At 62.4% G+C, this 113,546-nt stretch carries 104 protein-coding genes, 1 tRNA gene, 2 pseudogenes and 1 riboswitch (2 of these 108 running past the window's edge); of the genes and pseudogenes, 64 read left to right on the forward strand and 43 right to left on the reverse strand.

Going from position 1 to position 113,546, the window contains the following annotated elements:
* Positions 1-525, forward strand: the 3' end of a protein-coding gene (locus tag K3557_RS00535; RefSeq protein WP_259996802.1) for a trimethylamine methyltransferase family protein. The gene continues 975 nt to the left of window position 1, outside the view; 525 of the gene's 1,500 nt are visible here — the last part of the coding sequence; its start codon lies off the left edge, out of view; the stop codon is at positions 523-525.
* Positions 526-678: 153 nt separating this feature from the next.
* A pseudogene (locus K3557_RS00540) lies at positions 679-1,188 on the forward strand (hypothetical protein); the annotation flags it as partial.
* 28 nt (positions 1,189-1,216) lie between these two features.
* On the opposite strand, the gene K3557_RS00545 reads toward K3557_RS00540, so the two are convergent.
* The 6 genes from K3557_RS00545 to K3557_RS00570 form a co-directional block, all read right to left on the reverse strand.
* A complete protein-coding gene (locus tag K3557_RS00545; RefSeq protein ID WP_259996804.1) occupies positions 1,217-2,416 on the reverse strand; it encodes an aromatic ring-hydroxylating dioxygenase subunit alpha in 1,200 nt (399 codons plus the stop codon).
* The gene (locus K3557_RS00550) at positions 2,416-4,491 is read right to left on the reverse strand and encodes an FAD-dependent oxidoreductase (protein ID WP_259996806.1); all 2,076 of its coding nucleotides are present in this window, start codon (positions 4,489-4,491) and stop codon (positions 2,416-2,418) included. Before K3557_RS00550 ends, K3557_RS00545 begins: the two co-directional genes overlap by 1 nt.
* A gap of 74 nt (positions 4,492-4,565) precedes the next feature.
* Complete coding sequence (locus tag K3557_RS00555; RefSeq protein ID WP_259996808.1) at positions 4,566-5,624, reverse strand: PotD/PotF family extracellular solute-binding protein; 1,059 nt, start codon at positions 5,622-5,624, stop codon at positions 4,566-4,568.
* Positions 5,625-5,644: 20 nt separating this feature from the next.
* Positions 5,645-6,745 carry an ABC transporter ATP-binding protein gene (locus K3557_RS00560; protein WP_259996810.1) on the reverse strand — a complete coding sequence of 367 codons (1,101 nt, stop codon included), beginning with the start codon at positions 6,743-6,745 and terminating at the stop codon, positions 5,645-5,647.
* Positions 6,746-6,761: 16 nt separating this feature from the next.
* Positions 6,762-7,553: an ABC transporter permease gene (locus tag K3557_RS00565; RefSeq protein WP_259987757.1), complete on the reverse strand. Its 792-nt coding sequence runs from the start codon at positions 7,551-7,553 to the stop codon at positions 6,762-6,764.
* Complete coding sequence (locus K3557_RS00570; protein ID WP_259996816.1) at positions 7,550-8,413, reverse strand: ABC transporter permease; 864 nt, start codon at positions 8,411-8,413, stop codon at positions 7,550-7,552. Before K3557_RS00570 ends, K3557_RS00565 begins: the two co-directional genes overlap by 4 nt.
* A gap of 232 nt (positions 8,414-8,645) precedes the next feature.
* On the opposite strand from K3557_RS00570, the gene K3557_RS00575 reads away from it, so the two are divergent.
* Positions 8,646-9,293, forward strand: a complete 648-nt coding sequence (locus tag K3557_RS00575) for a TetR family transcriptional regulator C-terminal domain-containing protein (protein ID WP_259996828.1) — start codon at positions 8,646-8,648, stop codon at positions 9,291-9,293.
* Between the two features lie 342 nt (positions 9,294-9,635).
* On the opposite strand, the gene K3557_RS00580 is transcribed toward K3557_RS00575, so the two are convergent.
* The 4 genes and pseudogenes from K3557_RS00580 to K3557_RS00595 all read right to left on the reverse strand — a co-directional run bounded on the left by K3557_RS00580 (position 9,636) and on the right by K3557_RS00595 (position 12,140).
* A complete protein-coding gene (locus tag K3557_RS00580) occupies positions 9,636-10,673 on the reverse strand; it encodes an IS110 family transposase (protein ID WP_259996830.1) in 1,038 nt (345 codons plus the stop codon).
* Between the two features lie 122 nt (positions 10,674-10,795).
* The gene (locus K3557_RS20510; protein WP_409201195.1) at positions 10,796-10,975 is read right to left on the reverse strand and encodes a hypothetical protein; all 180 of its coding nucleotides are present in this window, start codon (positions 10,973-10,975) and stop codon (positions 10,796-10,798) included.
* 104 nt (positions 10,976-11,079) lie between these two features.
* Positions 11,080-11,217, reverse strand: a pseudogene (locus tag K3557_RS00590) (integrase core domain-containing protein); the annotation flags it as partial.
* Positions 11,218-11,231: 14 nt separating this feature from the next.
* Positions 11,232-12,140, reverse strand: coding sequence for a LysR family transcriptional regulator (locus K3557_RS00595; protein WP_259996832.1), 909 nt, complete (start codon positions 12,138-12,140; stop codon positions 11,232-11,234).
* A 126-nt stretch (positions 12,141-12,266) separates the two neighbouring features.
* On the opposite strand from K3557_RS00595, the gene bla reads away from it, so the two are divergent.
* Entirely contained in the window at positions 12,267-13,148 is an 882-nt protein-coding gene (gene bla / locus K3557_RS00600) for a class A beta-lactamase (protein WP_259996835.1), read from the forward strand.
* 447 nt (positions 13,149-13,595) lie between these two features.
* Here the strand turns inward: bla and K3557_RS00605 are convergent, their stop codons facing one another.
* Together K3557_RS00605 and K3557_RS00610 are read right to left on the reverse strand one after the other, a co-directional pair.
* On the reverse strand, positions 13,596-14,615 hold the full coding sequence (locus tag K3557_RS00605; RefSeq protein ID WP_259996837.1) for an AraC family transcriptional regulator: 1,020 nt from the start codon (positions 14,613-14,615) through the stop codon (positions 13,596-13,598).
* 206 nt (positions 14,616-14,821) lie between these two features.
* Positions 14,822-15,706, reverse strand: coding sequence for a LysR family transcriptional regulator (locus tag K3557_RS00610; RefSeq protein ID WP_259996839.1), 885 nt, complete (start codon positions 15,704-15,706; stop codon positions 14,822-14,824).
* Between the two features lie 109 nt (positions 15,707-15,815).
* On the opposite strand from K3557_RS00610, the gene gstA reads away from it, so the two are divergent.
* The 4 genes from gstA to K3557_RS00630 are packed head-to-tail and all read left to right on the forward strand — an operon-like array spanning position 15,816 to position 17,997.
* Positions 15,816-16,427: a glutathione transferase GstA gene (gene gstA / locus K3557_RS00615; RefSeq protein ID WP_259987739.1), complete on the forward strand. Its 612-nt coding sequence runs from the start codon at positions 15,816-15,818 to the stop codon at positions 16,425-16,427.
* The gene (locus K3557_RS00620) at positions 16,424-16,804 is read left to right on the forward strand and encodes a nuclear transport factor 2 family protein (protein ID WP_259996841.1); all 381 of its coding nucleotides are present in this window, start codon (positions 16,424-16,426) and stop codon (positions 16,802-16,804) included. The genes gstA and K3557_RS00620 overlap by 4 nt, the downstream gene beginning before the upstream one ends.
* Positions 16,805-16,807: 3 nt before the next feature.
* Positions 16,808-17,029 (forward strand): 4-oxalocrotonate tautomerase family protein, encoded by a 222-nt coding sequence (locus tag K3557_RS00625; protein WP_259996843.1) that lies wholly within the window; start codon positions 16,808-16,810, stop codon positions 17,027-17,029.
* Positions 17,026-17,997: a nitronate monooxygenase family protein gene (locus K3557_RS00630; RefSeq protein WP_259996847.1), complete on the forward strand. Its 972-nt coding sequence runs from the start codon at positions 17,026-17,028 to the stop codon at positions 17,995-17,997. Before K3557_RS00625 ends, K3557_RS00630 begins: the two co-directional genes overlap by 4 nt.
* Before the next feature lie 55 nt (positions 17,998-18,052).
* On the opposite strand, the gene K3557_RS00635 is transcribed toward K3557_RS00630, so the two are convergent.
* Positions 18,053-18,916: an NADP-dependent oxidoreductase gene (locus K3557_RS00635; protein ID WP_259996849.1), complete on the reverse strand. Its 864-nt coding sequence runs from the start codon at positions 18,914-18,916 to the stop codon at positions 18,053-18,055.
* Between the two features lie 96 nt (positions 18,917-19,012).
* On the opposite strand from K3557_RS00635, the gene K3557_RS00640 reads away from it, so the two are divergent.
* The 9 genes from K3557_RS00640 (at position 19,013) to K3557_RS00680 (ending at position 29,409) form a co-directional block, all read left to right on the forward strand.
* Entirely contained in the window at positions 19,013-19,603 is a 591-nt protein-coding gene (locus K3557_RS00640) for a TetR/AcrR family transcriptional regulator (RefSeq protein WP_259996852.1), read from the forward strand.
* 599 nt (positions 19,604-20,202) lie between these two features.
* Positions 20,203-21,561: a serine/threonine-protein kinase gene (locus K3557_RS00645; RefSeq protein ID WP_259996854.1), complete on the forward strand. Its 1,359-nt coding sequence runs from the start codon at positions 20,203-20,205 to the stop codon at positions 21,559-21,561.
* A gap of 11 nt (positions 21,562-21,572) precedes the next feature.
* Positions 21,573-22,922 (forward strand): FHA domain-containing protein, encoded by a 1,350-nt coding sequence (locus K3557_RS00650; protein ID WP_259996857.1) that lies wholly within the window; start codon positions 21,573-21,575, stop codon positions 22,920-22,922.
* Positions 22,897-23,889, forward strand: coding sequence for a PP2C family serine/threonine-protein phosphatase (locus K3557_RS00655; RefSeq protein ID WP_259996859.1), 993 nt, complete (start codon positions 22,897-22,899; stop codon positions 23,887-23,889). The genes K3557_RS00650 and K3557_RS00655 overlap by 26 nt, the downstream gene beginning before the upstream one ends.
* On the forward strand, positions 23,886-25,079 hold the full coding sequence (locus K3557_RS00660; protein ID WP_259996862.1) for a hypothetical protein: 1,194 nt from the start codon (positions 23,886-23,888) through the stop codon (positions 25,077-25,079). The genes K3557_RS00655 and K3557_RS00660 overlap by 4 nt, the downstream gene beginning before the upstream one ends.
* An 88-nt stretch (positions 25,080-25,167) precedes the next feature.
* Positions 25,168-27,213, forward strand: coding sequence for a dynamin family protein (locus tag K3557_RS00665; protein ID WP_259996872.1), 2,046 nt, complete (start codon positions 25,168-25,170; stop codon positions 27,211-27,213).
* Entirely contained in the window at positions 27,210-28,169 is a 960-nt protein-coding gene (locus K3557_RS00670; protein ID WP_259996882.1) for a dynamin family protein, read from the forward strand. The genes K3557_RS00665 and K3557_RS00670 overlap by 4 nt, the downstream gene beginning before the upstream one ends.
* 65 nt (positions 28,170-28,234) lie before the next feature.
* Positions 28,235-28,615, forward strand: a complete 381-nt coding sequence (locus K3557_RS00675) for a hypothetical protein (RefSeq protein WP_259996883.1) — start codon at positions 28,235-28,237, stop codon at positions 28,613-28,615.
* Positions 28,612-29,409 (forward strand): hypothetical protein, encoded by a 798-nt coding sequence (locus K3557_RS00680; RefSeq protein WP_259996885.1) that lies wholly within the window; start codon positions 28,612-28,614, stop codon positions 29,407-29,409. Before K3557_RS00675 ends, K3557_RS00680 begins: the two co-directional genes overlap by 4 nt.
* Positions 29,410-29,435: 26 nt before the next feature.
* On the opposite strand, the gene K3557_RS00685 is transcribed toward K3557_RS00680, so the two are convergent.
* A complete protein-coding gene (locus K3557_RS00685; RefSeq protein ID WP_259996895.1) occupies positions 29,436-30,614 on the reverse strand; it encodes an MFS transporter in 1,179 nt (392 codons plus the stop codon).
* 90 nt (positions 30,615-30,704) lie between these two features.
* Here K3557_RS00685 and K3557_RS00690 point away from each other — a divergent pair, with 90 nt between their 5' ends.
* Positions 30,705-32,039, forward strand: a complete 1,335-nt coding sequence (locus tag K3557_RS00690) for a PLP-dependent aminotransferase family protein (protein ID WP_259996897.1) — start codon at positions 30,705-30,707, stop codon at positions 32,037-32,039.
* Between the two features lie 62 nt (positions 32,040-32,101).
* On the opposite strand, the gene K3557_RS00695 is transcribed toward K3557_RS00690, so the two are convergent.
* Positions 32,102-32,971, reverse strand: a complete 870-nt coding sequence (locus K3557_RS00695) for a glycosyltransferase family 2 protein (protein ID WP_259987706.1) — start codon at positions 32,969-32,971, stop codon at positions 32,102-32,104.
* Between the two features lie 128 nt (positions 32,972-33,099).
* Here K3557_RS00695 and miaB point away from each other — a divergent pair, with 128 nt between their 5' ends.
* From miaB to K3557_RS00755, 12 genes are all read left to right on the forward strand, one after another.
* The gene (gene miaB / locus K3557_RS00700; protein ID WP_259996909.1) at positions 33,100-34,422 is read left to right on the forward strand and encodes a tRNA (N6-isopentenyl adenosine(37)-C2)-methylthiotransferase MiaB; all 1,323 of its coding nucleotides are present in this window, start codon (positions 33,100-33,102) and stop codon (positions 34,420-34,422) included.
* 273 nt (positions 34,423-34,695) lie between these two features.
* On the forward strand, positions 34,696-35,277 hold the full coding sequence (locus K3557_RS00705; RefSeq protein WP_134828861.1) for an OmpA family protein: 582 nt from the start codon (positions 34,696-34,698) through the stop codon (positions 35,275-35,277).
* A gap of 13 nt (positions 35,278-35,290) precedes the next feature.
* Positions 35,291-35,596, forward strand: coding sequence for a hypothetical protein (locus K3557_RS00710; RefSeq protein ID WP_129369476.1), 306 nt, complete (start codon positions 35,291-35,293; stop codon positions 35,594-35,596).
* A gap of 142 nt (positions 35,597-35,738) precedes the next feature.
* Positions 35,739-36,749 (forward strand): PhoH family protein, encoded by a 1,011-nt coding sequence (locus tag K3557_RS00715; protein ID WP_134828862.1) that lies wholly within the window; start codon positions 35,739-35,741, stop codon positions 36,747-36,749.
* Between the two features lie 80 nt (positions 36,750-36,829).
* The gene (gene ybeY / locus K3557_RS00720; protein ID WP_259999502.1) at positions 36,830-37,342 is read left to right on the forward strand and encodes an rRNA maturation RNase YbeY; all 513 of its coding nucleotides are present in this window, start codon (positions 36,830-36,832) and stop codon (positions 37,340-37,342) included.
* A 22-nt stretch (positions 37,343-37,364) separates the two neighbouring features.
* Positions 37,365-38,264: a hemolysin family protein gene (locus K3557_RS00725; protein ID WP_259987698.1), complete on the forward strand. Its 900-nt coding sequence runs from the start codon at positions 37,365-37,367 to the stop codon at positions 38,262-38,264.
* Positions 38,261-39,760 carry an apolipoprotein N-acyltransferase gene (gene lnt, locus K3557_RS00730; protein ID WP_259996911.1) on the forward strand — a complete coding sequence of 500 codons (1,500 nt, stop codon included), beginning with the start codon at positions 38,261-38,263 and terminating at the stop codon, positions 39,758-39,760. The genes K3557_RS00725 and lnt overlap by 4 nt, the downstream gene beginning before the upstream one ends.
* Before the next feature lie 61 nt (positions 39,761-39,821).
* A riboswitch (SAM-SAH riboswitch) is annotated at positions 39,822-39,871 on the forward strand.
* 6 nt (positions 39,872-39,877) lie between these two features.
* A complete protein-coding gene (metK, locus tag K3557_RS00735) occupies positions 39,878-41,059 on the forward strand; it encodes a methionine adenosyltransferase (RefSeq protein WP_259987694.1) in 1,182 nt (393 codons plus the stop codon).
* Positions 41,060-41,327: 268 nt separating this feature from the next.
* Positions 41,328-41,984: a hypothetical protein gene (locus K3557_RS00740; RefSeq protein WP_259996913.1), complete on the forward strand. Its 657-nt coding sequence runs from the start codon at positions 41,328-41,330 to the stop codon at positions 41,982-41,984.
* Positions 41,985-42,074: 90 nt separating this feature from the next.
* Positions 42,075-42,851: a tRNA (guanosine(46)-N(7))-methyltransferase TrmB gene (locus K3557_RS00745; protein WP_259996914.1), complete on the forward strand. Its 777-nt coding sequence runs from the start codon at positions 42,075-42,077 to the stop codon at positions 42,849-42,851.
* Positions 42,852-42,951: 100 nt separating this feature from the next.
* Entirely contained in the window at positions 42,952-44,298 is a 1,347-nt protein-coding gene (gene aroA / locus K3557_RS00750; protein WP_259996916.1) for a 3-phosphoshikimate 1-carboxyvinyltransferase, read from the forward strand.
* Entirely contained in the window at positions 44,295-44,927 is a 633-nt protein-coding gene (locus K3557_RS00755) for a d(CMP) kinase (protein WP_129369485.1), read from the forward strand. Before aroA ends, K3557_RS00755 begins: the two co-directional genes overlap by 4 nt.
* Before the next feature lie 108 nt (positions 44,928-45,035).
* Here K3557_RS00755 and K3557_RS00760 read toward each other — a convergent pair whose 3' ends face one another.
* Entirely contained in the window at positions 45,036-45,515 is a 480-nt protein-coding gene (locus K3557_RS00760; protein WP_259987685.1) for a YHS domain-containing (seleno)protein, read from the reverse strand.
* Positions 45,516-45,749: 234 nt separating this feature from the next.
* Between K3557_RS00760 and K3557_RS00765 the strand changes: the two genes are divergently transcribed.
* The 6 genes from K3557_RS00765 to K3557_RS00790 all read left to right on the forward strand — a co-directional run bounded on the left by K3557_RS00765 (position 45,750) and on the right by K3557_RS00790 (position 52,439).
* Positions 45,750-46,292 (forward strand): hypothetical protein, encoded by a 543-nt coding sequence (locus tag K3557_RS00765; protein WP_259996918.1) that lies wholly within the window; start codon positions 45,750-45,752, stop codon positions 46,290-46,292.
* A gap of 166 nt (positions 46,293-46,458) precedes the next feature.
* On the forward strand, positions 46,459-47,604 hold the full coding sequence (locus K3557_RS00770; protein WP_259996920.1) for an amidohydrolase: 1,146 nt from the start codon (positions 46,459-46,461) through the stop codon (positions 47,602-47,604).
* A 2-nt stretch (positions 47,605-47,606) separates the two neighbouring features.
* Positions 47,607-48,797: a diaminopropionate ammonia-lyase gene (locus K3557_RS00775; RefSeq protein WP_259996922.1), complete on the forward strand. Its 1,191-nt coding sequence runs from the start codon at positions 47,607-47,609 to the stop codon at positions 48,795-48,797.
* On the forward strand, positions 48,790-49,956 hold the full coding sequence (locus K3557_RS00780; protein ID WP_259996923.1) for a Xaa-Pro peptidase family protein: 1,167 nt from the start codon (positions 48,790-48,792) through the stop codon (positions 49,954-49,956). Before K3557_RS00775 ends, K3557_RS00780 begins: the two co-directional genes overlap by 8 nt.
* 13 nt (positions 49,957-49,969) lie before the next feature.
* Entirely contained in the window at positions 49,970-50,725 is a 756-nt protein-coding gene (locus tag K3557_RS00785) for an aspartate/glutamate racemase family protein (protein WP_259996931.1), read from the forward strand.
* 142 nt (positions 50,726-50,867) lie between these two features.
* Positions 50,868-52,439, forward strand: a complete 1,572-nt coding sequence (locus K3557_RS00790; protein ID WP_259996932.1) for an alkaline phosphatase family protein — start codon at positions 50,868-50,870, stop codon at positions 52,437-52,439.
* An 83-nt stretch (positions 52,440-52,522) separates the two neighbouring features.
* Here the strand turns inward: K3557_RS00790 and K3557_RS20445 are convergent, their stop codons facing one another.
* Both K3557_RS20445 and K3557_RS00810 read right to left on the reverse strand, forming a co-directional pair.
* On the reverse strand, positions 52,523-55,561 hold the full coding sequence (locus tag K3557_RS20445) for a M10 family metallopeptidase (RefSeq protein WP_311198483.1): 3,039 nt from the start codon (positions 55,559-55,561) through the stop codon (positions 52,523-52,525).
* A 27-nt stretch (positions 55,562-55,588) separates the two neighbouring features.
* The gene (locus tag K3557_RS00810; RefSeq protein WP_259996933.1) at positions 55,589-55,993 is read right to left on the reverse strand and encodes a hypothetical protein; all 405 of its coding nucleotides are present in this window, start codon (positions 55,991-55,993) and stop codon (positions 55,589-55,591) included.
* A 279-nt stretch (positions 55,994-56,272) separates the two neighbouring features.
* Between K3557_RS00810 and K3557_RS00815 the strand changes: the two genes are divergently transcribed.
* From K3557_RS00815 to K3557_RS00830, 4 genes are all read left to right on the forward strand, one after another.
* Positions 56,273-57,175 (forward strand): metal ABC transporter substrate-binding protein, encoded by a 903-nt coding sequence (locus K3557_RS00815; protein ID WP_311198484.1) that lies wholly within the window; start codon positions 56,273-56,275, stop codon positions 57,173-57,175.
* 97 nt (positions 57,176-57,272) lie between these two features.
* Positions 57,273-58,190 (forward strand): manganese/iron ABC transporter ATP-binding protein, encoded by a 918-nt coding sequence (locus tag K3557_RS00820; protein WP_311198485.1) that lies wholly within the window; start codon positions 57,273-57,275, stop codon positions 58,188-58,190.
* Entirely contained in the window at positions 58,190-59,068 is an 879-nt protein-coding gene (locus K3557_RS00825; RefSeq protein WP_259999508.1) for a metal ABC transporter permease, read from the forward strand. The genes K3557_RS00820 and K3557_RS00825 overlap by 1 nt, the downstream gene beginning before the upstream one ends.
* Positions 59,068-59,928: a metal ABC transporter permease gene (locus K3557_RS00830; protein ID WP_129369496.1), complete on the forward strand. Its 861-nt coding sequence runs from the start codon at positions 59,068-59,070 to the stop codon at positions 59,926-59,928. Before K3557_RS00825 ends, K3557_RS00830 begins: the two co-directional genes overlap by 1 nt.
* 1 nt (position 59,929) lies before the next feature.
* Here K3557_RS00830 and K3557_RS00835 read toward each other — a convergent pair whose 3' ends face one another.
* Positions 59,930-60,844 (reverse strand): LysR substrate-binding domain-containing protein, encoded by a 915-nt coding sequence (locus K3557_RS00835; RefSeq protein WP_259996934.1) that lies wholly within the window; start codon positions 60,842-60,844, stop codon positions 59,930-59,932.
* Positions 60,845-60,938: 94 nt separating this feature from the next.
* Here K3557_RS00835 and K3557_RS00840 point away from each other — a divergent pair, with 94 nt between their 5' ends.
* The 3 genes from K3557_RS00840 (at position 60,939) to K3557_RS00850 (ending at position 66,015) form a co-directional block, all read left to right on the forward strand.
* A complete protein-coding gene (locus K3557_RS00840) occupies positions 60,939-62,459 on the forward strand; it encodes a trimethylamine methyltransferase family protein (protein WP_259996935.1) in 1,521 nt (506 codons plus the stop codon).
* Positions 62,460-62,534: 75 nt separating this feature from the next.
* Positions 62,535-65,009 (forward strand): FAD-dependent oxidoreductase, encoded by a 2,475-nt coding sequence (locus tag K3557_RS00845; protein ID WP_259996936.1) that lies wholly within the window; start codon positions 62,535-62,537, stop codon positions 65,007-65,009.
* A gap of 22 nt (positions 65,010-65,031) precedes the next feature.
* On the forward strand, positions 65,032-66,015 hold the full coding sequence (locus tag K3557_RS00850; protein ID WP_259996938.1) for a GlxA family transcriptional regulator: 984 nt from the start codon (positions 65,032-65,034) through the stop codon (positions 66,013-66,015).
* 70 nt (positions 66,016-66,085) lie between these two features.
* On the opposite strand, the gene K3557_RS00855 is transcribed toward K3557_RS00850, so the two are convergent.
* From K3557_RS00855 to paaZ, 4 genes are all read right to left on the reverse strand, one after another.
* Entirely contained in the window at positions 66,086-66,559 is a 474-nt protein-coding gene (locus tag K3557_RS00855) for a nuclear transport factor 2 family protein (RefSeq protein WP_259996939.1), read from the reverse strand.
* A gap of 381 nt (positions 66,560-66,940) precedes the next feature.
* Positions 66,941-67,017: transfer RNA gene (locus K3557_RS00860), tRNA-Met, on the reverse strand.
* Positions 67,018-67,217: 200 nt separating this feature from the next.
* Positions 67,218-68,018, reverse strand: coding sequence for a PaaX family transcriptional regulator C-terminal domain-containing protein (locus tag K3557_RS00865; RefSeq protein ID WP_259996943.1), 801 nt, complete (start codon positions 68,016-68,018; stop codon positions 67,218-67,220).
* An 84-nt stretch (positions 68,019-68,102) separates the two neighbouring features.
* Positions 68,103-70,133, reverse strand: coding sequence for a phenylacetic acid degradation bifunctional protein PaaZ (paaZ, locus tag K3557_RS00870; protein WP_259999510.1), 2,031 nt, complete (start codon positions 70,131-70,133; stop codon positions 68,103-68,105).
* A 126-nt stretch (positions 70,134-70,259) separates the two neighbouring features.
* Between paaZ and paaG the strand changes: the two genes are divergently transcribed.
* The 5 genes from paaG (at position 70,260) to K3557_RS00895 (ending at position 73,730) form a co-directional block, all read left to right on the forward strand.
* Positions 70,260-71,045, forward strand: coding sequence for a 2-(1,2-epoxy-1,2-dihydrophenyl)acetyl-CoA isomerase PaaG (paaG, locus tag K3557_RS00875; RefSeq protein ID WP_259996947.1), 786 nt, complete (start codon positions 70,260-70,262; stop codon positions 71,043-71,045).
* 2 nt (positions 71,046-71,047) lie between these two features.
* Positions 71,048-71,473 (forward strand): hydroxyphenylacetyl-CoA thioesterase PaaI, encoded by a 426-nt coding sequence (gene paaI / locus K3557_RS00880; protein ID WP_259999512.1) that lies wholly within the window; start codon positions 71,048-71,050, stop codon positions 71,471-71,473.
* A 15-nt stretch (positions 71,474-71,488) separates the two neighbouring features.
* Positions 71,489-72,799: a phenylacetate--CoA ligase PaaK gene (gene paaK / locus K3557_RS00885; RefSeq protein ID WP_259996955.1), complete on the forward strand. Its 1,311-nt coding sequence runs from the start codon at positions 71,489-71,491 to the stop codon at positions 72,797-72,799.
* Between the two features lie 15 nt (positions 72,800-72,814).
* Positions 72,815-73,411 (forward strand): TetR/AcrR family transcriptional regulator, encoded by a 597-nt coding sequence (locus K3557_RS00890; RefSeq protein ID WP_259996957.1) that lies wholly within the window; start codon positions 72,815-72,817, stop codon positions 73,409-73,411.
* Positions 73,412-73,514: 103 nt separating this feature from the next.
* Entirely contained in the window at positions 73,515-73,730 is a 216-nt protein-coding gene (locus K3557_RS00895) for a hypothetical protein (protein ID WP_259987649.1), read from the forward strand.
* Between the two features lie 67 nt (positions 73,731-73,797).
* On the opposite strand, the gene trpS is transcribed toward K3557_RS00895, so the two are convergent.
* The gene (trpS, locus tag K3557_RS00900) at positions 73,798-74,826 is read right to left on the reverse strand and encodes a tryptophan--tRNA ligase (protein ID WP_259996959.1); all 1,029 of its coding nucleotides are present in this window, start codon (positions 74,824-74,826) and stop codon (positions 73,798-73,800) included.
* Between the two features lie 101 nt (positions 74,827-74,927).
* Here trpS and K3557_RS00905 point away from each other — a divergent pair, with 101 nt between their 5' ends.
* Positions 74,928-75,614 (forward strand): rhomboid family intramembrane serine protease, encoded by a 687-nt coding sequence (locus K3557_RS00905; protein WP_259996962.1) that lies wholly within the window; start codon positions 74,928-74,930, stop codon positions 75,612-75,614.
* Positions 75,615-75,848: 234 nt separating this feature from the next.
* Here the strand turns inward: K3557_RS00905 and murJ are convergent, their stop codons facing one another.
* From murJ to K3557_RS00920, 3 genes are read right to left on the reverse strand one after another with little or no spacing between them, the layout of a single operon-like run.
* Positions 75,849-77,399: a murein biosynthesis integral membrane protein MurJ gene (gene murJ / locus K3557_RS00910; protein WP_259996970.1), complete on the reverse strand. Its 1,551-nt coding sequence runs from the start codon at positions 77,397-77,399 to the stop codon at positions 75,849-75,851.
* Positions 77,396-80,236, reverse strand: coding sequence for a [protein-PII] uridylyltransferase (locus K3557_RS00915; RefSeq protein WP_259996980.1), 2,841 nt, complete (start codon positions 80,234-80,236; stop codon positions 77,396-77,398). The genes murJ and K3557_RS00915 overlap by 4 nt, the downstream gene beginning before the upstream one ends.
* Positions 80,196-81,362 carry a penicillin-binding protein activator gene (locus K3557_RS00920; protein WP_259996983.1) on the reverse strand — a complete coding sequence of 389 codons (1,167 nt, stop codon included), beginning with the start codon at positions 81,360-81,362 and terminating at the stop codon, positions 80,196-80,198. Before K3557_RS00920 ends, K3557_RS00915 begins: the two co-directional genes overlap by 41 nt.
* Positions 81,363-81,449: 87 nt before the next feature.
* Here K3557_RS00920 and rsmI point away from each other — a divergent pair, with 87 nt between their 5' ends.
* From rsmI to K3557_RS00940, 4 genes are all read left to right on the forward strand, one after another.
* Positions 81,450-82,307 carry a 16S rRNA (cytidine(1402)-2'-O)-methyltransferase gene (gene rsmI / locus K3557_RS00925; RefSeq protein ID WP_259996991.1) on the forward strand — a complete coding sequence of 286 codons (858 nt, stop codon included), beginning with the start codon at positions 81,450-81,452 and terminating at the stop codon, positions 82,305-82,307.
* A gap of 3 nt (positions 82,308-82,310) precedes the next feature.
* Complete coding sequence (locus tag K3557_RS00930; protein ID WP_259996992.1) at positions 82,311-82,685, forward strand: YraN family protein; 375 nt, start codon at positions 82,311-82,313, stop codon at positions 82,683-82,685.
* Between the two features lie 71 nt (positions 82,686-82,756).
* Entirely contained in the window at positions 82,757-83,692 is a 936-nt protein-coding gene (gene gshB, locus K3557_RS00935; protein WP_259996993.1) for a glutathione synthase, read from the forward strand.
* Positions 83,692-84,600 (forward strand): alpha/beta hydrolase, encoded by a 909-nt coding sequence (locus K3557_RS00940; RefSeq protein ID WP_259996995.1) that lies wholly within the window; start codon positions 83,692-83,694, stop codon positions 84,598-84,600. Before gshB ends, K3557_RS00940 begins: the two co-directional genes overlap by 1 nt.
* Here K3557_RS00940 and K3557_RS00945 read toward each other — a convergent pair.
* The 4 genes from K3557_RS00945 to cobU form a co-directional block, all read right to left on the reverse strand.
* Entirely contained in the window at positions 84,589-86,097 is a 1,509-nt protein-coding gene (locus K3557_RS00945; protein WP_259997005.1) for a YifB family Mg chelatase-like AAA ATPase, read from the reverse strand. The two genes, K3557_RS00940 and K3557_RS00945, sit on opposite strands and share 12 nt — an antisense overlap.
* Before the next feature lie 114 nt (positions 86,098-86,211).
* Positions 86,212-86,895 (reverse strand): glutathione S-transferase, encoded by a 684-nt coding sequence (locus K3557_RS00950; RefSeq protein ID WP_259997012.1) that lies wholly within the window; start codon positions 86,893-86,895, stop codon positions 86,212-86,214.
* Positions 86,896-86,953: 58 nt separating this feature from the next.
* Complete coding sequence (locus K3557_RS00955) at positions 86,954-87,535, reverse strand: histidine phosphatase family protein (RefSeq protein ID WP_259997014.1); 582 nt, start codon at positions 87,533-87,535, stop codon at positions 86,954-86,956.
* Positions 87,532-88,050, reverse strand: a complete 519-nt coding sequence (gene cobU, locus K3557_RS00960) for a bifunctional adenosylcobinamide kinase/adenosylcobinamide-phosphate guanylyltransferase (protein WP_259997015.1) — start codon at positions 88,048-88,050, stop codon at positions 87,532-87,534. The genes K3557_RS00955 and cobU overlap by 4 nt, the downstream gene beginning before the upstream one ends.
* A 281-nt stretch (positions 88,051-88,331) precedes the next feature.
* Between cobU and K3557_RS00965 the strand changes: the two genes are divergently transcribed.
* From K3557_RS00965 to K3557_RS00990, 6 genes are all read left to right on the forward strand, one after another.
* On the forward strand, positions 88,332-89,210 hold the full coding sequence (locus K3557_RS00965; protein WP_129369519.1) for an RNA polymerase factor sigma-32: 879 nt from the start codon (positions 88,332-88,334) through the stop codon (positions 89,208-89,210).
* Positions 89,207-90,043, forward strand: a complete 837-nt coding sequence (locus K3557_RS00970) for a ChaN family lipoprotein (protein WP_259997017.1) — start codon at positions 89,207-89,209, stop codon at positions 90,041-90,043. The genes K3557_RS00965 and K3557_RS00970 overlap by 4 nt, the downstream gene beginning before the upstream one ends.
* Before the next feature lie 219 nt (positions 90,044-90,262).
* On the forward strand, positions 90,263-91,459 hold the full coding sequence (coaBC, locus tag K3557_RS00975; RefSeq protein ID WP_259997026.1) for a bifunctional phosphopantothenoylcysteine decarboxylase/phosphopantothenate--cysteine ligase CoaBC: 1,197 nt from the start codon (positions 90,263-90,265) through the stop codon (positions 91,457-91,459).
* A 38-nt stretch (positions 91,460-91,497) separates the two neighbouring features.
* Positions 91,498-91,953: a dUTP diphosphatase gene (dut, locus tag K3557_RS00980; protein ID WP_259987582.1), complete on the forward strand. Its 456-nt coding sequence runs from the start codon at positions 91,498-91,500 to the stop codon at positions 91,951-91,953.
* Positions 91,953-93,002 carry a HesA/MoeB/ThiF family protein gene (locus tag K3557_RS00985; protein WP_259997028.1) on the forward strand — a complete coding sequence of 350 codons (1,050 nt, stop codon included), beginning with the start codon at positions 91,953-91,955 and terminating at the stop codon, positions 93,000-93,002. Before dut ends, K3557_RS00985 begins: the two co-directional genes overlap by 1 nt.
* Positions 93,003-93,014: 12 nt before the next feature.
* The gene (locus K3557_RS00990) at positions 93,015-93,365 is read left to right on the forward strand and encodes a hypothetical protein (protein WP_259987578.1); all 351 of its coding nucleotides are present in this window, start codon (positions 93,015-93,017) and stop codon (positions 93,363-93,365) included.
* An 18-nt stretch (positions 93,366-93,383) separates the two neighbouring features.
* Here the strand turns inward: K3557_RS00990 and K3557_RS00995 are convergent, their stop codons facing one another.
* Complete coding sequence (locus K3557_RS00995) at positions 93,384-93,518, reverse strand: hypothetical protein (RefSeq protein ID WP_259997029.1); 135 nt, start codon at positions 93,516-93,518, stop codon at positions 93,384-93,386.
* 303 nt (positions 93,519-93,821) lie between these two features.
* On the opposite strand from K3557_RS00995, the gene K3557_RS01000 reads away from it, so the two are divergent.
* Complete coding sequence (locus K3557_RS01000) at positions 93,822-95,837, forward strand: M3 family metallopeptidase (protein WP_259997031.1); 2,016 nt, start codon at positions 93,822-93,824, stop codon at positions 95,835-95,837.
* Positions 95,838-95,969: 132 nt separating this feature from the next.
* Here K3557_RS01000 and K3557_RS01005 read toward each other — a convergent pair whose 3' ends face one another.
* The 7 genes from K3557_RS01005 to K3557_RS01035 all read right to left on the reverse strand — a co-directional run bounded on the left by K3557_RS01005 (position 95,970) and on the right by K3557_RS01035 (position 103,597).
* Positions 95,970-96,902, reverse strand: a complete 933-nt coding sequence (locus tag K3557_RS01005; RefSeq protein ID WP_259997032.1) for a glyoxylate/hydroxypyruvate reductase A — start codon at positions 96,900-96,902, stop codon at positions 95,970-95,972.
* A gap of 16 nt (positions 96,903-96,918) precedes the next feature.
* Positions 96,919-98,070: a rod shape-determining protein RodA gene (gene rodA / locus K3557_RS01010; RefSeq protein WP_259987570.1), complete on the reverse strand. Its 1,152-nt coding sequence runs from the start codon at positions 98,068-98,070 to the stop codon at positions 96,919-96,921.
* Positions 98,067-100,013 carry a penicillin-binding protein 2 gene (mrdA, locus tag K3557_RS01015; RefSeq protein WP_259997036.1) on the reverse strand — a complete coding sequence of 649 codons (1,947 nt, stop codon included), beginning with the start codon at positions 100,011-100,013 and terminating at the stop codon, positions 98,067-98,069. The genes rodA and mrdA overlap by 4 nt, the downstream gene beginning before the upstream one ends.
* Entirely contained in the window at positions 100,010-100,549 is a 540-nt protein-coding gene (locus K3557_RS01020; RefSeq protein ID WP_259997037.1) for a rod shape-determining protein MreD, read from the reverse strand. Before K3557_RS01020 ends, mrdA begins: the two co-directional genes overlap by 4 nt.
* A complete protein-coding gene (gene mreC, locus K3557_RS01025) occupies positions 100,542-101,483 on the reverse strand; it encodes a rod shape-determining protein MreC (RefSeq protein ID WP_259997040.1) in 942 nt (313 codons plus the stop codon). The genes K3557_RS01020 and mreC overlap by 8 nt, the downstream gene beginning before the upstream one ends.
* A 65-nt stretch (positions 101,484-101,548) precedes the next feature.
* Positions 101,549-102,595, reverse strand: coding sequence for a rod shape-determining protein (locus tag K3557_RS01030; protein ID WP_027257685.1), 1,047 nt, complete (start codon positions 102,593-102,595; stop codon positions 101,549-101,551).
* Positions 102,596-102,814: 219 nt separating this feature from the next.
* A complete protein-coding gene (locus K3557_RS01035) occupies positions 102,815-103,597 on the reverse strand; it encodes a hypothetical protein (protein ID WP_259997042.1) in 783 nt (260 codons plus the stop codon).
* A 120-nt stretch (positions 103,598-103,717) separates the two neighbouring features.
* On the opposite strand from K3557_RS01035, the gene K3557_RS01040 reads away from it, so the two are divergent.
* Positions 103,718-104,503, forward strand: a complete 786-nt coding sequence (locus K3557_RS01040; RefSeq protein WP_259997045.1) for a 23S rRNA (adenine(2030)-N(6))-methyltransferase RlmJ — start codon at positions 103,718-103,720, stop codon at positions 104,501-104,503.
* A 79-nt stretch (positions 104,504-104,582) separates the two neighbouring features.
* Here K3557_RS01040 and K3557_RS01045 read toward each other — a convergent pair whose 3' ends face one another.
* Positions 104,583-106,181: a 2-isopropylmalate synthase gene (locus K3557_RS01045; RefSeq protein ID WP_259997054.1), complete on the reverse strand. Its 1,599-nt coding sequence runs from the start codon at positions 106,179-106,181 to the stop codon at positions 104,583-104,585.
* Between the two features lie 241 nt (positions 106,182-106,422).
* Positions 106,423-107,796 (reverse strand): PLP-dependent aminotransferase family protein, encoded by a 1,374-nt coding sequence (locus tag K3557_RS01050; RefSeq protein ID WP_259997055.1) that lies wholly within the window; start codon positions 107,794-107,796, stop codon positions 106,423-106,425.
* A 96-nt stretch (positions 107,797-107,892) separates the two neighbouring features.
* Here K3557_RS01050 and K3557_RS01055 point away from each other — a divergent pair, with 96 nt between their 5' ends.
* Positions 107,893-108,558, forward strand: a complete 666-nt coding sequence (locus K3557_RS01055; RefSeq protein ID WP_259997056.1) for a pyridoxamine 5'-phosphate oxidase family protein — start codon at positions 107,893-107,895, stop codon at positions 108,556-108,558.
* Positions 108,559-108,617: 59 nt separating this feature from the next.
* On the opposite strand, the gene K3557_RS01060 is transcribed toward K3557_RS01055, so the two are convergent.
* Entirely contained in the window at positions 108,618-110,039 is a 1,422-nt protein-coding gene (locus K3557_RS01060; protein ID WP_259997057.1) for an MORN repeat-containing protein, read from the reverse strand.
* Between the two features lie 170 nt (positions 110,040-110,209).
* Between K3557_RS01060 and K3557_RS01065 the strand changes: the two genes are divergently transcribed.
* Both K3557_RS01065 and K3557_RS01070 read left to right on the forward strand, forming a co-directional pair.
* On the forward strand, positions 110,210-111,868 hold the full coding sequence (locus K3557_RS01065) for an NAD+ synthase (protein WP_259997058.1): 1,659 nt from the start codon (positions 110,210-110,212) through the stop codon (positions 111,866-111,868).
* A gap of 179 nt (positions 111,869-112,047) precedes the next feature.
* Complete coding sequence (locus K3557_RS01070; RefSeq protein ID WP_259997059.1) at positions 112,048-113,379, forward strand: FAD-binding oxidoreductase; 1,332 nt, start codon at positions 112,048-112,050, stop codon at positions 113,377-113,379.
* Between the two features lie 10 nt (positions 113,380-113,389).
* On the opposite strand, the gene K3557_RS01075 is transcribed toward K3557_RS01070, so the two are convergent.
* Positions 113,390-113,546, reverse strand: partial view of an MBL fold metallo-hydrolase gene (locus K3557_RS01075; RefSeq protein ID WP_259997060.1) — the 3' end only. Its footprint extends 776 nt past the window's final position; only the last 157 of its 933 coding nucleotides appear in the window; its start codon lies beyond the right edge, outside the window; its stop codon occupies positions 113,390-113,392.

The following is a 113,546-nucleotide window of genomic DNA, read 5'->3' on the forward strand; positions in this document are numbered from 1 at the left end:
CGGTCGCTGGGGTTCCCGTCGCTGACCGGCATCGGCGGCTGTTCGGTTGCCCGCCGCTTTAATCAGGATGCAGTCTGGGAAATCTCCTCGAACATGACGCAGATGTTCTACAACCGTCCCGCCACAATCGACTATATGGGATCCCTTGATCAGGGTTTGACATATTCGCTGCATGCGCTTTTACTCTGCGACGATCTGGCGGGGCTGCTGCGTAAGATGTGGCAAGGCCTGGAAGTTTCCGCCGATCAGATGGCTGCCGATCTGATCCGGGAAGTTGGCCCGTCGGGGAACTTCCTTGCGCGGCAGCACACGGTCGACAATTGCAGGACCCAGGTCTGGAACTCCCGCTATTTCGGGCCAAACATACCGCTCAGCAATGCAGGCGCGCCGGATCAGGATCTGCTGGAGCGTATCGGCGATGACCTCAAGATGATGCTGGCCGAGCTGGAACAACCGGTGTTGCCTTCGAAAACCAAGGCGGCAGTAACCGCGATCTTAAACAACTACCGCGATCTCGTGGTCTAGGCGTTAGATCCCAGGTATTGATGGTGTGATCCTTTCGTTGGAATGGAAGGAAGCACAATGGGACAAATTCGTCACGGGAGCGCCACGCGCTATCAGCCGGCAGGCGGTTGCGCAGCAATCTGCCGATAGGGCACGCACGCCGTCAGAGCAGCAATACAGAGATCGCATGCTTCGCCCGCGCAGCTGAGCAAGGAGCTGGGCATCAATCCCAAGACCGTCGCGAAGTGGCGCAAGCCTGCGACGGTGGAGGAATTGAAGACCGGGCCGAAGGAGCCGCGTTCGACCGTTCCCACCGAAGCGGAGGAGGCAATGATCGTCGCATTCCGGCGGCACACGCTACTGCCGCTGGATGATTGCCTCTATGCGCTTCAGCCATGGAGCTGCGAGGAAAGGCAAACAGTCCGGGGGACTGTTTGCCCGAGCGGCGGCCAGGTCGGGCGGATGAACCGAACGATTAAGGACGCGACGGTGAAACGATTCCCTTACAACAGCCATGATCAGCTGCGCACGCACCTCGCCGGCTTCATGGACGCATACAACTTCGCTCGCAGGCCCAAGATTCTCAGCGGCCTCACACCCTGCGAATACATCTGCAAGATCTGGATTTCAGAGCCAGATCGTTTCATCCCAAACCCGGTCCACCAGATGCCGGGACTGAAAGCCTGGACACAGTTGCTAGGGTGTAAGGCGTTCAGATCATGCCGAAATAGCTGCGGTAGAAGCCGGGCAGACTCCATTCCATTTCCGACAGCGGGCCGGGAACGAAACGGTGCGAATTCACTCCTTCCTGATTGTGGCGGATAATCTTCTCGTCATCGAGCGAGGTCACATGCCAGAGCCAGGTAAGCGCTTCCTTGTCGTAGTCGCGACCCTCTTCCGCACCGCCACGCACATACCAGGCGATCTGTATATCGGTTTCCTGCAGGGAGCGCGGCACAAAGCGGTAGCCGACAAAGTGGTCGGCGTAGATCAGGAAATAGTTGAGCGTGCCGACCGCAAGGTCGGTGGCACCGCCGTCATGGCCGCTGAGCTCGCCTAGCGGAGGCGCCAGCGGTGCGCCGTCTCTGCTGCCGGTCTGATAGCCGGGAAACAGCGGGTAGCGGCGCCAGTAGACATCCGCGCCCGAGGCCAGGGCATTGGGGCCGGTGAGGTCCAGTTCTTCGGTCGGCAGGCCGATGGCGGCAGAGCGTTCGCGCAGAGCTTCGCCATGTTTTTCAACATCCGCCGGGTCTTTCAGCGAATGGCTGCGCGAATACTCCTGATGCGAGGGCGCGCAATGGTAGCACTCCAGATAGTTCTCCAGCGCCAGCTTCCAGTTGGCGGGCACCGGATAAGAGGCCTCGTGTGCAAGCGTCAGGTTTTCCAGCTGCATCGGGGCGGACAGCGGTGCCAGCTTGTCCAGGCTGTCCTGCAGCGCCGGCGGGTTTTCGTCGGCGCAGACAAAGATCAGCCCCTGGAAGATCTGCACCTGCACCGGGAACAGCCCGTATTCGCCGGGGTCGAAATCCGGCCCCATGGCACGGCCGCCACGCAGTTTTCCGTCCAGTCCGAAAGTCCAGGCGTGATAGGGGCAGGAGAAAACCCGGGCTGAGCCCTGTTTCTCCAGGCACACGCGGGATCCGCGATGGCGGCAGACATTCAGATGGGCGCGGACATCGCCGCTGCGGTCGCGCACCACGATGATGGATTCCGGGCCGTAGTCGAACAGGAAATAGTCGCCCGGCTCTGCGATTTGGCTGACATGGCCGGCCCAGATCCAGTTGCGGTTCCAGAACATCTTGATGTCGTGGTCATAAACCGCCTGAGAGGTATAGAAATGCCGCTCAAGCGCAAATCCGAGCTGATGGGTTTCAATCAGGTCACGCATCACTTGCAGGTCATCTTTGGGCATTATGCGCCTCCCATATCGTTGAGTGAGATAAGTTCGCGGCGGAACCATTCAGCATCTGCTGCCGCCGGGTCGCGTTCAAAGTTGCGTGCCGCCAAATGGCCGGCAAAGACCGCATCGGCAATCAGGCCGGGCGACGCGGCGTCGCCGATCAGTTCCAGCGTGGTGAACCGGTCCCCGTAGTCAGCGCACAGGGCATCGAAAAGCGCCGTATCGCGCTGGCGTGACGTCACCATCAGAAGGCTGGCGCAGCTGATTTGCCGGATGCGGCCGGTGTAGGCACAGGCGAGTGCCGCGCCGGTGGCATCTGCCGAGTCGAGCAGATGCAGCGGCACGATCTCCACGCCTGCCTGCAACAGGCTGGTTTGCACCCGGGCCTGCTCCAGTGTCAGGTCGGTAAAAGCCGAAGCCACAGCGCCGGGCGTGGCTAGGATCACCTTGCGGCCCGCGGCGGCCAGGTGATCGGCCAGCACCCCGCCCAGATACCCCTGGTCGTCATCATAGAGCAGCACCGGCCCGCTGTCCGGCGGCAGTTCACCAGCCATGATGTCATCCGGTGTGAAACAGGGCATTTTCTGCACCGGCAGCGGGGCCAGTGAAGACCGCCCGCGGCCGTCACGGTGCCACTGGCTGCCGGTTGCAACGAAGACATTGGGAATGCCGAGATCCGCCACCTCTTCGGCGGTCATCGGGCTGTCTGTGAACATCTGGACATTGGCCCGCTGCTGCAGCTGCCACAGACGGTTGTCCGCGACCCGTTTCCAAGCTGCCAGCCCTTTGAGGCGGCTTTCGCGCAGCGCCCGCCCGCCAAACTCCTTCCCGGCTTCGGCAAGGGTCACGTCATAGCCGCGTTTGGCCAGCTGCATCGCGCATTCCAGCCCGGCGGGTCCGGAACCGACCACCAGCGCGTGCTCCTCATGGCCCTTTGATGCGATCACCTCAGGGTGCCATCCCCGCCGCCATTCCTCGCCCATGGTCGGGTTCTGGGTGCAGCGGATTGGCACCCCGAGCATATCAGCAGAGACGCAGATATTGCAGCCGATGCATTCGCGGATTTCCTCAATCCTGCCTTCTTCAATTTTCTTCGGCAGGAACGGATCTGCGATCGAGGGCCGGGCCGCACCAATGAGATCAAGCACCCCCTTTTTGACCAGCGAGGCCATCAGATCCGGCGAGGTGAAACGGCCGACACCGACGACGGGTTTGGAAGTCACCTGTTTGACGAATTCGATGTAAGGAACCTGAAACCCGTCCTGCGGCTGGAACCGGGTGGTCTGGCTGTCATTGCTCCAGTCTGAGATATTCACATCCCAAAGATCGGGCAGATCAGCCAGCAATTCCACCACGGCGCGGCCTTCCTCCTGCGCCTGCATCCCGTCCGGCCCGGCCATCTGATCCACGGCAAAGCGGAAGGCTACCGCGCAATGGCCGTCAAGCTCCTCGCGGGTTTCCTCCAGCAGTTCGCGGGTAAGGCGCAGCCGGTTTTCCAGGCTGCCGCCGTATTCATCGCTGCGGTTGTTGTACTGCGGCAGCAGAAAATGCTGCGGCAGAGTCATCTGGTGGCCGGCGTAGACATAGACAATATCGAAACCCGCCTCCTTGGCCCGCCGCGCGGCGGCCCGGTGCCAGCGGCGCAGGTCGCGGATGTCGGATTTGTCCATTGCACGAGCCTGCTTCGGGAATGGTGTGTCGATCGGCATGTCCGACGGGCCAAGCACCGGTGCGCGGGTCAAATGGTTGGTGGCATGATGGCCGTTATGGGCGAGCTGGATCGCCGCAAGCGCACCTTTATCATGCACACCTTCCGTCATCAGCCGGAGGGCGGGGATGTCATGCTCATCCCAAAGCCGGTTTTCCGCATAAGGCCCAAGGTCAGAGGTCGGATGAATTTCCGTCTCCTGGGTGGAAACGACGGCCCAGCCGCCTTCGGCCTTCATCGTGCGCATCGCGGCCTCTGCCTGGGGGCGCACATGGCCCATCCCGTTGCAATGGGGCACCTGGTAAAAGCGGTTCCGTGCGGTGACGGGGCCGATCTTCACCGGCTCGAACAGAATGGAATACCCATTTGCGCCTTGCATGCTGGCACATCCTTTGTGTCTTGGTTGTTTGGTCTTGGTGGTGCGGCGGGTTTCAGTGCCCGCCGCCGGCTGGATCAGAACCCGGCTTTGATGCGTTCGAATTCCTTCAGCATCCGGCCCTCAAGCTCGGGCTTTACAGCGTCAAAGAACAGGCTGTCCTCAAAGAAACTGTCCACATCGGCAAAGCCGTAGGTCTTGATCAGATCCTGATCGGCTGAGGCAAAGGCATCTGCATTGGCATGGGCGTAGCCCCAGTTTTCAATGATGTATTTGCCGCTGGCCTCGGCACTTAGCGCATTCAGCATGTCATAGACCTGTTCGTCGCTTTGGGTCGAGGAATTCAGATGCACATAGCCGCAGACCCAAGTGGCGATGCCCTTGTCCACGTCGCGCATCATCTTGGCCGGTGTTTCATTCCAGATCAGGTTCAGCTCCGACTGGTTCCAGCCCCAGCCCATGGTAACCTCGCCTGAAGCAATGGCCTGATCCAGCTGGCCCGCATCGGACCAGTAGAAGCGGACATTCGGGTGGATTGCGCGCAGGAAGTCCGAGGCTTTCTGGAACTCTTCATCCGACATATCGGTATAGCTGGAGGCCCCGGTGGCCAAAGCTGCCATTGCATAGGCCGAGGAGGCCGCATCGGGAATGGCGATCTTGCCCTGATGGGCGGGATCACCCAGCAATTGCAGCGAGACGTCCGCAGCATTGATCTGGTCGGTGCGGTAGATCAGCCCGGTGTTGCCCCATTCAAACGGCACCATATAGGTGTTGCCGTCGATGGTGACGCCGTCCACATCTTTGATCTGCGGCAGCAAATTCTCCCAGTTGCTGATCTTGGAAGTGTCAATGGGTTTCAGCAGACCCGCTGCGACCCATTTGCGCAAGCCGTCGGTGCAGGGATGGGCAAGATCAGCGGCAAAGCCCGACTGCAGCTTGGTAAAGGCCTCCTCGACGCTGCCGAAATAAGTATAGCTGGGGGCGCCGCCGTATTTGGCGACATAATCGCCGTAGAAGCCCTGATCCTCATAGCCTGACCAGTCAAAGACCGACAGGCTGGCGGCATCGGCGGACGCAATGCCGGCTGAGGCGGTCAAAGCCGTGGCAGCGGCCAGCACCGTGTTGAAATGTTTCATATTTCTTCCTCCCTTTATTCTCATGCCTCGCGGGCGCCGAGGTCGATGACCGAGGCGTTCTGCACCCCCAGCCAGACCGGATCGCCCTGCTGGTGATCAACCGTGTGAAAATAGTTCGGCACCGACACCGCAATGGGCTGCTGCAGCCCGTCAGCGGTGACGTGGTAGTGGACGTTTTCGCCATAAAACGCGGCGTTGGTGACAGTGCCCTGCAGATAGCCGTCATAGCCATCGGGCTTTTGGGCAGAAATCTCCAGCTGTTCGGGGCGGATGCCCGCCAGCAGCTGCGGCCCGCGCTGGGCCACATTGGGGTTCATATCAATGGCAAGCGGCCCGAAGCCCTGCACCTGGGCGTGCAGCTTGCCGTCCGCCTCACCTGTCACCGCCGCGTCAAGGAAGTTCATGCCGCCGATGAACGCCGCGACTTCCTGGCTGCAGGGACGGGCGTAGAGCACCTCCGGCTTATCGACCTGTTTGAGCTGGCCCTGGAACATCACGCCGATGCGGTCGGACATTGTCATCGCCTCGTACTGGTCGTGGGTGACCATGACAAAGGTGATGCCAAGCTTTTGCTGCAGGCGGCGCATCTCAAACTGCATCGCCTCGCGCAGGTTCTTGTCCAGCGCCGACAGCGGCTCATCCAGCAGCAGCACCTTGGGCCGCATCACCAGCGCACGGGCCAGGGCAACCCGCTGGCGCTGGCCGCCCGACAGCTCATCGGCCTTGCGCGCCTGCAGCCCGCCCAATTCCACCATCTCCAGCGCTTCGGCGACGCGGTCCTGCATCTCGGTCTTGCCAAGACGCAGCTTACGCAGGCCAAACGCCACGTTGTCGCCGACGTTCAGATGCGGAAAGATCGCGTAGGACTGGAACACCATGTTTGCCGGGCGCTTGTTGGCAGGAATGTGGGCCATGTCCTGGCCGCCGATGCGGATGGTGCCTTCGTCATGGTCCTGAAACCCCGCAATCATCCGCAGCGCCGTTGTCTTGCCGCAGCCCGAGGGGCCAAGGAGCGAGAAAAACTCGCCCTCCTTCAGTTCGAGGTTCAGGTCGCGCACCGCCACAAAGGTGCCAAAGCGCTTTTCCACCCCGGAGATTTCGATGATGTTCTGACTGGTCATCTGTTGGTCCTTACACTCAGGCGGATTTGGTGGAGCGGCGGCGGAAGTATTCGGCTGTCAGCAGCAACAGCACCGAGGCCAGCAGCAAAAGCGAGCCAAGCGCCAGCGTGTTCGGCAGCTTTGCCGGAAAGCGGATCTGGCTCCAGATATAGACAGGCAGGGTGGGCTGGTTGCCGGACAGAAAGAAGGCCAGCACAAATTCGTCGAACGACACGGTGAACGTGACCAGCAGGCTGGCAACAATCCCCGGAGCAACAATCGGCAGGGTCACCCGGCGGAAGGTGCCAATCACGCTTTCGCCCAGATCAAAAGCGGCTTCCTCCAGCGATTGATCAAAGTCGTCAAAGGCGGATTTCATGATTGATACGGCAAACGGCAGCGCGACAAAGACATGGCCGAGGATCACCGTGGTCAGCGACGGCCGCAGCCCCAGCGAGATGAACAGCACCAGCATCGACGACGCCACGATGATGCCGGGGATAACCAGCGGCAGCATCACCAGCCCTTCGGAGACCTCGCGCCCCGTGAAGCGGTAGCGCACATAGGCGCGGGCCGCAAACAGCCCCAGCGAGGTAGCCACCACTGCGGTGACCACGCCGACGATCAGCGAGTTCGCCATCGCCTGCAAGAGCGTGTCCTGCGCCCCCAGCTGGGCATACCATTTCAGGGTGAACCCCTTCATCGGGAAGGCGACGATGGTGCCGTCGTTGAAGGAGAACAGCGGCAGCAGCAGCACCGGCAGGTAGAGGAAGATCAGATAGGCCACCGCATAGGCCAGCAGCCAGGGGAAACGGAGTGACTTGCTCAACGGATTCTCCTCCCCAGGGCGGTGGCCAGGATAACGAACAGGATGGCGACAAAGCCGACCGAGGCCATCGCCACCAGCGACAGCGTCGCGCCCAACGGCCAGTTGTTGGCCGGGCCGAACTGCACCTGGATGAGGTTAGCCACCATCTTGCCCTGCGAGCCGCCGACCAGTGACGGGGTGACGTAGTCGCCGACAGTAGGGATAAAGATGATCAGGCTGGCGGCGATGATGCCGGGCACCGACAGCGGCAGGGTGACCCGGAAGAACCGTTCCAGCTTGGAGCACCCGAGATCGGTGGCGGCCTCCAGCAATGCCCGGTCGATCTTCTGCAGCGAGACATAGATCGGCAGGATCGCAAACGGCGCCCAGGCGTGGGCCAGGGTCAGCACCACCGCGAATTCATTGTAGAGAAGAAAGGTCAGCGGTTCGTTGATCAGCCCCATTGAGAGCAGAGCGGAATTCATCACCCCGTTGAACCCGAGGATCAGCTTCCAGCTGAACACCCGCAGCAGGTAGCTTGACCAGAACGGGATGGTGATCAGCAAGAGCCAGAGGGTTTTCTTGCGGGTGCGGTAGGCGATGAAATAGGCAATCGGATAGGCCAGCGCCACCGTCGCCATGGTCACCGCCCCGGCAATCAGGATCGAGCGCAGCATTAGATGCCGCACCAGCGGATCGGTGGCGGCCTCGGCGTAATTGGCCCAGGTCAGCGTCTTGTCGATGTCGACATAGGACTGGGTCCAGAAGCTGTAGGCCACCAGAATGCCCAGCGGCGCAGCTACCAGCAGCCCCACATATAGCGACGCAGGGGCGCTGAGCGCCAGACCTTTGCCTGCTTCGGTTTTTAGAATTCCGGCCATTGCTGGGTATCGCTTACCGTTTTTGTTTACGCGGGTGCCGCACTAAAAAATGGACAATCGTCCATAAAAGAGTGGCGGTCAGGGCATGCATCTGTCAACAGGTTTCTTAAGGAAATGGACAAGCGTCCATTTTGACTGGATATTCTGCGGGTGATATGCGACCAATGCTGGCATGGCACTGCCTGCTGCAGGGTGTCGAATTGTGAATGCCGTCAATAACCAACAGAGTCATATGCCGGGAAAACGGGAACAGAACCGCGAGCAGAACCGCCAGGCCCTGATCGGGGCGGTGCTGGATTCGGTGGCGGAGAAAGGTATTTCGGAAACATCCGTCAGCGAGATCATCCAGCGCGCCGGCCTGTCACGCGGCATGATCCACCTGCATTTCGGCGGCAAGGACAACCTGGTTCAGGCGGCGGCGCATCATTCGTCAGAGGAATATTACGACGGGCTGGAAGCGCTGCTGCAGACCGCAGGAGACAGCCCGCAGGAACGGGTCGAGATGATCGTGCGCGGCGACCTCAGCGCGCGGGTGCTGAACCGGCGCAATGTCAGCATCTGGTACGCCTTCCGCGGCGAGGCCAGGAACCGCAAGGCCGTGGCCGAGTATTCCGATACCCGCGACGGACGGCTGCGCGGCATGATCCACAACGCCTTTTCCCGGATCGTGCGCGAGGCCGGAACACCGGATGCCACCGGTGCGGCCCGGGATGCAACCCATGGCACACTGGCACTGCTTGAGGGCATGTGGACCGACTTCCTGCTGCACCCTGACCGCTTCGACCGGGAAGAGGCATCGCGGATCATCTTCCGCTTCCTGGCGGCCATGTTCCCGGAGCATTTTTCGCTGAAGGGTGCCGTGCGCCCGTTGAAAGTATAGACACCTCGGCGCGGCTTCAAAGTATAGCCGCGCCGCACACCAGGGCAAGCCCCACGTCAGCGGCCTCGATCTCACCCTAGATGTAGCGGCTTCCGTAATGGTCTGAGTTTAGTCAAGCTCCCAATTTCGTCCATCCACCGGTTTCATGCTTCCGTTCGTGGTCGACGTGGGCCGCCACATGATACCTGTTAGAAAGACCCCGAGCGCCAATCTTGAGAGCGGGCTTCACTTTTGCGAGCCACGAGCCGCTACACGGCGTCTTCGGGATCCGCGTCCCGGTGGGGGACGTCGGTGAGCTGGCTTTTCAGCTCAACCGGATCTGGTTTTTCTTTCGTTGTACAATTATGTGGTTGCCGCAGGCGCGGCGACCGTAGAGCGGAACTCGGCACCATCCGACCACATTCGATGCAACACTGTTCCAAGCTTACGTGCAACGGCGACAATGGCGCGTTTTAAACCGCGCCGCCGAGCTACTGCCAGCCCCCAGCTTTTCAAATCCGACGGCGCCTGCACACGGGTCAGCAAGACCTGCGCCGCCTCAAAGAGCATGGCACGGACTCCGGCGTCGCCCGCCCGAGTGATCGAACCGGTTATGTCGGTCTCACCGGATTGGTGTTTTCGCGGTGTCAGTCCAAAGTGCGCCCCGACGCGCTTTGATGACCGGAACCGGGCAGGATCATCCACCGCCGCTCTGAAGGTGAGGGCCGTCAGCGCTCCGACACCGGGGGCTGTCATCATCAATCGGCAAGGGCCGTCAGCGCGGGCCAGGCTTCGAGCGCGGCGATCAAGATCCGAAACCTCCGTCTGGAGCGCCGAGCGAGCTTGTAACATCGCCTGCGAGATCTCCTCAAGCATAGGGTTGCCTGCAACAAGCTCATTCACCCGCTCTAGAAAACGCCCCCTGCTGACTTTGCCCATTTTCAAACCAAAGCCGCGCAGAATACCTCTTAAGCCATGCTCGATTTCAATCAGCTTATTCAGCAGCAGCTTACGTCCTGAAAGCAAAGCTCGGATCTCCTGCGCCGAGATTGATTTGCAATGCACTGGCCGAAACCAACCAGTGCGCAAGAGTTGGGCAATCCCGTGTGCATCGCGCCGGTCGGTTTTGACTGGCATCGCCTGTAGCGCAGATTTGACTTGGCGGGTCTCCATCAAAACCGGCTTTTGTCCTGCTTCAGTCAACCCAGCGAACAACCATTGCGATAAAGGCCCCGCTTCCATGCCAATCAACACGATCTGTTGGCTCAATGAACAACAGAAATCGACTAACGCATCGGGTTCACTTGCAACCTTTGTCTCACGTATCACTTGGCCGGCGCGGTCGACCACGCAGACACTCGACAATTCCAGTGACACATCGACCCCGATATAGACTTCCATGATATCCTCCTGCTGACACGGAAGGTGGGCAATCCACTTCCCTTCACGAGGAGCTTGTAACCAAACGCGCGGCTTGAGCGGCCCATTACGGTATCTTGAGATTATCCATCGCCGGGCCGAGATTATCGGCGTATCCGGCTCAGATTATTTGAGCCTGTAAGTCGGGTCTGGCTTAAGACAGTTGCGCCGGGGCTCAGATCAGCCGCCCGCATACTCCGCCTGGATTGGGGGATTTCTTCCAATACGGCGCCTTCCTGATCGACGGCATGCCACAACCAGAATGACCTGCCCGCGATTTTCACGGCAACTTCGTCCAGGTTCCAGACTTCGCCAGGGCGAGCCTGCCAACAGCGCAAGGTCGGCGATCGGGTAGTCCCCCATTTTTAGTGGAACTCAGCCGTAGAATTCATGCGGCTATTTTCAGTTTCATTGCGGGTGTCATGTCGCCGATGCCCATGTTGGGTCGCTCGTTGTTGTAAGTCCAAAGCCATTCCGTTGCCTGGTTCTGCGCCTCCTCGACGGTTTCAAAGATGTATTGCCCCAGCTATGGCTGACGGATCATGCGTCTCCCGATCCAGCAAGGGGCATCAGCTTTGACTCTTCTGTGCGCTGCCCGGAGAGCCATCGGGAAAATGTGTTCATCGCCTGTGTTGCAGGGCGGTCTGAGGGCCAGGCAAGATAGTAGCGCCCGGCGGAAAAGGTGACGCAGAAGGGTTGTGCCAGCCGGCCTTGGGCAATGAATCTCTCGAACATGGCGACTGGCAGCAGCGCCGCGCCTGCTCCCGAGGCGGCAAGTTCCGCGAGCGCCACCGAGCTGTCAAAGACCGGGCCCGTGACCGGCGGACAGGGCGCGCCTGCAACTTCGAACCAACCCGGCCATTCGGCGCTGCGGTAGCTGCGCAGAAGCGTCACATGCCCGAGGTCCGATGGATGCTGCAGGCGCGCCGCCAGCCGCGGCGCGCAGAGCGGCACCAACGGCGCCTCTATCAGCGGGATTGCGTCATGGCCGGTCCAGCCGCCGGTGCCGAAACGGATGGCCATATCCAGTCCCTCGCGCAGGATTTCCACCTGGTTGTTGTTGGTCGAAATCCGCAGATCGATCTCCGGATGCGCCTGCCGGAAGGCATCGACCCGCGGCATCAGCCAGCCGAGCGCAAAGGTCGTGTTCACCCCGACCTTCAGAACCTCCACGTCGCGCTGCCCGCCAAGGCGGCCAAGAACCCTCGCCATCGCGTCGAACCCGTGTTCGAGCACCGGGAAAAGCCGTTGCCCCTCGTCGGTCGGCACCAGCCCCTGCGAAGTGCGCAGGAACAGGGTGACTCCCAGCAGATCTTCCAGCCGCGCGACCTGATGGCTGACCGCGGCCTGGGTCACCCGCAGTTCGACGGCGGCCTTGGTGAAACTGCCCTGGCGCATGGCAACCTCGAACACGCGCAGGGCGTTCAAAGGCAGGTCGGGGCGATCCATGGCAATACCTCAGCTAATGGCAGGCGATAAGATTTGTCGTTTGTAGCGCCGGATCAAGCTGAAATATACCAGACGCATGACATCACCTGATGTCGTCTTTGGCTCTTATCCCGAAAGGAACATCCCATGCGGTTCACCGCTTCCGTCCTGTCGCGCGCTGCGGCAGGGCTCGCTCTTGGCCTGTCTCTGGCCACCATGTCCGCAGCTGACATGCGCCTCGCGGCACTGGCCGAAACCGTGTCGCACGTTGAACAGAGGCTTGGCGGGCGCGTCGGTTTGTCGATCAAAGAGGTTGGCGGGCAGACGTCCTGGTCGCACCGGGAAGATGAACGTTTCCTGATGAACAGCACCGTGAAGGCGCCAATCTGCGGGGCCGTGCTCGCGCAGCGCGATGCGGGGGAACTGGCTCTTTCCGACGCGCTGCCGGTGCGCGAGGCGGATCTGCAGTCCTACGCGCCGGTTGCAAAAACACGGGTTGGCGAGGACATGACGATCGGCGCGCTGTGCTTTGCCGCTATCGACATGAGCGACAACACTGCAGCCAATATCCTGATCGACCGGCTTGGCGGGCCGCAGGCAGTTACGCAATTCTTCCGCAGAATTGGCGATCCGATCAGCCGTCTGGACCGGCGTGAGCCCGAACTGAACACTTTCGCCCCCGGCGATCCGCGCGACACAACGACCCCGGCGGCAATGGCCGCCACGCTGGAAAAGCTGCTGCTGGGCAGTGCTCTGTCCCAGGCATCGCGCGACCAGCTGGCAGACTGGATGAGCCCTGGCGGCGTGACAGGCAACCTGCTGCGCGCTGACGCGCCCGCGGACTGGCAAGTCCTCGACAAGTCCGGCAGCGGCAGCCACACCCGCAACATCATTGCAATGGTCACGCCCGATAAAGGGGCGCCGTGGATCATCACCATCTTTCTGTCGGACGCAGATGCGGATTTCGGCACGCGCAACGCGGCCCTGCAGGAGCTTGGAGGTGCAGCCATGGCGGTGATCCGGGACTGAAGGGGTTCGGGCCGGGGCGCGGAATTCCGGGACCGAAGAAATCTTGCGGCGCAGCGGAGTGCAGCATGAAACTGTGCCGGTTTAATGCCGGCACTCTGCCTGACAGCCGGCCGGCTTGGACCGCGGCGGTACAGCTAAAATCAATGCCGGATCTGGCGGCAGGGATGGATTTGCAAATGCCGCTCAACGATGCGCAGCTCTGGAACCTCGGTGATGGTTCATTCACTTTCCGGGTTCAGGCGGGAAATCCGCCTGTTTGTCCCGGGGACCTTACGTAGCACAGCCGGTTCCAGATCTGGCGTCCGTTATAGAGTTCATTGTGCAGAATGCCGGTGCCTCTCCGGCGGTTGCCATGGATGGTGAAATCCCCCAATGGCGGCCGGACGGGCCCGGCACGCCTTCCTTATTGAGCACCTCTGCGATCTTCTTTGGGGACAGGGCCAGTGTTCAGTTTTTCGATACTCTGTACGAACTTGGTGTTACACCCGTCCACCGCCGGAAAGCGCGGTGGAAATTCGCGGGAGAGGAGAACCCGACATCCTGAGAGATTTCTTCGATGCTCTTGCTCCCGGCTTGCAGGTCATGAATGGCTATGTCTCGGCGCAGCCCGTCCTTGATCGCCTGAAAGGAGGTGTCTTCCGCATCCAGCCGCCGCATCAAGGTTCTAGGTGTGACGTTCAATGCGCGGGCGGCATCTGCCAAGTGGCCGCCCTCCCAGCTTGTTTGATAAAGGAACTCCCGGACTCTCAGAGACTGCTTATGTTCCCTATATCCTGTGAACATCCAGTCGCGGGGGGCCCGGCTTAGAAACTCCTTCAGCTCCGCAGAGCTGCGTCTTTTTGTTGGCCCCAGTTTCGCGACCTCAAACGTAATTGCCGAACACGGTGCCATGAAGCTGATCTGAGCCGGAAATATCACCGCATAATCGTCTGAAAACCCAGGGCGCTCAAAGGCAAACTGAACCGCCTGGACAGGCACTTCATATCCTGCAAGCCAGGACAGCAGCCCATGCGCCAGTTTCAGGATCAGCATATGGCCGAACTGCTGACAGGGCTGCGCACCGCGCGGCACAAGCCGCAGGCTGATGCTGCCGTTTCCGGACGCGAGTTCAATCTGGTAATCGTCCAGCAGCAGGTTCCAGAACGTAGAGAACCGGTGCAAGGCTGAGGGAAGAGAGCTGGCTTCGCGGACCGTTGTCAGCAGGTGCTGCAGTGCTCTGGCCCGGATCGGCCGGCTCCATAGGCCCATCATTTCATCATTGGTTTCGATGGCAGCGATTTGGTAAAGCCGGACAATCTGATCCAAAGTGATGCGGTGGGCAATCCGACCCTGGACTGCATGCATCCCCGCGCGCTGCAGAAAGGAGGCCAATTGGGCATCCGTGCAACAGTGCCGCAAGGCCATAATCCAATGCCCGGCAAACTGCGACGAAACCGTGGCCAGGCTTGAAGGATCCGAAGCTGTCATTTTCTTAGGCTCCAGCGCCGATTGTCATTTTTGGAAAGCATACCGCCTTTTTCAAACGTGAATCTGGTCAACTTCTACACGCATCTGGCATGAAGTAACAGTACGCGCCCACGGCGGAAAGCAACAGCCGCGGGAGCGCTTCTGCGTGTCCTCAGGCGAAATTGCCGACGATTGCGGCGTGACCTGCTGCCGGGCATTTTCAGGGCCTAGGCCGGTTCGGCTGCCCCGATTCTGTTCCAAAGTTCACTGGCCACGACGCCGGGCGGGCGGTCTCTGCGTCTCATCTTGAAAATCATCGTTTGGCGTACAGGAAATCGTTCCAGGTTGAGGGGAAGCAAAGCACCGGACAGCCGCTCCTCCTCGGTCATATGGTCCGGCAGGCCGCCCCAGCCGAGACCGGCGAGGATCACCTTTTTCTTGGCAGCAAGATCGGAAACGGTCCACTTCAGCCCGCCCGGAAGAAGGTCGCGGCTTTGTTCATGCGCGGCGCCGCCTGTGCCCGCCGCGACCACCTGCACGTAGCTTTGCATTTCGGATGCTGAAAATGCACGGGAGCCGACGGGCAGGTTCAGCCCGGGGCTGGCCACTGGCCGGATTGTCACCTCCGTGACCGGCTCAGCTTCCACATCATCCAGCGGCACCCCTTCCAGCGAAGCAAGCGCGATGTCTGCCTTGCCCTCCATCAGCCGGGCGATCGGGCCGCCCATCATTTCCATCCGCAGCCGGAGATGGGTGGCCGGGTGACGCCGTCCGGTTTCGGCAAGCGCCGGCAGCAAAGGATCCAGATCCATTGTGGCGCTGACCGCAATGTTCAGCTCTGGCTCTTCGCGGGCGCGCAGCCGGGCGGCGGTGGTTTTCAAGCCTTGCATCTGCCGCAGCACACGGGAGGCCTCGCGGTAGAAAATTTCACCTGCCGGGGTAAGTGCCGGCCGGTAGGCCGCGCGGCTGAACAGCTCCAGCTCCAGCTCCTCTTCCAGCAGGCGGATTGTGTGGCTGATGGCGGACTGCGATTTGTTCAGACGCTCCGCCGCGCCGCGGAAGGTGCCGGTTGAGACAATCGCCTCAAGGGCAATGAGCTGATCGTGTTTCATGGGACCATTACATGATTATTTTTTTGGATCATATTCATGAGTACTCAATATTATCAATCAATCATATCAGCGGGTAGTCAGAGGACATCACCAAACACAGGAGACTGTCATGAAACTCTACTACAAACCCGGCGCCTGTCCGCTGGCCAGCCATATCGCCCTGCATGAAACCGGCCGTCCATTTGAAATCGAAGCTGTCGATACCGCGGCAGGCCGGACCGAAAGCGGCGCAGACTACCGCGCGATCAACCCCAAGGGTTATGTGCCGGCCCTGGGCCTGGACGACGGCAGCGTTCTGACCGAAGGGGCGGCGGTTCTGCAGTACATCGCGGACAGCAACCCGGAAGCGGATTTGGCGCCGGCAGCCGGTACCTTGGCCCGTGCCCGGATGCAGGAACAGCTCAACTGGATCGGAACCGAGCTGCACAAAGCCTTTAACCCGCTGTTCCGCGACGGCATATCCGAGGGCGGCAAAGACGACGCGCGCACCGCTGTAGCGGGCAAGTTCGATTTCATCGAGACGCAGCTGGAGGATGGCCGCGAGTGGCTGGTAGAGGACCGGTTCTCGGTCGCGGATGCCTATCTGTTCGCGGTCTCGAACTGGGCGAACTTCACCGGCATCGACCTGGCCCGCTGGCCCCGGCTGGCGGCGTTCGTGAGCCGCAGCGCCGCCCGCCCGTCCGCTCAGGCTGCGATGCGCGCAGAAGGGCTGATCCAATGACATCAGCCGATCACAAAGTGGTCGGCGCACTGATGGAGGCCTATTTCGAGGGTCTCCATCACGCCGACAGCACCAAGCTGCGCGACGTTTTTCATCCGCAGCTGGCCTATATCTGCGCCACCGAAGGTGATGAACTGTACCTGGATCTTGAAACCTACATGACCCGCGTCGACGGTCGCGAGCCGCCGGCCAAGCGTGGCGACCCGCGCGAGGAGGAAATCCTGGAGATTGCCTTTGCCAGCGACCGGCTGGCCCGCGTCAGCGCCCGGATGACCATGATGGGCCGGGATTTCCATGACCTGCTTACCCTTGTCCGCCACGGCGCTGAATGGCGCATTGTAGCAAAAGTGTTCTCATATGTACCGCGAAAGGGCTGACAGATGCCTTATGTGAATATCAAAATCACCCGTGAAGGCGGCCCTGACGGCACCGGCCCGAGTGCGGACCAAAAGGCGCAGCTGATCACCGGAGTTACGGACCTGCTGCAGGAGGTTCTGGGTAAGAACCCGGCGACCACATTTGTGGTAATCAACGAAGTCCCGCTGGAGGATTGGGGCGTTGGCGGCCTGCCGGTGCAGGAGTACCGGAAACAGGCGCAATGAAGACGCGGCTGACAGAGGCGCTGGGGATCACCTGTCCGGTGATCCAGGCGCCAATGGCCTTTGCCGCGGGCGGCGCGCTGGCCAGTGCCGTCTCCAATGCGGGCGGGCTGGGCATGATCGGCGGCGCTTACGGCGATGCCGCCTGGATCGACCAGCAGTTCGGCCTTGCGGCGCCCGCCCGCGTCGGCTGCGGCCTGATCACCTGGAAACTTGCGGAACAGCCGCAGCTGCTGGACCGGGTGCTGGCGCGTGATCCAGCGGCGCTGTTCTTGTCCTTTGGCGACCCTGCACCATTCGCGCTTGCGATCAAGGACGCGGGTGTGCCACTGATCTGCCAGGTGCAGACACTGCGCGATGCCCGGCAAGCACTGGATTGCGGTGCGGACATCATTGTTGCGCAAGGAGCGGACGCTGGCGGCCATGGCGAAGCGCGCGGCACCTTTGCCTTGGTGCCCGAGATCGCCGACGAGATCGCACGCCGGAACAGCAAAGCGCTGCTTTGTGCCGCAGGCGGTATTACGGATGGGCGCGGCCTTGCAGCGGCGCTGATGCTGGGCGCAGATGGGGCAGTTATCGGCACGCGGTTCTGGGCCTCGCACGAGGCGCTGGTGCACCCGCGCATTCTGGACCGCGCGCTGGCGGCAACGGGAGATGACACGATCCGCACCCGGGTGGTGGATGTGGTCCGCGGTTATGACTGGCCCGGCCGTTACAATGGCCGCGTTTTGCGCAACCGGTTCATTCAGAAATGGCACGGTTCCGAGAAGGCTTTGAAACTGGAAGCGGGCGCAGAGGCCGCAAAATGGTCGGCAGCCCAGGAGGCCGGCGATCCGGATGTTGCCACCGCTTTTGCCGGTGAAGGCATCGGCTTGATCGTTAAAGTGCAGGCCGCCAGCGATATTCTGGCCTGCATCACGGTGCAGGCGCAGCAGTGTCTGGCAGGGCAAAGCCAGTCCGGACTACAGTAGCTTATTGTACCGGAACAGGCGGAGACCCGCCCGCCTGTTCCCTTTCCAGCTGATATCAGAGGGTATGGTCCAGAATGAATTTGCCCGTATGCCCAGGCGTCCCCAGCCTGCGGTGCGCCTCTGCGATCTGATCAAGCGGCAGAATATCCTCGATCTCCGGCATCAGAACACCTTCGGCCAGCCAGCCCGCCAATGGCAGCAGAACCTCCTGATTGGCGGGGTTTTGAACCGTCACCGGGGTGATCCCCCGCGATTCCGTGAAAACCCCGCCTGGCTTCCACCACTCCGGGACAATCGTTGCATAGGCGCCGCCATCTTTCACGGCAGCAAATGCCTGCTGCGCGTGTTTGCGCCCGCGCACGTCAATGGCGCCGTCCACCTGCCGCGCGTCCGGGGCGGCGAGTTCGAACCCCAGCAGAGGGGCGATTGCTGCCGCCATTGCGCCAACCGCCCCCATTGGATTGTTGATCAGGACACGCGCGCCCGGCGGCAAAGCCAGGGCCTGAAGAGCCGCCAGCGCTGTGCTTCCGATCAGCGGCACTGCGGCGGCAGTGGTGAAGGGAACCGCATCGGCAATTTTCACAACCTGACTGGCTGGCAAGGCGGCAAATTCAGCGTGGGTACCGACCATTGACCCAGGCTGCGGCGACATTGCCATCACCCGGTCGCCGGGGGCAAACCCCTCTGTTTCCGGGCCAAGCGCCTCGACTGTCCCCGCTGCATCCCACCCCAGGATCATCGGGAAAAGGGCGGGATCATCGGGCAGGATGGTCCCGGACCGCACCCCCGCATCCACCGGGTTCACGCTGGACGCATGGGTGCGGAGCAGCACCTCTCCCGGCTTGGGTTCGGGACGCGGCAGGTCTGCCATCCGGAACACATCCGCGTCGCCAAAGGATTCTATGATTGCAGCTTTCATCCGTGCCTCCTTTATTTTGTAGTGATCGCTAAATAATGGGCAGCTTGCCGGGTCAAGCATTTTGTGTAATGATCGATAAGTAATTCGGAGGCGACCTTGGGGCGGCAAAGAGCTTTTGACACCGGCCATGTGATTGAACAGGCGATGCTTCTGTTTTGGGAGCGCGGATATGAAGCCGCATCCATGGCTGATCTCAGCGCGGCCATGGGGGTGAACCCCCCAAGCATCTACGCGGCCTTTGGCAACAAACAGGCGTTGTTTGAACGTTGTGCCAGCCATTACGCGCAGAACATTGCGGCCTATGCCCCCCGCGCACTGGACGAGGAAGCAACGGCTGCCAAAGCCCTGCACCGTTATGTGTTTGAGGCCATTGAGGCGTTTTCCGGCAAGGAGAGACCCAAAGGCTGCTTGCTGGTCAGCGCCGCAACCAATTGCGGCACCGCCAGCACCGGTGCGCAGAAATTGCTCGCCGGATACAGGCAGGCCAGCGAGGCAATGGTCGCCGCCCGGATCCGGCGTGGTATCGAAGACGGCGACATGCCCTCAGCAAGTGATCCGGATCTGTTGGCGAAGTACATTGCAGTTCTGATTCAGGGGCTTGCGGCGCAAGCCCGCGATGGTGCCACAGCGGATGCTTTGCACAGCGTGGCTGAACTGGCGCTGGGCCAGGTTGCGGTTCTGCCTTAGAAAACAAGGATGCCCGTCTGCTGGCCCTATCTTGAAAACCGCTGGGACAAGCTTAGCTGCTGCCGCATCCGAAAGATGTTCAAAGGTTCCAAAAACGTGTCTGCAGACCTGTTTTTAGGCCCGGATCTGTTCCTAAGCACATGTTTGCTGTCCGCAAGAATCTTGCATCACCTGGAAAACACCAAGTCCCAAAGCTGCCTCTGTCAGTCGAAGGGATGCGGCCTTGGCCGCTGGCTGGCAGGCTGGCGGCCAAGGCTGCGGCAAGCGAAAATGCTGCCGGGCCTTTGGTTGGAACGGGGCATTGGAATCCTTCCCGCAAATCACCTTGCCGCTGCGTTTACAGCCAAATCCACCGCTGTCCTGGCCAGGGTTACGGGCAATCATCACCTACACACGCAGTTTAACTAACTTCGACGCAAGTAGTTATGGGCCCGTTAACTCAGTCTTTCCAAGCGTCCCGCGTCAATTGCGGCGGAAATTGGACGCAACCGCCTTGATTGCCTGAATGGCGCCGCGATCTTTCCGCATTCTGCTTTCAGCGTTGGGGTTCATCCGCCCCGCTCCGGCTAAAGCCCAGGCTGCCACAAGGAATTGACGCTGTGCCTCACGACACATCTTCTGCTGACCCGGCTCTCGCCTGTGAACTGCCCTGCGGCTTCAAGCTGCTGCAAGGTCAGTACCAGATCGAGCAGCCGCTGCTCAGCGGTGGCTTTGGGATCACCTATCTGGCCCGCGACAGTCTGGAACGCCGCGTTGTCATCAAAGAGTGCTTTCCGGCAGGCATTTGCCGCCGCAGTGGCACGGACGTCGAACCCAACACGGAAGAGCACGCCAAATCCTGCCGTAATGTCTTGCGCAATTTTCTGCGCGAGGCGCAACTGCTGGCCCGCGCCCGGCATTCCGGCATCGTCGGCGTGCATCAGGTGTTCAAGGAAAATCAAACCGCCTATATCGCGATGGAATTCGTCGACGGTCTGGACTTGCTGACTGTGCGTGAGGACCAGCCTGAACGGCTGACCGGGCCGCTTCTGCGGCACATTCTCGGCCAGGCGCTGGAAGCGCTCGACTGCCTGCACGGGCAAGGTATTTTGCACCGCGACATCTCGCCGGACAACTTCATCCTTGGCAAGGATGGAAGCCTCACGCTGATCGATTTCGGGGCCGCCTGCGGCAGTCTTCCCAATGACGATACCGCGCTGCCGGTGCTGCTGGCGGTCAAGGATGGATACTCCGCGCACGAGCTGTACAAGCCCGAGCTGCCTCAGCGTCCGGCCTGTGATCTCTATGCGCTGGGCGCCACGCTGTACTACCTGATTACCGGCGACGTGCCCGCAAGCAGCCAGCAGCGGCTGAGCGCAGTGATGGCAGGTGACCCGGACCCGTGCAATCCGCTGCTGGGCAGACCGTGGACTGCGGATGCCGCGGTGCTGGCAACCGTGGATATGGCGATGTCCGTACTTCCGGCTGAACGGTTCCAATCGGCGCGTGACTGGGCGGGCGCGCTGGCCGAAAACGATTGCGAAACACAGAACGCTGCGGAAACAGACGCTCAACTGCCCGGCACGGTTGCGCCAGCGCCTGAAGACAATGCCAACCTGGATGCTGTCATCGCCGAGCTGGTCGCGACGGCCAATGGCGGCCTGACACCTGGGCAACCGCGTTCGGTCAGGCAAAAGCTGACCCAGCCTGCCAGCAAACCCTCCAAGCCGCTTCGCCAGCTGGTGAATATCTTCGGTGAGCCGGTCAGCGACGTGGAAGCCTGGCTGAAGGAACAGGACGCAATCCCCCGGCGGAAGAAAAACGCACCCGCCGTGGAACGGCTGCCCGCCGCCGGATCTGCCGCGGACCTCCCGGCAGATCCGGTTCTGGAACTGCGCCGGGAAAAGCCCGGTTTCGCGGGCCGGCTGCGTAAGATCTTCGGGCGCCAGCGCAGCAACCCGGAAACGGTTAAGAACTGAAGGGAATGAGTATGAAATTCATCAAGGATATCATCGGCGAAAAGCGGGAGAGGGTCCGCCTGGACGGTCATGCGGGGCCAGAAGCAGACCCGGCTCAGGCGCCTGTGCAGGGTGCGGTTGCTCCTGACGTCGCCAATACCGGGGCTGCCCGTCCGCCTCTCAGCCTCGACCGCGGTTTCCTGCTGGATGCGGTGCCGGAAACAGCTCAGGCGGAATCCCAGGCAGAGACTGCTGCTCCGCTGGCCGGCAAGCAGGCGGATGACGGCTGGACTTATGACGCAGGGCCTGAAGACGCGCTGGCAGAAGGCGAAGGCTTGCCTGGCTTTGCTGAAGGGCAGCCGCAGGACCCGGCCATCGCGGCCTTTTTCGCCCGCGAGCAAGAAACCGCGGCAGTGCCAGCGGCCGCTGCTGACCCTAGGGATGCCGGAACCCTTGCCAGCCTCGCAGGCGCCGCATCAGATGATCCCTTCGCACCTGGCGCCGAAGCGCCTGCGCGCGTTGGCATGGAGGATAGTTTCCGCAGCCCGGAACTGGCTGAACCAGCAGCCGAAAGCAGCGATTCCTACAGGGTCTTCAAACGAACCCAGGCCGGCGTGCAGGAGCAAGGCAGCGCGCCAGATGCTGAGGAGACTCTTTCTGCAGCCTTTGCCTCAGCAAATCAGCCTCAGCAACAGCAAGAAACCAGCCCGCACGCCGTCGAAGCACAGCCTGCCGGTATCCTGGCCGGCCCCACCCAGCCGGCTGCTCCTGCTCCGCAGGCGGCTGCTGTTTCCGCCCCGCAACCGGCGCCCGCAGCTTCGCAACCCGTGGTTTCCATGGACAGCCCGGCAGACGCGTCAATTGATGTGCCGGCACCGTCAATGGGGCGCGGCGCCAGCCGGGCGGGACGGGTCAAGACCCGCCTGCTGGGTTTCAGCGCCGCTCAAGCCGAAGACAGCGATCCCTTTGCCCGCAGCCAGAAAGACACTGCGCCCGGTTACACCCGTTTCCCCGTCGGCTGGCTTGCTATTGTGCAGGGGCCGGGCCGCGGTGCTGCTTTTACTTTGTTCAGCGGCGTCACTGTGATCGGCCGCGGCGCCGACCAGACCGTTAGGCTGGACTTCGGTGACAACAGCATCTCGCGCGACAACCACGCTGCCATCGCCTATGACCCGGAACAAAAGGCTTTCTATGTCGGTCATGGCGGCAAGGCGAACCTGGTGCGCCGCAACAACCGCCCTGTGCTCAGCACCGAAACCCTGTCGGCAGGCGATGTGATCCGCATTGGCGAGACCACCCTGCGCTTCGTGCCGCTTTGCGGCGCCGCTTTCGGCTGGGACCAGCCGCAACCCAGCGATGCCGACCATGCTGTGCACCGCTGAGTTCGAATATGATGCCGCGACGGCCATCAGCAAGGGCCGCCGCGAGCGCCAGGAGGACGCGCTTGCCGCTGATTTCCTGGCAGGCACCGGCACCGGTTTTGCGGTGCTGGCCGATGGCATGGGCGGCCATGCCGCCGGAGATGTCGCCAGTAAGATTGTGGTCACAGAAGTATTCAGCGAGCTGAAGCTGCGCACAGACGACCCGGGTGCGCTGGAACAGTCGATCGGTGCGGTTCTGCAGCAGGCTGCCAGCGGCGCCAATGCCTGCCTTGGCGAATACGCCAGCCATCAGCCTCAGGCCCGCGGAATGGGCGCGACGCTGCTGGCTCCGGTGCTGTTCAGCGACCGGCTTTACTGGATCTCGGTCGGTGACTCGCCGCTCTACCTGTTCCGCGACGGCGCGCTGATCCGGCTCAACGCCGATCACTCGATGGCAGCGGAGATCGACAGGCTGGCCGCCCAGGGCCGCATGGACCCGGCTGAGGCCGCCAGCCATCCGGACCGGCATTGCGTGACTTCGGTGCTGACCGGGGCGGAAATCCCCCGCATCGACTGCCGCAGCACACCCGTCAGGCTGCAGCACGGCGATATCGTTCTGGCGGCCAGCGACGGGCTGCAATTCCTGGAGGAGGAAGAGATCGCCGCCGTCCTCGCTGCAGAATGCGGCAGTTCCAGTGCCCGTATCGGCGCAGCGCTGATGCGGCAGCTGGAGGTGCTGAATGCCCCCGAACAGGACAATGCCGCGTTCTGCGTGATCAAACCCATTGACCCGCAGGCCGCTCTTCCTGCCCAGGCACAGCCATCAGCGCTGCCGATGGACGCGCCGGCTCTGGACCCGCCGCCGGCTGAACAGCCGCCCGCGCCGCCGCGTCAGCGCAGCGGCCGCCGGGTGATCACCCTCCTGGCTTCGGCGACGTGGGATTCAGCACCCGCCGCCCGCCGCAACAAAACGGATGCATCGGCTTGAGCCTTCTTCAGACAGATATCAGCCCGCTGGCAGGCCGGCTGGAGCACACGCTCAGTACAGGGCAGCTGCCGGCAGAGTTTTCAGGCTGGGGCAGCCAGCTGCTGCGCCGGTTGCGCCAGCCGGTGCAGATCATTGTCACCGGCGGCATTGGTTCCGGCAAGTCGGCGCTGATTGATATGCTGCTGGGGCGGGTGGTCATTGGCCGCAACGCGGGCAGCGTCGTCATTGACATTTGCCACGGCGATCAGGAATGCGCGGTTTTTGAAACCGCCAAGGGCGAGCGCCTGCAACAGGCGGGTGTTCTGGCAGATCTTGACATGCCGGCGGGCACGCTGAGGACCCGCCAGTTTCTGCCAGATTTGCGGCTGCGCACGCACAGTTATACGGAACTGCCGCTTGCAGGCCCGCAGGCCCGCCAGCAGAACCTGCTGCAGCAGGCCTCTGGCGCGGCGGATATTATCCTGTGGTGCAGCCAGGCGTTTCCGGACACGGAGCAGGGCCTGTGGGCCGAAGTTCCTGACAGTACCAAGGATCACAGCTTCCTGGTGCTGACCATGGCCGACCGGCAGATCATGCGGGGAACTTTGGATGGGTTGATCAAGACGGTGGAACCGGTTGCCGCTGAGGAGTTTCTGGGCGTCTATCCTGTCGCCGCGATCCAGGGGCTGACGGCCCAGGCAGAACCCGCACCGGCACATGATCTTTGGCGCTCCAGCGGCGGCAAGCAATTGGCGGACGGCGTGATGCGGCAGGTTGAAACGGGCCGTGCCTCGGATGTGGATCAGGCCGAATTGCTGATCCGCCAGTTTGGCGGTGAAACAGCTGGCCCTGCCCGCCTGCAGTCCGCAACTCCCGCTGCGGCCCCGCCGCTGACCGCTGCTGCCGGCCTCAGCAGCGCATTGGACCAGATGCAAACCCGGGTCGAGGAAATGCTGGCAGAGGCCGAAGCCGCAGGCGGCCCCCAGGCCGGTCCGGTGCTGGCGCAATGCATGGAGATGATCCGCGGCTTGTCGCAGACCTTGGAAGCGATGTCAGGCAGCACAGCAGTGGAGGCCGCCCGCGAAGCAGCCCAGGACGGGGAGGAAATGCTGATGCTCTGCCAACTGGAGCAGGACGAAGACGCGGCCATCGATGCGGTGACGCTGCTGATACAGCTGAAAAAGGAGCTGACCGAAGACGTCCCGGGGTGATGACCAACCGCAATTCCCTTGCCGTCGCCGCCTCGCGGCCCGGCAGGGCAGACACACACGCCAAAGCAAGACACAGCAAGGTTCAGCCATGAACATGGAAGCTCAGATCGAGAGTGCCACCGACATCCACGCCTCCGCGCGTCCGACCAATCTGAATGCGGGGCTGGAACCGCTCTTGGACTTTGCCCGCAAGGCGCAGCGGCTTGATGCAGCGCTGTCCGCCTTGTCCGCAGTTTCGGGGATGCGCGTCCAGCGCAGCCTGTCGCGGCTGCAGTCGGAACTCAGCAGTTTTGAACCCAGTGTCACGCTGCTGGGACAGGTGAAGTCGGGCAAGACATCCCTGGTCAATGCGATGGCGGGCTGGGCTGACCTGCTGCCGTCGGATGTGAACCCCTGGACCTCGGTTGTCACCTCCTTGCACCTGACACCGGGAGATGCCCGGGTTGAGAACAAGGCCTGTTTCCAGTTCATGACCGAGGCGGAATGGGACCGGCTGCTGACCAAGGGCGGGCGCATCGGTGAAATGGCGGGCCGTGCCGGCGCCAGCAGCGAACTGCAAAAAATCCGTAGCCAGATCGAAGAGATGCGGGAACGCTCGCGCCAGCGGTTGGGCCGAAAATTCGAACTGCTGATGGGGCAGAAACACGAATACGGCTATTTCGACAAGAACCTGATCGAACGCTACATTTGCCTGGGCGATGACTTTGACGAGGAGGAGGGTGGCGCCGGCGAACAGGGCCGCTTTGCCGATATCACCCGCGCGGCCGATCTGTACCTGAACTGCCAAAGCGTGCCCCACCGCCTGTGCCTGCGCGACACGCCCGGCGTTAACGACACCTTCATGATGCGCGAGCAGATCACCATCCAGGCAATCCGCGACAGCCGCCTTTGCGTGGTGGTGCTGTCTGCCGGTCAGGCGCTGACCTCGGTTGACATGGGGCTGATCCGGATGCTCTCCAACCTCAAATCGCGTGAGGTGGTGATTTTCGTCAACCGCATCGACGAACTCGCCGCCCCCGCCGCCCAGATCCCCGAGATCGAGGCCAGCATCCGCCAGACACTGGACAGTCATCACGGGCCCGAGGACGCAACAGTCCTCTTTGGCAGTGCCTATTGGGCCAACAAGGTGCTGACCGGCGGGCTGGAGGACATGGACAAGGCAAGTTCCGCCGCGCTGCTCAATTGGGCCGAAGCCTCGGTCAACAGTTCCCATGCGGATCTGTCGGCCCAGAACATGGTTTGGGAGCTGTCCGGGCTGCCTGCGCTGAACCGGGTGGTGGCTGAGCGGATCGTGACCGACCTCGGCACGCCGCTGCTGGCCCGCGTTGCCGGCTCTGCCGTGACCGCCGCCACCGGCCAGCAGGCGGCAGATGCGGTCAGAGTGCAGGGCGAAGGCGGCGCGCAGGCCGGTCTCCACGACACCCGCGCCGCGTTTGAGACCATCTGCAAATCCCATCTGGACGCACTGGAGGCCGAGACCGCGCAGATCCTCGACGCCTTCCGCGACCGTGCTGAGCGGGCCCATACCACCTTTACAGACCGGGCCACCCACGCGCTGATCGAACACTTGGAGAAATGGGGCGAAGACTGCCACTGGGAATATGATCCCGCCGGGCTGCGGATGCTGTTGCGCTCGGCCTATTCGGTGATGACCAGCCGCCTGCAGGCTGTCGCCCAGGTCCGGTACAAGGCCGCGGTGCAGGACGTCGCGGAGCTGCTCTATGATGGTTTCGGCGCAGCGGTCGAGGGTATTCAGCTGTCAATTCCCGAGGTGCCCCCGGCCAGGTCTCCGATTGCGCTGGGGCAGACCATCGCACTGGATTTCAATGACAGCTGGTGGGCCGCCTGGTGGCGCCGCACCCGCGGTTATCAGGCTTTTGCCAAACGGTTCCGCAGTCTGATCGCGGGCGAGACCGAAGATTTCATGACCCAGCTTAAATTCGTACAGACAGCAGATGCCGGCGCCGCCGTCCTTGCCCGGCTGCAGGGCTTTTTCGACGACCAGCGCGACATCCTGATGGAAATCGCGGATCACAGCCGCTGCGGCGATGATATTCAGGGGCTGATTGCCGATGACAGCCGCCGGACACAGGCCAACGACGCCTTGCAAACGCTCAGGAGCTTCACCGAATGACACAGGAATCCGCCATGCACACTCCCGTCTTCCCGGCTGCTGTACCACAGCGCAAGCCACGCCTGGCACTGATGGGCGAGTTCAGCGCCGGTAAAAGCACCCTGACCAACCTGCTTGTGGGGCGCCAGCCGCTGCCGACCCGCGTGACCGCCACCCGGTTGCCGCCGGTCTGGATATCGCACGGGCCTGAGGCGGCCAGCATCACCGCCACCGACGGCAGCAAAACACCGCTGCTGCCCGAGGACCTTGCCAATGTGCCGATGGACACCACGGCGCTGATCCGCCTGACCCTCCCGGCAGAGGCGCTGGAGCTGTGCGATCTCATTGATATGCCGGGCATTTCGGACCCCAACATGCCGTCCAGTGTCTGGCAAAACCTGCTGCCCGAAGTTGACGGTGTGATCTGGTGCACCCATGCCACCCAGGCCTGGCGTCAGTCCGAAGCCGCCGTGTGGGAGGAGATTTCACACCGCTTTGAAGGCCCGAGTACATTGCTGATCACGCATTTCGACAAGCTGCGGAACAGCCGTGATCAGGACCGTGTGGTCCGGCGTGTCAGGAAGGAAACCGGCGAAGCCTTCGGCGCAATCTTTCCGCTGTCGCTAAGTCAGGCACTGGCCGCGGGCGAGGACATGGAAGTTTGGAAGACCAGCGGCGCTGACAGTTTCATTGAATACCTGGTGGATATGCTTGTGACTTGGGCACAGCCAAACCGCGTTGCGCCTGCACAATCCAATCCTGCGGTTTCTGCACCAAATCCGCAAACGGAGCAGCCTTTAGGGGCTGATGTGCTGGACTTTGGCGGCAGGCGCGAGAGCGGTGAACAGCCGCAATTGCAAGAAAGCCCTGCCTGCGCGGATGCCGGCGGCCGTGTGACACCGCGCCGGGTCACCCCGGTCAAGCGCAGCAAGCGGCCTGCCCGGTCCCGGCCCGAAACCCATCCAACTGGTGAGTAACGCATGATATCCAAACGTCCCGCAGCAGAATGCACAGCGGCCCTTGCCGGGAACGGGGGTATCCTGTGACGCTTTCCCTGCAGCTTGATGCGCTGCGTCAGACCGCCAAGGGCTGCCGTTTGGCCGCCTTTGGTGATCTCGGCGCCAGCATTGTTCTGCGCAGCAGCAGTGCCGCCAGCCATCCGCAGGAATATCTTGACGGCCTCTGCCAGCAGGCCCGGCTGGGGTTCTTGCTGCTTGATGCCGCTGAGGCAGCCGGAGATCCGCAATCCGCAGCGGCAGCCGATGATGTCCTGATTCTGACCCCGGGCGAAGCACGTGTTTTCATCCGCGCCGCAGATGGATCGGGTGACGCGGTGCTGTGTGTCTGCTCAGATGCGGCAAGCGCCGGGCGGCTTGCTGCCCCGGCGCGGAGCCTGCTGGCAGCAATGGCCGGGGGGGCATGATGGCAGACGCGGCTGCTCATCTCTTGCCGCAGCCGGCCGGGGCAGGTGGCGCGCTGCAGCAGGCGTTGAACCGGCTGGCTGAAACACCAGCCGCAATCCGTGCACGCGTGCAGCAGGCTGCTGCCGGGCAGGAACCGCTCGCCGTTGCTGTGCTGCGCGAAATCAGCGAAACCGTATTGCCCCGGGAACTGACCATTTGTGTCCGTCTGCAGCCTGCCGCTGTGCTCACCATTGCGCAACGCAGGCTGACGGGGCTGACCCTGTGCCGCTCCGCAGATCCTGCGGACGGGGCAGAGGATCCGGATGCAGCCGCCCGGATCTTTGCCGCGCGGCTGCGCACTCTGGACGCCGCTGCCAATGGCGCAGGCTTCGCAATCAAACGCCGCCCCTGCAAGGCAACCGAAGGCGCGGGCAGCTGTACCGCCAAGATGCTGAGCGACGCCATGGGCGCAGCCGGGAACAGCAGCCCGCTGGACCGGTTCCACGCTCGTGCTACCCCTCAGGCAGAGGCTTGGATGTCATGCGGGCGGGGTGGGAATCTGGACGGCAGCGGCGGGCCGGAGGAGCAGCTTTGCCAGTTGGACGCAGTCCGCACCGTCCTCGCGGCCAAAGGTGCCTGTCCGTCCGCGGCCAGAATGCCTGCGCCCAAGCCGGAATGCCTGCTGCTGCCGGTCTCACCTCAGAGATGCATCATCGTGGTTTCGGTCTGCGGCAAACAGCTGCTTTTGACCCTGCGTGCCGACGCGGCAGATGCGGTGCTGCGGTTGTGGACGGAAATGTTTCCCGGCTCTTGATCTGTGCTTGCGGAAATCCGCCCGGATCAAATGATCCCCAAGCTCCGTTCCGTTCCTGACCGGGCAGAATGCAAGCTTTTCCTCCAGAACAGGACGACGACCCCCGTAGCGGATACCTGCGCGGCAGCAAAAAGGGCCATTGCAGCCAGCAGCCCAAAGGTGTCGGCCAGCGCGCCGCTGGCAATGACCGGCAGCGAAAACCCGCAGTAGGCATAGACAAACAGGCCCGCTGTTGCCCGCGCCCTGTCGTCGGGTGCGCGCAGTGACACCTCCGCCAGGGAGGCAAGATAGGTAAAGCCATAGCTTGCCGCGCTGGTGATGCAGGTTCCGGCAAGGACCAGCACCAGTGATGTCAGCCAGACACCGGCCAGGAGCACGAGAAAGCCCAGCGGGATCAGCACAAACCCGAGTGCCAGTGCCCGGGCGTTGGACATGCGCCGGGCGACGGGCTGGCAGAGAAACCCTGCGAAGATCGCTAGAAAGATGACAAGCCCGGTCCAGCCGCCAAGCCCATTGGCGGCCAATTGCAATGGCACCACGGCAATGGTCATGCCGGTTGTCGACCAGGCCAGCGCCATTGCCGCACCGAACACCCAGGTGCCGGACGGAAAGACCGGCAGCCGCAGCGGTGTGACGGGTTTCGGACTGTCCGCCTTGGGCAGGGCCAATGCGGCGGCGGCCAGAACCGGCGCGGCTGCAAGAAGTGCGGCGTAGCTGTATGGCAGGAATGTCGGCCCTTGCACGCCAAGGCTAAGCCCGGTTGCCAAAGCGCCGCCGCCGAAACCAAGCGATGTTGCCGATGTCACAATCAAGGCCGCGTTGCGGGTCCGGGTGACGCCCAGGATTTCGGCCATATACGCCGTGCCCGCAGTGGTCGCCAGCCCGGTTCCTATACCCAGCAATATCCGCGCCGTGACAAGGCTGGGCCAGCTCGGGAATTGGACCAGCAGTGCCGTTGCGATCGCGCCAAGGACCAGAGCCAGAGCAAGAGGGATACGCCGCCCGGTCCGGTCCGACAGCCCGCCAAGTAGCAGCAGCGTCGGCATCAGCCCGCCGGCATAAGCGGCGAAGGCAATTGTAACTGCGGTGGCGCCGGCCTCGTTCTGGGCGGCATAGGCATCATACAGCGGCGCCTGAAGATTCACGGCAAATGTCACAGTAAACAGTATTGCGGCAAGCAAAGCAGCTGACAGAAATCGGAGCATCGGGCGGACCTCGCAGGTTGACTTGCCTCCGCAATGCCATGACGGTCCGGCATATGACAATTTTTCTATTGTACTAATGACGGTGGGCATATGAGCAAATCCAGATACATCCGCCTGGCCGACATGCTCGCCAACGCAATCCGCGAGGGCAAACTCGCACCGGGCTCCAGACTGCCGCCGCACCGGGCCTTTGCGGAGAAATCCGGCGTCGCGCTGGCAACCGCAACGCGGGTTTATAAGGAACTGGAGCGCAGGGGGCTTGTCCGCGGCGAGGCCGGGCGCGGCACCTTTGTCCGTGATCCTGGCCTGCCCATGACACTGGGGGTGCATCAAACAGCGGCTGAGGGGATCACGGATCTGGTTTTCAATATGCCAGGCGGACCCGCGGACGCAGACATTTTGCGGGCTGGCTTGCGGCGGCTTGCGGCGGCCGGCGATCTGGATGCGATGCTGCGCTATCAGCCTCACGGCGGCCGCATGCACGAACGCCGGATCATCGCCGAAAGCCTCGGACGGTCTTTGGGCCGGATTGACCCCGAGCACTTGCTGGTCACCTCAGGCAGCCAGCACGGGCTGGCGATCACTTGTTTGGGGCTGTTTCAGCCCGGCGATGTGATCGCTGCTGATGCGCTTACATATCCAGGCTTCAAATCTGCCGCCGCATTGAACGGTCTGGAACTTGCCCCGGTCGGGACACAGAACGGTGTCATGAACCCGGATGATCTGGACCGGCAATGCCGCATGCGGGACATAACTGCTGTCTATCTGATGCCGACGGTCCAAAGCCCGCTGGGAACCGTCATGGATGAAACCACACGTCTGCGTTTGCTTGACGTGGCACAGCAGCACAGCCTTCTTATCATCGAGGACGCGGCCTATGCGTTTTTGGAACCGGATCCGCCGCCCGCTTTCCTGTCGCTGGCACCCGGCCGGACGGTGCATATCGGCGGTTTTTCCAAAAGCCTCGCCACCGGTTTGCGGCTGGGATATGTGATCCCGCCTGCAGACCGCACCGCGGCTTTGCTGGAAGCGATCCGCGCGACGACCTGGAACACGCCCGCGCTAATTTCTGCATTGGTCACGGGATGGATCGAAGACGGGACACTGAAAAAATCCGAGGAAACCCGCAGGCAGGATGGCGCCGCGCGCCAATCGCTGTGCCGGGAGGTCTTTGGCGAGACTTCGGTCATTTCGCATCGCAACGCGGGCTTTGCCTGGCTGCCGCTTGAAAAAGGCGCACGTGCGCAACCCATCGTGACACGTTTGAAAGATCAGGGCATCTCGGTGTCCGGCGCGGACGCTTTTGCAACAGCTGCCGCAGCTCCGCAGGCCCTGAGATTGGCGTTTGGCGGCCTGCCGATGGCAGAGCTGCGCGGCACGCTGGAGACAGTGCGCCAAGCGGTCCAGGCTGAGACGGCAGGGTAGGGGCGGGCATCCCCAAATGCGGCCCGCCGGTCATGTATTTCCTCAGCCGCCGTCGGCTGGGTTCAGAACCACTGCCCCGGCTCCATCAGCCCCAAATCCAATAGTTGACGCGAATGCCATTCAAACGGCGCGGAGTTGTGCCACCGGAAGGTTTCAATGTCGAAGGTAGAGCCGGGGTTTCGCTTCAGCGCCTTGGCGGTGCGGAAAGAACAGACCGCAGCGGTCAAGTTGTGATGCCAGGGGCAGGCATAGGTATTGTATTCCTGGTCGTTGAAAGTGTGATCCTGCTGCAGCACCAGTCCCGGTTTGGCCCTGAACAGTGAAATCCGGTCGATTTTACGGCTCTTCTCCGGGATATGCTCTTCGAACCGCCAGCGCACCCCGCCAAAGAAATCCAGCTGCCGTTCGCGCGGGTGACCGGTTTCGGGGTCCTTGCGCGACTGGGCATAGTAACCGGATTTGTCGAGATAGGCTGCCTCCAGCGAGACAGCGCCGGGGCAGGCCTCCAGATCGCCGGCATAAAGGTCGATCACATAGCTAAGCACTGCATCCCGCCGCTCTTCGGTATGGAAGGTCAGCATTTCACCAACGCTGCGGGTCTCGCAGAACGGGTAGAACAGATATTCCGCATTGTAGCAGTAATAAAGCCAGCAACCGGGTTGCGCCGCAGCGATCACCGCATTGACGGCCTCTGTCAGCGCGCCTTCGAGGGCGCAGTCAAACGGCACCCGGTGCACCTTGGCGCGCACATCCTGCGGCAGGTCAAAGGCATCCGGCATCAGCGCCACAACGGCCTTGAAACCGCTTTGCAGGTGGTGGCGCAGGGTGGTGGCGATCTCCACCTCATCCTCGACAAAGACCAGCGCAACCGGCCCTTTGACCAGCAACGCCTTGCCCTCTTTCAGGAAATCCTGCAGCGAAGAATACATCATGCCCGTCTGCCTTTTGCCTTTCTGGCCATTGCGGCCAAAATCGGGTAAATCCCGTCTCATTGCAAGCGGCGGCATTTGTCTGTAAGGCAGGCCGCTGTTTACCCACCTTGGCTGGAAGGCTGACCCGCATGAGCGCCCCGAAGAAGCTGTTTATCAAGACCTATGGCTGTCAGATGAATGTCTATGACAGCGAACGCATGGCCGAAGCGCTGGGCGGTGAAGGCTATGTCGAGACCAAATCGGCGGATGACGCCGACATGATCCTGCTCAATACCTGCCACATCCGGGAAAAGGCCGCCGAGAAAGTCTATTCCGAGCTGGGCCGTTTCAAAGGGCTGAAGGCAGAAAAGCCGGATCTGAAGATCGGTGTCGCCGGCTGTGTCGCCCAGGCCGAGGGCGAAGAGATCATGCGCCGCCAGCCGCTGGTGGATCTGGTGGTCGGCCCGCAAAGCTATCACCGTTTGCCCGAAATGGAAGCCAAGACGCGCGAAGGGGAAAAGGTGCTGGACACCGATTTCCCCGAGGAAGACAAGTTTGAGAAGCTGAAGAACCGCCCCAAGGCCAAGCGCGGCCCCACCGCGTTTCTGACGGTGCAGGAAGGCTGCGACAAATTTTGCGCTTTCTGCGTGGTGCCCTATACCCGCGGCGCCGAAGTTTCGCGCCCTGCGGATCGCATTCTGACCGAAGCCCGCGATCTGGTAGAGCGCGGCGTGCGCGAAATCACCCTTCTGGGCCAGAATGTGAACGCCTATCACGGGGCCGGCCCCAATGGCGACCTGACCCTGGCACAGCTGATCTGGGAGCTGGACAAGGTCGACGGGCTGGAGCGCATCCGCTTCACCACGTCGCATCCCAACGACATGCAGGACGACCTGATCGAGGCGCATGGCACCTGCACCAAGCTGATGCCTTATCTGCATCTGCCGGTGCAGGCGGGGTCCGACAAGATCCTGAAGCGGATGAACCGCGCGCACACCGCCGAAAGCTACCTCCGCCTGATTGAGCGCATCCGCGCGGCACGGCCCGATATCCTGATCTCCGGCGACTTCATCGTCGGCTTCCCGGAAGAGACCGAGGAAGATTTCCAGGCCACCATGGACCTGGTGGAAGAGGTGAAATACGGCACTGCCTATTCCTTCAAATACTCGACCCGCCCCGGCACCCCTGCAGCCGAACGCGCCCAGGTCGATCCGGCCGCGGCGGATGACCGGCTGCAGCGCCTGCAGGCTCTGCTGACCCGGCAGCAGCGCGAGGTGCAGGACAGCATGGTGGGCCGCGAAGTGGGCGTTCTGTTTGAGAAGCCGGGCCGCCGGCCGGGCCAGATGGTTGGTAAATCCGACTACCTCCACGCCGTTCATGTCGCTGATTGCAACCGCGCGCCGGGGGACTTGGCCCGGGTGCGCATCATTTCCTCTGGTGCAAATTCCCTGGCCGGGGAATTGATCGGCTAAAGCTTCCGCCACAGCGCGAATCTTTCCAGCCGCTTTTTTCAGAGCGGCTCTATCTCCGTTTTTTCGGATTGCGCAGGTGAGTCCCGATTGCATCGGTTCCGGCGACAATATTATTTGGGTGCTTTGAGTGTCCCGGAAAATGCGATTAATCTGCGCGGAATAACAATTAATTTAGCAGGTATACTGCATCAATTTCAGGTAGTTTGACTCTTATGGCCTGAGCGGTGGGCACGTAAGCGGCAAGCGCGCTGGGGGAACTTAGGTGAAGGAAATCTGGTTGTGTTGATACTCAAATTTAATAAAGCGGTTGCGCTGGCCGCCGCTGCTGCGGCTGCGCTCAGCATTGCTGCCGCGCCTGCCAGCGCGCAAACTCAGCGGACCATCAAGGGCGAACGTTATGTGCCCACCATCTGGGTTGACCCGGACGGCTGCGAACACTGGGTGATGGATGACGGCGCCGAAGGCTTCATGTCCCCGCATGTGACCCCGGATGGCAAGCCGGTCTGCCGCCGCGGCAACATTTGCGGCGTGATGCCGACAGATCAGTTTTTTGCCACGGACAAACACTACATCAATGCCGCAGGCCGCAAGCGCCTGGGGGAGTTTTTCCAGCAGGCAAAATCCAATGGCGCCCGTGCCTTCATCGTGGCAGGCCATACCGACAGCCGGGCCTCGGATGAATATAATATCCGCCTGTCCGAGCGCCGCGCCCATGCTGTGGCTCAGGCGGGCCGTTCGGTGGGTGCGCGGATCAAGGATGTGCGCGCCTATGGTGAACGCGACCCGCGGGTGCCCAACACCAGTGCCGGAAATATGGCGCAAAACCGCCGTGTCGAAATCTATTGCCTGCGCTGAGGAGACAAAAACCATGCTGATGCGTAAAACACTTCTGCTCCTCGCCGCCGCGGCCCTGGTCCCGGCCTGTTCCGAAACCCTGGACAAAACCCGTGACCAGCATGCCGGCGATGGTTCTTCCAGCCATCTGTCGAATATGACCGCCGGCATCTGGGTCGACCCGCAGGGCTGCGAGCACTGGATTATCGACGACGGTCTCGAAGGCTACGCCGACCTGCGCCGCACACCTGATGGCAAGCCGGTCTGCAACAGCAACCTGCCGCGCAACACTGCCACCGGCCCGTTCAAGGCTGGCTCTACCTTCGCCGACGCGCTGTAAGCGGACTTTGTGCCAATTGCTTTTCAGCCGCCCTCCGGGGCGGCTGTTTTGTTTCAGCGGTGTGAATTTTGTGCGCCGGATCTTGCGCAATTTCCACTTCGCGGGCAAACTGAAAGAGCAACGCCAGATTGAGGAGATCAGCTTGGCCATCAGTGCCCTGAATGACGCGCAAGACCAGTCCGCAACCCATGAAGTGCTTCTGGAATTTCCCGACAACCGATTGCTGATCGACCTGTGCGGCGAATACGACCGCAACCTGGCTGACATCGAACAGAAACTGGGCGTGCAGATTGTCCGCCGCGGCAACCAGCTGTCGGTGATGGGCGAGGAGTCGGCACGCGGTCAGGCGGCCGGGGTGCTCACCGCGCTATATGACCGGCTGGAAACCGGCCGCAGCGTCGAAAGCGGCGATATCGACCGCGAATTGCGCATGGGCCAAGAGACGGCGGATGCCGAACCGGACGGCCAATTGCAAATGTTCCGCGGCGGCCGGGTGGAAATCAAAACCCGTAAAAAACTGGTGGAACCGCGCACCGAAGCACAGAAGGCCTATGTGCATTCGCTGTTCGAAAGTGAACTGGCCTTCGGGATCGGTCCGGCGGGCACGGGCAAGACCTATCTCGCCGTTGCGGTGGGTGTCTCCATGTTCATCACCGGCCATGTGGACCGCATCATCCTCAGCCGCCCGGCGGTGGAGGCGGGCGAAAAGCTCGGCTACCTGCCCGGCGACATGAAGGACAAGGTCGATCCTTACATGCAGCCCTTGTACGATGCGCTGAACGACTTCCTGCCGGAAAAACAGGCGGCCAAACTGATCGAGGAAAAGCGCATCGAAATCGCGCCGCTGGCCTTCATGCGCGGGCGCACGCTGTCCAATGCCTTTGTGGTGCTGGATGAGGCGCAGAATGCGACCACCATGCAGATGAAGATGTTCCTGACCCGCCTGGGCGAAGGTTCGCGCATGGTGATCACCGGCGACCGCTCCCAGGTCGATCTGCCGCGCGGCGTGCAATCGGGTCTGGCAGACGCGGAACGGCTGCTGAACGCGATCCCTAAAATCAGCTTCAATTACTTCACTGCCCGCGACGTGGTGCGGCACCCCCTTGTGGCGGCGATCATCGAGGCCTATGACGCGGATGCTAAACCGGCCTGATGCTAAGGCTCTGCCGGGTTTCACCTTTGTAAAAATACTCCGGGGGTGCGGGGGCTGGCCCCCGCATGTGCAACGGCTCCATGACGCTCGACATCACTATCGAAGACAGCCGCTGGCAAGAGGCCGGGCTTGAAGCACTGGCTGAACAGGCTGTCTCAGCGGTTCTGGCGCATTTCGCATTGGACCCGGAGGATTGCGAAATCTCGCTTCTGGCCTGTGATGACCCGCGCATTGCGGATCTCAACGCCGAGTTCCGCGAAAAGGCCAAGCCGACAAATGTGCTGAGCTGGCCTGCCGAAGACCTTGCCGCGGAAGAAGACGGCGGCACCCCGGCGCGGCCCCAGGCCGATTTCACCGGCGAATACCCGCTGGGCGACATCGCGGTGTCTTATGACACTTGTGCCCGCGAAGCTGCCGAAGCAGGCAAGCCGCTGGGCGATCACACCCGCCATTTGATTGTTCACGGAATGTTGCATCTTTTAGGTTATGATCACATTCGTGACCGGGATGCCGCATTGATGGAAGGGATTGAGGTGCTGCTACTTGGCAAAATGGGTATCGCGAACCCATATATGAGTGAGGACGCCCCTTAAGCGGGGCCTTTGGATAGGATCGATGGGCGACATAGAAGGCAGTTCTAACGCGGCGCAGGGCGCGCTGCAGAACATCAATGGCACGGCAGCGGATGCGCCGGCCTCTGGGAAAACCGGTTTCTGGGCACGGCTCTTCGGGGCCTTCAGTGCAGAGCCGCAGTCCGAAGAAGACAGTGGCCGCGAACAGCCCGTTGCCGGGACGGAACCGCGTGGCATGATGAACCTGCGCCGGCTGCGGGTTGAGGACGTTGCGATTCCATCTGCAGAAATCGCCGCTGTGCCGGTCTCCATCGCCAAGGAAGACCTTGTCGGCATTTTCCGCGAAAGCGGCTTTACCCGGATCCCGGTGTATGAGGGCACGCTGGACACGCCGCTGGGCTTTGTTCACCTCAAGGATTTCTCGCTGACCCACGGCTTCAACGGCGGCACCTCGGACTTTGAGCTGTCCCAAATGCTGCGTCCGCTGCTGTTTGTGCCGCCGTCGATGCCGATCGGGGTACTTCTGACCAAAATGCAGGCCGAGCGCCGCCATATGGCGCTGGTGATCGACGAATACGGCGGTGTGGACGGGCTTGTCACCATCGAGGATCTGATCGAGCAGGTGGTCGGCGAGATCGAGGACGAGCACGACGCCGATGAGCTGCAGACCTGGTTCGAGGAAAAGCCCGGATGCTACATTGCGCTTGCCCGGACCCCGCTGCCGGAATTCGAGACTGAGATCGGCCAGTCTCTGACCAGCCACGACGACGTGGACGAGGAAGAGATCGAGACCCTGGGCGGGCTGGTCTTCATGCTCTCGGGCCGGGTGCCAGCCCGCGGCGAGGTGATCGAACACCCCGAAGGCACCGAATTTGAAGTGATGGACGCCGACCCCCGCCGGATCAAGCGGTTGCGGGTTCGGCTGCCAGACGCCGCTGCATGATGGCAACCGGGCTGCGGCAGGCCGTGCGGCGGTTCAGTCCGGCCCGTGCCGGTCTGGCCTTTGGCGGCGGCGCGCTGGCGTCTCTGGCACTTGCCCCCTGGAGCTTTTGGTTCGGACTGCCGCTTGCCTTGGGCGCCGCAGGCTGGCTGGTTCTGCAGGCCGCCACGGCGCGCGCGGCGATGCTGGCCGGCTGGCTGTTCGGGCTGGGGTATTTTGCCTTTGGCCTGTCCTGGATTCTTGAACCCTTTCAGATTGATCCCGAACGCCATGCCTGGATGGCCCCTTTTGCGCTGCTGTTTCTGGCGGCCGGGCTTGCCTTGTTTTGGGGCGCTGCCTTTGGACTGGCCGCCCGGTTCAGCGCCGGCGTCTGGCGGATCCCGATGCTGGTTGCTGCCTGGTCCCTGGCGGAATTTGGCCGCGCTTATCTGCTGACCGGTTTTCCCTGGGCGGCTTTCGGACAATTCTGGATTGATACGCCTGCTGCAAACCTGCTGCCCTGGATCGGCCCGCAAGGGCTGGCGCTGCTGACGCTTGCGGCCTTCCTGCCGCTGGCCTTGCTGCGGCGGGCCCCGGCGGCAGCCTTGGCGCCATTGGGGCTGGCAGCAGCCGCTGCCTTTACCGTTCCCGCCCCGCCGCAGGCAAATCCAACAGGCAAGACCGTGCGAATCGTTCAGCCCAACGCACCGCAGGATTTGAAGTGGCACCCGGATTACCGCTGGGAATTTGTTCGTCGCGCTGTTGCTTTTTCTGCCGAAGCGCCGCGTCCGGATCTGATTGTCTGGCCGGAAACCGCGGTGCCGCAGCTGCTGAATTATGCGGATGACACCCTGCGGGTCATTTCCGAAAACGCCGGCGGGGTGCCGGTGCTTCTGGGCATCCAACGGGAGCAGGCGGGCGCTTTTTACAATTCTGCGGTGCTGCTGGACATGGACGGTCAGCCCGCTGCCGCCTATGACAAGGCGCATCTGGTGCCGTTCGGGGAATATGTGCCGTTTGGCGACGTCATGGCGCGGTTCGGGATCTATGGTTTTGCGTCGCGGGCTGGTGCGGGTTATGCCGCCGGGCCCGGGCCGCAGGTCATGGATCTGCCTATTGGCCGTGCCTTGCCGCTGATCTGCTACGAGGCTGTTTTTCCACAGGATGTGAATGCCGCAGAGACCCGCCCCGACATGCTGGTGCAGGTCACCAATGACGCCTGGTTCGGCACCCGGTCCGGCCCCTTTCAGCATCTGGTGCAGGCCAGGATGCGGGCCATCGAGCAAGGCCTGCCAATGATCCGGGCTGCAAATACCGGGGTGTCTGCAATGATCGGTGCGGACGGAACCCTGCTGAACAGCCTGCCGCTGGGTGACGCGGGTTATATCGATGCGGCCTTGCCTGCGCCGCTGCCGCCGACGCTCTACAGCCGCATCGGGGATTGGCCGGTGTTCCTACTGTGCCTGTTGGCTGCGGCTGCGGTTTTTTTGCGCTCCCGCGCCCTTGTGCCGCGGTCATAGCTGCTTAACTCTATTGGAATATAGATTGACCCGCGCGGATGGGCCGCGTACTGCGGCTTGATACCTGCCACAACGGCTTCCTGGCGTGGCAAGGATGGAACCAGTGGAGCACTTTTCATGACCCGTATGAACTACACTTTCACTTCGGAATCTGTCTCCGAAGGCCACCCGGACAAGGTCTGCGACCGCATTTCAGATGCGGTGCTGGATGCCTTCCTGGCGGAAGAACCCGAAGCACGCGTGGCAGCTGAAACTTTCGCCACCACCAACCGTGTTGTCATCGGGGGCGAAGTCGGCCTGTCCGATCAGGACAAGCTGCACGACTACATGGGCAAGATCGACGAGATCACCCGTGCCTGCATCAAGGACATCGGCTACGAGCAGGACAAATTCCACCACGAAACCGTGGAAGTGACCAACCTGCTGCACGAACAGTCCGCCCATATCGCCCAAGGCGTGGATGCGTCCGGCGACAAGGACGAAGGCGCCGGCGACCAGGGCATTATGTTCGGTTTTGCCACCAATGAAACCGATGCGCTGATGCCTGCGCCGATCCAGTATTCCCACGCGATCCTGCGCCGCTTGGCGGAAGTGCGCAAAAACGGCACCGAGCCTGCGCTGGGTCCGGATGCGAAATCGCAGCTGTCGGTGGTCTACGAGGGCGGCAAGCCGGTGGGCGTCAGCTCGCTGGTGCTGTCGACCCAGCACCTGGACGAAAGCCTGACCTCGGCTGACATCCGTGCATTGGTGGAACCCTACATCCGTGAAACCCTGCCCGAAGGCTGGCTGACCAGCGCCACTGAATGGCATGTGAACCCGACCGGCAAGTTTGTGATCGGCGGCCCGGATGGCGATGCCGGCCTGACCGGCCGTAAAATCATCGTGGACACCTATGGCGGTGCGGCCCCGCATGGCGGTGGTGCGTTTTCCGGCAAGGACCCGACCAAGGTGGACCGCTCGGCAGCCTATGCAGCGCGCTATCTGGCCAAAAACGTCGTGGCTGCGGGCATCGCGGAGAAATGCACCATTCAGCTGTCTTATGCCATTGGCGTGTCCAAGCCGTTGTCGATCTATGCAGACACGCATGGCACCGGTGAAGTGGACGCAGCGGCGATTGAAAAGGCGATCGACCAGGTGATGGATCTGACCCCGCGCGGCATCCGTTCGCATCTGGGCCTGAACAAGCCGATTTATCAGCGCACCGCTGCCTATGGCCATTTCGGCCGCGATCCGGAAGCCGATGGCGGTTTCAGCTGGGAGCGCACCGATCTGGCCGGGGCGCTGAAGAAAGCAGTCTGACACAGGGCTGATTGAAACAAGAGAGCGGGCCGCAGGGGCCGCTCTTTTTTGTTTGGGTGATGCTCCCGCCCGTTTCGGCGCATTCTGGGAATGCGCCTCTCCCGTTGGGCCGGGCGCCGCGCTGCGGCGCGGCGGGCCGGTCAGCAATGCTGACCGGGTGTTTCGCGCGCGAAATACTGAGGCAGAAGAGCTGACGTTTTGAGGCTGGAAGACACCGGTCCGCTGCACCATAGTGCAAAGAAGAATGTTTCCAGCTGCCGGGACTGCGATGCTGCGCGTGATAACTGTTCTTTCCTTTCTGGCACTGGCGTCATCTGCGTCCGCCAAGGATACATTGCCGCAAAAATTCAGCCTGCAAGGCGGAACGCTGGTTTATGACACCGAACGGAAAACGGAAGACGAGCCGGCGGAAATCACCGACCAAGACATCGGGCGCCTGCAGGAAATTCTGAAGAAGAACCCGGAAATCTCCGAACTGCAGCTCAACAGCATTGGCGGCAGTGTCTATGCCGGGGAAGAGATGGCCGGGCTGGTGCTGGAACACGGGCTGGACACATCGGTTGACGGGGCTTGTATCAGCGCCTGTGTCGATGTCTTTCTGGCCGGCAGCCGGCGACGGATGACAATCGGGTCCAAGATCGGCTTTCACCAGCGCAATTGGCCGGCGGCAGCGGTGCATAAATACTATCGGAGCGAGCGGAAGGCACAGCGCTGGGCGACGCCTTTTGAGTTCGGATCCTGGATCTATGTGGATACGCAGCGCGAAATCCACGACCATCTCAGTTATATGGTGGCGCGCGGCGTCGATCCCGGCTTTGCGATTGAGACGCTGCGCACGGACCCGGATGGCGAATGGTATCCCAGCCGCTTGCGGCTGATTGCAGCGGGCGTTCTGCGCGAGATCCGGCAGGGGCAAACCCGCTAGCCGGTTTGACACAGGCTTGACCAAGAGGCCCGCATGCGGCAGAGGAGCGTCCAGCCTTTCAAAAGACGCCCTGAACAGGAGCCTAGACGCATGTCCGGCGACCAGAAGCCCCGCGACGACAAGACCAAGAATGCCCGGACCGCTGTTGCCAATGCGGCCGATAAACATGCCAGCGGCGCGCCTTGGCGCAACTTCTATGGCCGCTTCAAAGGCAAGACTCTGAAAGACAGCCAGAAGCGCTATCTTGACGAAGATCTGGCCAGCCTCAGCCCCGGTGCGGTCGATTGGGATGTGAACCCGGACCGCACCCCGCTGGACGTGAACGCGCTGTTCGGCGGCAAAGATGTCTGGCTTGAGATCGGCTTTGGCGGCGGTGAGCATCTGGTGCATCAGGCCGCAAGCAACCCGGATGTTGGCATCATCGGGGCCGAACCGTTTATCAACGGCGTCGCCATGCTGCTGGGCAAGATCCGCAAAGCGGGCGCTGAGAACATCGCGGTGCATCCCGGTGACGCGCGCGATCTGATGGATGTGCTGCCCGAGGGTTCCATTTCGCGTGCCTTTCTGCTGTATCCCGATCCCTGGCCCAAGGCCCGCCACCACCGCCGCCGCTTTGTGACGCAAGAGCATCTTGAGCCGCTGGCCCGCTGCCTGAAGCCGGGCGCGATCTTCCGGGTGGCGACTGACATTCCCGACTATGTGCGCCAGACCCTGGAGGAGGTGCCGAAGGCCGGTTTCGAGTGGCTGGCCGAAGGTCCCGAAGATTGGCGCCAGTCCTGGGATGACTGGATTTCCACCCGCTATGAGCAGAAAGCCCTGCGCGAGGGCCGCACGCCGCATTACCTGACCTTCCGCCGCCTTGGCTGAGGGTGCGGGCGGGCTGCGGGCAAAGGCTCTGGACCGTCCAGCGCCAATCCGTTACCGATAGCGCCAACGTAAGTAAGCACCGACAGACGAAGGAAGCCCCATGTCCGGACACGGCACGCCCATCCCGATGACCTCCCACCGTGCCGATCCGCTGAAAGGCGTGGCAGATGTGCCCGGGGACAAGTCGATTTCGCACCGCTCGCTAATCCTGGGCGCGCTGTCGGTGGGGGAGACCAGGATTTCCGGCCTGCTGGAGGGCGAGGACGTTCTGGACACAGCCAAAGCAATGCAGGCCTTTGGCGCCGAGGTGGTGAACCACGGCGGCGGCAGCTGGTCGGTGTTCGGCGTTGGCGTCGGCGGTTTTGCTGAGCCGGGCAATGTGATCGACTGCGGCAACTCGGGCACCGGGGTGCGGCTGATCATGGGGGTGATGGCCACCTCTCCGATTACTGCGACCTTTACCGGCGATGCCTCGCTGAACAAGCGCCCGATGGCACGTGTCACCGACCCGCTGGCGCTGTTCGGCACGCAATCCGTAGGCCGCTCCGGCGGGCGGCTGCCAATGACTATCGTGGGTGCGGCTGATCCGGTGCCGGTGCGTTACAAGGTTCCGGTGCCGTCCGCGCAGGTGAAGTCCGCGGTGCTGTTCGCAGGCCTCAACGCACCGGGCAAAACCGTGGTGATCGAAAAGGAAGCCACCCGCGACCATACCGAGCGGATGCTGGCCGGTTTCGGCGCCGAGATCACCACCGAGGAAACCGAAGAGGGCCGCGTTATCACCCTGACCGGCCGTCCGGAGCTGAACCCGCAGGTGATCGCGGTGCCGCGCGATCCGTCCTCCGCCGCCTTCCCGGTCTGTGCCGCGCTGATCACCCCCGGTTCCGACGTGCTGGTGCCGAACATCGGCCTGAACCCGACCCGTGCAGGCCTCTACTATACTCTGCAGGACATGGGCGCAGATCTGACGTTTGAGAACATGCGCGAAGAGGGCGGCGAGCCGGTTGCCGATCTGCGGGCCAAGTACTCGCCCGATATGAAGGGCATTGAGGTTCCTCCGGAACGCGCCGCCTCGATGATCGACGAATACCCGGTGCTGTCGGTGGTGGCTTCCTTTGCGGAAGGCAAGACCATGATGGCGGGCGTCAAGGAGCTGCGCGTCAAGGAAAGCGACCGCATCGACGCCATGGCCAAGGGCCTGCGCGTCAACGGCGTGACGGTTGAGGAAGGCGAAGACTGGTGGGAAGTCACCGGTCTGGGCATCAATGGCGTGCCCGGCGGCGGCACCTGCGAAAGCGTCCTGGATCACCGCATCGCCATGTCCTTCATGGTGATGGGCATGGGCGCGCAGAACGCGGTCTCCGTCGATGACGGCGGCCCGATTGCAACATCCTTCCCGATCTTCGAGAGCCTGATGGGGGACCTCGGCGCCAAGCTGGAGCGCACATGAGCGAAAGTTACACGATAGCCGTTGACGGCCCCGCGGCGGCTGGCAAGGGGACGCTGTCCAAGGCGCTGGCGGCCCATTACGGCTTTAGCCACCTGGATACCGGCCTCTTGTACCGTGCGGTCGGGGCGAAGATGCTGGATGGTGTGGCGCCAGTAGAGGCCGCGCAGAACCTGACACCGGAAGACCTGGCGCGCGACGACCTGCGCGGGCGGGAGGTGGCACAGGCGGCCTCCAAAGTGGCGGTGATTGCCGAAGTGCGCGCCGCATTGATTGATTTCCAGCGCGCCTTTGCCCGCCGGGCCGGGGGCGCGGTGCTGGACGGGCGCGACATCGGCACCGTGATCTGCCCCTATGCGCAGGTAAAATTTTTTGTCACCGCCAGCGCCGAAGTCCGCGCGCGGCGCCGGTTCCTGGAACTCGCTGCTGCGGGCAAGGTAACCACGCTGGATGAGGTGCTGGGTGATGTGAAGGCCCGCGACGAGCGCGACATGAACCGTGCCGAGGCGCCATTGCGGCCGGCGGCTGATGCAATTCTGATCGACACCAGCGATCTGAGCATCGAAGAAGCCCTGGCCAAGGCGATCACAGTGATCGAAGCCCGCCGCGAGGCCGGCGAAACACTGGCGTAAACATCAAACAACCAAAAACACCCGCAGCTGACGCAACAGCCGCGGGTGCAAGGGCAGGCGGGACGGAGCGGAACCGCCTGGCCCTCCGGGACGCAGGGTGGTGCGCGATCAGAGCTCGCTGACGGCGGTGTGCTTGATCTGGCCCCACTGGGTGTCTGCGGTTTTGGCGGTGCCGGGCACGTCTTCCAGGAAGGCGGCGCGGGTGGCGGCGTTCAGGAACAGGAACAGCTTGCCGTCATGCACCAGATACTGGTCCGGGTCGCCGTCGAATTTCTTGCCCACAGACACGCCATAGGAACAAAAGCCGCCGTGCTGCGGCAGGTATTTCGCCGGATCGGCCTCGAACGCGGTCTTGTTCTCCTCGGATGTGAAGTAATAAGAGGCGCCGTCCACAGTGGCAGAGTAGTTTGCCACGCCTTCCACCGGGTTGCGGCTGTCCAGCAGCGACACAAGATCCACGCCATGCGCAGCCAGCGGTGCGCCGCCGGCCGAGATACCGTTGGAGACATTGAGTTCATCAGCGGCAAAGGCCGGGGCAGCCAGCGCGGCAGAGAGCGAAATCAGGGCGGTTGTCAGAAGAATTTTCATGGGTGTCCTCATCAGGTTCAGTTGCGGGTTGTTCTGTTCAGTTCAGGCTGTGCAGCCCGATGAGTTGAACTTAGGTCCGAAATCCTGGACGTTTAATTCCCGTTCGTTCGTCTGACATTGCAGATCGTCCCGATCTTCGTTTGAGCTTAGTCACAGAGCCTCACTCATCTGTGCATGGAGCCTCGCGTCGCGGCGCAGTAGCCTGTGTGCATGTGTCAATGAGGAGGTGCCGTTATGGCCTGGTTGCGGACGATTGTGACAGCGTGTGTTCTTGCGGTGCCTGCCTTGGCGCAGGACACGCCCGACCCCCTCCAAGCCCCGGAAACGCCGATGACCTATGAACGGCTGGGGCGGATACTCTTTGCATTGGACGAAAACGCGCAGCCCGCGGGCACCGGGTTTCAGCTGACTATTTCAGGCGTACCGATGCTGGTGGTGACCGACCGGACGGCGGACCGGATGCGGGCGATGGTGCCGCTGCGCCCGGCCGAGGGGCTGACAGCGGAAGATATGATGCGGATGATGCAGGCCAATTTCGACACGGCCCTGGATGCACGCTATGCCGTGGCCAAGGGGCGGCTTTGGGCGGTGTTCATCCACCCGCTGTCACCTTTGGAGAAAGACCAGCTGATCTCCTCGCTTGGCCAGACCGTCAATATCGCCCGCACCTATGGCACGCTTTACACCGGCGGGGCGCTGCAGTTCGGCGGCGGCGACAGCCCGGGCATCCAGCGGCAGCTGATCGAGGAGCTGCTGGAAAAGGGCGAGGAAATCTAGGCTTAAGTTCCCGGAATGCGGTCCAAACTGCAGCCATTCTGACAGGTACGAATTTCCGCCCGCAACCCGCTCGCGGCAATAAATTTCGTCACTGCGTCACCAGAAATATACGCGCCAAGTCATGTTTCGCAGAATAAGGTCTCTGCAATCAGCTTGGGGAACGCATATGAACAGCTTTCAGGACCGCCTGACCGCGCTGCGCCGGGATTTCCACCGGCACCCGGAACTTGGCTTTCAGGAAGACCGGACCAGGGCCAAGGTCGCCGATCATCTGCGCGGCCTCGGGCTGGAGGTGCATGAAGGCGCTGGCGTTGTCGGCCTGCTGCGGGCGGGCACCGGCAACCGGGCCATTGGGCTGCGGGCCGATATGGACGCGCTGCCGATCACTGAAACCTCCACCCACGGTTATGTTTCTGAAACACCCGGCAAGATGCATGCCTGCGGCCATGACGGCCATATGTCCATGCTGCTGGGTGCCGCGGAACGGCTGGTGCAGGAGCAGAGTTTCGACGGCACTGTTGTGTTCATCTTTCAACCCAACGAAGAACACGGGCTGGGCGCCCAGGCGATGATTGCCGAGGGGCTGCTGGAGCGGTTCCCGATCGAAGAAGTCTATGCCATTCACAACTTGCCCGGCGCGCCGGCGGGGCAGGTTTCGACCCGCCCAGGGCAGATCTGCGGCAGCGAAAGCCTGTTTGAAATCTCGATCAAGGGGCAGGGCGGCCATGCCTCAATGCCGCAGGCGGGCGTGGATGCCATCACTGTCGGGGCGGAAATGGTGCTGGCGCTGCAAACCATCGTTTCGCGCAAGCTGGCGCCGGGGGCTGGTGCTGTGGTGTCGGTCACGGAGTTTCTGACAAACGGCCAGCGCAATGTGCTGCCGGGCCAAGCGGTGCTTAAGGGCGATGTCCGCGCACGGGTGCCTGCGGACCGCGAGGCGGTTGAACGTTTCATGCGCCAGATAACAGCCGGTGTTGCGGCCACCCATGCGGTGGAGGTTGAGATGACTTTCAATACCGAATTTGTCGAAACCATCAATGCGGAAGGCCCGGCTGAGGCCGCCTGCCGTGCGGGCGAAGCTGCGGGTTGCGAAGTAATCCGCAACCGCCCGCCGATGAGCTTTTCCGAAGATTTCGCCCATTTCGCCGCCGCTGTTCCGGGCTGCTTTCTGCTGATGGGCAATGGCGAGAACGGGCCAAACGGCCAGCCGCTGCATGCGGCGGATTACGATTTCAATGATGCTCTGCTGCCCATTGGCGCAGAATTCTGGGTACAGCTGGTGCGTGACCGGCTGCCAGCGGGAAAGGACTGAACATGTTTGAACACTTTACAGTTGCCATGCGCCACACGGCAGGCAGCCCGAAATCCGGCGATGCCGCTTATACCGTTCTGTCCGAGCAGGACTTTGGCAATGCCTGCGCAGAAATCACCGCTTGGGATGGCTATGAAGCGACGCCGCTGGTCTCGCTGGCAGGGCTGGCGGGTAAAATCGGCGTTGACAGGATCGACTACAAACACGAAGGGCCGCGGTTCGGCTTGGGCAGTTTTAAGGCGCTGGGCGGGTCTTATGCGGCGCTGCGGGTGCTGCAGCGCGAGCTGAGCCGCCAATCGGGCCAGGACGTCAGCCTGGAGGAGATCCGCAAGGGCGCCCATAAACATGCCTGCGCCGGGATCACTCTGGTCTCGGCCACTGATGGCAACCATGGCCGCTCGCTGGCCTGGGGCTGCCAGCGGTTCGGCGCACCCTGCCGGATCTACATCCATGCCGAGGTCAGCGAAGGCCGCGCTGTCGCCATGCGCGAACTTGGCGCCGAGGTGATCCGTATCACCGGCGATTATGACGAATCCGTGCTGCTGGCCAAGAAAGAGGCCGAGGAAAACGGCTGGTTTGTGGTCTCGGATACCTCCTGGGAAGGCTACACCGAGCCGCCGCGCGATGTGATGGCTGGCTATTGCGTGATGACCCGCGAGGTTTGCGAAACGCTGGAGCAAGCACCGACCCATGTGTTCCTGCAGGGCGGTGTCGGCGGGCTGGCGGCCTCGGTCGCGGCGGCGCTGCGGCAGTATTACGGCGCCGAGTCACCGCGGGTTGTGATCGTTGAGCCGGAACTGGCCGCCTGCCTGTTCGACAGCGCCCGCAATGGCAAGGCGACCAATTTCGCAATTCAGGAAGAAACCATCATGGCCGGCCTCTCCTGCGGCGAGCCGTCGGGAATGGCCTGGGAAATCCTGGCCGAGGAAGCCTCGGACTTCCTGACCATCCCGGACAGCATTGTGGCGCCTGCGGTGCGTCTGCTGGCCAATGCGGAAACTGGCGATCCGGTGGTTGAAGCGGGTGAAAGCGCAGTTGCGGGCCTTGCAGCCCTGATTGCCGCCTGCCAGGCGCCGGATCTTGCCGAACAGCTAGGGCTGGGACCCAAGGCCCGCGTGCTGCTGATCGGCTCCGAAGGTGTCACCGACCCGGCGATCTATGCCGCGATCATGGCAGGGCAAAACAATGTCTAAGGCGCCCATGCGCGGGTTCCCGGACGCGGAGTTTGCGGCCCGGACCCAAAAGGCGCAGGCGCTGATGGCACAGCAGGGGCTAGATGGGCTGCTGCTGCTGACCGAACCCGAGGTGCGCTATTTCAGCGGTTTTCACACCCTGTTCTGGCAAAGCCCGACGCGGCCCTGGTTCCTGTTTGTGCCGCCTGCGGGCAAACCTATTGCGATTATCCCGGAAATCGGCGCCGACCTGATGCGCCGCACCTGGATCGAGGATATCCGCACCTGGAGCGCCCCTGCGCCCGAGGACGATGGCATCAGCCTGCTGACAGAGCTGCTGTCGCCGATTGCCGGCCGCGGCGGGTCACTCGGAGTGATGAAAGGGCATGAAACCGCGCTGCGGATGCCGCTGGGTGATTATGAACGGCTGGTGTCTGGCCTGCCGGGACTGAAAATCGCGGATGCAACGCCGCTGGTGCGCAGTCTGCGGATGGTGAAATCCGCCGCCGAGATCGAAAAGCTGTCGCATATCTGCGCCATCGGCTCGCGCAGCTTTGCGCAGGTGCCGCAAATCGCCCATGAGGGCCAACCGTTCGAGGACCTGTTCCGCGCCTTCCGCCGCGAGGCACTGGCGCAAGGCGCAGACGATGTGCCCTATCTGGTCGGCGGCGCCGATCAGGGCGGCTATAGCGACGTGATTTCACCGCCGACGGGCCGGCCGTTGCAGGCCGGCGACATAGTGATGCTCGATACCGGCTCCACTTGGGACGGGTATTTCTGCGACTTCGACCGCAACTTTGCCATCGGCCGCGCCGACGACCTGTCGCAACGGGCCTATGACGTGCTGTGGCGCGCGACGGAGGCCGGGATTGCAGCCGCCAAACCGGGGGCGACCTGCCGCGATCTGTTCCTGGCAATGCAGGGCGTGATTGCTGAGCTGGACGATCAGGGCGGTGACGTGGGCCGCTTGGGCCACGGGCTGGGAATGCAGCTGACCGAATGGCCTTCGCATGCGGCATTTGACGGCACGGTGATTGAAGAGAACATGGTGCTGACGCTGGAGCCTTCGCTGGGGTACGGTGACGGCAAGATCATGGTGCATGAGGAAAACATTGTGGTGCGCGCTGGTGGTGCCGAATTGCTGACAACCCGCGCCGCGCCTGAACTGCCGGTGATCTGAAGGAGGACCCGCGATGAAGCTCCCTTATGACACGGACGCCGGCATCGGCACCCGCGCGACCCTGGGCGTGATCGTGCTGGAAACCGATGAGACGCTGGAGCCGGAATTCGCCCGGATGATGGCGCGGGACGGCGTGGCGCTTTATCACAGCCGTATCCCGATGGTGCCCGAGGTCCGGCCCGAGACGCTGGCGCAGATGCAGGCGGATCTGCCGGCCTCGGCGCGGCTGTTCCCGTCTTCCCTCGACTTTGATGTGATCGGTTACGGCTGCACCTCGGCGTCAACCGTGATCGGTTCGGCCAAGGTCGCCGAGGCGGTGCAGACGGTCTTGCCCAAGGCCAAGGTGACCGACCCGCTGGCGGCGATCATTGCAGCGGGCAAGGCGCTGGGCGCCTCCCGGCTGGGGTTTGTCACGCCTTATCTGCCAGAGGTGTCCGCGCAGATGCGGGCCAATCTGGAACAGGCGGGGTTTGCAATTGCCGGGTTCGGCTCGTTTGAGGAAATGGACGACCGGGTGGTGGCACGGATCACCGAGGCGGCCATTGCGGATGCGGCGCAGCAGGTTGCCAAGGCAGAAGACTGCGATGCCATTGTGATTTCCTGTACCAACCTGCGCTGCCTGCAGATCATTCCAGAGATTGAGGCGCAAACCGGGGTGCCGGTGATTTCCAGCAACCAGGCGCTGGCCTGGCACATGCTGCGTCTTGCAGGTGTTACGGAGCCGCAACCGCAATTCGGCAGGCTGTTCACACGGGGTCTGGCCGCCTGATAGATACAATTGTCCGGGATTTGTCAGCTGACAATTTTTCAGATTGCATCCTGCAGAGCGGTGTAAACGGTGCTTGAAATCCCTGTGCAGATCGCGACAGATTGCCAGTCGAAAACTGTCTTGTGCCTGCAAGGATGCCTGGATGCCTGCAAACCGCCCCGAGACACGTCCCGCAAACCGGAACGTGCTGTTCATCATCATCGACCAGCTGCGTGCGGATTGTGTGTTCGGCGCTTTGGCGGAACATGTGGAGCTGCCGAACATCCGTGCCTTCATGAAGGATGCGGTGTCCTTCAAACGGCATTTCTCGGTCACCAACCCTTGCGGGCCGTCGCGGGCCTCAATCCTGACCGGACAATACGCAATGAACCATCGCTCGGTTCGAAATGGCACGCCGCTGCGTCATGACACGCCGAACATTGCGACAGAAATGCGCAAGGCAGGCTATATGCCGATGCTGTTCGGCTATACTGATACGTCGCAGGACCCGCGGGCATTTGATGCCAATGATCCGGCGCTCAGAACCTATGAATTCCCGATGAACGGGTTTCACGAGATGACCGAGATGCGGATGGAAATGTCCTATCCTTGGCAATCGCATCTGATGAACCAGGGTTATGCGTTCGAAAACTATTGGGATGTATACAAGCCGGTGTCGCCAAGTGGCGGCGCGCCCAGGCTGAACGATCCCGCGCTCTATGCCGCTGAAGACAGTGACACCGCGTTTCTGACCAATTCCTTCCTTGGCAAAATGACGGCCTACCACAAGGAAAGCTGGTTCGCGCATCTGACCTATATCCGCCCGCACCCGCCGCTGGTGGCGCCAGCCCCCTATAACACCATGTACGATCCTGCCTCGCTGCCGCTGCCCGAGCGGCTGGCGGCACCGGATGCGGAGTGCGAACAGCATCCGTTCTTTGATCCGGTACTGCGCAAGAGCACGATCGCAGGGTTCGTTGAAGGGTTCCCGGATCTTGAGCCGACAGATGATAACATCCGTACCCTGCGCGCGGTTTATCTGGGGCTTGCGAGCGAGGTGGACCATCATGTCGGCCGTGTAATCGAGTTTCTTAAAGACACGGGCCAGTACGACAACACGATGGTGGTGATCACCGCCGACCATGGCGAGATGCTGGGCGACCGGCATTCCTGGGGAAAAATGACGGTCTATGACGCCGCCTATCACACGCCGCTGATCATCCGGATGCCGGGCAATGAGGCGAATGCCGGAGCCTGCCTCAGCCAGATCACCGAGTCGATTGACGTGACGCCGACTGTTTTGGAATGGGCCGGTCAGGAGATCCCGAATGCGATGGACGGGCGGTCGCTGCTGCCGCTGTTGCAGGGAGAGCATCCGCAGGACTGGCGGCAGTATTCCTTCTCGGAACTGGATTTCTCGGAGCCGCTGACGCCGACGCTATGGCAGCAGTCTCTGGGCACATCGCCAAGCGAGAGCTGCCTGGGCATCTTGCGGGACGAACGGTTCACGCTGGTTGAGTTTGCCGCTGATCTGCCGCCGATGCTGTTTGACAGCGAAGGGCAGGGGGAGCTGGAGAATGTGGCCGGGCAGCCGGACTACGCAAGCGAACTGAACCGGCTGACCCGGATGATGCTGCGGCACCGGATGAAAAACATGGATCACACGCTGTCGCTGATGTCGATCACCCCGGATGGCGCGCGCGGCGTGGCCCGGTTTCCGCAGCCGAAATCCTGACCGCAGCCTTCAGCAGGCTGTGACGGGAAAAACAAACACCCGGCCCCCTTGCCGGAGACCGGGCGTCTGTTTTCATGCGGGTCTTAGATGAACCAGTCTTCGGTCAGCTCGGCATTTGATCTGACCCCTCTCAGATAGGTGATCTGAAACGCGTCTTCGCCGCCCGCACCATCAGCATCATACTCCAGCCAAACTGCACGGCTGTCGCTAAGGCTCAGGCTGCCGCTGGACAGGGCATCGTCAAGATTGGTGCCCAGATCCAGAAGCAGCCCGTCGATGTCGAGCAAGTCCCCATCGCTCAGCTTGAAATCACTGATGGTATCTCCTGCGTCCTCAGCGGAGGTGAAGACAAACACATCGGCATCCTTACCGCCTTTGAGGAGGTCCGCCCCGGTGCCGCCTTCAAGCCGGTCCATGCCGGACCCGCCATCCAGCTTGTCATCTCCGGCACCGCCCGACAGCGTGTCATCGCCATTGCCGCCTTTCAGCTGGTCGATGCCGCTGCCGCTGCTGAGCATGTCATTGCCATCGCCGCCATCAACCTTGTTATTGCCGTCGCCAGCCGAAAGCGTGTCATCCCCCAAGCCGCCCTTCAGTTTGTCGGAACCTGCGCCACTGGTGATCTGGTCGTTCCCGTCACCGCCAAACAGCCTGTTGTCGCCATCACCGGCGTATATCGTGTCGTCCCCTTCACCGCCTTTAATGTTGTCCTGTTCGCTGCCGCCGGACAAGCTGTCATCGCCGTCACCGCCGTCCAGTTTGTTTTCGCCGTCGCCGGCGTACAGCGTGTCATCGCCTTCGCCGCCTATAAGCCTGTCTTTGCCGCTGCCCGAGGTGAGGACATCATCACCGCTGCCGCCATCCAGTTTGTTGCCGCCATCGCCGGCAGACATCGTGTCGTCGCCTTCGCCGCCTGACATTTTATCTTTGCCGCTGCCGCCGGACATGCTGTCATCGCCCTCGCCGCCATCCAGCTTGTTGTCACCATCGCCGGCAGACATCGTATCGTTGCCATCGCCGCCTGACAGCTTGTCTTTGTCAATGCCGCCGGTTATGGCGTCGTCCCCTTCGCCGCCTTCAATCCGGTTCCTGCCATCGCCGCCGTCCAAATTGTCATTGCCCAGGCCGCCATAAATCCGGTCAGCGCCAGAGCCGGCTGTCAAGGTGTCGTCACCCTCTTCACCGGTTAGGAAGTTTCTTCCGCTGCCGCCGTGGATCGCGTCGTCCCCGTCGCCGCCATAGATTTTGTCGTTACCGTCCTCGGCCGTCAGGCTGTCATCGCCCAGGCCGCCATAGATTTTATTGTTGCCGATGCCGCCGTCCAGCGTGTCATTGCCGCCGCGCCCGTCCAGAAAATCGTTGCCGCCGCGGCCTTCGATCAGATTGGCAAGGTCGTTGCCATAGGCCTTGTCATTGCCGCTGCCCAGAATGGCGTTCTCAATCTCGGTGCCTTCACTGATTGTCAGGCTTTTGGAGCCGATTTTACCGGATGCCCCGCTTTCCAGGTCGATCGTGGAACCCCGCGTGACGGCACTAAGATCCAGGGTATCAATGCCGCCATTTGTGTCAGTGACGGTGCCGATCTGAACGGTCCATTGCGTCAGGAAGGTGTCATCGAAGACATACACGTTATCAATGGTCCCTGGGGTCGGGTCCGGGTCGGGTGTCGGGTCCGGGTCGGGAGTTGGATCCGGATCAGGTGTCGGATCAGGATCAGGTGTCGGGTCAGGATCGGGCGTTGGATCAGGATCCGGTGTGGGTTCAGGATCGGGTGTCGGGTCCGGTGCCGGCCCCGGGGTGCCGGAGATGTTGATGATCTCAGCCAGGCTGGCGTCCTCGTTCACGCCGACAAGAAACACCAAAAGGGCATTGTTGCCGCCGTGTGAAATCTTCAGCCAGGATCCGCCGCTGCCGGCCTGCAGCGTTGCAACGCCGTCGCCTGCCGGATCATCCCCTTCATAGCCGATTGCTTGCAGCAGCTGCGCGATGTTGATTCTGTCGCCTGCTGCCAGATCAAAGTCAGCAATGGAATCGCCGGCTTCGCTGAGGCTTGTATATACGAACCGGTCCGCACCATTGCCGCCGGTCAGCAGGTCAGCACCATCGCCACCGATCAAGGTATCGTTTCCGTCACCGCCCTCAATCTGGTCATTGCCGGCGCCGCTCTCCAGCTGGTTGGCTGCTGCGTTGCCTGTGATATGGTCGATACCCGAGCCGGTGATCGCGTTTTCGATCACGGTGCCGCGGGCAATGGCGAAATTGCCGGTCTTACCGTTGAGGCTGGAAAATGTTTCCTCATTCAGGTTCAGCGTCTGATTGTAGCTGCGCGAGCCGAGGTCGATCAGGTCGATGCCGCCGTTATCTACAACAGCCACGCCGAAGCTGCCGTTCAAATCCATGCCGAAGCGGCCGGTGGTTTGCCCGTCGCCGTAAATGGTGTCGCCCGTTTCGATGTCCACGGGTGTGCCATAGAGATGGTGAACCGCTGCGATATCAGCAAGCTGAGCGGTTGCCAGATAGGCAAAGGACGCATTCACCGCGGTGTTCTCGGACTGGCTGAAATAGGACATGATCGACATTTGCCAGCTGTCGTTGGCAAAATGCGCGTCCGAACCGTAGCTGGCGCTGCCGTTGTAGCTGCCGGTGTGGCCCAGACCCAGGGCGTGGCCGATCTCATGGATGTAGGTTTGCAGGTAGTAATTGCCGTATTGGGCCCAGGCATCGTCGATGTTGATGCTGGAGCTTAGAATGGTGCCATTGCTGACCGAGGAGCTGGCATAGGCGCCGGACCGGTTGTCGTCGAATGTGATCTTGGCACTGCCGGTGGTTTCGACAAACTCGATCCCGCTCAGCGCCGTCCAGCTCTCCAGCGCCTTGCGTGCGGTTTCTTTGCCGGTTCCATTCAACCCGCTGAGGTTAACAGTGAGCTGACCGCCGGTTTCCACATCAAAGGAGCGCTCTGTACGGCCGGTCGACTGCCAATATCCCTTGTAAAGATACTCTGCCACCTGATCGACGGTGTAGGTCGGTTTGCTGCCGGCAGACTGGCCGCCTGAGCCTGTGCCGCCGCTATCGGTGCTTTCGGGAATTCTGTGATTGGCTTGACCGCAATACTCACACATGTCCGTGTTCCATCCTAGATCGTTAAATTACAAAGAAAATTCAGTGTGCTGGACCAATTGACCGGCATAGTCCGCAAGAGTGTCACCGCTCAGCTGTCCATCCATGACCGACTGTTCGATGACCGGGCCTTGGCCGCTGCGGCCGTCGCTGTGCCGCCAGGCCAACCAGCCAGAGATCCAATCGGCCGACTGGTTCTGTTCGACGAAACGAAAGGTCAGGTCCGGGCCGGACTGCTGCCCGTCTGCGGCGGTAACCGCGGCGCCTGGGAATTTCTGGCGCAAGCCGTCGGCCAGCGCATCGCAGAGCGGTTGCTGCAAAGATCCGCTGCATTGCAGCTGAACAATCTGCACCGGGCTGTCAGCCACAGAAGTGTCAGTGACCAGCAGCTGGATTGCATCGGAACAGCTGGAAAGATTTCCAGGTAAAGTCATGGGGAATGTGCTCGCTCAGTAGGTCGAAGGATCAGGTTCAGTCCCGCGCCGTTCTGGCTGCAGCTTCAGGTTTAGGCGGTGATTGGGGCGAAATGCCGGTTGCGATCCGGGCAACATTAAGACGTCATTAACTGCCGTTAACCATTTGGCAGGGAAGTGGTGATGCCGTGGCCTGGCCCGATCCGGATCTGTTATTGCAAATCATTCTCAATCTCATTGACAAATGAGAATGATTTGCAATAACGATGCATCAAAGAGATCTTCAAAACGGAGAAACAAATGTTCGCGAACCTGCTCAAGACAGTTTCCGCCGCCGCATTTGCGGCTGTTGCTGCCAGCGCTGCCATGGCTGAAGACAAGATGAAGGTTGTCACAACCTTTACCGTGCTGGCCGATATGGCGGCAAATGTGGCAGGGGATGCCGCCGAGGTTGTTTCGGTCACCAAGCCGGGCGCCGAGATCCACGGTTATGAGCCGACCCCGCGTGACATCGTGCGGGCACACGATGCCGACCTGATCCTGTGGAACGGGATGAACCTGGAGCTTTGGTTCGAACAGTTCCTGTCGAATATGGAAGACGTGCCATCGGTGACCCTGACCGATGGCATTGACCCAATCCCGATTGCAGCGGGCTCATATGAGGGCAAGGCCAACCCGCATGCCTGGATGGGGTTGGATAACGCGCTGATTTATATCGACAACATCGTCGAAGCCTTTGCCGAACATGATCCGGAGAACGCCGCGGTCTATGTCAAAAATGCAGGTGACTACAAAGACCGCTTGCGCGCCACAATCGAGCCTCTGCGCCGCGCCATTGCCGAAATCCCGGAAGATAAGCGCTGGCTGGTGACCTGCGAGGGCGCCTTTAGCTACCTGGCCCGCGATTTCGGCATGAAAGAGCTGTACCTGTGGCCGATGAACGCCGATCAGGTCGGCACTCCGCAGCAGGTGCGCGCAGTGATCGACGGGGTGCGCGCCAATGATATCCCTGTGGTGTTCTGCGAAAGCACCGTCAACACCGCCCCGGCCGAACAGGTGGCCCGTGAAACCGGCGTCGCCTATGGCGGTGAGTTGTATGTGGACTCGCTCAGCGAAGCGGACGGTCCAGTGCCCACCTATCTGGACCTGCTCAGGGTCACATCCGAAACCGTGGCACGCGGCCTGACCGAGGTCACCAACTGAGCCTTCCAACGGAAATTCCTACGCCCCGCAGTTCATGCTGCGGGGTGTTTCATTTCACAAAGCACATTTTCTGTGTGTAACTCTGCAGGACAGCCCCATGCTTGATGCCAGTGAGACCCACATTATGAATACCAGCGCCACGCCCGCAGATGACGGGATCGCCGCAAAAGATGTCACCGTTACCTACCGCAATGGCCACACGGCGCTGTGGAATGCCAGCTTTTCCATTCCCCGCGGCACCGTTGCGGCGCTGGTCGGGGTGAACGGGGCGGGCAAATCGACCCTGTTCAAGGCGATCATGGGGTTTGTGCCGGCCGCACAGGGTGAAATCCGCATCCTCGGCCTGACCGTCAAGGAGGCACTGCGCAAGAATCTGGTTGCCTATGTGCCGCAATCCGAGGAGGTCGACTGGGCCTTTCCGGTGCTGGTCGAGGATGTGGTGATGATGGGCCGCTACGGCCATATGGGGTTTCTGCGCCGCCCCAAGGCGGCGGATCACGAAGCGGTGGATGAGGCACTGCGCCGGGTCAATATGCAGGACTTCCGCCACCGCCAGATCGGCGAGCTGTCCGGCGGCCAGCGCAAACGGGTGTTCCTGGCCCGCGCCTTGGCGCAGGACGGGCAGGTGATCCTGCTGGATGAACCTTTTACCGGCGTGGACGTGAAGACCGAGGAGCAGATCATCGCCCTGCTGCGCGAGCTGCGAGCCGAGGGCCGGGTGATGCTGGTTTCCACCCACAACCTCGGCAGTGTGCCTGAGTTCTGCGACCGCACTGTGCTGGTCAAGGGCACCGTTCTGGGATTTGGCCCGACCGAGACCACCTTTACCCGCGCCAATCTGGAACATGCCTTTGGCGGGGTGCTGCGCCATTTCACCCTGGGGGGCGACGCGCTGCATGACGACGGCGACACCCGCGAGGTCACCATTCTGACCGACGACGAGCGGCCCTTTGTCCAATACGGCGAAAAAACCCAGACCAGCGAGGGCAAGGCTGAAGGCGGGGGCAAGCCGTGATGGAATACCTGCTGGAGCCGTTCTCCTATGGCTATATGACCAATGCGATGTGGGTCTCTTCCCTGGTGGGCGGCGTCTGCGCCTTCCTGTCGGCTTATCTGATGCTCAAAGGCTGGTCGCTGATCGGCGACGCGCTCTCGCATTCGGTGGTGCCGGGCGTGGCGGGCGCCTACATCCTGGGCCTGCCCTTTGCGCTGGGCGCCTTTATCGCCGGCGGGCTGGCGGCGGGGGCGATGCTGTTTTTGTCGGAACGATCCGGCCTTAAGGTGGATGTGATCATCGGGCTGATTTTCACGTCATTCTTCGGGCTTGGCCTGTTCATCGTCTCGATCAGCCCGATGTCGGTCTCAGTTCAGACCATCACCATGGGCAACATCCTGGCGATCACGCCCGAGGACACGGCTCAACTTGCAATCATCGGCTTTGTCTCGCTGGCAGTGCTGCTGGCCAAGTGGAAAGACCTGATGGTCACCTTCTTTGATGAAAACCACGCCCGCACCATCGGCCTTAGGCCAGGATTGCTAAAGGCGGTGTTCTTTGTGCTGCTGTCGGCCTCGGTTGTGGCGGCGATGCAGACCGTGGGGGCGTTTCTGGTGATTGCGATGGTGGTGACGCCGGGGGCCACGGCCTATCTGCTCTGCGACCGCTTCCCGCGGCTGATCATGGTCTCGGTGCTGATCGGCGCGCTCACCAGTTTCTTTGGCGCCTATGCCAGCTATTTTCTGGACGGTGCCACCGGCGGTATCATCGTGACATTGCAAACGCTGATCTTCCTGACGGTCTTTGTCTTTGCTCCGAAACACGGGTTGCTGGCGGCAAAACGCAAGGCGCGCGAAGCACTGAAACGCGGCCCCGCCGCACAACAGGGAGCTGCGTGATGGACCTTGATACGCTTTTGATGCCGTTCCAGTTTGCGTTCATGCAGAACGCCTTTCTGATCTCGCTGATCGTGTCCATCCCGACCGCGCTGCTGTCCTGCTTTCTGGTGATGAAGGGCTGGGCGCTGATGGGTGACGCGGTCAGCCATGCGGTGCTGCCCGGAATCGTGCTGGCCTATATCGTGGGGCTGCCGCTGATCCTTGGCGCTTTTGCAGCGGGTATGCTCTGCGCGGTTGCCACCGGCTATTTGTCGGGCAACAGCCGGGTCAAGCAGGACACGGTGATGGGGGTGGTCTTCTCTGGCATGTTCGGCCTTGGCATCGTGCTTTATGTCTCGGTTGAGACCAACGCCCATCTGGATCACATCCTGTTCGGCAACATGTTGGGGGTTGAGGGGCACGAGCTGCTGACGGCGGGCATCATTTCCCTGGTGGTCGGTGTGGCGCTTGTCTTGAAGTGGAAAGATCTGCTGCTGCACAGCTTTGACCCGGCTCAGGCGCAGGCGTCCGGGCTGCCGGTCACGGTGCTGCACTATGGGCTGCTGGCGGCCTTGTCGCTGACGATTGTGGCGACCCTGTCGGCGGCGGGGCTGATCTTGGCCATCGGGCTGCTGATTGCGCCGGGGGCCATCGCCTTTCTGGTGGTGCGCAAGTTCAGCACTATGCTGTGGGTTTCCGTTCTGATCTGCATGTTTTCGATGCTGGCGGGGACCTATGCCAGCTTCTTCCTCGATAGCGCGCCCGCGCCGACCATTGTGCTGATCCTGACCGCGCTGTTTATCCTTGCCTTTGTGCGGCGGCTGTATGTGACCCGCAAGACCTCGATGCAGCGGGCCAAGGACCCCTCCGGGATCGCGTAAGTCACGCGGCGCCGGGCTGGGCCATTTCCAAGAGCCATTGCCGCACCAGTTCGGCATTGGGAACCAGATCCTGGGTCTTGGACCACACCAGGTAAAACCCGGCGCCGGTGGTCCAGGACCAGTTCTTGCGTGCGGCCAGCAGTCCCTGTTTGATCAGCGGTTGCGTCACATGCTGCCAGCCGAAGGCAAAGCCTTCGCCGGCAATTGCCGCCTGCAGTACCAGCGCGTAATCGTTGAGCCGCAGACCCGCCGCGGGCAGCGGGCCTGTAACTCCGAAATGGGCAAACCATTGCTGCCAGCTGGGACGCTCGCGGATCGGTTCCTCCAGATGTATCAGCCGCTCGTGCAGCAGGTTCGGCACTGTCGCCAGGTTGACGGCCGAGGCCATCACCCGCGGGCTGGCCACCGGATAGATCACCTCGGGCGCGATCAGGGCGGCATGGCAGTCCGGCCAGTTGCCGTGCCCGCGCCGCACCGCCAGCGAGATGCCTTCGGTATTGATATCCGGCTCCCGGTCCGAGCTTTGCAGGCGCAGGTCGATACCGGGATGCGCATCATGCAGCCGGGGCAGCCGTGGCATCACCCAGTAATATGCAAAAGCCGAGGAGCAATTGAGCGTAACGTGGTCATTGCGTCCGAACTGGCGTACCGCTTTGGCAGAGGACAGGATGTCCTCTAAAGCCTTGGACACATCGGTGTACAGCCGCATTCCCGCCCCGGTCAGCTCCACTTTGCGGTGGCCGCGGCGGAATAATATAACACCTAACGACGCCTCCATCTGCTTTATGGCCGCACTGACAGCAGGTTGCTGCACGTTCAGCTCCTCCGCCGCACGGGTAAAGGAGCCGTGCCGGGCGGCGGCCTCAAAAACAATCAGGTGACGGGGGCTGGTGAGGAGCTTCCAGAGTTCTTGCATAACTGTCAATTATCCAAACGATCAGATTTTTCAACCGTCACAAACGCGGGCTGCAGGAATAGTGTGACTCATCATTTGGAGACTGGAGAGCCCCATGGCCCGACGCGCCCGCGCATCCCGCGATCGAAACACCGCCCCGGCGGGTGCCCCTGCATCGCCATTTATCCAGCGCACACTGCCGTTTTTCGATGTGCTGGATGAGGAAAAACTGACCAAGATCGAGGCTCAGGTGGACTGGATCTTTGAAGACGTCGGCATTGCCTTTCGCGATGATCCCGAAGCGCTGAAGATCTGGAAAGAAGCCGGCGCGCGAATTGATGGCGACATCGTGCGGGCGGATGCGCAGTGGATCCGCTCCCTGTGTGCCAAGGCCCCGCGCGAGTTTACCCAGCTGGCCCGCAACCGGGAACGGTCGGTCACCATCGGCGGCAATAATCAGGTTTTTGCCCCGATCTATGGCGCACCGTTTGTGCGCGATCTGAAGGGCGGCCGCCGCTATGGTGATATGGAGAGTTTCGAGAAGCTGGTGAAGCTCACCTATATGCATCCGAACCTGCATCATGGCGGTTTTGTGATCTGCGAGCCCTGCGATGTGCCGGTCTCCAAGCGCCATTTCGACATGCTCTATGCCCATATGGCCCTTAGCGACAAACCGCATCTGGGCGCGATCACCGAAATGTCCCGCGCGCAGGACAGTGTCGACATGGCGGAAATTGTCTTTGGCAAGGATGTCATGGACAACAACTGCGTGATCATGGGCAATGTGAACACCAACTCACCCTTGCTGGTGGACAAGGTGGTGACCGAGGCCGTGCGCACCTATTCCGCCCGCGGACAGGGGATGATCGTTGTGCCGTTCATCCTGACCGGTGCGATGGGGCCGGTGTCCACCGCGGCCTCTGTGGCGCAGGCGATGGCCGAGGCGATGATGGTCTGCGCCTTCACTCAGCTGGTGCGGCCCGGCGCGCCGTTTGTGCTGGGCAACTTCCTGTCGTCGATGTCGCTGAAGTCCGGCGCGCCGACATTTGGGATGCCGGAACCCGTTGTCTCTAACTATGCCATTGGCCAGCTGGCGCGGCGTGCGGGCCTGCCGCTGCGCTGCGGCGGGTCGCTGACCGCGTCCAAGATCGAGGACGCGCAGGCGGCCTATGAAAGTGCCGACTCAATGCACTCCACCATGCTGGCGGGTGCGAATTTTGTCCTGCATTCTGCCGGTTGGATGGAAGGCGGCCTGTGCACCGGGTTTGAGAAGCTGATTATGGATGCCGACCGGCTGGGTTCCTACCAGAAGGTGCTGAGCCAAGGGCTGGACACCTGCGACGAGGCTATGGCGCGCGATGCTTACGCTGAGGTGGAGCCTGGCGGGCATTTCCTGGGATCGGGTCACACCATGCGTAACTACCAGACCGCGTTTTATGAGCCGAAGCTGAGCGACAGCGAGAATGTCGAAAGCTGGGAGGAGGGCGGCTGCAAGGACATGCGTCAGCGTGCCTATGAGCGCTGGAACCAGATGCTGAACGAGTATGTCGCGCCGCCGATGGATGAGGCGGTGAAAGAAGAACTGGCCGCCTTTGTCGCCCGCCGCAAGGAAGAAATTCCGGACGCCTGGTACTAACCCGCTGCTCCGGCCCGCCAACTAAGATCTCTCACGGCCCAGCTGCCGCTTGCCCCAGACCTGAGGACACAACCCATGTCAGACAATTTTGCCCAATCGACGCTCAACATTCACAAGGAGGAAAGCAGCGGCGACAAGAAGCTGCCGAGCCACGCCAAGGCGGTGATCATTGGCGGCGGTGTTGTAGGCTGTTCGATCCTGTTCCACTTGGCCAAATTCGGCTGGAAGGATGTGGTGCTGCTGGAGCGGGACGAGTTGACCTCTGGTTCCTCCTGGCATGCGGCGGGGCAGATCCATACGATTTCGTCAGATCCGAATATCTCGCGTCTGCAGTCTTATACCATTGATCTGTATAAAGAGATTGAGGAACTGTCAGGCCATTCCGTTGGTCTGCACATCACCGGCGGGTTCTATCTGGCGTCGAACAAGACCTGGTACGACTACCTGAAGCGGGAACGGTCCAAGGCGCGGTACATGGGGCTGAACCAGGAATTCATCAGCCCCAAGGAAGTGGCTGAACGCCACCCGCTGATTGACCCGAAGCATTACCACGCGGCACTGTGGGACGATCAGGACGGCGATCTGGACCCCTCGGGCGCGACTTATGCCTTTGCCAAGGCGGCCAAGGTGCATGGGGCGCAGTATTTCACACATACGCCGGCGACTGCCACTACCCAGCGTGCCGATGGCAGCTGGGACGTGGTGACCCCGCACGGGGTGATCAATGCGGAGCATATCGTCAACTGCGGCGGGCTGTGGGCGCGGGAGGTCGGCCACATGCAGGGTATCAACCTGCCGGTGCAGCCGATGGAGCACCACTATCTGATCACCGACAAGATCGACGCGGTGGCAAACCACCCGACCCGCCTGCCGGCCGGGATTGATTACGAGGCGAACATCTATTTCCGCCAGGAGCGCCAGGGGATGCTGCTGGGCACCTATGAACCCAAAGGCACGCCCTGGAAAGTGGATGGAACACCGTGGGATTTCGGGCATGAGCTGCTGCAACCCGATCTGGACCGGATTGCCGACCGTCTGGAGATGTCGTTTGAACGGATCCCGGCAATTGGCGAGGCCGGCATCAAGGACATGATCAACGGGCCGTTCACCTTCGGCCCCGATGGCAACCCGATGATCGGCCCGGTGCCGGGCATGAAGAACTACTGGTGCGCCGTGGGTGTTATGGCCGGCTTCTGCCAAGGCGGCGGCGTTGGGTTGACCATGGCGGAATGGATGATCGACGGCGAGCCGTCCATTGACGTCTGGGCGATGGATGTGGCGCGGTTTGGCGACTTTGCGACCCCCGACTGGGGCACCGTGAAATCGACTGAGAACTACGAGCGCCGTTTTGTGATGACCTTCCCGAACGAGACGCTGCCCAAGGGGCGGATGCAGAAAACCACGGCTCTGTACGACCGCTTGGTCGCCAAGGGTGCCCGTATGGGGCAGGGCTTTGGCCTGGAGAACGCGCTGTGGTTTGCTGATGGGCCGGAAGACGCGCATGAGGAGCCGACATTTGAGCGCAACCGCAGCCATGAGTATGTGGCGCGCGAGGTCAAGGCGGTGCGCGAGGCTGTGGGCGGCATCGAGGTTGCCAACTTTGCCAAGCATGAGTTCAAGGGCGCAGGCGCGCGGGCCTATCTGGACCGAGTGCTGGCGGGCTACGTGCCGAAACCGGGCCGCCTGGCCCTGACCCCGATGCTGACGCCCAAGGGCAAGCTGTACGGCGATCTGACCGTGGCCTGCCTGGGCGAGGAGCACTTCATGCTGTTCGGCTCCGGCGCCATGCAGGAGGCGCACCGCCGCTGGTTCGAAAAGGATCTGCCTGCCGATGTGACCTATCAGAACGTCTCGGACGACTGGCACGGCATTGCGCTGTCGGGTCCAAAGTCGCGGCAGCTGCTGCAGCGGATCACCCGCGAGGATGTGTCGGGCGAGGCGTTCAAGTTCCGCGACCTGCGCCAGACATTTGCGGGCGGGGTGCCGGTGATCCTGAACCGGATCAGTTTTTCGGGCGAGCTGGGCTATGAGATCTACTGCAAGCCGCAATACCTGCTGCGTCTTGCGGAGGCGATTGAGGAGGCCGGGGGTGATCTGGGCTACCGCTGGTACGGCGCGCGGGCGCTGATGTCGATGCGGCTGGAAAAGGGCTGGGGCGTCTGGACGCTGGACTTCCGCCCCGATTTCGACGCGGCAGAGAGCGGCATGGATGTCTTCATCAACTGGAAGAAGGATTTCGTGGGCAGGGAGGCCGCGGTGGCGGCCCGCGAGGTCGGCCCAAGCCGCAAGCTGGTCACTATGACCATCGACGTGGACGGCATTGATGTCTCCAACGACGAGGCAATCCTGAAGGACGGCGAGGCGGTCGGCTATATCTCCTCCGGCGGTTATGCGCATCACGCAAAGGCGTCGATGGCGATGGGCTATGTCTCGGCGGAACATGCGGCGGCGGGCACCAGGCTGCAGGTCGAGATCCTGGGCGAGATGTATGACGCTGAAGTGCTGGGCGCGCCGATCTATGACGCCAACGGCGCCAATATGCGGGCCTGACCGGAACAGGGGAGCGGAGACCATGACCAAACCCATGCGGACGCTCCCCGAAGCGGCCCGGGCCGCTCCGGCCTGCCGCTGCATCTTCCTGCTGCTGCCCACCTTCTCGCCGCTGGACCTGTCCAGTGCGGTGGCGGCGCTGGAGGCGGCAAACCAGCATGATGGAACTGCGCGCTATGACTGGCGCGTGGTCAGCGAAGACGGCCTGTCCGTCACCGCCCCCAACGGGCTTGGCGTGGCAGTAGACGGCGGCCTGCCGGATCTGGTGCGCGGTGATATGATCTTTGTTTGCGGCGGTCAGGGGCAGGAGCCGGGGATATCGCTTAAGGTGCTGGGCTGGTTGCGCAAAGCGCAACGCATGGGCGCAGCTCTGGGTGCGCTGGGCGGCGGTGTGCTGGCGCTGGCGCGCTCCGGGCTGCTGGCAGGGCGCCAGGTCTCGGCCCACTGGGCGCTGCGGGCGGTTCTTGCCGAGGCGCATCCGGACGTGGAGGTGAAGAATTCGCTGTTCACAATGGAGGGCAAGCTGATCACCTGTGCCGGCGGGACCGCTACCATCGATATGATGCTGAACTTGATCGCGGATCATCACGGGGCGGCCGTGGCAACGGGTGCGGCGGATTTGATGGTCTGTTCCTCGGCGCGCAGGGGCAATCAGGATCAGACGGTTTCCGAATACGGCCGGACTGGCGTTCGGCATGAAAAACTTGCAGCCGCGCTCAGCCTGATGCGCAGCAACCTGGAGGAGCCACTGACACCGGGCGGCATTTCCGATCTGGTCGGCCTGTCGGTCCGCCAGCTGGAGCGGCTGTTCTCCAAGTACCTGCAGACCACACCCAAGGTCTATTACACAAGGCTGCGGCTGGATTATGCGCGCAGCCTGCTGTTGCAGACCAACATGCGGATCATCGATGTGGCACTGGCGTCGGGGTTCAACAGCCAGACCCATTTTGCCAAAGTTTACCGCCGGTATTTTGGCAAATCACCGCATCAGGAACGGCCGTTTTAGCCCTTGGGCTTGGGCCTTGCCGGACCCGGTGATTGGCCCGGCAAGGCATAGTCCAGTGTCCCTCTTCTGATCAGAGGCCAAGATCGCTGAGACCGGGGTGATCCGCCGGACGCGGACCTTGCGGCCAGTGGAACAGGCGGTCTTCTTCGTTGATTTTCAAGTCGTTGATTGAGGCAAAGCGGTGCGCCATGCGGCCATCCCCGGCAAACTCCCAGTTTTCATTGCCGTAGGAACGGTACCACTGGCCGGCGGCATCGCGCCATTCATAGGCATAGCGCACAGCGATACGGTTTCCGGTGTAGGCCCACAGCTCCTTGATCAGCCGGTAGTCCTGCTCGCGGTCCCATTTTCGGCTCAAGAAGGCATGGATTTCTTCGCGGCCCTTGGGGAAGTCAGCCCGGTTCCGCCAGGCTGTGTCCAGCGTATAGGCTGGCGCCACAGTATCAGGCGAGCGGCTGTTCCAGGCATCTTCAGCAGCGCGAACCTTGGCAATTGCGGTCTCGCGGGTAAAGGGCGGCAGCGGGGGGCGGGGGGCTTCAGTCATGTTTGTTTACCGATCTGTCAATGATGCGATCTAAGTGTACCGATCGGTCTCAAAGTTCAAGGGCCGTGCCGTATAATTTTCTCGTGGGTATCAAATCAATGAAGGATAAGCGCCGCGAGCCGCACAGGACCTGAGGTACAGGCACATTCCTGTATTCGTCAGATTGCTGGTCCGGTTGTTGAAAAATGCGCAGAAACGCCGTCATGCGGGCTGGCGGGCAGCAGGTTTGCACGCACAGCCGAGGGGACGGCTTGGCCAAAGCAGCCATCTGCGGTGCAAGGAGAAACCCGGGTGCGGTGATGCCAAAAGCTAGAGGGAAAAAGCGCAAGCGGGGCCCATTCCTAAGCACGGATGAGCTTGATCTTCATGCTTGGGGATGGGTGGTAGCGGAGGAGGGACTTGAACCCCCGACACGCGGATTATGATTCCGCTGCTCTAACCAACTGAGCTACTCCGCCGCTCGCTGTGTGGAGGCGATTTACGGAATGCTGCCGGTCGGGTCAAGAAGAAAAGCGGAAGAATTGCGGATTCCGTTGAGGTTTTTCCGAGCGGATGATTAAGTAATTTAAAAACAAGCACTTGTGCAGGGTGCGGGAATGGCGTCTCTGGCCTGCAAGGTCAGCCGTGGCCGGAGTTGGCAAGCCCTGCCTGGGCGGGATTAATCACTTGGGGTGTCCAGAGCAGCTAGTTCAGGCAAGGGCAGCTGGTCCAGGAGGCCAAACACCAGTGCGCGGCAAGTCTCACCTGTCCAGTCCGCAGGATGAAAACTGGGCGGCAGATCCGGATGGCGCAGAACCACGCGGCGCCAGCGGTGCACAATCAAGGTGCGCAGAGTGCCGGTTTGTGCCGGAGACAGCCGGGATGGCGGCGGGGTGATTTGTTTCAAATCCTGCTGCAATTCCTTACAGGCTTCACACAGTGGCAGCGGAAACAGCCGTGCCTTCAGCCAGCCTGGAACAGCGATGCTGCTGACCTTTGCGGCCATCATGTCATCCAGATTGTGCGGTATCGGCCCATGTCCCAGAGCAATGGTGCGGTTCACGGCCACGTAGTTGGGCAGCAGCAGAACCTCGTCCAGGGTGGTTTGACCGGTGCCGTCCTCGGCGATAAGCACATGCCAGTCGCCAGGCGCTGCGGCACTGCGGCCGTAAATCCGGGGCGTCACGGCGGCGGATTGGTTGCGGCCGTATTCGGTCAGATAGTGGATAGATGCACGGCCTGCGCGGGCGCTTTCGATCCAGCCGTCCTTGCGCAGCCGGTGCAGCGCCACACGGATGGCTTCGGGCTTGATCCCCATCGGGGTGATGATGCGGGTCAGGGCGCTGCCGCTGATCCGGGCGCCCTTTTCCTGTGCCAGATCGCCGAACAGCGAAACAATGACCGACCAGACCCGCTGGTTCTGCGGGTCGTTCAGCTGCTGGACAGTAGCGTCAAACCAGGGGTTTTGCTGTTCGTTCATAGAGATAAACATAGTTCGCCCGGACAGGTTAGACCAGCCCGGGCGCACGGCGGCGTTACCGCTGCCTACCACTTTTGCGCCGGTTCAGAAGGCGTTCATTGTCAGCAGCTCATACTCTGCTGCAATCTCGCCGTCCTGATTGGTGAGGGTGACGTGCCAGCGGACCTCGCCATAGTCCTCATTGCGGGGGGTCTTCTTTTTGACGGTCAGGCGGACCTTGATGCTTTCGCCCGCGGAGATGGGCTTCATGAAGCGCAGGTTGTCCAGGCCGGTATTGGCCAGAACCGGGCCTTCGTCAGGCTGCACGAACATGCCGGCGGCGAAGGACAACAGCAAATAGCCATGGGCCACCCGGCCCGGGAAGAACGGGTTCCGCTTGGCGGCTTCGTCGTCCATATGGGCATAAAAGGTGTCGCCGGTGAAATGGGCGAAGGTCTCGATATCCTCCAGCGTCACGGTGCGCGGCGCGGTGTGCAAGGTCTCGCCAATGGACAGCTCGCCGAATTTGCGGGTGAAGGGATGCGCGGGGCCTTCGATCTCACTGCCGCCGGGAATCCATTTCTCACCGATTGCCGACAGGATATCCGGGGAGCCCTGGATCGCGGTGCGCTGCATGTAGTGTTTGACACCGCGCACGCCGCCCAGTTCCTCGCCGCCGCCGGCGCGTCCTGGGCCGCCATGCACCATATGGGGCAGGGGGGAGCCGTGGCCGGTCGATTCCTTCATCGAGTCGCGGTTGTTGAAATAGAGCCGGCCGTGATAGGCGCCCGCACCCAAGGCAACCTCGCGCGCGACGCTGGGGTCATGGGTGATAACCGAGGCCACCAGCGAGCCCTGGCCGCGGTTGGCAAGGTCGATGGCGTGGTCCAGATCGCGGTAGCCCATTATGGTGGAGACGGGGCCGAAGGCCTCGGTGTCATGCACGCGCTGGGCTTTGTCCGGGTCGGCGCAGTGGAACAGCATCGGCGGCACAAAGGCACCCTTGTCTGCTTCGGCACCATCAACCGTGAAGTTTTCCGGGTCGCCAAAGACGCGTTCCGCCTCCTGGCCGATGATTGCGGCCTTTTCCAGCACGTCGCGTTTCTGGCTGTTTGAGACCAGCGCGCCCATGCGTGTGGTTTCCAGGCGCGGGTCGCCGATGGTGGTCTTGGCGAGCCGGGCAGATAGTGCCTCGATCACCGCATCGACCTGCGATTGCGGTGCGATGATGCGGCGGATGGCGGTGCATTTCTGGCCCGCCTTGGTGGTCATCTCGCGGCTGACCTCCTTGACGAACAGATCGAACTCGGGTGTGCCGGGGGCCGCGTCGGGGCCAAGGATCGAGGCGTTGAGGCTGTCCTGTTCGGCGACGAAGCGGATTGAGTTTTCCAGGATCACCGGGTTGGCGCGCAGTTTCAGCGCGGTATTGGCGGAGCCGGTGAAGCTGACCATGTCCTGCATCGTCAGATGGTCCAGCATGTCGCCCAAGCCGCCGGAAACCAGCTGCAGCGCGCCTTCGGGCAGAATGCCGCTGTCGAGCATCAGTTTCACCGCCAGTTCCGTGACATAGCAGCTGTTGGTGGCGGGTTTCACGATGGCGGGGACGCCAGCCAGCAGGGTGGGGGCGAGCTTTTCCAGCATGCCCCAGACGGGGAAGTTGAAGGCGTTGATATGCACTGCAACGCCGCGCAACGGGGTGCAGATGTGCTGGCCCAGGAAGGTCCCGTTGCGGCTGAGCTGCTCTACTTCGCCATCCAGGTAGACGTGGCCGTCCGGCATCTCGCGGCGGCCTTTGGAGGCGAAGACAAACATGGTGCCGATGCCGCCGTCGATATCGATCATGTGATCGCTTTGCGTGGCGCCGGTGTCAAAGCTGAGGTCATACAGCGCCTGCTTGTGCTGGTTCAGATGGCCCGCCAGCGCCTTTAGCATCCGGGCGCGGTCATGGAAGGTCAGCTGGCGCAGGTTTGCACCGCCCACGCTGCGGGCGTAATCAAGCATCGCCTGCACATCGAGCGCATCGTTGCCGGCTGTGGCCATGACCTCGCCGGTGATGGCGCTGGCGATGTTGCGCGCACCTGCGCCCGGTGCGACCCATTGACCCGCTGCAAAGCTGGAAATCTCAAGAAGGCTCATCATGCTGTCCTTTTCGTCAGGCCGGCGGGGGCCGGCTGTCTGGAATCCGTTGCTGAGATATATTGACCGTCCGGTCGGTTTATGCAAGGTGTTTGTCAAATACACCGCTGACAGGGTGAGGGAACGATGAGCGATACAATTCTGGTGGAGGATCACGGGACCTGGGTGGAGATCACCCTGAACCGCCCGGACCGGCTGAACAGTTTCAACGAGGATATGCACAACGCCTTGCGCGCAGCACTGGAAGGCGCGCGCGACGGCGGCGCCCGCGCGGTGCTGCTGACCGGCGCCGGACGCGGCTTTTGTGCCGGGCAGGATCTGGGCGACCGCGACCCGCGCAAGATGGATGGGCCGCCGGATCTGAGCCAGACTGTGCGCACCTTCTACGCGCCGCTGGTGCGGCTGATCCGCGAGTTGAACTTCCCGGTGATCTGCGCGGTCAACGGTGTGGCGGCCGGGGCGGGCGCCAATCTGGCGCTGGCCTGCGACATGGTGCTGGCCGCAGAGAGCGCCAAATTCATCCAATCCTTCTCCAAGGTTGGCCTGATCCCGGACACCGGCGGCAGCTGGCATCTGCCGCGGCTCTTGGGCGAGGCGCGCGCCAAGGGGCTGGCGCTGACCGCTGAGCCGCTGCCTGCCAAGAAGGCCGAGGACTGGGGGCTGATCTGGAAAGCATTGCCGGATGACGAACTGATGGCCGAGGCGCGCGGCATGGCGGAGAAATTCGCAAACGGCCCGACGCTGGGGCTGGGCCTGACCAAACAGTGCATCCAGGCCGCGGCGGTCAACACGCTGTCTGACCAGCTGGAGATCGAGGCGGATGCGATGAAAACCTGCGGCGAAAGCGCCGATTATGCCGAAGGCGTTGCCAGCTTCCTGGAAAAGCGTCCCCCCGAGTTCAAGGGCAAATGACCATGACCCCCAAAGAACGCGCCGAAAAATCCGCCACCGCCATGTGGGCGGACGACCATGCGTCCAAGTGGGCGGGGATGGAGATCACCCATGCGGACGAGGGCGAGGCGACGCTGGAGCTGACCATCGCCCAGCATCACTGCAACGGCCATGGCATCTGCCACGGCGGCGTCACGTTTATGCTGGCCGACAGTGCTTTTGCCTTTGCCTGCAACAGCCGCAATCAGGCGACCGTGGCGCAGCACAACGTGATCAGCTTCACCGCGCCCGGACGGCTGGGGGATCGGTTGATTGCCACGGCGCGCGAAATTTCCCTGACCGGGCGCAGCGGCATTTATGATGTGGCGGTGACCAATCAGGACGGCCGGCAGATTGCCGAATTCCGGGGCTTCTCCCGGGCGGTCAAAGGCCAGTTGTTTGACGAATAAGGCGTGGAGGATGCCATGAAAGACCTGACCCCCAACAAGGCTGATCTGGATCCGATCGAGATTGCCTCGATCGACGAAATCCGCGCCCTGCAGCTGGAACGGCTGAAATGGTCGCTGCGGCATGCCTATGACAACGTGCCGATGTACAAGCAACGGTTCGACGAGGCGGGCGTGCATCCGGACGACTTGCAACAGTTGTCGGATCTGGCCAAGTTTCCCTTCACCTATAAAAACGACCTGCGCGACAATTACCCCTTTGGCCTGTTTGCGGTGCCGCGCGAACAGATTATGCGCCTGCACGCGTCTTCCGGCACCACCGGCAAGCCGACAGTTGTGGGCTATACGGCGAATGACATCAGCAACTGGGCGGATCTGGTGGCGCGGTCCCTGCGGGCGGCTGGACTGCGCAAGGGCGACATGGTGCACAACGCCTATGGCTACGGGCTGTTCACCGGCGGCCTGGGCGCGCACTACGGGATCGAACGTCTGGGTGCGACCGTGGTGCCGATGTCGGGCGGGCAGACCGAAAAACAGGTTGGCCTGATCACCGATTTCAAACCCGACGGGATCATGGTGACGCCCTCCTACATGCTTAACATCCTGGAGCAGTACCACAAGGTTGGTATGGACCCGCGCGAGTGCTCGCTGAAGGTCGGCGTTTTCGGCGCCGAACCCTGGACAGATGCGATGCGCCAGGAGGTTGAACAGGCTTTTGATATGCATGCGGTCGATATCTACGGGCTATCCGAAATCATGGGACCCGGCGTGGCCAATGAATGCGTCGAGACCAAGGATGGCCCGGTGATCTGGGAGGATCACTTCCTGCCGGAAATCATTGACCCGGCCACCGGCGAGGTGCTGCCGGACGGCGAGATGGGGGAGCTGGTGTTCACCACGCTGACCAAGGAAGGCCTGCCGATGGTGCGCTACCGCACCCGCGACCTGACGCGGCTGCTGCCGGGCACTGCGCGCACGATGCGGCGGATGGAGAAGATTACCGGGCGCAGCGACGACATGATCATCCTGCGCGGCGTCAATGTCTTCCCCAGCCAGGTGGAAGAGCAGCTGATGGCCACCGGCGGGCTGGCACCGCATTACCAGATCGAGCTGTATAAATCCGGCCGGATGGATGCGATGCGGGTCTATGTGGAGGCCAATCCTGATGCCACGGATGAGCTGAGCAGGACTGCGGCGGCGCGGATGCTGACCAAGCGGATCAAGGATATGGTTGGTGTTTCCACCGAGATCATTGTAGGCGACCCGGGATCGGTCGAGCGCAGCCAGGGCAAGGCCAAGCGCGTCGTCGACAACCGCGGCAAGTCCTGAACGGGGGAGTGAGTTTTGGCCCGCACCATCGCAAAAGACCATGATCAGAAACGCGTGCAGATCCTGAAATCCGCAGCCAAAGTGTTTGCGGAGGCAGGCTATGACCGGGCGTCGATGACCCAGCTGGCGCGGGAATGCGGGATCTCCAAGGCGAATATTTATCACTACTATGACAGCAAGGATGCCGTGCTGTTCGGCCTTCTTGATACCTATCTTTGCGAGTTGCGCGACCGGGTTTGCGGGGCGCAGTTGGAGGGGCTTGGCCCCGAGGACCGGCTGCGCCGTATCGTGTCGGAAATCATGCTGGCCTATCAGGGCGCCGACCATGAGCATCAGGTGCAGATCAGCGCCATGGGGGCGCTGCCCGAGGATCAGCAGAAGCTGCTGCGCGCCTATCAGCGTGAAATGGTGCAGTTTGTCAGCGACGCGCTGGCGGCGGTGGCACCCGGGGTGTTTGCGGGCGATTCTGCCAAGCTGCGCGGCGCCACCATGTCGGTTTTCGGCATGCTGAACTGGTACTACATGTGGAATTCCGGCGCCGGCCCCAAGGCACGCGACGATTATGCGCGGCTGGCGGCAGATCTGGTTTTGAATGGAGTCAAAGGGCTTTGACGCCCGCGCAGGCTCGCACAAATGCTTGAAGCTAACAGGCGGCACAGTTTCTTTTGCGTTTGCGCCGCTTCGCGCTAAGCTTCCTCCCCAATAGGAGGGCGGCATGGCAAACCCTGAAAGTTTTGAGAAGTTCTATTACAAGAAGGTCGGACTGGGCGAGGGCTGCGGCTGCGCCGAGCGGGTGATCGACAACCACGAATTCGACCGGCAAGCGGGCCGCCCACGGCTGAAATCCTTTGGCCGAAGATTTTCACTGCGGTCTTTTGCGCTGAAGTACGGGCTGATCTCCCGGCGCCGGCCGTCCCCGGACATGGAATAGGCGCTCGCAGGGGCAGCAAAGGTTACGCCACCAGCCTTGTGGAAGGCCTGTGGCGTAACCGGTAGTGTTAAACCTGAACCGGCGGCACCATGCCGACAATCTCATAGGTTTTGCGCAGGATTGGCGCGGTGATTTCACGCGCGCGCTCGGACCCGCGGGTCAGGATGCGGTCGATCTCGTCCTGTTCCCCCATCAGCCGCGCCATCTCGGTTGAAATCGGCGCCAGCTTCGACACCGCCAGATCCGCCAGCATCGGCTTGAACTCCGAGAACTGCTTGCCGCCGACATCGGCCAGCACCTGATCGACGCTTTGTTCGTTCAGCGCTGCATAGATGTTGACCAGATTGCGCGCCTCGGGGCGCTCTTCCAGGCCTTTGGCCTCGGACGGCAGGCCTTCGGGATCGGTCTTGGCCTTGCGGATCTTCTTGGCGATGGTGTCGGCATCATCGGTCATGTTGATGCGACTGGCATCCGACGGGTCCGACTTGGACATCTTCTTGGAGCCGTCGCGAAAGCTCATCACGCGGGTGGCGGCGCCCTCGATCACCGGTTCGGTCATCGGGAAGAAATCGACGCCATAGTCATGGTTGAACTTGGCGGCGATGTCGCGGGTCAATTCCAGATGCTGTTTCTGATCCTCGCCCACCGGCACATGGGTGGCGTGATAGGTCAGAATATCCGCGGCCATCAGCGCCGGATAGGCAAACAGGCCCAGCGAGGCATTCTGTGCGTTCTTGCCGGCCTTGTCCTTGAACTGGGTCATCCGCTGCATCCAGCCCATGCGGGCAACGCAGTTGAATATCCACGCCAGCTGCGCATGCTCGGGCACCTGGGACTGATTGATCAGGATGGATTTCTCCGGGTCCAGGCCGGCGGCGATGAAGCCTGCGCACAGCTCGCGGGTGGATTTCATCAGGTCCTTGGGATCCTGCCAGACGGTGATCGCATGCAGGTCCACCATGCAATAGATGGACTCCACATCCTTGGCCTGCCAGTCGACGAACCGCTTCAGGGCACCAAGGTAATTGCCCAGGTGCAGGTTGCCGGAGGGCTGAATCCCCGAAAAGACGCGCGGGGTGAATGTGGTTTCGCTCATCTAGGCGTAACTCCCGTCTGGAAATAGCAACCCCGGTGGCTTACCCATGGGGCTTGGATAGGTCAACAGGTGCGGAGGGTTCTGCACTGCAAGGAGACTCAATGAGCAGCCCGCATAACACCGCACCCGTCAACCCGCTGCCTGCAGCCGTCGTTGCGATAGTGCTGATCATCATCGGGATCGAAGCGGTATTCTCGCTTGGCGCCCGCGGTATTCTTGGCGGGCCTGAGGCCATCGGCTGGCGGCTGGAGGCAGTCCAATCCTATGCGTTTTCCAGCGAGATCTTCTGGTGGATGCAGGAAAGCGGCCGCTGGTTGCCGGAGCATCTGAAGCGTTTTGTCTCTTACATCTTTGTGCATGGCGCCTTTACCCACGCGCTGTTTGTCTGCGTCTTTGTGCTGGCGATGGGCAAAATGGTGGGCGAGGTGATGGGCGATCTGGCGATGGTGATCATCTTTGTGCTGTCCGGTGCCGGCGGCGCACTGGGCTATGCGCTGCTGGTCAGCGGCGGCCAGCCTTTGATCGGCGGCTTTCCGGCGGTTTACGGGCTGATCGGGGCCTTTACCTTCCTGTTGTGGCGCTCGCTGGCTTTGGTCGGGGCGCAGCAAAGCCGGGCGTTCTCGCTGATTGCCTTTCTGATGGGGGCGCAGCTGTTGTTCGGTCTGCTGTTTGGCGGTCAGAAGGACTGGGTTGCGGATCTGGCAGGCTTTGCCACCGGGTTCGGTCTGTCGTTCTTCCTTGCGCCGGGCGGCTGGGCCAGGATTAGGAACCGCATCCGGCACGATTGACGCCGGGGGCTCCCGCCTGCTGTCAAAGCCCCTGGCGGGGCATTTCCAGCCGTTGGGCCGGGCCGCGCTGACGCGCGGCGGGAGGTCTGCTGAGAAGCGCTTCAGGGGCAGGTTTGCCCTGATGGCGCCATTTCAATTGCAGGAGTGGCCAGTCCCGCCTCAAGTGTGAACCGCGCCTGCCGCGCGGCGGCTATGCCGCCGTTGACCCGGGGCCGGTCTGAAGGGGCGCGGGGGTCAGGCTTGTTTCCGGCGGCTGAGGGCGGTGCGGAACTCCGACAGGCGGAAGGCGCCAATCGCTTGGCCTGCGGCGAAGTAGACCACGCCGCCCAGCACCACCAGGCCTAGCAGGGACAGGTAGCGCCAGTAATCCAGCGTGAACAGCCAGCCCGCCGCCGAAGCAACAGCATAGAGCACTGCCCCCATCACAGCCGAGGCTGCCAGGATGCGCCAGGCGCGGGTGCGGAACCGGGCGTCGAACCGGGCCTCTTCCCCCATGCTGCGGGCGCCGAGTGCCAGCAGTGCCACCATCACCCAGCCGGCAGCGGAGGCTGCGATGGCGGGGGCGATCCAGCCCAGTACCGGCTTCAGGCCAAAGGCCAGCGCGGCGTTGACAGCCATCGCAACCAGCGCGTAGCGAAAGGGGGTTTTGGTGTTCTCCCGCGCGAAGTAGAGCGGCTGCAGGACCTTTTGAAGCATGAAGGCCGGCAGGCCCGCGCCATAGATGGCGACGGCGATGGCGATGGCGGCCACATCCTCAGGTCCGGTGGCGCCGCGCTCATAAAGCACCGAGACCAGCGGCAGCGGCACGGTGATGAAGGCGACGGCAGAGGGCATGGCCAGCAGCAGCGAGAATTCCCCGGCGCGGGACAGGGCGTCCTGAGACCCGGCGCTGTCCCCGGCCCGCAGGCGGCGCGACAGGGCAGGCAGCAGCACGATGCCGACGGCGATGCCGACAACGCCCAAAGGCAGTTGATACAGCCGGTCGGCGATGAACAGCCAGCTGGCCGCCTTTTCGATGTCAGAGGCAACGTATTGCCCGACCACCAGATTGATCTGGGTGACTCCCATGGCCAGAGCAGCGGGCACGGCAACACGCATCAGGCTGCGCATTTCGGTGTTCCAACGGGGCAGACCGGGCCGCAAGGTTACACCAGCACGGGCGGCGGCGACCCAGACAAGCGCCAGCTGCGCGACGCCTGCCACCGGGATGGTCCAGACCAGCCACAGGACAACATCGCCGCCCATGAGGGCGCCGGCTGTCATCGCTGCACAGGCAAAAATGTTAAGGAGCACCGGTGCGGCGGCGGCGGCGGCAAAGCGGCCGGTGGCGTTCAGAACCCCGGAAAACAATGCGGCCAGCGACATGAACAGGATGTAGGGAAAGACGACATAACCGTACCCCACTGCCATATCGAACCGCGCATCGCCGACAAAACCGCCCGCCGTCAGCCAGACCAGTCCCGGCATGAACACCATGCCGAGCCCAACCAGCGCCAGCACCGCAGCAGCAAGCAGGTTGAAGGCCTGCTGGGCATAAGTTCTGGCGTCCTCTCCGGCCTCATACCGCTTGGAAAAGGCCGGCACAAAGGCGGCGTTAAAAGCGCCTTCGGCAAAGAAGCGGCGGAACATATTGGGCAGGCGGAAGGCCACGATAAAGGCATCCAGTACCGGACCGGGGCCGATGAAGGCGGCAATCAGGATCTCGCGGGCGAACCCTAGCACGCGGCTGGCCAGCGTCCAGAACCCAACGGTCAGGAAGCCCGAAAGCAGTTTGATCGGTTTCATACATCCGCCCGTTTTGCGCCTGCAGTGATGGCCTCGCGCAGTTTCTTCTCCAGAGTCCGCTGTTTGGATTCTGCATAGTATTTCAGGCCGAACATGTCTTTGACATAAAAGGCGTCCACCACCTGCTCGCCATAGGTCGCGATGACAGCGTTAGCAATATAGACATTGGCGGCCGCCAGCGCCCGGGCCAGATCATAGAGCAGACCGGGACGGTCGCGGGTGTCGACCTCGATGATGGTGTAGATTTCCGAGCCGTCGTTATCAAAGGTGATATGGGTCGGGACCTTGAAGGCGCGCTCCCGTTTCTTGATCTTGTCACGGGATTTCAGCGCGTCGCGGGTGATCACCTCGCCCTTCAGGGTCTTTTCAATCATCTGCTTAAGCCGGTGCAGGCGGATCGGGTCGAAAGGGTGGCCTTCGCTGTCCTGGATCCAGAAGGCGTCGGTTACATAGCCGTCCTTGGTCGTATAGGAGCGCGCATCCACCACATTGGCCCCGACCAGCGCCAGCGCGCCGGCGATGCGGGCAAAGATGCCGGGGTGATCTTCCATCACGAAACAAGCGCGGGTCGCATCACGGTCCACGTCCGGATAGAGCCGGATCATCACCTCGCCCGCGTCGCCCTTGGCGATATAGTCGCGCAGCATCTCGGCGAAGTCCACATGCGCGGTAATGTGCAGCCCGTGCCAATACGGCGGATAATGCCGGGCGGTTTCGGTTTTGAGATCGGCTTTGGACCAGTGCTGCAACGCCTCGCGCAGGGCCTTCTTGGCCGAGGCGCCGCGGTGTTCGCGGTTCAGCGCCTCCATGCCGCCCTCAAGCGCTGCACGGGTCTGGCCGTAAAGCGCCCGCAGCAGGGCCGCTTTCCAGTTGTTCCAGGTGTTCGGACCAACGCCGCGGATGTCGCAGACTGTCAGCAGCAGCAGCAGGTCCAGCCGTTTGACCGTTTGCACCGCCTTGGCGAAGTCACGTACCGTGCGAGGGTCGGCAATGTCGCGTTTCTGCGCCATGTCGGACATCAGCAGGTGATAGCGCACCAGCCATTCCACGGTCTCGCATTCGGAGGGTTTCAGCCCCAGCCGCGGCGCCACCTTGCGGGCGATCTGCGCCCCCAGGATCGAATGATCCTGTTCGCGCCCCTTGCCGATGTCATGCAGCAGCATCGCCACCATCAGCACCTTGCGGTTCAGCCCCTTGCGCAGGATCGAGGAGGACAGCGGCAGCTCATCCTCCAGCTCGCCGCGTTCGATGGCGGCAAAGTTGGAGATCACCTGAATGGTATGCTCGTCCACCGTATAGGAGTGATACATGTTGAACTGCATCATCGCCACGATCGGCTCAAACTCGGGCAGGAAGGCGGATAGCACGCCAAGTTCGTTCATCCGCCGCAGCGCGCGTTCGGAATTGCCGTGTTTCAGCAAAAGGTCCAGAAAGATGCGCCGGGCTTCTTTGTCGTTGCGCATGCCGTCATCGATCAGCCGCAGATTGGCGGTGACCAGCCGCATGGCGTCCGGATGGATCAGCATGCCGGTGCGCAGGGCTTCTTCGAAAATCCGCAGCAGGTTCACCCGGTCGGCCAGAAAAGCTTCCGGATCCAGCACATCCAGCCGGTTGTGCACCACCTTGTAGCCGGGCTTGATTCGCGGGCGGCGGCGGAAGATGCGTTCCAGCAGCGGCGCGCCTTTTTGCTGGCTGGCTTCCAGTTTGGTCAGGAAAATCCGGGTCAGGTCGCCGACCCGTGTGGCATGGCGGAAATACTCCTGCATGAAGATTTCCACCCCGCGGCGTCCAGCCTTGTCCTTGTATCCCATGCGGGTAGCAACCTCGACCTGCAGGTCAAATGTCAGCTGCTCAGTGGCGCGGCCGGTGGCAAGGTGCAGATGCGCGCGCACCGCCCAGAGGAACGTCGCGGCCTTGGCAAACCGCTCCAGCTCTGCCGGGCGGAACAGGCCCAGCGGCACCAGGTCTTCGGCGTCCTGCACCTGGTAAAGGTATTTGGCGATCCAGAACAGCGATTGCAGGTCGCGCAAGCCCCCTTTGCCCTCTTTCACGTTGGGCTCAACCATGTACCGCTGGCCCTGCTTCAGATGGCGGGCGTCGCGCTCGGCCAGTTTCGCCTCGATGAAGTCCGGCGCGTCCTGGGAAAACAGCTCGGCCTTCAGCCGCTTTTCCAGCTCCTTGGCCAGCGGCGCGTGGCCGGCCAGGAAACGCTGCTCCAGCATTGCGGTGCGGATGGTGTAATCCTCGCCGCCCAGCCGGATGCAGTCCTTGATGGTACGGCTTGAATGGCCGACCTTCAGCCGCAAGTCCCACAGGATATAGAGCATGGATTCAATCACGCTCTCGGCCCAGGCGGTGATCTTGTAGGGTGTCAAAAACAGCAGATCGACGTCCGAGGCAGGGGCCATTTCGCCCCGGCCATAGCCGCCAACCGCGATAACCGCGATGCGTTCGCCGCGGGTCGGGTTGGCCAGCGGATGAAGCAATTCGCCCGCGACATACAGCGCCGTGGTCACCAGACCGTCGGTCAGGAAGGTGTAAGAGCGGGTCAAGTCCCGCGCCGCAAAGGGGGCTGCGGCGAAGGCTTCGGCGATCGCTGCGCGTCCGGCCTTGTTTGCTTCCTTCAGAATCTTCACCGATTCCGCGCGCAGGGCCGCGGGGGTGTCGTCTTCTGCCAAGGCTATGATCCGGGCCCGGACCGCTGCGGCATCAAAGATGTCCGCAGGATCGCAGATCAGCGGCCCTAGCGGTTCGGGAAAGCCGTTGGCGGCGGGCTGCGCGGAGCCGGCAGCGGGTTCAGAACCCGGCACCGGTGAAGCTGCTTGGGGCAGGGTCAATGATCACGACCTTCTGTTCTTGGATGGTGGCAACCGCCAGGCCGCGGTCGTTGGTGCCGTCAGGCAACAGCCGGAAGATGCCGCCGGCCCCCTGGAAACCGGCCCCTTGGGTCAGCGCCGCGCCGGTCAGAGCGTCGGATTTTCCAGCAGCCACCAGCGCGCCGATTGCGGCAATCCCGTCATAGGCCAGGCTGCCGATCGAATGCGGCGATCCGCCATAGCTCGCCTGGTAGCGGGCGCTGAATTGCTGCACCTTGCCCTGGTCGGGCATCGCAAACCAGCCGCCCTGCACGCCGGGCAGGGCCAGGGTCTGGGCCGGAATATCCCAGCGGGTCAGGCCGATATACTGCTTTTCTGCCGGGTCCACACCGGCTTCGGGCAGCAGTTGCGCCAGCAGCGGCAGCGCGCCGGCTGTGGTCGAGGTCAGGAACACCGCATCCGCTTGGCGCGATTCATTGCGGATGGCAGGAATGGCGTTGATTACGCCCTGCTGGGACAGCTCATAACCGACACTGCCAGCGATATTGGCACCGGTCTGGCTTGCGGCGCGCTGAATGGCGGTGCGCCCGGCAACCCCGGCAGCATCGTTGCCGCCGACAATCAGAATGTTCCGTTTGCCGTTGCGGGATGCAAAACCGGTCAGCCTGCGGGCAGTATTGTCAAACGTCGGACCCAGGATAAAGACATTGCCGCCGGCAATCGCAGGGTTGTTTGAGAAGGCCAGCACGTTGACGTCGCGCTGCCGTGCCGCGATGCCCGCCGCATTGGCGGCTTCGGCGTATACCGGGCCTAGAATGATACGGGCGCCGTCCTTCAGCGCCTGCTGCGCCGCACCCGAGGCCACTTCGGGGCTGCCCGCCGTGTCATAAACCCGCAGATCGATCTGCACGCCTTGCAGGTCGGCAATCGCCATGCGGGCCGCGTTTTCCAGGCTTTGCGCCAGCACGCTGTCGCCCTGCTGCGCTGAGCCGCGCGGCACCAGCAGCGCCACCGGCACCGGCTTGGAGGTGTTGATTGTCGGGCCGCTGCCAAGAGAAACCGGGTCACAGGCAGTCAGGGCAATGGCGGAAACTGCCGCGGCAGCTGTCAGTGCCGCCTTGCGGGCGCGTTTGAAAACAGCAAACATAATGGACTTGAAACTCCGTTCTCCCGGCGCGCTGCGCCGTGTGGGTTTAAGGGCGGATCATAAACGACCAAAAAGGCGGGTCCAGCGTTGAATCACCAGAATGTCATATTGGCCCCAGGGCTTTACTTTGTTGCCACGCCCATTGGCACGGCCCGCGACATTACCCTGCGTGCGCTGGATGTGCTGGCCTCGGCGGATGTGCTTGCGGCTGAGGATACACGCTCGCTGCGCAAGCTGATGGAGATTCACGGCGTGCCCCTGGGCGGACGGCGGATCATTGCTTACCACGACCACAGCGGTGCCGCTGCGCGTGCCAAACTGCTGGAGGCGGTGGCAGAGGGCAAATCGGTTGCCTATGCCTCCGAGGCCGGAATGCCGCTGATTGCTGATCCTGGCTTTGACCTCAGCCGGGCGGCGGCAGAGGCAGGCCATACCGTCACCTGCGCGCCAGGCGCCTCGGCGGCGGCCACGGCGCTGACACTGGCCGGGCTGCCCACGGATGCGTTTTTCTTTGCCGGCTTTCTGCCCAATGCGTCGGGTGCCCGGCGTAAACGGCTGGAAGAGCTGCGGGAGATTCCCGGCACGCTGATCTTCTATGAATCCCCGAAACGTGTTGCGGCCTCGGTGGCGGATATGGCGGCGGTGCTGGGCAACCGTCCTGCTGCAATGTGCCGGGAGCTGACCAAGAAATTCGAAGAAGTGCGCCGCGCGCCGCTGGCTGATCTGGCTGCAGGGCTGGAGGAACGCCCGGTCAAGGGCGAGATCGTGCTGCTGGTGGACCGCGCGCAGGAAGCTGAGGTGAGCGAGGGCGATCTGGAAAGCGACCTGCAGGCAGCTTTAAAGGATAATTCGGTCAAGGACGCCGCCGGCATTGTTGCCGAAATGCACGGGCTGCCGCGCCGCAAGATCTATCAGCTGGCGTTGCAACTGGCGAAGGAAAATTAGGCCGTGTCCCGCACCCGGCAGTATCGCGGTGCCCGCGCCCATCTGGCGGGAGAGGCGGCGGAAGAGATTGTTGCGCGCCATTATGAAAACCGCGGCTACACCGTTGCGGAACGCCGTTGGCGCGGGCCGGGCGGCGAGATCGACCTGATCCTGCGCGGCCCCGAGGAACTGGTGTTTGTGGAAGTGAAGCACAGCTCTACCAATGCCGCTGCGGCCCTGCGGATTACGCCGCGGCAAGTGGAGCGCATCTATGCCAGCGCCGGGCAATATCTGGAAAACGAGCCGCAAGGACAGCTGACACCTGCCCGGTTCGACGCCGCACTGGTGGACGGCACCGGCGCGGTTGAGATCATCGAAAACGCCATCGGCCTGGACTGATCCGCTGCCGCCCCATTGAACCCCGGGGCGCGGTGGGCCATGTATCTGGCCAGTTTACAAGGGATACTGCCATGAAAATCGCCTTTCAGATGGACCCGGTCATGGGCGTGGACATCAACGCGGACAGCAGCTTCCGCCTGGCCGAAGAAGCGCAGGCGCGCGGGCACGATCTGTTCTACTACGCCCCCGATCAGCTGGCCTATCAGGAGGGCCGCATCACCGCTCGTGGCCATGACATGACCGTGCAGCGGGTGGCAGGTGCTCCGGCGGTGCTTGGCCCGGAGCGCGAGGCGGATCTGGCGGATTTCGACGTGGTCTGGCTGCGGCAGGACCCGCCGTTTGACATGCATTACATCACCTCGACCCACTTGCTGGACATGCTGAAGGGCCAGGCGCTGGTGGTGAATGATCCGTTCTGGGTGCGTAACTACCCGGAAAAGCTGCTGGTGCTGAATTTCCCGGAGCTGACGCCGCCAACCACCATTGCCCGCGATCTGCAGACCATCAAGGCGTTCAAGGAAAAGCATGGCGATGTGATCCTGAAACCGCTCTATGGCAACGGCGGTGCCGGCGTGTTCCGCCTGGATGCCAATGACCGCAACCTGACTTCGCTGCATGAGCTGTTCACCGGCTTCAGCCGCGAGCCGCTGATCGTACAGAAGTTCCTGCCCGACGTCAGCAATGGTGACAAGCGGGTGATTCTGGTTGACGGAGAACCTGTCGGCGCCATCAACCGGGTGCCTGCGGCAGGGGAAACCCGTTCGAACATGCATGTGGGCGGACGCCCCGAGAAGATCGGGCTGAGCGAGCGCGATCTGGAGATCTGCGCCGCTATCGGCCCGCTGCTGCGCGAAAAGGGGCAGGTCTTTGTCGGCATCGATGTGATCGGCGACTACCTGACCGAAATCAACGTGACGTCGCCGACCGGAATTCAGGAGCTGGAGCGCTTTGACGGTGTGAACATCGCCGAAAAGATCTGGCAGGCGATCGAAGCCAAGATCAGCTGATGAGTTGGCAGCGCCGGGCCCTGAACGCGTGGATGCGCTATGGCATGAAGCCGGTGCTGCAGCATACCAGCAGCCCGGAGCTGGCGCGGCAGGTGTTTGAGATCATGGCGCCGCGTCTGTATCCGGCGCTGCCCTTTACCCGGCTGCTGCCGCGGCCCGCGCCGGTGCCGCTGAACCTGATTTCAGTTGGCCGGACGCGCCGCAAGCAGATCATTCTGTTCCTGCATGGCGGCGCCTATCTGGCAGGCAGCGCCCGTGCCTATCAGGGGATGCTGTCCCGCCTGTCCCTGGCCACGGGGCTGGAAATTGCGGTGCCCGATTACCGGCTGCTGCAGGATGCGCCTTTTCCGGCTGCGTTTGAAGATGCACTGGCAGCCTGGCAGCATCTGCGCCGGTCGGGCTATGCCGCTGCCGATATCCTGCTGGCAGGCGACAGTGCCGGCGGCGGGCTGGCGCTGGCCTTGCTCGCCGCTCTGCTGGGGGAAGGGGAACGCCCCGCCGGCCTTGTGGCCTTTTCCCCCTGGTGCGATCTGACGCTGAGCGGGGCAAGTATTGAGGTCAATCGCTCCAGGGATGTGATCATCCCGGCAGGGCGGATGAAGGAAGCCGTTGATCAGTATCTCGCGGGTGCAGACCCTGCGGATGCCCGCGCCTCTCCGTTGTTCGCTGACTTCCCGAACCCGCCGCCGGTGCTGATTCAAGCCGGGGATACCGAGGTGTTGCTGTCAGATGCGCAGCGTATGGTGCAGCGTCTGGAGCAGGCAGGCGGCGCTGTGCGGCTCAGCCTGTGGCGCGATGTGCCGCATGTCTGGCAATTTATGGCGGGTCAGCTGCCCGAGGGGCAGGCAGCACTGGACGAAGCTGCGGCCTTCGCCACATCCGCCTTCGACGGCGGCTCAGCGGGCTGAGGGCAGCCTGAAGCTCAGCGCTTCGGCAAAATGCCGGCGTTGCACCCGGTCTTCGCAGGCCAGATCGGCAATGGTGCGGGCAACGCGCAGAATCCGGTGGTAGCCGCGGGCGCTGAGGCCAAAACGTTCGGCGGCCCGCAGCAAAAGATCACGGCTTTCGGCATCCGGCGCGGCAATATCTTCCAGCACAGCGCCTTCGGCATCCGCGTTCTGGCGCAGGCCGGGTTGGCCGCGGAACCGTTCTGTCTGCGTTTCCCGGGCGACCGCGACCCTTTGCGCCACCTGTGCCGAGCCTTCGGCACAGGGCGGCAGCTCCAGGTCGGACACATCCACCGGCGGCACGTCCAGATGCAAATCGAACCGGTCCAGCAGCGGGCCGGAAATACGCCCCAGATAATCCGCGCCGCACATTGGTGCCCGCGAACAGGCGCGGTTGGCATCAGCCAGATATCCGCATTTGCAGGGATTGGCAGCGGCGATCAGCATAAAACGGCTGGGGTATTTCACATGGGCATTCGCACGTGCCACCATCACCTCCCCGGATTCAAGCGGCTGGCGCAGGGTTTCCAGAACCGGGCGGCCGAATTCCGGCAGCTCATCCAGAAACAGCACACCATTGTGGGCCAGGCTGATCTCCCCCGGCTGCGCCCGCCGCCCGCCGCCGGCAATCGCCGCCATGGAGGCGGTGTGATGTGGTTCGCGGAAAGGGCGGGCGCGGCTGATGCCGCCCGCATCAATCAGCCCGCACAAGGAATGGATCATCGAGGTTTCCAGTGCCTCAGCCGGTGAAAGCGGCGGCAGGATCGAGGGCAGCCGTGCCGCCAGCATCGATTTGCCGGATCCGGGCGGGCCGATCATCAGCATGTGGTGGCGTCCGGCGGCAGCAATCTCCAGCGCGCGTTTGGCCTGTTCCTGGCCTTTGACGTCGCGCAGGTCCTTGCCGCCAAGCCCGCTGAGGGCTTCACCGGGCATGGACGGCTCGATACGCCGCTGGCCGGTGAAATGCTGGACCACCTCGGTCAATGTGGCCGCACCGATGACCTGTGCAGCATCGACCCAGGCGGCCTCGGGTCCGGACAGTTCCGGGCAGAGCAGCATGCGCCCTTCTTCTGCTGCGGTGACGGCTGCGGGCAGGGCGCCCGTGACAGGCATCAGCTGGCCGTCCAGCGACAACTCGCCCAGGGCTATGGTTTCCTCGGCCTTTTCCGCTGGGATGATGCCGATTGCCGCCAGCAGGGCCAGCGCAATCGGCAGGTCGAAATGACTGCCTTCCTTAGGCAGGTCCGCGGGTGACAGGTTTATGGTGATCCGGCGGGAGGGCAGGGCGATCGACATCGCAGCAAAGGCCGCCCGCACCCGCTCGCGGGCCTCGGAGACCGCTTTGTCCGGCAATCCGACCACCGAGAACGCTGGCAGACCGGGAGCAACTGCGCATTGCACCTCGACCAGCCGGGCCTCAACCCCTTGAAAGGCAACTGTGTACGACCGTGCCGTCATTTCTCCCCGCCCCTTCTGGTTCAGGGAGAAATGCTTGGTGATCGTGGTTTCCGAAGTGTTAATGCCAGCGGTGCCGCCCGGCGAATTCACGCAGAATTCGCGCTGGCCGCCGGTTCAGTCCAATGACCAGGGCCGCAGCGGCAGATCCCGCGCATAGGGTTCCGGGTCATAGCTGACCTCATGCGCCTGCTCTTGCCAGCGCAGTACTGCGGGGTCGGACAGCAGCAGCTTGCAATAGGCACGCGTGGCGGCAGAAACCGGCAGTCCGTAACCGATAATGCGTGCGGCAACCGGGGTATAGAACACATCCGCTAGCGAATACTCTGCGAACAGACAGCCCGCTGACTGGCCGGACACTTGGCGCGCATGGGCAAACAGCGTTTCGATCCGGTCCAGATCCGCCTTAACCGCGCCAGAAGTCTCAAACCCTTCGTAGATATGTGCCAGCTGCATCGGGCATTCGCTGCGCAGCGCGCTAAAGCCCGCAACCATTTCTGCCGCCAGCCAGCGCGCAGCGGTACGCTGTGCCGGGTCCGCGGGCCAAAGCCCGGCGTCCGGGTTCTGTTCGGCCAGCGTCTCGGCTATCGCCAGGCTTTCGCCAACAACCGTGCCCTCAGGCGTGCGCAGCGCGGGCACCAGCCGTGCCGGGGCCAGATGCGCCATCTCTTGCGCCATGGTTCCTGAGTACAGCCCTACCAGATGCACCGTATGGGGAAGGGAAAATTTTTCGAGCATGAGCCAGCCGCGCAATGACCAGCTGGAGAACATGCGGTCGCCGATATAGATTTCATAAGCCATGCGCAAAGGCTAGCGCGCTGCATTCAGTTTAGAAATGGAATGTTTATGATAGGGTTCATCACGGGCGGTGATTGATTGCACCTGTCTGCCAGCCCTCAGGTCCCAGAACGATTTCACTTACCGACAGGTTGTCGATCCGGTGGCTGAAAGCCTCTTCTGATGTCAGTAATGCCGCCCGCTGTATCTGGGTCAGGATTTGGCCGAAATGTCCCACGACGATCAAGTCGCAGCCCTGATTCGCGGTGATCAGCCCGTCAACAGCTGCGTTCACCCGGTTGCGGACCTGATTCCAGCTCTCGCCGCCCGGCGGCGTTACATCACCCGGCGTCTCCCAATAGGCCCGGATCCGGTCCGGGTCCTCGGCGTCCACCTCGGCCCAGCTTCTTAGCTCCCAGGCGCCGAAATGGATCTCGCGCAGCGCTTCAACATGGGGCAGGCGCTGACGGCTGCCTTGGATCGCGCTGGCGGTTTCAACCGCGCGCGATAGGTCGGAGGAGACAATCAAGGCGTCAGCCGGCAGGTAATCCGATAAACGTTTCAGCGCGGCGGCGTCAGACAGGTCCGCGGGCAGATCTGACCAGCCCACCATGCATTTTGCGTGCGTTGGTCCGTGCCGCACCAGGAACAGCCGGCTTGTCATAACGCCCCCTTCAGGACCAGCGGCAGCCCGGCGGTCACTTGCACAACAGTCTCTGCACGCGCTGCCAGTGCGATATTAAGCCGTCCCTGCGCTTCGCGGAAGCGGCGGGCCAGCTTGTTCTCAGGCACGATGCCAAGACCGGTTTCGTTGGAGACGATCACCAGGTCCGCGCGGCAGCGGCCGATTGCGGCCAGCAGGTCCTCTTGTGCAAACGCCAAATCATGCCCGGCCAGCAGATGGTTGGTCAGCCACATGGTTGCACAGTCCATCAGGCAGATTTGCCCCGCAGTCAGCGCATCCAGAACCCGGCTGGCTGTTTCTGGTTCCTCAACAGTGGTCCAGCCCTGCCCTCTTTGTTTGAGGTGGCGGGACACTTTTTCGCGCATTTCACTGTCAAAAATTTGTGCAGTTGCCCAGTAAACCCTGTCTTTTTCGGTGTTTATGCAGAGCTGTTCGGCAAAGGCCGACTTCCCAGAGGCCGCCCCGCCCAGAATAAAAGTTACATTTGCAGGCATTTTTTGCTAACCTGTAAGAACGAAGCCGTTCCTGTGGGTAAACGCAGGGCCCGGTTAAGACAAGAGACCGCAGTATCCCGGGGTTCCACTTATTAAGGCCGGGAAAGTCTGCACAGGGGCCAAAAAACCATTTTGCTTTTCCATTTTTGGCCCGTGGATGTGCCAATCGTCGTATCCAGTGCACTGATACTGCCGGCCTGCAGAAGACCCGGGCTCAACTTTGTTCCATGCGCGTCCCCAGGCGTCGGTAGTTTGTTAATTAGTTTCCGGGGGGAAATAAAATGGCACTAGATTCCACAATCGAAAACCCATTGCCGCGGCAGGCAATGAAGGCAGAACTTTTGGACGCCGAAACCGAACGGCGTCTGGCCTACGCGTGGCGCGATGACCGCGATGTGAAGTCGCTGCACCGGCTCATCAACGCCTATATGCGTCTGGCGATTTCCATGGCGTCCAAATTCAAGCGGTACGGGGCGCCGATGAACGATCTGATACAGGAGGCCGGGCTGGGCCTTATGAAGGCCGCGGATAAATTCGACCCTGACCGCGGGGTGCGTTTCTCGACCTATGCGGTCTGGTGGATCAAGGCGTCGATCCAGGACTACGTCATGCGCAACTGGTCGATGGTGCGCACTGGCTCCACCTCGTCGCAGAAATCGCTTTTTTTCAACATGCGCCGGGTGCAGGCACAACTAGAGCGCGAGGCGCGTGCGTCCGGTGCGCGGCTGGACCGGCATCAGCTGCATCAGAAGATTGCGACTGAAATCGGAGTGCCGCTGCGCGATGTTGAGATGATGGAGGGGCGCCTGTCCGGTGCCGACTTTTCGCTCAACGCGGTGCAGTCCACCGATGAAGAGGGCCGCGAATGGATCGACGCTCTGGAAGATGACACGTCACAGGCGGATGAGCTGGTTCAAGAACGGCACGACCGCCGCCAGCTGCGCAAATGGCTGGTGGGGGCGCTGCAGGCGCTGAATGACCGTGAACGCTTTATCATCACGGAACGCAAGCTGCGCGAACGCCCGCGTACTCTGGAAAGCCTGGGCACCGAACTGGGGCTGTCCAAGGAACGGGTCCGGCAGCTGGAGGCCGGGGCGTTCCAGAAAATGCGTAAATGCCTTGAAGGCCAGTCGCGCGAGGTGCACAGACTGCTTTCATGAGAAAGCAGATCAACTTCCTGAAAGTAATGCTAAGCGCCGCCTGTCTGGCGGCGCTTAGCCTGTCCGGCGCCCGGGCGGATGACTTGCCTGCGGCAGCCAGGCTGCTAAGCGGCGCCGATGTTGTGATTCTCGGCGAGGTGCATGACAATCCAGTGCATCACCAGCAGCAGGCAATTCTGCTGGCAAAGCTGCAGCCCAAGGCGGTGGTCTGGGAGATGATCACTCCAGAGCAGGCAGCCGCACTGGATCCTGAAACGCTGGCGAATGCACAGCTGACGGCCCGGCAACTGGATTGGCTGAATTCCGGCTGGCCGGACTTCAGCCTTTACGCGCCGGTGTTCGCAGCTGCTGCCAATGCCCGCCAGTATGGCGCACAGGTGCCGCGGGCAAAGGCTGCAGAGGCTTTGGAAATCGGCGTGGCTGCCTATTTCGGGGCTGAAGACGCGGCCCGCTTTGGTCTTAATCAGCCGTTGCCGGAGGCAGAGCAGGCCGCGCGCGAGGCGGATCAGCAGGCGAATCACTGTAATGCGATGCCGGTTGAGATGCTGCCTGTCCTGGTGGACTTTCAACGCCTGCGGGACGCCGCCCTGGCAGAGGCCGCGGATAGGGCACTTGCGGAAACCGGCGGCCCAGTGGCTGTGATCACCGGCAATGGCCATGCCCGCACCGACCGCGGGCTGGCTGTCTACTTGATCAAGGCCCGTCCGGGGGTGCAGATCCGCAGCCTGGGCCAGTCCGAGGGGGGCGGGATCAATGGGGTGTTCGATCTGGTGCTGAACGCTGCTGCTGTCAGCCGCCCGGATCCCTGCCTGGCCTTCCAAATTGGCGGCTGAAAGTCTCTGTACAGCACAGGGCCGGTCTGATTGGAAACGGTACCGCGCCGTGCGTAGCACGGCGCCCGGCCCAACACCGCCAGGGGCGGGGGCCGCGGGCCCGTGCCGCGCGGGGGCGGGAGCCTTTGCTTTGGCTTAGGCCGCCTTCCGCTGGGAAAACCGTTTCACACTTTCGCCGCAGCGCAGTAAGGTCGCGGGAAACGGGACAAGGGCGGACAAATGCTGGCTGGCAGACATATTCTCCTGATTATCAGCGGCGGCATCGCGGCCTATAAGTCGCTGGAGCTGATCCGCCGCTTGCAGGACAAAGGCGCGCGGGTGACCCCGGTTCTGACCAGGTCCGGCGCGGAGTTTGTAACGCCCCTGTCGGTCTCGGCACTCGCCGGAACCCCCGTGCATCAGGAGCTGTTCGATCTGACGTCCGAGGCCGAGATGGGCCATATCCAGCTGTCGCGCAGCGCCGACCTCCTGGTGGTGGCGCCGGCCACGGCGGATCTGATGGCCAAGATGGCGCAGGGCCACGCCAATGATCTTGCCTCGACCCTGCTGCTGGCCACTGACACCCCGGTGCTGCTGGCGCCTGCCATGAATGTGCGGATGTGGGAGCATCCGGCGACACAGCGCAATCTCGAAACCCTGAAAGCGGACGGCGTGTCCTTCGTTGGCCCCAATGACGGCAGCATGGCCTGCGGCGAATTCGGGCCGGGCCGGATGGCGGAGCCGGATGAGATTCTGACTGGCATCACCGCCAGGCTTGCGGATGGACCTTTGAAGGGCAGACGCATTCTGGTGACCTCCGGCCCGACGCATGAGCCGATTGATCCAGTGCGCTATATCGCCAACCGCTCCTCCGGGGCGCAAGGGGCAGCGGTGGCCCGTGCTCTGCGCGATTCTGGCGCGGAAGTGGTGTTTATCACGGGCCCGGCAGCGGTGCGCCCGCCTGAGGGCGTGCAGATTGTGCCGGTGGAAACTGCGCGCGAAATGGAGGCGGCTGTGCAAGCGGCACTGCCTGTTGATGCCGGAGTCTTTGCCGCGGCGGTGGCGGACTGGCGGGTCGCCAGCGCCTCGGACCGCAAGTTGAAGAAGTCCAAGGACGGGCTGCCGGTGCTGGAATTTGCAGAAAACCCCGACATTCTGAAAACAGTTGCACGGATGGCAAAGGGCCGTCCCAAACTGGTGGTTGGATTTGCCGCCGAGACCAACGACGTGGTGGAAAACGCCACCGCCAAGCGCAAGCGCAAGGGCTGCGACTGGATCGTTGCAAATGATGTCTCTCCCGCAACCGGCATCATGGGCGGCAGCGAAAACGCAGTGGTCCTGATCTCTGATGACGGCGCCGAGGAGTGGCCGCGCATGGGCAAGGATGACGTCGCCCGCAAACTGGCTGCGCGGATCGCTGCGGCGCTGGCCGGGTGAATTTGAGTATTTGAACAAAGATGAAGCAGGGGACGGGGATGGTAACAATCCGTGTGATCCACGACGAAGGCGCGGACCGGGATGTGCCGCTGCCGGCATATGAGACAACTGGCGCTGCGGGAGCGGATCTGCGCGCTAACCTGCCGGGCGGGGGCACGCTGACGCTTGAACCGGGCGCGCGGGCACTGGTGCAAACCGGGCTGCGCATCGAAATTCCCGCAGGCTACGAGGTCCAGATCCGCCCGCGCTCGGGCCTGGCTCTGAAACACGGGATCACTCTGCCCAACACGCCCGGCACAATCGACAGTGACTACCGCGGGCCGCTAGGGGTGATTCTCTTGAATGCAGGACAGGAAGCCTTTGAAATCCGCCATGGCGAACGCATCGCGCAGATGGTTGTGGCGCCGGTGCTTCAAGCCCGGTTTGAGCGTGCGGAGGCGCTCTCCGGCACCACCCGCGGCGATGGCGGCTTTGGTTCGACCGGGCGCGGCTGATGCTGCGCATTCTGATCCTGGCAGCGCTGATCTGGTGGGGCGGGCGGTTCCTTGGCCTGCCGCGCAATCTGCGTATTGGTTTGCTGGCAGTGCTGTTTGCGGCTGTACTGGCGGTGCAGCTGACCCTGCCGGACGGGCACGGTTTGCGGGAGAGCACCGGGGGCTCGGCAGCGCCTTGGCTTCTCTTGGGCGGTTTTGCCGTTGTGGCTGGTTTCTATGCGCGTATCGTGGCCGCCCTGAAGACCCGCGCCCAGCCTCAGGAAACGAACATGAGCCAGCCTGTCAGTACCTTCACCGAAAGCGAGCTTGACCGCTATGCCCGCCATATTGTCCTGCGGGAACTGGGCGGGGCGGGGCAAAAGAAGCTGAAGCAGGCCAAGGTACTGGTGATCGGTGCCGGCGGGCTGGGCGCGCCTGCGCTGCAGTATCTGGCTGCCGCCGGCGCGGGCACAATCGGGGTGATCGACGATGACGTGGTCGACAATGCCAACCTGCAGCGACAGGTGATCCATCGCGACGCAGACATCGGCAAGCCCAAGGTGTTTTCAGCCCAGGCCGCGATGCAGGCGCAGAACCCTTATGTCGACGTGCGCCCTTATAACCGGCGCCTGACCGGGGAGGCCGCGGAGGAGCTGTTTGCGGAGTATGATCTGATCCTTGACGGCACCGACAATTTCGAAACCCGTTATCTTGCCAATCGCACCGCCGTGGCGCTGGGCAAGCCGCTGATCTCTGGTGCGCTGTCGCAATGGGAAGGCCAGCTGAGCGTCTTTCACCCGGCCAAAGGCGGACCCTGCTACCAGTGCATTTTCCCCGAGGCACCGGCGCCCGGTCTTGCCCCCAGCTGCTCGGAGGCCGGGGTGATTGGCCCGCTGCCCGGTGTTGTCGGGTCAATGATGGCAGTCGAGGCGGTCAAGCAGATCACCGGTGCCGGTGCGGTTCTGCAAGGTGAGATGCTGATCTATGACGGGCTCTTTGGCGAAACCCGCAAGATCCGCATGGCCAGGCGGCCAGATTGCCCGGTCTGCGGCGGCGCCGGACACTCCTGACGAGACCTCGTTGTGAACGAAGCCTATTTCATTTCGCTGCTCTGCGGCGCCCTGTTCGGCGGCCAGCCGGAGACAGTGCATAAGTTCACCTATCCAGGCGGTGCGGCGTCAATCCGCACAGATTGCGAAAACAGTAACCGGGTCATCGAGTTCGGCCTCGATAAGCGCAGCAGCCTGGACAGCATCCAGCAGGCGTTATTTGCGGCAGAGATCACCGGTAAGGAGCCGGTGGTGGTATTGATCGATACCGATGGCAGAATGGGCCGTTTCGAGTGGCGCATCGCCCGGGCGGCCAATATCGCGGATGTTCCGATCCGCATCGTGCCAGCAGCGTTGACCAAAGGTGATGGCGCGAGCGGCTGACCCACCCGTGCCACAAGGTCAGAACCCCCGGTTCCGATCGGCGATCAGGTCTTCGGCGTCCTCCAGTCCGGCCGGCAGGCGGAAAATGCCGCCGCCGGCATAGGTGCGGTATTCTGCCTCTTGCGCCGGGTCGGGACGGGCTGAGCTTTCCATCAGCCCGCCATCTCCCTCCGGGCCACCAGCGACCGCCTCCAAGGTCCTGAACTGATAACCCGGCGGCATTACCGGTGACAAACACCGGGGACATATGCAGCGGTGGTGCCAAAGCACTTGTCGCCGGATCCGGCGCTTCACCGGCGTGGATCGCAGTGGATTGAATGCCTTTGCAGAGTTGCCCTTGGCCGTCGGAACCAACTGACGTTCCGCAAATTCCGGGCTGGTGCGCCCAGTCATTTGCAAGCCTAATTGCAGCTCCACGGCTTTCCCGTTAGCGTTCCCGGCAAAGGAGACCCGTATATGTCCAATCCGCTTCTGTCCCGCTGGGACACGCCGTTTGAAATTGCCCCGTTCAACAGCATCTCTGACGACGATTTTGCGCCTGCGCTGGAGCAAGCACTTGCGGCGCACACCGCACAGATCGACACCATCGCAAACAGCAGCGAGGCGCCTGGGTTTGCTAATGTGATCGAGGCGCTGGAAACTCCTTGCCGTGAGTTGGAGCAGGTGCTGGGTGTGTTCTTTACTGTGGCAGGCGCCGACAGCAACCCCAAGCGCGAGGAGCTGCAGCGGGTGTTCTCGCCCAAACTTGCCGCGCATTTCTCGGCGATCACCGCCAACAAGGCGCTGTATGCACGGGTCAAGGCGGTCTGGGATCAGCGCGATGTGCTGGATCTGACGCAGGAGCAGCAGCGCGTCCTGATGCTGACCCACCGCGGCTTTGTCCGTGGCGGCGCGGCGCTGGAAGGCGAGGCGGATACGCGGATGCAGCAGATCAAGGGGCGGTTGGCGACACTTGGCACTGAGTTCACTCAGAACTTGCTGGCTGATGAGCGCAGCTGGTTCATGGAACTGACCGAAGAGGATCTGGAAGGCCTGCCGGACTTCGTGATCAGCGCGGCCCGTGCGGCGGGGCAGGAAATGGGCAAGGACGGCCCGGTGGTGACTCTGTCGCGGTCCTTGATCACGCCGTTCCTGCAGTTCTCCCCGCGCCGGGATCTGCGCGAAACAGCCTTTAACGCCTGGGCAGCCCGCGGTGCGGGCGGCGGCGAAACCGACAACCGCGCCATTGCAGCGGAAACTCTGCAGCTGCGCGAGGAGCGTGCCCGGCTATTAGGGTATAAGAATTTCGCTGCCTACAAACTGGAAACCGAAATGGCCAAGACGCCGGACGCGGTACGCGGCTTGCTGATGGATGTCTGGGGCCCGGCCAAGTCCCGCGCCGATGAAGACGCCAAGGTCCTGACGGCGATGATGCAGGCGGACGGCATCAACGGTGACCTGGAACCCTGGGACTGGCGCTACTACGCCGGGAAACGCCGCAAGGCCGAGCACGATCTGGATGAAGCGGCGCTGAAACCTTACCTGCAGCTTGACCGGATGATCGAGGCCGGCTTTGCCTGCGCAAACCGCCTGTTCGGGTTGGAGTTCGCACCGCTTGACGTGCCGCTCTACCACCCGGATTGCCGCGCTTGGGCGGTGACCCGGAACGGTGCCCATGTGGCGGTCTTCATCGGCGACTATTTTGCCCGCGGCTCCAAACGCTCGGGCGCCTGGTGTTCGGCAATGCGCCAGCAGGCGAAATTCCCGCAGGTACAGGCGCCGGTGGTGATCAACGTCTGCAACTTCGCCAAGGGCGACCCGGCGCTTCTGTCCTGGGACGACGCCCGCACCCTGTTTCACGAATTCGGCCACGCGCTGCATCAAATGCTGTCGGATGTGACCTATGAAAGCATCTCGGGCACCTCGGTCGCGCGTGATTTTGTCGAACTGCCGAGCCAGCTGTATGAACACTGGCTGGAAGTGCCGGAGGTGCTGCAGGAATTTGCCACCCACGCGGAAACCGGCGAACCGATGCCGCAGGAGATGCTGGAGAAAGTGCTGGGTGCCGCCAACTTCGACATGGGGTTCCAGACGGTGGAATACGTCGCCTCCGCCCTGGTGGACCTGGCCTTTCACGACGGTCCTGCGCCTTCCGACCCTATGGCAAAGCAAGCTGAAGTGCTCGCAGAACTCGGGATGCCGCGGGCGATCATCATGCGTCACGCCACCCCGCATTTCGCCCATGTCTTTGCCGGAGACGGCTATTCCTCGGGCTATTACAGCTACATGTGGTCTGAGGTGATGGATGCCGACGCCTTTGCAGCCTTTGAGGAAGCAGGCGGTGCCTTTGATGCCGAACGCGCCAAGGCGTTGGAGGCGCATATTCTATCCACTGGCGGTTCGGTTGATCCGGCGGAGCTTTACACGGCGTTCCGCGGGCGGTTGCCCGGTGTGGAAGCGCTGCTGCAAGGCCGCGGCTTGACCGCACAATAGCCGGCATTGCGCAGTGCGATGCCCCTGAAATGGGTATTTAGGACCAGAAAGAAGCGATAGACCCCGGGCTTCTTTCTGGTCGAAAATACTCTGGGGGAATGCGCCGTCTGGCGCAGGGGGCAAAGCCCCTTCCTAATAACCGAGGCTGCGGTCCACCAAATGCAGCAGCGGCTCTCCAGCCTCGGCGCGGCGGATGTTCCCGGCGATCACTTCGGCAGCTGTGCTTTCGCGGGTTTCCGAGGCAATATGCGGAGTCACTGTCACATTGGGGTGCGCCCAAAAGGGATGCTCCGGCGGCAGCGGCTCAACGCGGAACACATCCAGAGTTGCATGCCCGATCCGGCCGCTGCCGAGTGCTGCCAGCAGGGCATCATCATCTATCAGCGGCCCGCGGCCGGGGTTAATGATCTTTGCCCCCTTGGGCAGCCAGCCAAGCGTCTCCGCATTCAGCGTGTTTTCGGTGGCGGGTGTATCGGGCAGCAGCAGGATCACAATTTCCGCTTGCGCCAGCGCGTCCTTCATACCCTTAGGCCCGGCGTGGCAGGTGATGCTTTCGATTTCTTTTTGCGACCGGCTCCAGCCTGACACCTGAAATCCCAGGGCTGACAGCGCTCTGGCCGAAGCAGTTCCAAGGGCGCCCAGACCCAGTATGGTCACATGGCGGTCCTTGGCCAGCGGCGGCGCCTTTGGTTCCCATTGCCCGTTTTGCCCAAGGATATGCGCGTCCATTCCAAGGTGATAGCGCAGAGTGTGGCCAACCACCCATTCGGTCATGCCCTGCTCCAGCCCGCTATCCACCATCCGGGTGAGCGGCACGGAGGCAGGCACGGCGGGCACGACCTTTTCCACACCCGCCCAAAGGCTCAGCACGGCCTTTAAGCGATCAAAGCGGGTGAAGTCGCTGATGGGTCCGCTGGGTGCAAAGACGATGTAATCCACCTCTTCCGGGGCGAAATCATTACGCAGTTCGGCATCCAGACCCAAACGGGCGAATTCCGCGTTCAGCAGCGGCTGGTAAGCGGGCCAGGCATCGGTGCGGCCGGCAAACAGGACATTGGCGGTCATGGAAACTCCCTGATCTTCAGCGCGAGGATTGGCGCGGGCGGTGGATATGGGCGCTTTGCACAATGCCGAAGGCCCCGAGCAGCACAAGCATTGCCGAACCGCCGTATGAGACCATCGGCAGCGGCACGCCGACCACTGGTGCCAGCCCCATCACCATCGACATGTTGACGGCAAAGAACAGGAAAAAGGTGATGGCAATGCCCAGGATCACCAGCGAAGAAAACCGGTCTTTGGCGGCAATCGCCGAAGCAATGCAGAACAGGATGATCAGCATGTAAATGAACAGCAGGGTAACGCCGCCGATGAAGCCGAACTCTTCCGCCAGGGTGGTAAATATAAAGTCGGTGTGTTTCTCCGGCAGGAAGTTCAGCCGCGATTGCGTGCCCTGCATGAAGCCCCGTCCGGACCAGCCGCCGGATCCCAGCGCAATCTGCGACTGGGTGATGTGATAGCCCGCGCCTAAGGGATCCTGCGAGGGGTCCATAAAAGTGTCGATGCGGCGGAACTGGTAGTCCTTCAACAACTGCCAGTCGGTGCCGCGGCTTTGAAATACCGCGCTGACCAGCCCCACGCCGGCTGCGATCACCGCCACGAAATAAGCCCAGTGAACACCGGCCAGGAACATCACCCCGCCACCGGCCGCCATCAGCAAGATCGAGGTGCCAAGATCCGGCTGTTTCAGCACCAGTGCCGTTGGCAGCAGGATCAGGAACACTGGCAGCAGCACCCACAAGGGACGCGAGGTCTTCTCGGGCGGCAGCCAGTCGTAATAGGCCGCCAGCAGCATGACCAGCGCGATCTTGGTCACCTCGGAGGGTTGCAGCCGCATGAAACCGATGTCGATCCAGCGCTGTGCGCCCATGCCGACGGTGCCGAACAGCTCCACCGCGACCAGCAGCGCCAAGGATCCCAGGTAGGCCAGCACCGACACATTGCGCCAGAACCAGATCGGGATCATTGCCACCACAAACATGACGCCCAGGCCCAGGGCAAAGCGTTTCACCTGCGGTTCAACCCAGGGGCTGAACGAGCCGCCGGCCACCGAATAGAGCATCAGAAAGCCGACGCTGGACACTGTGATCAGCAGCAGGGTCAGCCCCCAGTTAAGATACAGTATTTTGCGCAGGCCGGAGGGTGTCGATTTGGCGTGATACTCCAGATAGCTCATGCCTTGCTGCTCCTGCTGCCTAAGGGGCGCTTGACGCGCTCGCGCTCCAGCCGTTCCTGCTGCGCCTTGATGCGGCTTCGGTCCCCCTTGGGGTAGGCCTCCAGCGGCGGGGTGCCATCGTAAAGCGCCTGCAGCAGCACGTCGCGGGCAATCGGCGCCGCAGCTCTGGAGCCGCCACCGCCATGTTCTACCACCACGGCCACCGCGTATTTCGGGTTATCATAGGGAGCAAAACAGACGTACAGCGCATGGTCGCGCCGGTCCCAGGGCAGATCCTCATTGCGGATCACCCCTGCGGCCCGTTCGGCGGCGGTGATGTTGCGCACCTGGCTAGTGCCGCTTTTGCCGGCCATCCGTATGTTGTCAGCGATGATGCGGGAGCGGTAGCCGGTGCCCCGGCGGTCGTTGCTGACCGAATACATGCCGCGCCGCACCATGCGCAGGCTGTTTTCGTTGACATCCAAGGGCTCGCCCGCTCCGCTGGGCAGTTCCACCCCGTCGAGCGATTTCAGCAGCCGCGGCGTCACGCTGCGACCGGTGGCGATACGAGCGGTCATCACCGCCAGCTGTAACGGCGAGGCAAGCGTGAAACCCTGACCGATTGAGGAGTTGGCGGTGTCGCCGATCAGCCAGTCCTTGCCATAGGAACGCGCTTTCCATTCCTTGGTCGGCGTAATCCCCTGAGCCACAGCCGACATCGGCAAATCGTGCCTGATGCCCAGCCCGAATTTGTTGGCCATCGCCGAGATATTGTCGATCCCGGTCTTGATCGCCACGTCGTAGTAATAAACATCGCAGGACCGTTTCAGCGAAGTGTTGAGGTCCACATGCCCGTGGCCTGCCCGTTTCCAGCAATGAAAGCGGCGGCCGGCAACCTTCAGATGACCCGGGCACCAGACGGTTTCGTCCGGCCCGATCACGCCCTGTTCCAACGCCGCCAGCGCGGTGATCATCTTGAAGGTGGAACCCGGCGGGTAGGTGCCCTGCACTGTCTTGTTGGACAAAGGGCGGTAGTTGTCCTCGGTCAGCATCCGGTAGTCAGCGACTGAGATGCCCCGCACAAACAGATTGGGGTCGAAACTGGGGGAAGAGCAGATCGCGCGGATATCGCCGTCTTCGCAGTCAATCACCACCGCTGCGGCGCTTTCCCGGCCCAGCCGGGCCTGCACGTAGTTTTGCAGCTCCGCGTCAGTGGTCAGCTGCATGTCTGCGCCGGATATGCCCTCGCGCCGGTCCAGTTCACGCATCACCCGGCCGGTGGCGTTCACTTCCACCCGCTTGGCGCCGGCCTTGCCGCGCAGCACATCCTCGCGCTTGGCCTCAAATCCAACCTTGCCGATCTGGAAGCGCGGGATCAGCAGCACCGGCTCGGGGTCTTCCATCTTGCTCAGGTCATAGTCGGACACTGGCCCGACATAGCCCACTACATGCGCGAAATCACCAAGCTGCGGATAAATCCGCGTCAGGCCGACCTCGGGGGTTACACCCGGCAGGGCGGGGGCGTTCACCGCCACCTTGGAGATATCCTCCCAGCCGATCCGGTCGGCCAGGGTGATCGGCAGGAATGGTGGCGACCGTCGCATCTCGGTGCGGGCGCGCTCCAGGTCTTCCGGGTCCAGCGGCAGCAGGCTCGACAGCTTATCAATCACCGCCTCCACATCGCCGGCATCCTCGGGCACCACGGTAATCCGGTAGGAGGGGGAGTTCTGTGCGATGATCAATCCGTTGCGGTCGAAGATCTGCCCGCGGGCAGGCGGCAGCAGGCGGATGTTGATCCGGTTTTCCTCGGCCAGCAGGCGGAATTCATCCGCTTGATCCACCTGCAGAAAACGCATCCTTGCTGCCAGCCCGCCGGCAAAGGCCACCTGCAGCCCGCCCAGCAGCAGTGCCCGCCGGGTCATCTTGCCATGAGAGACGTCCAGATCCTTGGAATTGCGTTTCATCGGCGGCTCATCAGGGTTTCGGCTTCAGAAGGGGACAATTTACGCACACCCAGAATAGCCTGGCTGACCCAAACTGCCAGCGGATAGGCGGCGATGGTCATCACAATCTGGATCACGGTCAGGCTAAGCGGCGCTTGCGCCACGCCAAACACCACAAGAATCAGCCGGTTCAAAACGGCCATCCCGATCAGGGTCACGCCGGCTGCCAGCCATTCGCTGACGAAGGTGCTTTCCCGGTGAGGGGCCGCACGCGCCTTTAGAAATTCGCAGGCCAGCACCGTCAGCAGCGCCAGCAATCCAGGCGGGCGATGAAACAGCAGATCGGCCAGCAGCATGATCAGCGCAATCGACAGCGCAGGCACAAAATCGGGCCGCCGCAGCGACCAGGTGATTGCCAGCAGCAGCAGGAAATCCGGCGGCGCCCAGAACCTCGGCTCGGTGTTCAACGGCAGCAGGTGAAAAAACATGATCAGCAGCGCCAGAGCGGGAAAGGCTGCGCGCATAGCCCAGATCCGGGCGGGCGAGGTGTTAGCCATTGCCGGCCTCAACCGTGCCTTCGGCGCTGCCGCCACCCAGCCCTTCGGGACGCGGCTGCGGAACCGGATCCCCCGGGGCTGCTCCGACCAGCCCGCCGGGATCCTGGATCACCTCGGTGCCATGGTGGCGCAGCACCCGCAGAAATTCCAGCCGGCTGTAATCGGCGGACAGCCGCACCCGCATCCGGCCCGAGCGGTCCTTGGCCACCTGGCCGATCAGCAGGCCCGCTGGAAACACTGATCCGTCACCGGAGGAGATCACCCGGTCACCGGGCCGCACAAGGTCGGGATTTTCCAGAAAGCTCAGTACTGGCGCGGCGCTGTTGTCACCGGTGACCAGCGAGGTCTGGCCGGAGGGCTGGATGGTGGCCGGAACTGCGCTGGCGGCATCGGTCAGCAGGATCACCCGTGCCGTGTCGCGCCCGGTGCCGGAAATCCGGCCCACCAGCCCGATCCCGTCCATCGCCGCCCAGCCGTCATGCACCCCGTCGCGGCTGCCCACATTCAGCAGCACCGATTGCCGGAAGGGTGAACCGCTGTCAGCCATCACCACCCCGGTGATATAGGTCAGCTGCGGGTCCAGCCGCACGTTGTTGAAGTCCAGCAGGCGGGCGTTTTCCTGTTCCAGCTGCAGCGCCGCCTCTTTCCAGGCCCGCATCTGCCGCAGCTCGCTGCGCAGCTCCCGGTTCTGCTCGGCCAACCGCTGATAGCTTTGGAAATCGCGCACCAGATTGACGGCGGCGGTGACCGGCACCATGGCCCAATCCATGCTGGGCACTACCCGGTCAGCCACCTGGGTGCGAAATCGTTCCACGCGCGGGCTGTCGATCCGCCAGACGATGAACACAGCGGCCAGGCACAGGCACAAAACCGCTGTCAGCAGACGCCGCAGCGGGGTTGCATAATCGTCGCGCTGTGACTTGTCCTTTGCCACGTCTCTCCTTCCAGCCGCCCCTCCAGCCCGTTGTCAGCTGGCGCCATTCAGGCGGTCAGGGGCGTTTAGCTGTCGTAGTCGATGGCGTGGGCCAGCTGCTTTTCGTATTCCAGCGCCTTGCCGGTCCCCAGCGCCACGCAGTTGAGGCTTTCGTCGGCGATGGATACGGCCAGGCCGGTCTGTTCGCGCAATGCCAGATCCAGATCACCCAGCAGCGCGCCGCCGCCGGTCAGCATCACGCCGCGGTCGACGATGTCGGCGGCCAGATCCGGCGGGGTGGTTTCCAGCGCGGTCATCACCGCCTCGCAGATCTGCTGCACCGGTTCGGCCAGCGCCTCGGCCACTTGGGCCTGGGAAATCTCGATTTCCTTCGGCACGCCGTTCAGCAGGTCGCGGCCGCGGATCTGCATCGACTGGCCGCGGCCGTCGTCGGGCATCCGGGCGGTGCCGATGGAGGTCTTGATGCGTTCGGCAGTGGCTTCACCCACCAGCAGGTTCTGCTGGCGGCGCAGGTAGCTGATGATCGCCTCGTCCATACGGTCGCCGCCGACGCGGACGGAACGTGCATAGACGATATCACCCAATGACAGAACCGCCACCTCGGTGGTGCCGCCGCCGATATCGACAACCATGTTGCCGGTCGGATCGGTGATCGGCATGCCTGCACCGATGGCTGCGGCAATCGGTTCGGCAATCAGCCCGGCGCGGCGCGCGCCTGCGGACAGCACCGATTGGCGGATCGCGCGTTTTTCAACCGGGGTGGCACCATGCGGCACGCAGACGATGATTTTCGGCTTGGAGAAAGTCGACCGCTTATGCACCTTGCGGATGAAATGTTTGATCATTTCTTCGGCGGTGTCGAAATCGGCAATCACGCCTTCGCGCATCGGCCGGATCGCCTCGATCGAGCCGGGGGTGCGGCCCAGCATCAGCTTAGCGTCTTCGCCCACCGCCAGCACCTTCTTGACGCCATCCTTGACGTGATAGGCCACCACCGACGGTTCGGAAAGAATGACACCGCGGCCCTTGACGTAAACCAGCGTGTTCGCAGTGCCGAGGTCGATGGCCATGTCCGAAGAGAACAGGCCGCCCAAGTTTCCGAAAAGCGCCATATAGAAGGGATCCTGTGAGTGCTGCCATTGTACCTTAGGCGACTCCCGGAGGAGCCGCCAGCACCAACCTTATAAGCGCCAGTGCGGTGCCGCGAAAGGGCGTATTATGGTGAAACAGCGCCTTTCCGCCAAGTCCACGGCGTCATTACAGGCCGCGTCCAAGCGGTCAGGCCAGAACGGGTGCAGAACTCCGCCTGAACCGGCAGCAGCGGGGTCAGCTCAGCTGGAGAAAATCCGCTTCATTTCAGCGTCAAAATGCGACCAGGTCAGGCTGGCGCTGTTGCCGGCATAACCCTCGTAATAGGATTTGCCGCTGGAGGTCGGCAGCCCGGCCCAGATCTTGGCCAGATTCAGCATGAAGGTCTTGCGCGGCATCTCTGCCTGCAGGAAAGCGCTGTAGCCGGCTTCTTCGATCAGCTGATGTGCCAGCTGATCCTGCAGCTCGGGCGAGAAGCGGGCCTGCGGTTTCACGCCCTGATGCTTGACCAGCCGCCGGAATGTTGCGGGGATCAGCTGGTAGCGCCCGATGGCATGGGGCTGTCCCGGCGTTGCTTTGATCCAGGCGTTGATCTCGGCAACGGTCATCTGCGTGGGTTTCTTCGGCGGCTTGCGTTTGGCGCCGTGCTGCACGGCATCATAATTTGCCTTGCCTGCCTCGGCGCTGGCGATCAGCGACAGCAGGCGGCTTACGCTTGGCGGCGCGCTGAGGAGCGGGGCGAACAGGCTGCCGCCGCTGCGGCCGCGGAACAGGCTGGCGGCACCGGGATCAAGCGAGACCGCGCCGCGCCCGGGATCTGCACCAGGCAGAGTGTCGGGTAAAATGCTGGCCAGCGCCTGAGGCGCCGGACCCGGCGCTGCGCCGGGCTGCGGGGCAGAGGCTTTGTGCAGGAAGAACTGGTTGCCAACCAGCGAATACCCCTGCGCGCTTACTGCCGCCGCGGCGCACAGCATCATAGCCAGAATTGTAAGGAAGAGGGCAACGGCGCTCGTTCTGAGGGGCATAGGGACCTGCATTCTGCGGTATCTCGACTGACTGCAGTCTGCCCCATCGGGGTTGAGATTCCGTTTATCCTGCGTCCGCTGCCCCTTCCGCCCTGCGGTAATTGCCGCTAGAGGGGGCCTATGCTCTCTTATCAGCACATATACCATGCCGGGAACCTGGCTGATGTCCAGAAGCACGCATTGCTTGCCTGGATGCTGGCCTACCTCACCCGCAAGGACAAACCGCTCAGCTATATCGAGACCCATGCGGGCCGGGGCCTCTATCAGCTGGACGCGGCTGAGGCGGTCAAGACCGGCGAGGCAGAGCAGGGCATCACCCGTATTCTGGCGGACCAGGGCCTGGCAGCGGACCACCCGCTGCACCATGCTCTGACGGAAACCCGGAACCGGCATGGCGGGACGGCCTATCCTGGCTCGCCGCTGGTTGCGGCCTCTTTGCTGCGCCCGGGCGACGCGATGCATTTTGCCGAACTGCACCCGCAGGAACATGCCGCCCTGCGCGCCGCGCTGAGACCCTGGAAAGCCAAGGTGCATCAGCAGGACGGGTTTGAGCTGGCCATGTCGCTGGTGCCGCCAACACCCCGCCGCGGCCTCATGCTGATCGACCCGAGTTACGAGATCAAAACCGATTATGCCCGCATTCCCGGCATCATCGGCCAGCTGCACAAGAAGTGGAATGTGGGTATCATCGCCTTGTGGTATCCGATCCTCAAGGATGGCCCGCACAAGCAGATGCTCAATGCGCTGGAGGCACAGGCCCTGCCTGGCGCATTGCGGCATGAAGTGGCTTTCCCACCGGTCCGCGACGGGCACCGGATGATCGGCAGCGGCATGTTTGTGGTCAACGCGCCGTTTGGCGCCGAAGACGAAGCCGGCCGGATCAGCCGGATGTTCAAGCCAGGCTGATCCGGCCTGGCTGCATTGCAAATCGAAACGAATAAGGGCGCCGCAGCGGGCGCCCTTTCTTGTTAAGTCCGGCCGTGGATCAGGCCAGATCCTTGTAGGAAATCTCGCGGGTGTCAGCGCCTTCGCCAACCCGGCCGCGGCGCACGATCAGGCGGTTCAGCGCGTTCACATAGGCCTTGGCAGACGCCACCACCGTATCTGTATTGGCGCTTTCGCCGGTGGCGATGATGCCGTCTTCCTCCAGCCGCACTGACACAGTTGCCTGCGCGTCGGTGCCTTCGGTCACGGCATGTACCTGATACAGCTGCAGACGGGCAGAGTTCGGGTGGATCATGCGGATCGCCTTGAAGGTCGCATCAACCGGGCCGTCGCCCTCAGCCGTCTCGGTGACGTCCTTGCCGTCGATCTCCATCTCAAGGGTGGCTTCCGCCGGGCCGCCGGTGCCGCAGACGACCTTCATCGAGACCACTTTAAGGTAGTCATTCTCGGCGTCCACACCAGTGCGCATCAGCGCGATGAGGTCGTCGTCAAACACTTCCTTTTTGCGGTCGGCCAGTTCCTTGAAGCGGACAAAGACATCCTTCAGCTGGTTGTCGCCAACTTCATAGCCAAGATGCTCCAGCTTATCACGCAGCGCAGCGCGGCCGGAATGTTTGCCAAGCGGCAGCGAGGTGCCGGAGAGGCCCACATCCTCGGGCCGCATGATTTCAAAGTTTTCGCGGTTCTTCAGCATCCCGTCCTGGTGGATGCCGGACTCATGCGCAAAGGCGTTCTTGCCGACAATCGCCTTGTTCGGCTGCACCACAAAACCGGACACAGTCGAAACCCGGCGCGAGATATGCATGATCTTGGTGGTGTCGATGCCGGTGTGCCAGGGCATGATGTCATTGCGTGTCTTCAGCGCCATCACCACTTCTTCCAGGGCGGTGTTGCCGGCCCGTTCGCCAAGGCCGTTGATGGTGCATTCGATCTGCCGCGCACCGCCCGCAACCGCGGCCAGCGCATTGGCGGTCGCCATGCCAAGGTCGTTGTGGCAATGGGTGGCAAAGACCACCTCATCCGCGCCCGGCACCGTCTCGATCAGGCGCTTGATCAGATCGGCGCTTTCCGCAGGCGCGGTATAGCCTACAGTGTCGGGGATGTTGATGGTGGTCGCACCCGCCTTGATCGCGATTTCGATCACCCGGCACAGGTAATCCCACTCGGTCCGGGTCGCATCCATCGGCGACCACTGCACGTTGTCCACCAGGTTGCGGGCATGGGTGACCGTTTCATGGATCTTTTCGGCCATCTCGTCCATGGTCAGGTTCGGGATGGCGCGGTGCAGGGCTGAGGTGCCGATAAAGGTATGGATGCGCGGCTGCGCGGCCTTGCGCACGGCCTCGGCGCAACGGTCGATATCCTTAAAGCTGGCGCGCGCCAGGCCGCAGATCACCGAGTTCTTCGAACGTTCCGCAATCTCGGACACCGCGCGGAAGTCGCCCTCGGAGGCAATCGGAAAGCCGGCCTCGATGATGTCGACGCCCATATCGTCCAGAAGCCCGGCAATCTCCAGCTTCTCGTCATGGGTCATGGTGGCGCCGGGGCTTTGCTCGCCGTCGCGCAGGGTTGTGTCGAAAATGACAACACGGGATTTGTCGCCGGAATTCGGGCCGGCAGTCGGGGAATTGTTGGTCATGTCGGTATCTCTTGTCTCTGTCCTAAGCCCTTTGGGGCATCATAAGCCTTTGATGGCGCGCGTGCGGCAATCCTCTGAGCGGGCGCGCCGGAAGGGCACGCTCAGAGGCGGGCTAGGATCAGTAGGGCGCGCAGAGCGGCACCGCGGGACGCGGTGACGGCAAAGGGGATATCTGCGCAAATGGTCATGCAGGGATTTATACAGAGGCAATGGTAAATGAAAAGCCCATAGGCAGAGAATTTCAGCTTTGCTCTACGATCCGGCGCAGCGTTCCGATTTGGCCGGGCAGCACATCGGCGCGGCTTTGGCAAAATCCGATCAGCAGCCCCTGTGACCGTTTGGCTGGATCATGCGGGGACAATGGCCGGACGGCGAATCCCGCTTTGGCAGCATCGCGGCAGATCTGCGTGTCGCATTGCTTGCCGGCCAGATGAAAGGCGATCTGCATCCCGGCATTGTGGCGCTGGAAGGAGCCCAAATCCTCTGGCCATGCTGACAGAGCCTCCGCCGCCGCAGAGTAACGTTCGGCATAAAGCCTGCGGGCGCGGCGGATGTGGCGGTCGTACTGCCCGGAGGCCATGAATGCGGCCAGGGGCCGCTGCGCGGTGATCGCGGCGCCTGCACTGGGGTGGATAAACTGGGCGCGGAACTTTGGCACCAGCGCGGGCGGCAGGATTGCATATCCCAGCCGCAGTGCGTGGGAGAATGTTTTGGAAAATGTGCCCGCATAGATGCAGCGCCCCTCGCGGTCGAGCGCGGCCATGGCGGGAACCGGCTGCCCGGCATAGCGGAACTCACTGTCGAAATCATCTTCGATGATCCAGCCGTCCCGGTCCTTGGCTGCCTGCAGAAAGGCCTGCCGCTGAGGGACGGGCAGGGTGCCGCCGAGGGGAAACTGATGCGACGGCGTCAGCAATGTGACCTTGGCCATCTGCGGCGGCACTGCCGCGCCGCGTTCCCCGGCCCGCAGCCAGTGCACCTCCCAGCCGCGCGACAGGGCAAACCGCTGCGTCGGGGTGAAACCGGGTGCCTCCAGTGCGATGTCTTCGCCGCCGACCAGGAAGTCCATCGTCAGTTCCAGCGCTTCGCGGGCGCCGCTGGTGACCAGAACCTGTTCGGCGCTGCATTTGATGCCGCGCCAACGGGCTGCATAGGCGGCGATCTCGCGGCGCAGCTCAGGATCGCCAAAGGCATCTTTCTGGTGGCTGAGGCTTAGCGGATCCATCCTTGCCACACGTGAAACACAGCGCGCCCAAGGCCGCGCAGGAAACACCGCCGGATCCGGCGCGCCGGGCAGCAGCATCCCCGGAGCTGGCGCTGTCATTGCGGGAAGGGACCGGGAGGGGGCCGCCGGCGGGCGGATCGGGGCGACATCGCAAACAAAGATCCCCGCGCCGCGCCGGGTTTCGGCGAAACCCTCGGCCACCAATTGATCATAGGCCGTCACCACAGTGGACCTTGCCACCCCCAGATCCTGCGCCAGCGCCCGCGATGACGGCAGCCGGGTGCCGATCGCCAGGCTGCCTTCACTGATCCGCCCGCGCAGTGCCGTGACGATCTGCTGATACAGCGGTTCAGCCTTTGTACCGGAGAGCATACCGGACAGATCAATCATAGTGGACTGCTCATTTTGCAAGGAACTGGAGCTTAATCATGGGCCAATTTGCGCATAGCTGTCGTGAAAAGACAATCAGGAACAAGAGATCAGCCGATGTGCCAGTCCGAAGCGGAAACCGCCTTGAAATCCGAACGCAGCCGCCTGCGCCGCGCGCATGAACGCGGGTTATACGGCCGCGAAGCCGTATATCAGGTGCTGGATGCCATGCCGCTTGGCCATATCGGCTATCAAATCAATGGCAGCACGTCGGTACTGCCGACGCTGCAATGGCGCGAGGGCGATCACGTCTATTGGCACGGCTCTGCCGCCAGCCGGGCAATCCGCGCGATGGAAGGGGCCGAGGTCTGCCTGACTGTTACCTGCATGGATGGCTACGTGCTGGCGCGCTCTGCCTTTCACCATTCGGTCAATTTCCGTTCGGCCATGCTGTTCGGCGTGGCCGAGAAAGTGACGGATGAAGACGCCAAGGCGGCCAGCCTGAAAACGATGGTGGACGACATCTTTCCCGGCCGCTGGGACGCGCTGCGCCCGATGACTGGCCAGGAGCTGAAAGCAACAGCCCTGCTGCGCATGCCGATCAAGGAAGGCGCCGCCAAGATCCGCTCTGGCCCGCCCAAGGACGACGAGGAGGATTACGCGCTGCCGATCTGGGCCGGGGTGGTGCCGATGGCACTGGAGCTGAAGCCGCCGCAGCCGGACCCTGCCAATCTGGAAGGCGTGGCAATGCCCGATCACCTGAGCCGCATCCGTATCGGCTGAAATGGCAAAGGCGCGCCACTCCGGCGCGCCTGAATTCCGGTCTGGAAATCCCGCCTGGCTTACTCGGTCTGCGCTGCGTCCCCGGCCTCGCGGCTCACCAGCGCGCCGTTTTCCCAGGTGCCGTCCGCCTGCTGGCCGCTGGCGTATTTCATCGTGCCCGGCCCCTGCCGCTTGCCGTTGACAAAACTGCCCTCATAGACGTCGCCATTGGCATAGGTCGCGACACCGTCGCCAAAGATCTTACCCTCTTGCCAGCTGCCCTCGTAGATGAAGCCGTCGGGCATTTCGATCTTGCCCTGACCGTGCCGCTGGCTGTCCGCAAACGCACCGGTATAGACCGAGCCGTCGGCATAGGTCACCTTGGCGTCGCCATGGCGCTGCCCGTTCTGCCAGCCGCCCTCGTACCGGTAACCGTCGGCATAGGTCATGACACCCTGGCCGTGGTTCTTGGCATTCTGGAAGTCCCCGGTATAGGTGATGCCGTTGGGGTAGGTCGCGGTGCCTTTGCCCTCGATCACGCCAGCCATCCAAGCGCCTTGGTAGGTGGAGCCGTCGGGATAGGTGATCTTGCCCTGACCCTCAGCAAGGTCGTCCCGGAAGTCACCCTCATAAACCGATCCGTCCGGATAGACCGCCTTGCCTTTGCCTTCGATCTGTCCCTTCACCCATTCGCCGGTATAGGTGTAGCCGTCTTTTTCGGTGAAAGTGCCCATGCCGTGGCGCTGATCGTCCAGAAAGTCGCCGGCGTAGACGTCGCCGTTGGCATAGGTCTGCTTGCCGGTGCCATGGCGGCGGCCGTTTTGCAGCTCGCCTTCGTAGATATCGCCGTTGGGCTGCATCAGGCGGCCGGTGCCATGCATTTGGCTTGCGGCCCACTCGCCCTCGTAGACCAGCCCGTCCGAGGTCTCCAGCTTGCCCTGGCCCTGCAACTGGCCGTCAGCCACAGCGCCCGCGTAAACAGTGCCCTCGCCGTAGGTGATCCTGGCCTGGCCTTGCTGGCGGCCCGCAACCCAATCGCCGTCATAGGAATAGCCGTCGGGAGAGGACATTGCGCCCTTGCCGTGCCGCTTACCATCGGCAAAGCTGCCGTGATACCGTACCCCGCTGGCATAGACCGAGGTGCCGTCGCCATGGATTTGCCCATTCTGCCAGCCGCCCTCATAGGTGCTGCCGTCGGCGCGGGTCAGTTTGCCCAGCCCGTGCGGCTTGCCTTGCGCAAACCCGCCCTCATAGACCGAGCCGTCCGGAAAGCGTGCCACGCCTTGGCCGCGCACTTCACCATCGACCCATTCACCGGTGTATTCATAGCCGCTTGGCAGCTTGTAAGTGCCGGTGCCATGCTGCAGCCCGCCCCTAAAGGTGCCTTGGTAGACACCGCCGATTTCGTCCTGGGTGGTTATGACGTCACTCTCCTGGGCCAGCGCCGGTGCGGCCAGTGCCAGAAGTGCGGAAAGCGTGAATGCGGTGCCGAAACGGGTCATTGAAACCTCTGCCTGCCCAGGAATTACGGTGCTGCTGCCATATTGGGTTGCTCGCCCGGAAACTAAGCTACCGCAGGCGGGGCCGCAATGTCTTTTACCCTGCGGTCTTTTCCTTGGCGGTCAATCTGGTAAATGGCTGGGGGAGGACATTTACAAAGGGCCAAAGCAGCATGGCAGACCGTTTCCGCGTGACACTGGCGCAGCTGAACCCCACGGTGGGCGACCTGACAGGCAATGCCGCCAAGGCCAAAGCCGCCTGGGAGGAGGGCCGCACCGCCGGCGCCGATCTGGTGGCGCTGCCGGAAATGTTCATCACCGGCTACAACACCCAGGATCTGGTGATGAAACCGGCCTTTCACACGGCGGCCATAGCCGAAGTTGAAAAGCTGGCGGCAGACTGTGCCGATGGTCCGGCGCTGGCAATTGGCGGCCCCTGGATCGAGGGCGGGCGGCTGTACAACGCTTACCTGATCCTCAAGGGCGGCAAGATCGCGTCGCGCAGCCTCAAGCATCACCTGCCCAATGAAACTGTGTTCGACGAGGTGCGGATTTTTGATGCCGGCCCCTTGGGCGGCCCTTATGCGGTCGGCAACACCCGTATCGGCTCCCCCATCTGCGAGGATGGCTGGCACGAGGATGTCGCGGAAACCCTGGCCGAAACTGGTGCCGAGTTTCTGCTGATCCCCAACGGCTCGCCCTATTTCCGCAACAAGATGGAGGTGCGCTTTAACCACATGGTGGCGCGCGCGGTCGAAACCCACTTGCCGGTGATCTACCTCAACATGGTCGGTGGCCAGGACGATCAGGTGTTTGACGGCGGCTCATTTGTGCTGAACCCGGGCGGCGCCCTGGCGCTGCAGATGCCGGTGTTTGACGAGGCTTATGCCCATCTTGATCTGGAGCGCACCGAAGACGGCTGGCGCGCGGTGGAGGGCGATAAGGCGCATCTGCCGGACGCGTGGGAACAGGATTACCGGGTAATGGTCGAATCCTTGCGCGACTACATGGGCAAGACCGGCTTCAAGAAGGTGCTGCTGGGCCTGTCCGGCGGTGTCGACTCGGCGATTGTCGCGGCAATTGCGGTGGACGCGCTGGGTGCTGAGAATGTTCGCTGCGTGATGCTGCCGTCGGAATATACCAGCCGGGAATCGCTAGAGGATGCCGAGGCTGTCGCAAAAGCGCTTGGCGTGCACTACGACTACGTGCCTATTTCTGAGGGTCGCGCCGCGATCACCAACACGCTGGCGCCGCTGTTTGCGGGGATGGAGCCGGGCCTGACCGAAGAAAACATCCAGTCCCGCCTGCGCGGGCTGCTGCTGATGGCAATGTCCAACAAGTTTGGCGAGATGCTGCTGACCACTGGCAACAAATCCGAAGTCGCGGTGGGCTATGCCACCATCTACGGCGACATGAACGGCGGCTATAATCCGATCAAGGACATGTACAAGACACGGGTGTTTGAGACCTGCCGCTGGCGCAACGCCAATCACCGTCCCTGGATGAAGGGGCCGGAAGGCGAAGTGATCCGCCCAAATGTGATCGACAAGCCGCCCAGTGCCGAACTGCGCGAGGACCAGAAGGACAGCGACAGCCTGCCGGACTACCCTGAGCTGGACGCGATTCTGGATATCCTGGTCGACCAGGATGGTTCAATCTTAGATTGTGTTGCCGCCGGTTTCGACCGGGATGTGGTCAAACGGGTCGAGCATCTGGTTTACATTAGCGAATACAAACGCTTCCAGTCCGCGCCCGGCGCCCGCCTGACCCCAAGCGCGTTCTGGCTGGACCGGCGCTATCCGATCGTCAACCGCTGGCGCGACCCGTCCTGAGGTCCATGTTAACCTATTGAAGGCACAGTGTTTCTACGCTTTCTTGCCTCCTGCCTATCTGGCTTTCCGCAGTGATAACGCCCTGATATGCGGCGGAAAAATCACAATGCAGAAAAGCGGCGCACGCTGTGCGGCCTGTACGCTGGACCGAGGGGGCAGCTGCGGGCATAGATGCCCTCATGCCCGGACCAAAGCTGCCTCACTTTCAATCCGATCTGGCCTTGCCCAAGGCCGTTGACGCCGTGGTGATCGGCGGCGGTATCATTGGCGCAGCGACGGCTTTGGAACTGGCTGAACGCGGACATTCCGTGCTGTTGTGCGAAAAAGGCCAGATTGCAGCAGAGCAAAGCTCGCGCAACTGGGGGTGGGTGCGGATGTCCTGCCGCGATCCCCGCGAAATTCAGCTGATGGCCGAGGCGCTCAGGCTCTGGGAAGGGCTGGCCGAACGCACCGGCAAGGAAACCGGCTTTACCCGCTCCGGCATCCTCTACACTGCGGAAACCGCCAAGCGCGAGGCACAGCTGGAGCGCTGGCTGAGCAATCTTGACGACTGGGGGCAGGACGCCCGCATGGTTCGCGGCGATCAGATTGAGCAGCTGATGCCGGGCCATCAGACCAAGACCCGCAGCGGGCTGCTGACGCCGATAGACGGGCGGGCGGAGCCGCAATTGGCCACCCATGCCATCGCCACCGCAGCGCAGGCGGCAGGTGCCAAGGTGATGACCGAATGTGCCGTGCGCAGCGTTGAAACCGCTGCAGGCCGCATCAGCGGCGTGATGACCGAACGCGGCCGCGTGGCCTGTTCCACCGTGGTGGTGGCTGGCGGTGCCTGGTCGCGGCTGTTCCTGGGCAATGCCGGTATCAACCTGCCGCAGCTTAAGGTTCTGAACTCGGTCCTGCGCACCTCCCCGGTGCAGGGCGGGCCGGAAACAGCCATCCGTGCCGCCAACCTTGGCCTGCGCAAGCGCGCTGACGGCGGCTACACCGTGGCCGATGCTCATGAAAACATTGTCGATATCGTGCCCGACAGTTTCCGGCTGGGTTGGAAATTCCTGCCCAGCTACCGCCAGGAATGGCGTGCGCTGCAATTTCGCCTGTCAGACCGTTGGCGCGAAGAGGCGGCGCAGGCCCGCCACTGGCAGCCGAACCAGACCACCCCGTTTGAACTGTGCCGGGTGCTGGACCCTGCGCCGTCGCAAAAGGCGCTGAAAAGCGGCTGGTCAACGGCGCAAAAGGCATTCCCAGTGCTGCAAGGCGCCGATGTGGTGCAAAGCTGGGGCGGGCTGATCGATGTCACTCCGGATGCGATCCCGGTGATCTCGCAGGCCGACGGTCTGCCGGGGCTGTTTGTTGCCACGGGCTTCTCCGGCCATGGTTTCGGCATTGGACCGGCGGCAGGCAAACTGGCCGCCGATCTGGTGACCGGCGACGCCCCCGTGGTGGATCCGCACGCCTTCCGCCTGTCGCGGTTTACGGACGGCAGCAGATACGGGCCGCAAACCGGCTATTGAACCGGGCCGCTCAGCCCATCAGCTGATAACTGACCGGCACATAGCGAAAGCCCTCGCCGCGGGTCTCGACAAAACCGGCGGCGGGGAAGGGCATGTGATAGCCGATCATCGGCACCTTGTCGGCGGCCAGCATCCCCAGCACCCGGCGGCGTGACGCGCTGGCAGCC

This window comes from Leisingera sp. M523 (assembly GCF_025141335.1).
GTDB lineage: Bacteria > Pseudomonadota > Alphaproteobacteria > Rhodobacterales > Rhodobacteraceae > Leisingera.

Coding starts and splice junctions, on each gene's coding strand:
- K3557_RS00545 (WP_259996804.1), bottom strand. CDS start 2,416: ATGCCCAAAGATGACCTGCAAGTGATGCGTGACCTGATTGAAACCCAT.
- K3557_RS00550 (WP_259996806.1), bottom strand. CDS start 4,491: ATGCAAGGCGCAAATGGGTATTCCATTCTGTTCGAGCCGGTGAAGATC.
- K3557_RS00555 (WP_259996808.1), bottom strand. CDS start 5,624: ATGAAACATTTCAACACGGTGCTGGCCGCTGCCACGGCTTTGACCGCC.
- K3557_RS00560 (WP_259996810.1), bottom strand. CDS start 6,745: ATGACCAGTCAGAACATCATCGAAATCTCCGGGGTGGAAAAGCGCTTT.
- K3557_RS00570 (WP_259996816.1), bottom strand. CDS start 8,413: ATGGCCGGAATTCTAAAAACCGAAGCAGGCAAAGGTCTGGCGCTCAGC.
- K3557_RS00575 (WP_259996828.1), top strand. CDS start 8,646: ATGCCGGGAAAACGGGAACAGAACCGCGAGCAGAACCGCCAGGCCCTG.
- K3557_RS00580 (WP_259996830.1), bottom strand. CDS start 10,673: ATGGAAGTCTATATCGGGGTCGATGTGTCACTGGAATTGTCGAGTGTC.
- K3557_RS00595 (WP_259996832.1), bottom strand. CDS start 12,140: ATGGATCGCCCCGACCTGCCTTTGAACGCCCTGCGCGTGTTCGAGGTT.
- bla (WP_259996835.1), top strand. CDS start 12,267: ATGCGGTTCACCGCTTCCGTCCTGTCGCGCGCTGCGGCAGGGCTCGCT.
- K3557_RS00605 (WP_259996837.1), bottom strand. CDS start 14,615: ATGACAGCTTCGGATCCTTCAAGCCTGGCCACGGTTTCGTCGCAGTTT.
- K3557_RS00610 (WP_259996839.1), bottom strand. CDS start 15,706: ATGAAACACGATCAGCTCATTGCCCTTGAGGCGATTGTCTCAACCGGC.
- gstA (WP_259987739.1), top strand. CDS start 15,816: ATGAAACTCTACTACAAACCCGGCGCCTGTCCGCTGGCCAGCCATATC.
- K3557_RS00620 (WP_259996841.1), top strand. CDS start 16,424: ATGACATCAGCCGATCACAAAGTGGTCGGCGCACTGATGGAGGCCTAT.
- K3557_RS00625 (WP_259996843.1), top strand. CDS start 16,808: ATGCCTTATGTGAATATCAAAATCACCCGTGAAGGCGGCCCTGACGGC.
- K3557_RS00630 (WP_259996847.1), top strand. CDS start 17,026: ATGAAGACGCGGCTGACAGAGGCGCTGGGGATCACCTGTCCGGTGATC.
- K3557_RS00635 (WP_259996849.1), bottom strand. CDS start 18,916: ATGAAAGCTGCAATCATAGAATCCTTTGGCGACGCGGATGTGTTCCGG.
- K3557_RS00650 (WP_259996857.1), top strand. CDS start 21,573: ATGAAATTCATCAAGGATATCATCGGCGAAAAGCGGGAGAGGGTCCGC.
- K3557_RS00655 (WP_259996859.1), top strand. CDS start 22,897: ATGCCGACCATGCTGTGCACCGCTGAGTTCGAATATGATGCCGCGACG.
- K3557_RS00665 (WP_259996872.1), top strand. CDS start 25,168: ATGAACATGGAAGCTCAGATCGAGAGTGCCACCGACATCCACGCCTCC.
- K3557_RS00670 (WP_259996882.1), top strand. CDS start 27,210: ATGACACAGGAATCCGCCATGCACACTCCCGTCTTCCCGGCTGCTGTA.
- K3557_RS00680 (WP_259996885.1), top strand. CDS start 28,612: ATGATGGCAGACGCGGCTGCTCATCTCTTGCCGCAGCCGGCCGGGGCA.
- K3557_RS00685 (WP_259996895.1), bottom strand. CDS start 30,614: ATGCTCCGATTTCTGTCAGCTGCTTTGCTTGCCGCAATACTGTTTACT.
- K3557_RS00690 (WP_259996897.1), top strand. CDS start 30,705: ATGAGCAAATCCAGATACATCCGCCTGGCCGACATGCTCGCCAACGCA.
- K3557_RS00695 (WP_259987706.1), bottom strand. CDS start 32,971: ATGATGTATTCTTCGCTGCAGGATTTCCTGAAAGAGGGCAAGGCGTTG.
- miaB (WP_259996909.1), top strand. CDS start 33,100: ATGAGCGCCCCGAAGAAGCTGTTTATCAAGACCTATGGCTGTCAGATG.
- K3557_RS00710 (WP_129369476.1), top strand. CDS start 35,291: ATGCTGATGCGTAAAACACTTCTGCTCCTCGCCGCCGCGGCCCTGGTC.
- ybeY (WP_259999502.1), top strand. CDS start 36,830: ATGACGCTCGACATCACTATCGAAGACAGCCGCTGGCAAGAGGCCGGG.
- K3557_RS00725 (WP_259987698.1), top strand. CDS start 37,365: ATGGGCGACATAGAAGGCAGTTCTAACGCGGCGCAGGGCGCGCTGCAG.
- lnt (WP_259996911.1), top strand. CDS start 38,261: ATGATGGCAACCGGGCTGCGGCAGGCCGTGCGGCGGTTCAGTCCGGCC.
- metK (WP_259987694.1), top strand. CDS start 39,878: ATGACCCGTATGAACTACACTTTCACTTCGGAATCTGTCTCCGAAGGC.
- K3557_RS00740 (WP_259996913.1), top strand. CDS start 41,328: ATGCTGCGCGTGATAACTGTTCTTTCCTTTCTGGCACTGGCGTCATCT.
- K3557_RS00745 (WP_259996914.1), top strand. CDS start 42,075: ATGTCCGGCGACCAGAAGCCCCGCGACGACAAGACCAAGAATGCCCGG.
- aroA (WP_259996916.1), top strand. CDS start 42,952: ATGTCCGGACACGGCACGCCCATCCCGATGACCTCCCACCGTGCCGAT.
- K3557_RS00755 (WP_129369485.1), top strand. CDS start 44,295: ATGAGCGAAAGTTACACGATAGCCGTTGACGGCCCCGCGGCGGCTGGC.
- K3557_RS00760 (WP_259987685.1), bottom strand. CDS start 45,515: ATGAAAATTCTTCTGACAACCGCCCTGATTTCGCTCTCTGCCGCGCTG.
- K3557_RS00765 (WP_259996918.1), top strand. CDS start 45,750: ATGGCCTGGTTGCGGACGATTGTGACAGCGTGTGTTCTTGCGGTGCCT.
- K3557_RS00770 (WP_259996920.1), top strand. CDS start 46,459: ATGAACAGCTTTCAGGACCGCCTGACCGCGCTGCGCCGGGATTTCCAC.
- K3557_RS00775 (WP_259996922.1), top strand. CDS start 47,607: ATGTTTGAACACTTTACAGTTGCCATGCGCCACACGGCAGGCAGCCCG.
- K3557_RS00780 (WP_259996923.1), top strand. CDS start 48,790: ATGTCTAAGGCGCCCATGCGCGGGTTCCCGGACGCGGAGTTTGCGGCC.
- K3557_RS00785 (WP_259996931.1), top strand. CDS start 49,970: ATGAAGCTCCCTTATGACACGGACGCCGGCATCGGCACCCGCGCGACC.
- K3557_RS00790 (WP_259996932.1), top strand. CDS start 50,868: ATGCCTGCAAACCGCCCCGAGACACGTCCCGCAAACCGGAACGTGCTG.
- K3557_RS20445 (WP_311198483.1), bottom strand. CDS start 55,561: ATGTGTGAGTATTGCGGTCAAGCCAATCACAGAATTCCCGAAAGCACC.
- K3557_RS00810 (WP_259996933.1), bottom strand. CDS start 55,993: ATGACTTTACCTGGAAATCTTTCCAGCTGTTCCGATGCAATCCAGCTG.
- K3557_RS00815 (WP_311198484.1), top strand. CDS start 56,273: ATGTTCGCGAACCTGCTCAAGACAGTTTCCGCCGCCGCATTTGCGGCT.
- K3557_RS00820 (WP_311198485.1), top strand. CDS start 57,273: ATGCTTGATGCCAGTGAGACCCACATTATGAATACCAGCGCCACGCCC.
- K3557_RS00825 (WP_259999508.1), top strand. CDS start 58,190: ATGGAATACCTGCTGGAGCCGTTCTCCTATGGCTATATGACCAATGCG.
- K3557_RS00830 (WP_129369496.1), top strand. CDS start 59,068: ATGGACCTTGATACGCTTTTGATGCCGTTCCAGTTTGCGTTCATGCAG.
- K3557_RS00835 (WP_259996934.1), bottom strand. CDS start 60,844: ATGCAAGAACTCTGGAAGCTCCTCACCAGCCCCCGTCACCTGATTGTT.
- K3557_RS00840 (WP_259996935.1), top strand. CDS start 60,939: ATGGCCCGACGCGCCCGCGCATCCCGCGATCGAAACACCGCCCCGGCG.
- K3557_RS00845 (WP_259996936.1), top strand. CDS start 62,535: ATGTCAGACAATTTTGCCCAATCGACGCTCAACATTCACAAGGAGGAA.
- K3557_RS00850 (WP_259996938.1), top strand. CDS start 65,032: ATGACCAAACCCATGCGGACGCTCCCCGAAGCGGCCCGGGCCGCTCCG.
- K3557_RS00855 (WP_259996939.1), bottom strand. CDS start 66,559: ATGACTGAAGCCCCCCGCCCCCCGCTGCCGCCCTTTACCCGCGAGACC.
- K3557_RS00865 (WP_259996943.1), bottom strand. CDS start 68,018: ATGAACGAACAGCAAAACCCCTGGTTTGACGCTACTGTCCAGCAGCTG.
- paaZ (WP_259999510.1), bottom strand. CDS start 70,133: ATGAGCCTTCTTGAGATTTCCAGCTTTGCAGCGGGTCAATGGGTCGCA.
- paaG (WP_259996947.1), top strand. CDS start 70,260: ATGAGCGATACAATTCTGGTGGAGGATCACGGGACCTGGGTGGAGATC.
- paaI (WP_259999512.1), top strand. CDS start 71,048: ATGACCCCCAAAGAACGCGCCGAAAAATCCGCCACCGCCATGTGGGCG.
- paaK (WP_259996955.1), top strand. CDS start 71,489: ATGAAAGACCTGACCCCCAACAAGGCTGATCTGGATCCGATCGAGATT.
- K3557_RS00895 (WP_259987649.1), top strand. CDS start 73,515: ATGGCAAACCCTGAAAGTTTTGAGAAGTTCTATTACAAGAAGGTCGGA.
- trpS (WP_259996959.1), bottom strand. CDS start 74,826: ATGAGCGAAACCACATTCACCCCGCGCGTCTTTTCGGGGATTCAGCCC.
- K3557_RS00905 (WP_259996962.1), top strand. CDS start 74,928: ATGAGCAGCCCGCATAACACCGCACCCGTCAACCCGCTGCCTGCAGCC.
- murJ (WP_259996970.1), bottom strand. CDS start 77,399: ATGAAACCGATCAAACTGCTTTCGGGCTTCCTGACCGTTGGGTTCTGG.
- K3557_RS00920 (WP_259996983.1), bottom strand. CDS start 81,362: ATGTTTGCTGTTTTCAAACGCGCCCGCAAGGCGGCACTGACAGCTGCC.
- gshB (WP_259996993.1), top strand. CDS start 82,757: ATGAAAATCGCCTTTCAGATGGACCCGGTCATGGGCGTGGACATCAAC.
- K3557_RS00940 (WP_259996995.1), top strand. CDS start 83,692: ATGAGTTGGCAGCGCCGGGCCCTGAACGCGTGGATGCGCTATGGCATG.
- K3557_RS00945 (WP_259997005.1), bottom strand. CDS start 86,097: ATGACGGCACGGTCGTACACAGTTGCCTTTCAAGGGGTTGAGGCCCGG.
- K3557_RS00950 (WP_259997012.1), bottom strand. CDS start 86,895: ATGGCTTATGAAATCTATATCGGCGACCGCATGTTCTCCAGCTGGTCA.
- K3557_RS00955 (WP_259997014.1), bottom strand. CDS start 87,535: ATGACAAGCCGGCTGTTCCTGGTGCGGCACGGACCAACGCACGCAAAA.
- cobU (WP_259997015.1), bottom strand. CDS start 88,050: ATGCCTGCAAATGTAACTTTTATTCTGGGCGGGGCGGCCTCTGGGAAG.
- K3557_RS00965 (WP_129369519.1), top strand. CDS start 88,332: ATGGCACTAGATTCCACAATCGAAAACCCATTGCCGCGGCAGGCAATG.
- K3557_RS00970 (WP_259997017.1), top strand. CDS start 89,207: ATGAGAAAGCAGATCAACTTCCTGAAAGTAATGCTAAGCGCCGCCTGT.
- coaBC (WP_259997026.1), top strand. CDS start 90,263: ATGCTGGCTGGCAGACATATTCTCCTGATTATCAGCGGCGGCATCGCG.
- dut (WP_259987582.1), top strand. CDS start 91,498: ATGGTAACAATCCGTGTGATCCACGACGAAGGCGCGGACCGGGATGTG.
- K3557_RS00985 (WP_259997028.1), top strand. CDS start 91,953: ATGCTGCGCATTCTGATCCTGGCAGCGCTGATCTGGTGGGGCGGGCGG.
- K3557_RS00995 (WP_259997029.1), bottom strand. CDS start 93,518: ATGGAAAGCTCAGCCCGTCCCGACCCGGCGCAAGAGGCAGAATACCGC.
- K3557_RS01000 (WP_259997031.1), top strand. CDS start 93,822: ATGTCCAATCCGCTTCTGTCCCGCTGGGACACGCCGTTTGAAATTGCC.
- K3557_RS01005 (WP_259997032.1), bottom strand. CDS start 96,902: ATGACCGCCAATGTCCTGTTTGCCGGCCGCACCGATGCCTGGCCCGCT.
- rodA (WP_259987570.1), bottom strand. CDS start 98,070: ATGAGCTATCTGGAGTATCACGCCAAATCGACACCCTCCGGCCTGCGC.
- mrdA (WP_259997036.1), bottom strand. CDS start 100,013: ATGAAACGCAATTCCAAGGATCTGGACGTCTCTCATGGCAAGATGACC.
- K3557_RS01020 (WP_259997037.1), bottom strand. CDS start 100,549: ATGGCTAACACCTCGCCCGCCCGGATCTGGGCTATGCGCGCAGCCTTT.
- K3557_RS01030 (WP_027257685.1), bottom strand. CDS start 102,595: ATGGCGCTTTTCGGAAACTTGGGCGGCCTGTTCTCTTCGGACATGGCC.
- K3557_RS01035 (WP_259997042.1), bottom strand. CDS start 103,597: ATGCCCCTCAGAACGAGCGCCGTTGCCCTCTTCCTTACAATTCTGGCT.
- K3557_RS01040 (WP_259997045.1), top strand. CDS start 103,718: ATGCTCTCTTATCAGCACATATACCATGCCGGGAACCTGGCTGATGTC.
- K3557_RS01045 (WP_259997054.1), bottom strand. CDS start 106,181: ATGACCAACAATTCCCCGACTGCCGGCCCGAATTCCGGCGACAAATCC.
- K3557_RS01050 (WP_259997055.1), bottom strand. CDS start 107,796: ATGATTGATCTGTCCGGTATGCTCTCCGGTACAAAGGCTGAACCGCTG.
- K3557_RS01055 (WP_259997056.1), top strand. CDS start 107,893: ATGTGCCAGTCCGAAGCGGAAACCGCCTTGAAATCCGAACGCAGCCGC.
- K3557_RS01060 (WP_259997057.1), bottom strand. CDS start 110,039: ATGACCCGTTTCGGCACCGCATTCACGCTTTCCGCACTTCTGGCACTG.
- K3557_RS01065 (WP_259997058.1), top strand. CDS start 110,210: ATGGCAGACCGTTTCCGCGTGACACTGGCGCAGCTGAACCCCACGGTG.
- K3557_RS01070 (WP_259997059.1), top strand. CDS start 112,048: ATGCCCGGACCAAAGCTGCCTCACTTTCAATCCGATCTGGCCTTGCCC.